The 84,572-nt window shown below is 72.3% G+C and carries 82 protein-coding genes and 4 pseudogenes; 46 read left to right on the top strand and 40 right to left on the bottom strand.

Features of this window, described 5'->3' with window-relative positions:
• Positions 1 to 306: 306 nt before the first annotated feature.
• The 4 genes from argC to OTB19_RS18325 all read right to left on the bottom strand — a co-directional run bounded on the left by argC (position 307) and on the right by OTB19_RS18325 (position 5,087).
• Positions 307 to 1,335, bottom strand: a complete 1,029-nt coding sequence (gene argC / locus OTB19_RS18340) for an N-acetyl-gamma-glutamyl-phosphate reductase (RefSeq protein ID WP_267799347.1) — start codon at positions 1,333 to 1,335, stop codon at positions 307 to 309.
• 37 nt (positions 1,336 to 1,372) lie between these two features.
• Positions 1,373 to 2,014, bottom strand: coding sequence for an isochorismatase family protein (locus tag OTB19_RS18335; RefSeq protein ID WP_267799346.1), 642 nt, complete (start codon positions 2,012 to 2,014; stop codon positions 1,373 to 1,375).
• Between the two features lie 176 nt (positions 2,015 to 2,190).
• Positions 2,191 to 3,831: a phosphoglucomutase (alpha-D-glucose-1,6-bisphosphate-dependent) gene (gene pgm / locus OTB19_RS18330; protein WP_267799345.1), complete on the bottom strand. Its 1,641-nt coding sequence runs from the start codon at positions 3,829 to 3,831 to the stop codon at positions 2,191 to 2,193.
• Positions 3,832 to 4,142: 311 nt separating this feature from the next.
• Positions 4,143 to 5,087, bottom strand: coding sequence for a nucleoside hydrolase (locus OTB19_RS18325; protein WP_267799344.1), 945 nt, complete (start codon positions 5,085 to 5,087; stop codon positions 4,143 to 4,145).
• A 227-nt stretch (positions 5,088 to 5,314) separates the two neighbouring features.
• Between OTB19_RS18325 and OTB19_RS18320 the strand changes: the two genes are divergently transcribed.
• The 3 genes from OTB19_RS18320 (at position 5,315) to OTB19_RS43660 (ending at position 9,381) form a co-directional block, all read left to right on the top strand.
• Entirely contained in the window at positions 5,315 to 6,517 is a 1,203-nt protein-coding gene (locus OTB19_RS18320) for a serine hydrolase domain-containing protein (protein ID WP_420716854.1), read from the top strand.
• Between the two features lie 200 nt (positions 6,518 to 6,717).
• Positions 6,718 to 8,688, top strand: coding sequence for a peroxidase (locus OTB19_RS18315; RefSeq protein ID WP_267799343.1), 1,971 nt, complete (start codon positions 6,718 to 6,720; stop codon positions 8,686 to 8,688).
• A 96-nt stretch (positions 8,689 to 8,784) separates the two neighbouring features.
• Positions 8,785 to 9,381, top strand: a complete 597-nt coding sequence (locus tag OTB19_RS43660; RefSeq protein ID WP_420716853.1) for a DUF6207 family protein — start codon at positions 8,785 to 8,787, stop codon at positions 9,379 to 9,381.
• Between the two features lie 15 nt (positions 9,382 to 9,396).
• On the opposite strand, the gene OTB19_RS18300 is transcribed toward OTB19_RS43660, so the two are convergent.
• Complete coding sequence (locus OTB19_RS18300) at positions 9,397 to 10,389, bottom strand: NAD-dependent epimerase/dehydratase family protein (protein ID WP_267799342.1); 993 nt, start codon at positions 10,387 to 10,389, stop codon at positions 9,397 to 9,399.
• Positions 10,390 to 10,538: 149 nt separating this feature from the next.
• Between OTB19_RS18300 and OTB19_RS18295 the strand changes: the two genes are divergently transcribed.
• Both OTB19_RS18295 and OTB19_RS43655 read left to right on the top strand, forming a co-directional pair.
• Positions 10,539 to 10,937, top strand: a complete 399-nt coding sequence (locus tag OTB19_RS18295; protein WP_267799341.1) for an SHOCT domain-containing protein — start codon at positions 10,539 to 10,541, stop codon at positions 10,935 to 10,937.
• Between the two features lie 679 nt (positions 10,938 to 11,616).
• Positions 11,617 to 11,811, top strand: coding sequence for a putative Ig domain-containing protein (locus tag OTB19_RS43655; protein WP_420716855.1), 195 nt, complete (start codon positions 11,617 to 11,619; stop codon positions 11,809 to 11,811).
• A 108-nt stretch (positions 11,812 to 11,919) separates the two neighbouring features.
• Here the strand turns inward: OTB19_RS43655 and OTB19_RS18290 are convergent, their stop codons facing one another.
• From OTB19_RS18290 to OTB19_RS18275, 4 genes are all read right to left on the bottom strand, one after another.
• A complete protein-coding gene (locus OTB19_RS18290) occupies positions 11,920 to 12,690 on the bottom strand; it encodes an alpha/beta hydrolase (RefSeq protein ID WP_267799340.1) in 771 nt (256 codons plus the stop codon).
• A gap of 20 nt (positions 12,691 to 12,710) precedes the next feature.
• Positions 12,711 to 14,000: an SAM-dependent methyltransferase gene (locus OTB19_RS18285; RefSeq protein ID WP_267799339.1), complete on the bottom strand. Its 1,290-nt coding sequence runs from the start codon at positions 13,998 to 14,000 to the stop codon at positions 12,711 to 12,713.
• Between the two features lie 164 nt (positions 14,001 to 14,164).
• Complete coding sequence (locus tag OTB19_RS18280) at positions 14,165 to 14,524, bottom strand: ArsR/SmtB family transcription factor (protein ID WP_267799338.1); 360 nt, start codon at positions 14,522 to 14,524, stop codon at positions 14,165 to 14,167.
• Complete coding sequence (locus OTB19_RS18275) at positions 14,521 to 14,967, bottom strand: SRPBCC domain-containing protein (protein ID WP_267799337.1); 447 nt, start codon at positions 14,965 to 14,967, stop codon at positions 14,521 to 14,523. Before OTB19_RS18275 ends, OTB19_RS18280 begins: the two co-directional genes overlap by 4 nt.
• A 244-nt stretch (positions 14,968 to 15,211) precedes the next feature.
• Here OTB19_RS18275 and OTB19_RS18270 point away from each other — a divergent pair, with 244 nt between their 5' ends.
• The gene (locus OTB19_RS18270; RefSeq protein ID WP_267799336.1) at positions 15,212 to 15,661 is read left to right on the top strand and encodes a DUF7144 family membrane protein; all 450 of its coding nucleotides are present in this window, start codon (positions 15,212 to 15,214) and stop codon (positions 15,659 to 15,661) included.
• Positions 15,662 to 16,064: 403 nt separating this feature from the next.
• Here the strand turns inward: OTB19_RS18270 and OTB19_RS18265 are convergent, their stop codons facing one another.
• The 4 genes from OTB19_RS18265 to OTB19_RS18250 form a co-directional block, all read right to left on the bottom strand.
• Positions 16,065 to 16,460: an LppU/SCO3897 family protein gene (locus tag OTB19_RS18265; RefSeq protein ID WP_267799335.1), complete on the bottom strand. Its 396-nt coding sequence runs from the start codon at positions 16,458 to 16,460 to the stop codon at positions 16,065 to 16,067.
• Positions 16,461 to 16,887: 427 nt separating this feature from the next.
• The gene (locus OTB19_RS18260; RefSeq protein ID WP_267799334.1) at positions 16,888 to 17,538 is read right to left on the bottom strand and encodes an alpha/beta hydrolase family protein; all 651 of its coding nucleotides are present in this window, start codon (positions 17,536 to 17,538) and stop codon (positions 16,888 to 16,890) included.
• 145 nt (positions 17,539 to 17,683) lie between these two features.
• Positions 17,684 to 20,326: a SpoIIE family protein phosphatase/ATP-binding protein gene (locus OTB19_RS18255; protein WP_267828940.1), complete on the bottom strand. Its 2,643-nt coding sequence runs from the start codon at positions 20,324 to 20,326 to the stop codon at positions 17,684 to 17,686.
• Positions 20,327 to 20,714: 388 nt separating this feature from the next.
• Positions 20,715 to 21,254 (bottom strand): TlpA family protein disulfide reductase, encoded by a 540-nt coding sequence (locus OTB19_RS18250; RefSeq protein WP_267799332.1) that lies wholly within the window; start codon positions 21,252 to 21,254, stop codon positions 20,715 to 20,717.
• 357 nt (positions 21,255 to 21,611) lie between these two features.
• On the opposite strand from OTB19_RS18250, the gene lanKC reads away from it, so the two are divergent.
• The 4 genes from lanKC to OTB19_RS18230 all read left to right on the top strand — a co-directional run bounded on the left by lanKC (position 21,612) and on the right by OTB19_RS18230 (position 28,141).
• Positions 21,612 to 24,248: a class III lanthionine synthetase LanKC gene (gene lanKC / locus OTB19_RS18245; protein WP_267799331.1), complete on the top strand. Its 2,637-nt coding sequence runs from the start codon at positions 21,612 to 21,614 to the stop codon at positions 24,246 to 24,248.
• Positions 24,245 to 24,379 carry a SapB/AmfS family lanthipeptide gene (locus tag OTB19_RS18240; RefSeq protein WP_267799330.1) on the top strand — a complete coding sequence of 45 codons (135 nt, stop codon included), beginning with the start codon at positions 24,245 to 24,247 and terminating at the stop codon, positions 24,377 to 24,379. The genes lanKC and OTB19_RS18240 overlap by 4 nt, the downstream gene beginning before the upstream one ends.
• A 76-nt stretch (positions 24,380 to 24,455) precedes the next feature.
• Positions 24,456 to 26,315: an ABC transporter ATP-binding protein gene (locus tag OTB19_RS18235; protein ID WP_267799329.1), complete on the top strand. Its 1,860-nt coding sequence runs from the start codon at positions 24,456 to 24,458 to the stop codon at positions 26,313 to 26,315.
• A complete protein-coding gene (locus tag OTB19_RS18230) occupies positions 26,312 to 28,141 on the top strand; it encodes an ABC transporter ATP-binding protein (protein WP_324290528.1) in 1,830 nt (609 codons plus the stop codon). The genes OTB19_RS18235 and OTB19_RS18230 overlap by 4 nt, the downstream gene beginning before the upstream one ends.
• A 64-nt stretch (positions 28,142 to 28,205) precedes the next feature.
• Here OTB19_RS18230 and OTB19_RS18225 read toward each other — a convergent pair whose 3' ends face one another.
• Positions 28,206 to 28,820, bottom strand: a complete 615-nt coding sequence (locus OTB19_RS18225) for a response regulator transcription factor (RefSeq protein WP_267799328.1) — start codon at positions 28,818 to 28,820, stop codon at positions 28,206 to 28,208.
• A gap of 159 nt (positions 28,821 to 28,979) precedes the next feature.
• Here OTB19_RS18225 and OTB19_RS18220 point away from each other — a divergent pair, with 159 nt between their 5' ends.
• Positions 28,980 to 30,569, top strand: coding sequence for an MFS transporter (locus tag OTB19_RS18220; protein WP_267799348.1), 1,590 nt, complete (start codon positions 28,980 to 28,982; stop codon positions 30,567 to 30,569).
• A gap of 57 nt (positions 30,570 to 30,626) precedes the next feature.
• Here the strand turns inward: OTB19_RS18220 and OTB19_RS18215 are convergent, their stop codons facing one another.
• From OTB19_RS18215 to OTB19_RS18200, 4 genes are all read right to left on the bottom strand, one after another.
• Entirely contained in the window at positions 30,627 to 30,866 is a 240-nt protein-coding gene (locus tag OTB19_RS18215; protein WP_267799327.1) for a chaplin, read from the bottom strand.
• Between the two features lie 198 nt (positions 30,867 to 31,064).
• Positions 31,065 to 33,005: a flavin monoamine oxidase family protein gene (locus OTB19_RS18210; protein ID WP_267799326.1), complete on the bottom strand. Its 1,941-nt coding sequence runs from the start codon at positions 33,003 to 33,005 to the stop codon at positions 31,065 to 31,067.
• A 115-nt stretch (positions 33,006 to 33,120) separates the two neighbouring features.
• Positions 33,121 to 35,541, bottom strand: coding sequence for a SpoIIE family protein phosphatase (locus OTB19_RS18205; protein ID WP_267799325.1), 2,421 nt, complete (start codon positions 35,539 to 35,541; stop codon positions 33,121 to 33,123).
• Between the two features lie 84 nt (positions 35,542 to 35,625).
• Positions 35,626 to 40,200: a HAMP domain-containing protein gene (locus tag OTB19_RS18200; RefSeq protein WP_267799324.1), complete on the bottom strand. Its 4,575-nt coding sequence runs from the start codon at positions 40,198 to 40,200 to the stop codon at positions 35,626 to 35,628.
• A 353-nt stretch (positions 40,201 to 40,553) separates the two neighbouring features.
• Here OTB19_RS18200 and OTB19_RS18195 point away from each other — a divergent pair, with 353 nt between their 5' ends.
• From OTB19_RS18195 to OTB19_RS18180, 4 genes are all read left to right on the top strand, one after another.
• The gene (locus tag OTB19_RS18195) at positions 40,554 to 41,471 is read left to right on the top strand and encodes a SigB/SigF/SigG family RNA polymerase sigma factor (protein ID WP_267799323.1); all 918 of its coding nucleotides are present in this window, start codon (positions 40,554 to 40,556) and stop codon (positions 41,469 to 41,471) included.
• Between the two features lie 382 nt (positions 41,472 to 41,853).
• Positions 41,854 to 42,816: a sensor histidine kinase gene (locus OTB19_RS18190; protein ID WP_267799322.1), complete on the top strand. Its 963-nt coding sequence runs from the start codon at positions 41,854 to 41,856 to the stop codon at positions 42,814 to 42,816.
• Between the two features lie 112 nt (positions 42,817 to 42,928).
• On the top strand, positions 42,929 to 43,300 hold the full coding sequence (locus OTB19_RS18185) for an STAS domain-containing protein (protein ID WP_267799321.1): 372 nt from the start codon (positions 42,929 to 42,931) through the stop codon (positions 43,298 to 43,300).
• 197 nt (positions 43,301 to 43,497) lie between these two features.
• Complete coding sequence (locus tag OTB19_RS18180; RefSeq protein WP_267799320.1) at positions 43,498 to 44,049, top strand: ATP-binding protein; 552 nt, start codon at positions 43,498 to 43,500, stop codon at positions 44,047 to 44,049.
• 37 nt (positions 44,050 to 44,086) lie between these two features.
• On the opposite strand, the pseudogene OTB19_RS18175 reads toward OTB19_RS18180, so the two are convergent.
• From OTB19_RS18175 to OTB19_RS18160, 4 genes and pseudogenes are all read right to left on the bottom strand, one after another.
• A pseudogene (locus OTB19_RS18175) lies at positions 44,087 to 45,580 on the bottom strand (MFS transporter).
• Positions 45,581 to 45,766: 186 nt separating this feature from the next.
• On the bottom strand, positions 45,767 to 46,195 hold the full coding sequence (locus OTB19_RS18170) for a hypothetical protein (protein ID WP_267799319.1): 429 nt from the start codon (positions 46,193 to 46,195) through the stop codon (positions 45,767 to 45,769).
• A gap of 44 nt (positions 46,196 to 46,239) precedes the next feature.
• Positions 46,240 to 46,746 (bottom strand): hemerythrin domain-containing protein, encoded by a 507-nt coding sequence (locus tag OTB19_RS18165; protein WP_267799318.1) that lies wholly within the window; start codon positions 46,744 to 46,746, stop codon positions 46,240 to 46,242.
• A 59-nt stretch (positions 46,747 to 46,805) separates the two neighbouring features.
• Positions 46,806 to 47,072 carry a GlsB/YeaQ/YmgE family stress response membrane protein gene (locus tag OTB19_RS18160; protein WP_053678076.1) on the bottom strand — a complete coding sequence of 89 codons (267 nt, stop codon included), beginning with the start codon at positions 47,070 to 47,072 and terminating at the stop codon, positions 46,806 to 46,808.
• Between the two features lie 175 nt (positions 47,073 to 47,247).
• Here OTB19_RS18160 and OTB19_RS18155 point away from each other — a divergent pair, with 175 nt between their 5' ends.
• Complete coding sequence (locus tag OTB19_RS18155) at positions 47,248 to 48,357, top strand: glutamate--cysteine ligase (protein WP_267799317.1); 1,110 nt, start codon at positions 47,248 to 47,250, stop codon at positions 48,355 to 48,357.
• Here OTB19_RS18155 and OTB19_RS18150 read toward each other — a convergent pair.
• The 6 genes and pseudogenes from OTB19_RS18150 to OTB19_RS18125 form a co-directional block, all read right to left on the bottom strand.
• On the bottom strand, positions 48,341 to 48,850 hold the full coding sequence (locus tag OTB19_RS18150; protein WP_267799316.1) for a DoxX family protein: 510 nt from the start codon (positions 48,848 to 48,850) through the stop codon (positions 48,341 to 48,343). The genes OTB19_RS18155 and OTB19_RS18150 overlap by 17 nt on opposite strands.
• A gap of 422 nt (positions 48,851 to 49,272) precedes the next feature.
• Positions 49,273 to 49,737: pseudogene (locus OTB19_RS18145) on the bottom strand (VOC family protein).
• A gap of 37 nt (positions 49,738 to 49,774) precedes the next feature.
• Positions 49,775 to 50,434, bottom strand: a complete 660-nt coding sequence (locus OTB19_RS18140; protein ID WP_267799315.1) for a hypothetical protein — start codon at positions 50,432 to 50,434, stop codon at positions 49,775 to 49,777.
• Complete coding sequence (locus tag OTB19_RS18135) at positions 50,431 to 50,964, bottom strand: SigE family RNA polymerase sigma factor (RefSeq protein ID WP_267799314.1); 534 nt, start codon at positions 50,962 to 50,964, stop codon at positions 50,431 to 50,433. The genes OTB19_RS18140 and OTB19_RS18135 overlap by 4 nt, the downstream gene beginning before the upstream one ends.
• Positions 50,965 to 51,059: 95 nt before the next feature.
• Entirely contained in the window at positions 51,060 to 52,436 is a 1,377-nt protein-coding gene (locus OTB19_RS18130; RefSeq protein ID WP_267799313.1) for a pectate lyase family protein, read from the bottom strand.
• A 189-nt stretch (positions 52,437 to 52,625) separates the two neighbouring features.
• Entirely contained in the window at positions 52,626 to 53,309 is a 684-nt protein-coding gene (locus OTB19_RS18125; RefSeq protein ID WP_267799312.1) for an HAD family acid phosphatase, read from the bottom strand.
• A 492-nt stretch (positions 53,310 to 53,801) separates the two neighbouring features.
• Between OTB19_RS18125 and OTB19_RS18120 the strand changes: the two genes are divergently transcribed.
• Positions 53,802 to 54,086 carry a hypothetical protein gene (locus OTB19_RS18120; RefSeq protein ID WP_267799311.1) on the top strand — a complete coding sequence of 95 codons (285 nt, stop codon included), beginning with the start codon at positions 53,802 to 53,804 and terminating at the stop codon, positions 54,084 to 54,086.
• A gap of 238 nt (positions 54,087 to 54,324) precedes the next feature.
• On the opposite strand, the gene OTB19_RS43650 is transcribed toward OTB19_RS18120, so the two are convergent.
• Positions 54,325 to 54,696, bottom strand: a complete 372-nt coding sequence (locus OTB19_RS43650; protein WP_385646084.1) for a transposase — start codon at positions 54,694 to 54,696, stop codon at positions 54,325 to 54,327.
• A 188-nt stretch (positions 54,697 to 54,884) separates the two neighbouring features.
• Here OTB19_RS43650 and OTB19_RS18110 point away from each other — a divergent pair, with 188 nt between their 5' ends.
• The 8 genes from OTB19_RS18110 to OTB19_RS18075 all read left to right on the top strand — a co-directional run bounded on the left by OTB19_RS18110 (position 54,885) and on the right by OTB19_RS18075 (position 60,321).
• Positions 54,885 to 55,148 (top strand): hypothetical protein, encoded by a 264-nt coding sequence (locus OTB19_RS18110; protein WP_267799310.1) that lies wholly within the window; start codon positions 54,885 to 54,887, stop codon positions 55,146 to 55,148.
• 76 nt (positions 55,149 to 55,224) lie between these two features.
• On the top strand, positions 55,225 to 55,380 hold the full coding sequence (locus tag OTB19_RS18105; RefSeq protein WP_199826501.1) for a DUF6131 family protein: 156 nt from the start codon (positions 55,225 to 55,227) through the stop codon (positions 55,378 to 55,380).
• Between the two features lie 339 nt (positions 55,381 to 55,719).
• Positions 55,720 to 56,259, top strand: coding sequence for a DUF6328 family protein (locus OTB19_RS18100; protein WP_267799309.1), 540 nt, complete (start codon positions 55,720 to 55,722; stop codon positions 56,257 to 56,259).
• Positions 56,260 to 56,362: 103 nt separating this feature from the next.
• Entirely contained in the window at positions 56,363 to 56,755 is a 393-nt protein-coding gene (locus tag OTB19_RS18095; protein WP_267799308.1) for an SsgA family sporulation/cell division regulator, read from the top strand.
• Positions 56,756 to 56,923: 168 nt separating this feature from the next.
• Positions 56,924 to 57,334, top strand: coding sequence for an ATP-binding protein (locus tag OTB19_RS18090; RefSeq protein WP_267799307.1), 411 nt, complete (start codon positions 56,924 to 56,926; stop codon positions 57,332 to 57,334).
• A gap of 187 nt (positions 57,335 to 57,521) precedes the next feature.
• Positions 57,522 to 58,070, top strand: coding sequence for a hypothetical protein (locus tag OTB19_RS18085; RefSeq protein ID WP_267799306.1), 549 nt, complete (start codon positions 57,522 to 57,524; stop codon positions 58,068 to 58,070).
• A 1-nt stretch (position 58,071) separates the two neighbouring features.
• Positions 58,072 to 58,674, top strand: a complete 603-nt coding sequence (locus tag OTB19_RS18080) for a hypothetical protein (RefSeq protein WP_267799305.1) — start codon at positions 58,072 to 58,074, stop codon at positions 58,672 to 58,674.
• A 318-nt stretch (positions 58,675 to 58,992) separates the two neighbouring features.
• Positions 58,993 to 60,321: an AI-2E family transporter gene (locus OTB19_RS18075; protein WP_267799304.1), complete on the top strand. Its 1,329-nt coding sequence runs from the start codon at positions 58,993 to 58,995 to the stop codon at positions 60,319 to 60,321.
• A gap of 38 nt (positions 60,322 to 60,359) precedes the next feature.
• On the opposite strand, the gene OTB19_RS18070 is transcribed toward OTB19_RS18075, so the two are convergent.
• From OTB19_RS18070 to OTB19_RS18055, 4 genes are all read right to left on the bottom strand, one after another.
• Entirely contained in the window at positions 60,360 to 60,827 is a 468-nt protein-coding gene (locus OTB19_RS18070; RefSeq protein ID WP_267799303.1) for a hypothetical protein, read from the bottom strand.
• Positions 60,828 to 61,036: 209 nt separating this feature from the next.
• Entirely contained in the window at positions 61,037 to 62,356 is a 1,320-nt protein-coding gene (locus OTB19_RS18065) for an aldehyde dehydrogenase family protein (protein WP_267799302.1), read from the bottom strand.
• 231 nt (positions 62,357 to 62,587) lie between these two features.
• Complete coding sequence (locus OTB19_RS18060; RefSeq protein ID WP_267799301.1) at positions 62,588 to 63,100, bottom strand: SRPBCC family protein; 513 nt, start codon at positions 63,098 to 63,100, stop codon at positions 62,588 to 62,590.
• Positions 63,101 to 63,173: 73 nt separating this feature from the next.
• The gene (locus tag OTB19_RS18055; RefSeq protein WP_267799300.1) at positions 63,174 to 63,941 is read right to left on the bottom strand and encodes a polysaccharide deacetylase family protein; all 768 of its coding nucleotides are present in this window, start codon (positions 63,939 to 63,941) and stop codon (positions 63,174 to 63,176) included.
• Between the two features lie 216 nt (positions 63,942 to 64,157).
• On the opposite strand from OTB19_RS18055, the gene OTB19_RS18050 reads away from it, so the two are divergent.
• Positions 64,158 to 65,129, top strand: coding sequence for a hypothetical protein (locus OTB19_RS18050; protein ID WP_267799299.1), 972 nt, complete (start codon positions 64,158 to 64,160; stop codon positions 65,127 to 65,129).
• Between the two features lie 38 nt (positions 65,130 to 65,167).
• Positions 65,168 to 65,914: a YqjF family protein gene (locus OTB19_RS18045; RefSeq protein WP_267799298.1), complete on the top strand. Its 747-nt coding sequence runs from the start codon at positions 65,168 to 65,170 to the stop codon at positions 65,912 to 65,914.
• A gap of 70 nt (positions 65,915 to 65,984) precedes the next feature.
• On the opposite strand, the gene OTB19_RS18040 is transcribed toward OTB19_RS18045, so the two are convergent.
• Positions 65,985 to 67,208 carry an MFS transporter gene (locus tag OTB19_RS18040; protein WP_267799297.1) on the bottom strand — a complete coding sequence of 408 codons (1,224 nt, stop codon included), beginning with the start codon at positions 67,206 to 67,208 and terminating at the stop codon, positions 65,985 to 65,987.
• A gap of 121 nt (positions 67,209 to 67,329) precedes the next feature.
• On the opposite strand from OTB19_RS18040, the gene OTB19_RS18035 reads away from it, so the two are divergent.
• A complete protein-coding gene (locus OTB19_RS18035; RefSeq protein ID WP_385646057.1) occupies positions 67,330 to 67,512 on the top strand; it encodes a hypothetical protein in 183 nt (60 codons plus the stop codon).
• A gap of 101 nt (positions 67,513 to 67,613) precedes the next feature.
• On the opposite strand, the gene OTB19_RS18030 is transcribed toward OTB19_RS18035, so the two are convergent.
• Positions 67,614 to 69,617, bottom strand: coding sequence for a CASTOR/POLLUX-related putative ion channel (locus OTB19_RS18030; RefSeq protein WP_267799295.1), 2,004 nt, complete (start codon positions 69,615 to 69,617; stop codon positions 67,614 to 67,616).
• Between the two features lie 223 nt (positions 69,618 to 69,840).
• Here OTB19_RS18030 and OTB19_RS18025 point away from each other — a divergent pair, with 223 nt between their 5' ends.
• The 9 genes from OTB19_RS18025 to OTB19_RS17985 all read left to right on the top strand — a co-directional run bounded on the left by OTB19_RS18025 (position 69,841) and on the right by OTB19_RS17985 (position 77,139).
• Positions 69,841 to 70,749 (top strand): YihY/virulence factor BrkB family protein, encoded by a 909-nt coding sequence (locus OTB19_RS18025; RefSeq protein ID WP_267799294.1) that lies wholly within the window; start codon positions 69,841 to 69,843, stop codon positions 70,747 to 70,749.
• Positions 70,750 to 70,814: 65 nt separating this feature from the next.
• Positions 70,815 to 71,135, top strand: coding sequence for a hypothetical protein (locus OTB19_RS18020; RefSeq protein ID WP_267799293.1), 321 nt, complete (start codon positions 70,815 to 70,817; stop codon positions 71,133 to 71,135).
• A 371-nt stretch (positions 71,136 to 71,506) separates the two neighbouring features.
• Positions 71,507 to 71,812, top strand: coding sequence for a DUF6247 family protein (locus OTB19_RS18015; RefSeq protein ID WP_267799292.1), 306 nt, complete (start codon positions 71,507 to 71,509; stop codon positions 71,810 to 71,812).
• Positions 71,809 to 72,063: a hypothetical protein gene (locus OTB19_RS18010; protein ID WP_267799291.1), complete on the top strand. Its 255-nt coding sequence runs from the start codon at positions 71,809 to 71,811 to the stop codon at positions 72,061 to 72,063. Before OTB19_RS18015 ends, OTB19_RS18010 begins: the two co-directional genes overlap by 4 nt.
• A 290-nt stretch (positions 72,064 to 72,353) precedes the next feature.
• Positions 72,354 to 72,905, top strand: coding sequence for a diaminobutyrate acetyltransferase (gene ectA, locus OTB19_RS18005; RefSeq protein WP_267799290.1), 552 nt, complete (start codon positions 72,354 to 72,356; stop codon positions 72,903 to 72,905).
• Between the two features lie 133 nt (positions 72,906 to 73,038).
• Positions 73,039 to 74,307 (top strand): diaminobutyrate--2-oxoglutarate transaminase, encoded by a 1,269-nt coding sequence (gene ectB / locus OTB19_RS18000; RefSeq protein WP_267799289.1) that lies wholly within the window; start codon positions 73,039 to 73,041, stop codon positions 74,305 to 74,307.
• A 39-nt stretch (positions 74,308 to 74,346) separates the two neighbouring features.
• Entirely contained in the window at positions 74,347 to 74,751 is a 405-nt protein-coding gene (locus OTB19_RS17995) for an ectoine synthase (RefSeq protein ID WP_267799288.1), read from the top strand.
• 38 nt (positions 74,752 to 74,789) lie between these two features.
• Positions 74,790 to 75,689, top strand: coding sequence for an ectoine hydroxylase (gene thpD, locus OTB19_RS17990; protein WP_267799287.1), 900 nt, complete (start codon positions 74,790 to 74,792; stop codon positions 75,687 to 75,689).
• 172 nt (positions 75,690 to 75,861) lie between these two features.
• Complete coding sequence (locus OTB19_RS17985; RefSeq protein ID WP_267799286.1) at positions 75,862 to 77,139, top strand: Nramp family divalent metal transporter; 1,278 nt, start codon at positions 75,862 to 75,864, stop codon at positions 77,137 to 77,139.
• 41 nt (positions 77,140 to 77,180) lie between these two features.
• Here OTB19_RS17985 and OTB19_RS17980 read toward each other — a convergent pair whose 3' ends face one another.
• Entirely contained in the window at positions 77,181 to 77,618 is a 438-nt protein-coding gene (locus OTB19_RS17980) for a MarR family winged helix-turn-helix transcriptional regulator (RefSeq protein WP_267799285.1), read from the bottom strand.
• Between OTB19_RS17980 and OTB19_RS17975 the strand changes: the two are divergent.
• Positions 77,601 to 78,290: pseudogene (locus tag OTB19_RS17975) on the top strand (MFS transporter); the annotation flags it as partial. The gene OTB19_RS17980 and the pseudogene OTB19_RS17975 sit on opposite strands and share 18 nt — an antisense overlap.
• Before the next feature lie 6 nt (positions 78,291 to 78,296).
• On the opposite strand, the gene OTB19_RS17970 reads toward OTB19_RS17975, so the two are convergent.
• Positions 78,297 to 78,899 carry a TetR/AcrR family transcriptional regulator gene (locus OTB19_RS17970; RefSeq protein WP_267799284.1) on the bottom strand — a complete coding sequence of 201 codons (603 nt, stop codon included), beginning with the start codon at positions 78,897 to 78,899 and terminating at the stop codon, positions 78,297 to 78,299.
• A gap of 174 nt (positions 78,900 to 79,073) precedes the next feature.
• Between OTB19_RS17970 and OTB19_RS17965 the strand changes: the two genes are divergently transcribed.
• A complete protein-coding gene (locus tag OTB19_RS17965) occupies positions 79,074 to 80,273 on the top strand; it encodes a cytochrome P450 (protein ID WP_267799283.1) in 1,200 nt (399 codons plus the stop codon).
• A gap of 5 nt (positions 80,274 to 80,278) precedes the next feature.
• Positions 80,279 to 80,500, top strand: coding sequence for a ferredoxin (locus OTB19_RS17960; RefSeq protein ID WP_267799282.1), 222 nt, complete (start codon positions 80,279 to 80,281; stop codon positions 80,498 to 80,500).
• A 48-nt stretch (positions 80,501 to 80,548) separates the two neighbouring features.
• On the opposite strand, the gene OTB19_RS17955 is transcribed toward OTB19_RS17960, so the two are convergent.
• Complete coding sequence (locus OTB19_RS17955; RefSeq protein WP_267799281.1) at positions 80,549 to 81,103, bottom strand: hypothetical protein; 555 nt, start codon at positions 81,101 to 81,103, stop codon at positions 80,549 to 80,551.
• A 386-nt stretch (positions 81,104 to 81,489) separates the two neighbouring features.
• Between OTB19_RS17955 and OTB19_RS17950 the strand changes: the two genes are divergently transcribed.
• Positions 81,490 to 81,693 carry a cold-shock protein gene (locus OTB19_RS17950; protein ID WP_053678014.1) on the top strand — a complete coding sequence of 68 codons (204 nt, stop codon included), beginning with the start codon at positions 81,490 to 81,492 and terminating at the stop codon, positions 81,691 to 81,693.
• Between the two features lie 165 nt (positions 81,694 to 81,858).
• Here the strand turns inward: OTB19_RS17950 and OTB19_RS17945 are convergent, their stop codons facing one another.
• A complete protein-coding gene (locus OTB19_RS17945; RefSeq protein WP_266973353.1) occupies positions 81,859 to 82,032 on the bottom strand; it encodes a CsbD family protein in 174 nt (57 codons plus the stop codon).
• A 213-nt stretch (positions 82,033 to 82,245) separates the two neighbouring features.
• Between OTB19_RS17945 and OTB19_RS17940 the strand changes: the two genes are divergently transcribed.
• The 4 genes from OTB19_RS17940 to OTB19_RS17925 all read left to right on the top strand — a co-directional run bounded on the left by OTB19_RS17940 (position 82,246) and on the right by OTB19_RS17925 (position 83,926).
• On the top strand, positions 82,246 to 82,407 hold the full coding sequence (locus tag OTB19_RS17940) for a hypothetical protein (RefSeq protein ID WP_053676175.1): 162 nt from the start codon (positions 82,246 to 82,248) through the stop codon (positions 82,405 to 82,407).
• Positions 82,408 to 82,589: 182 nt separating this feature from the next.
• Positions 82,590 to 82,979: a MerR family transcriptional regulator gene (locus OTB19_RS17935; RefSeq protein ID WP_267799280.1), complete on the top strand. Its 390-nt coding sequence runs from the start codon at positions 82,590 to 82,592 to the stop codon at positions 82,977 to 82,979.
• A 103-nt stretch (positions 82,980 to 83,082) separates the two neighbouring features.
• Positions 83,083 to 83,643, top strand: a complete 561-nt coding sequence (locus OTB19_RS17930) for a GNAT family N-acetyltransferase (protein WP_267799279.1) — start codon at positions 83,083 to 83,085, stop codon at positions 83,641 to 83,643.
• 136 nt (positions 83,644 to 83,779) lie between these two features.
• Positions 83,780 to 83,926: a hypothetical protein gene (locus OTB19_RS17925; RefSeq protein ID WP_267799278.1), complete on the top strand. Its 147-nt coding sequence runs from the start codon at positions 83,780 to 83,782 to the stop codon at positions 83,924 to 83,926.
• Positions 83,927 to 84,014: 88 nt separating this feature from the next.
• On the opposite strand, the pseudogene OTB19_RS43645 reads toward OTB19_RS17925, so the two are convergent.
• Positions 84,015 to 84,134 (bottom strand): annotated as a pseudogene (locus OTB19_RS43645) (enolase C-terminal domain-like protein); the annotation flags it as partial.
• Here OTB19_RS43645 and OTB19_RS17920 point away from each other — a divergent pair.
• Positions 84,129 to 84,407: a hypothetical protein gene (locus OTB19_RS17920; protein WP_267799277.1), complete on the top strand. Its 279-nt coding sequence runs from the start codon at positions 84,129 to 84,131 to the stop codon at positions 84,405 to 84,407. The pseudogene OTB19_RS43645 and the gene OTB19_RS17920 sit on opposite strands and share 6 nt — an antisense overlap.
• Positions 84,408 to 84,572 lie beyond the last annotated feature (165 nt).

The following is an 84,572-nucleotide window of genomic DNA, read 5'->3' as shown; positions in this document are numbered from 1 at the left end:
CACCTCCGACCTGGACGATCTCCTGGCCAGGCTCGACCAGCACACCGCCGATCACCCAGAAGAATCCTCCGCCGCCAAGGCCGCGTGATCAACCCCCGAAGGACTTACGACGCAGACCACTTAGGCTGGCCTAACGTGCCGATGGTGGGGGGCGTGCCAAGTCGGCGGAAAGTGACCGGATGTCGAACCGGCGGACCGTCAACTTCCCCGGGCCGCAATGGAGGTGAGGGCACGTCGACCCCGGCGGCCGAAGCCTGCCGGGGTCGTGTCGTGGAGATCGGTTGAATCAGTGCGTCACGGTGACGATCACGGGGCCACCCCATCGGTCGGCAGCCCCAGCGTCTCCGGCAGGCCCAGCGCGATGTTCATGCTCTGCACCGCGCCGCCCGCCGTCCCCTTGGTGAGGTTGTCGATGGCGCACACCGCGACGAGGCGTCCCGCAGCCGGGTCCACGGCGATCTGCACCAGCGCCGTGTTGGAGCCCGCCACCGCGCCGGTCGTGGGCCACTGTCCTGGCGGCAGGAGACGTACGAACGGCTCCTCGGCGCAGGCCGACTCGTACGCCGCGCGCAGTCGCTCCTCCGTCGTGTCGGGCAGCAGGCGGGCCGAGCAGGTCGCGAGGATCCCGCGCGCCATGGGGGCCAACGTCGGGGTGAAGGAGACCCCGACCGGCGTGCCCGCCGCGAGGGAGAGGTTCTGTTCCAGTTCGGGAGTGTGCCGGTGGCCGCCCCCGACGCCGTAGGGGCTCATCGACCCCATCACCTCGGAACCCAGCAGGTGGGGGCGGAGCGCCCGCCCGGCCCCCGAGGTGCCGCTGGCCGCGACGACCACGGCCTCCGCTTCCAGCAGACCGGCGCCGTAGCCGGGCCACAGGGCCAGGGTGACGGCCGTCGGGTAGCAGCCCGGCACCGCGATGCGGGTGGCGCGGGCGAGGGCCTCGCGCGCGCCGGGCAGTTCCGGCAGGCCGTACGGCCAACTCCCCGCGTGTTCGCCGCCGTAGAACCGCTTCCAGGCGTCCGGGTCCCGCAGTCGGAAGTCGGCCCCGAGGTCGATCACCAGCGTCGTCTCGGGCAGGCGCCCGGCGATCGCGGCCGATTCGCCGTGTGGCAGGGCCAGGAAGACCACGTCGTGTTCCGCGAGCCGGTCGGGGGAGGTCTCCTCCAGCACCCGGTCGGCGAACCGGTGCAGGTGGGGCTGGACGGTGCCGAGCGTGCGCCCCGCGCTGGTGTGCGCCGTCAGCGCGCCCACCTCGATCCCGGGGTGGGTGCCGAGCAGCCTCAACAGCTCGCCGCCGGCGTATCCGCTCGCTCCCGCGACGGCTACCCGCACGTTCATCTCGGCTCGCCTTCGCCCGTGTTCGGTGCAGTGGTCATCAGAGTTCCAGTTCGTCGATCAAGGTGGTGGTGGTGCGTACGACGGCTCCGCGCGCGGCGGACCAGCGCAGCGCGAGGGCGTGTTCCTCGGCGGACACGTCGGCCACCGCGTCGGCGACGACGAAGGGCTGGATGTCGTTCATGTACGCGTCGGCGGCGGTCAACAGGACCCCGGAATGCGCGAAGAGACCGCAGACGATCAGCTGGTCACGCCCCGAGATCCGCAGGATCCGTTCCAGGTGGCTCCGCAGGAACGCGTTGTCGCGGGTGTTGGTGATCACGTGTTCGCCCAGGGAGGGCGCCGGAGAGGCGGCGATGCGCCCGTCGGGAGGCGTCGCGACGCCGTCCTCGGGGGGACCGGTCGGCCGGAGGGCGGGGCCCCGCCGGTCGGGGGAGGTCGGGGGTTCCGCGCTGAACACGACCGGGATGCCGAACCGGTGGGCGGCGGCCCGCAGCCGGGCGACGTTGGCGACCAGGTCGACCAGGGGTGAGACCCCGGGCGGGAAGACCTGGAGCAGGTGGTGCTGCATGTCGTGGATCAGCAGTGCGGCCCGACCCGGATCGATCTTCCACGGTGCGGCGGACCGCGGCAGCGTGTCCTCGTCGGGCATGGCGTAGCGCTCGGCCGTCGGAAGCCCCATGGCCGCATTCCCCCTTGGTCCGGTCGGGCGCAGGCCGGTTCCCGCCCCATCGAAACTTAGCTTAGCCTAACCTAAGTGAGTTCGATCTTGGCGGCGTCGGATCGCCGGGAGACCCCGGTGGTCCGACGCCGCCCGGGGGTGGCCGCCGCTCGGGGGATTGCGTCCGTCGAGCGGGCTCAGTCGGACAGGGCCGCCGAGACCACGCTCCGGGCCTCCTCCTGGACCGTCGCCAGGTGGTCGGGGCCGAGGAACGACTCGGCGTAGATCTTGTAGACGTCCTCGGTGCCCGACGGGCGCGCGGCGAACCAGGCGTGTTCCGTGGTCACCTTGATTCCGCCGATCGCCGCCCCGTTGCCCGGCGCCTGCGTCAGCACCCCCGTCACCGGTTCGCCCGCGAGCGTGTCCGCGGCGACCTGGTCCGGGGACAACCGGCCGAGCACCGCCTTCTCCTCGCGGGTGGCGGGGGCGTCGATGCGCGCGTACGCCGGTTCCCCGAACCGGCCGGTGAGTTCCGCGTACCGCTCGCTGGGCGTCTGCCCCGTCACCGCCAGGATCTCCGACGCGAGCAGGGCCAGCAGGATCCCGTCCTTGTCGGTGGTCCACGGTGAACCGTCGTGCCGCAGGAACGACGCTCCCGCCGACTCCTCCCCACCGAAACCGAGGGCGCCCGAGGCCAGCCCCTCCACGAACCACTTGAAACCGACGGGCACCTCCACCAACTGGCGCCCCAGGTCGCCCGCGACCCGGTCGATCATCGCCGACGACACCAGCGTCTTGCCGATGCCCGCGGTCGCCGGCCAGTCCGGGCGGTGCGCGAACAGGTAGGCGATGGCGGTCGCGAGGTAGTGGTTGGGGTTCATCAGGCCGGCGTCGGCGGTCACGATCCCGTGCCGATCGGCGTCCGCGTCGTTGCCCGTCGCGATCTGGTACCGGCCCGCGCTCTCGATCAACGAGGCCATGGCGTAGGGCGAGGAGCAGTCCATCCGGATCTTGCCGTCCCAGTCCAGCGTCATGAACCGCCAGGTGGGATCGGTGTACGGGTTCACCACCGTCAGGTCGAGGCGGTGCTCCTCGGCGATCCGGCCCCAGTACGCCACGGATGCGCCGCCGAGCGGGTCGGCCCCGATCCGCACGCCCGCCGCGCGCACCGCGTCCAGGTCGAGCACGGAGGGCAGGTCCGCCACGTACGCGCCCAGGAAGTCGTGGCGCCCCGTCGTCCGGGCGGCCAGCGCCCGCGCGTACGGGATCCGCCGCACCTCCTTCAGCCCGCCCGCGATGATCTCGTTGGCGCGCGTCTCGATCCAACCGGTGGCCGCCGAACCCGCCGGCCCGCCGTGGGGCGGGTTGTACTTGAAGCCGCCGTCCGCCGGCGGATTGTGCGAGGGGGTGACCACCACGCCGTCGGCCAGGCCGGCGGAGCGTCCCCGGTTGTAGGTGAGGATGGCGTGCGAGACCGCGGGCGTCGGCGTGTACCCGTCGGCCGAGTCGATCAGCACCGTCACGTCGTTGGCGGCGAACACCTCCAGGGCGGTCACCCGGGCCGGTTCCGACAGCGCGTGCGTGTCGGCGCCCAGGAACAGCGGCCCGTCGGTGCCCTCCCGCGACCGGTACTCGCTGATCGCCTGGCTCGTCGCCGCGATGTGGTCCTCGTTGAAGGACGTAGACAGCGACGATCCGCGGTGCCCGGACGTGCCGAAAGCGACCCGCTGGACGGGATCCGAAGGGTCGGGGCGCAAGGCGTAGTACGCGGTCACGAGCCGGGCGACATCGATCAGATCGCCCTGCTCCGCCGGTCGGCCCGCTCGCTCGTTCGGCATCCGCCGGTTCCTCCACACTCGTCGGGGTGATCGACCCGGTTCGGGTCGCGCGGACCACCGGACCCGCGGGCCTCGGCCCGCGCCGCCCGCCGCGTCATCGTCCGCCCAGCCTTCCCCGTACCGGCGCCCGTCACGCCTTCGGCCGCGGCCCGAACCGTCCGGTGAAACGGCACGGGGGAGCGCGATCGGGGGCGGCCGGGGTGACGACCGGCTCCGGCCCGCCGCGGATTCGACCGTCCGCCGGACGCCCACCTGGCCCACCGGGGGCGTGCCGGACGCCGCCCGACGGACCTGCGGACCGCGGGCCCCGGTCAGTCGCGCGCGGCGCCCAGCACGGCCACCGCCGCCACCATCCGGTCCCAGAAGAGGTCCGTTCGCAGGCCCACGGCCACCCGGGCGTTCGCCGGCCGGCCCAGACGCCCGTGCAGGTCCACCACGGTCGCCCCGCGCGTGTGCCGTCCGTGCAGCTCGACGGCGACGTGCGCGTCGACGCAGTCGACGATCCGGGGATCGATGACACGGGCCACCGCCACCGGATCGTGCACCGGGGGAGCGGAGAACCCCCACAGCCGGCGGTAGGTTCCGGCGAAGTACCGCAACAACTCGACGCAGATCCAGCCGAGTTCCGAGTCCAGTGCCTCGAACCGGGCCAGTACCGCAGGGGTGGCGAGCGCCTGATGGGTGACGTTCAACCCGCACATGGTCACCGGGACACCACTGCGGAAGACGATGTCCGCGGCCTCCGGGTCCACATGGATGTTGAACTCGGCGGCCGGGGTCCGGTTCCCCCGCTCCGTCGACCCGCCCATCAGTACGATCTCCTTGATCCGCCCGGCCACTTCGGGATGGCGGGTCAGCAGGAGCGCGATGTTCGTCAGCGGAGCCGTCGGCACGAGCGTCACCGGCTCGGGATGTTCCGTCAGGACCCGCCGCAGCAACTCCACCGCGTGTCCGGGGACCGCCTCCACGGTCGGTACGGGGAACCGCGGACCGTCGATCCCCGACACCCCGTGCACGTCCTCGGCCACCTCCAGCGGCTCCACCAGCGGGTGCGCGCACCCCGCCGCCACCGGCACGCCGGTGATGCCCGCGACCGTGCACACCCGGAGCGCGTTGAGCGTGGTCTTGTCCAGGGTCTGATTGCCCGCCACCGTGGTGACGGCCAGCAGGTCGATCGCCGGATCCCCCGCCGCCAGCATGATGGCCAGGGCGTCGTCGTGCCCGGGATCGCAGTCGATGACGATCGGAACGGCCAATGCTGGCCCCTCTCCTCGGCCCGCCGAGGAGGCGGGTCTCGTCCTGGTCCCAGTGTGCCCCCGGTTCCCGAACACGGGCCCACACGAACCGGCCCTCCGTACGCCCCCGTCACCCGCCGCGCCTCGGCCGGATGGAGCAGGCCGCAGGCGGCGGGCCGGACGTGACCCGATGCTGGGCCGAGACACCGCCCGGGCCCGCGGGGGCCCGAAACCGAGGAGGTACCAGCGTGCGTCCGCTGCACACCCCGAGCCGATCCGCCGCCCGTCCCCGTCCACGCGGCCTGCGGCGTGCGGCGGTCGCCGCCCTCGCCGCGACCGCGCTCGCCGGCAGCCTCACCCCGGCCGCCGCGGGAACCGGCCCGGCCGAGCCGCCCCGGGACCGGTCCCTCCAACGACAGCTGCTCGCACTCGTCGAGGCTCCGGGCGGCCCACCCGGAGCCATCGCCGTCCTCCGGCGCGACGGCCGCCAGGAGGTCTACCGGGCGGGCGTGGCCGAGATCGGCCGCCGTGAGGCACCCGGCCTCGACGACCACATGCGGATCGCCAGCGTCGCGAAGGCGTTCAGCGGCGCGGTCGCCCTGAGCCTCGTCGACGACCACCGGCTCGGCCTCGACGACACGATCGGCCGGCGGCTGCCCCGCCTGCCCCGGGACTGGCACGCGGTGACGCTCCGCCAACTGCTGAACCACACCAGCGGTCTCCCCGACTACACCGAGGACCCCGAGTTCCTGGAGATCCTCACCGCGGACCCCCGCCACCGCTTCGACTCCCGCCGACTGCTCGACTACGTGGCCGACGAGGACCTCCGCTTCGAGCCCGGCTCGCGCTACCAGTACTCCAACTCGGACAACATCGCCGTCGCGCTGATGGCCGAACAGGCCACCGGCCGCCGCTACGAGGAACTGCTGAAGGAGCGGGTGTACCGGCCGCTCGGCCTGCGCAGCACCAGCCTGCCGCAGGGCTACCGGCTGCCGGAACCCTTCATGCACGGCTACGCCGTCGAGCCGCCGGCCCCGCCGGAGGACGTCAGCGAAGTGCTCGGAGCCTCGGGCGTCTGGGCGTCGGGCGGCATCGTCTCCACCCCGCGCGAACTCTCCGCGTTCATCCGCGGCTACGCGGGGCCCGAGCTGCTGTCGCCGCCGACCCAACGCCAACAGCAACGGTTCGTGCGGGGCGGCGCCTCGGAGCCCGCCGGCCCGGGCGCGAACGCCGCCGGACTGGGCATCTTCCGCTACACCACGCGCTGCGGGGTCGTCCTCGGCCACACCGGAAACTTCCCCGGCTACACGCAGTTCGCCGCGGCCACCCCGGACGGCAAGCGGTCGGTGACCGTGTCCGTCACGAGCCAGGTGCCGCTCGACCCGGAACTCCTCGACCGGCTCCGCGCCACCGAGGAGAACTTCGTCTGCCGCCTCCTCGGGGATCACTGACGGCGGTCCGCACACCGGGGGCCCGGCCGAGGCCCGATCCCCGGGCGACCGACGGGGCGTCACCCGACGCCCCGTCACCCCATCGGAGCGTCCGCCTCGCGCGTCTCCCCTCCATCGCACAGGGTGATGATCATCGGCTGCCCGGTACGCCCTCCCCGGTGTCGCCCGGCCGCGCCCCCCTTCCCTGCCCGGAGGACACGTTGCACAGCCCGCCCTCCCCGCACCACCCCACCCGCCGCACCGTCGTACGGGCGGGCGCCTGCGCCGCCGCCCTCGCGGTCGGGATCCCCGGCACCGCGGCCGGCGCCGCACCGCGCGTGGGCGCCCCCGGCGCACCCCTCGCGCCACCGGCGTCCCGGGCCGCCGCGCAGGCCCTGCCGCTGCGGGCCGACACCACCACCCAGGGCGACATCCTCGCGGGCTTCCGCAAGGACCACGTCTGCCTGCTCTTCGTCCACTTCCACCACGCGGGCCAGGCCCGCCGCTGGCTCGGCGGCCTGCTGCCCGACCTCTCCACGACCGATCAGGTCACCCGTTTCAACGCCGAGTTCAGCAGGGCGCGGACCCTGCGGGGCGGTGTGGACCCGGCCGGCATGGCCACCCTGTGGACCGGCCTGAGCCTCACCCACCCCGGTCTGCGCCTGCTCGCCGGCAAGGACCCCTTCCCCGCCGTCCCCGCCGGCGGTACCGCCGAGGCCTTCCGCGACGGGGCCGCCGCCCGCGCCGAGGCACTGGGCGACACGGGACCCAGCGCCCCCGACTCCTGGCTGTTCGGCGCGTCCGAGGACGACGTGCACGCCGTCCTCACCCTGGCCGCCGACGACTCCGGGCGACTGGCCGAGGCCGTCGACCGCCACCGCCGCTCGCTGGACGGCGCCGCCGCCACGGTCCTCTTCGGCCAGGACGGCGCCACGCTTCCCGGCGCGCTGCGCGGCCACGAGCACTTCGGCTTCCTCGACGCCATCAGCCAACCCGGAGTACGCGGCTTCGACGCGTCCGACGCCGCGAACCCCGCGACCGTCCAGGGCAAGCCCGGCACCCGGCTGGTGCCCGCCGGCGAGTTCCTGATCGGGCACGAACGCGTCGGGGCGCGTCCCGCCGGGCTCCCCGCGTGGGCCACCGGCGGCTCGTTCCACGTCGTACGGCGGCTCGCGCAGGACGTGCCCGGATGGTGGAACCAGGCCGCCGAGTGCCTCGCCGAACTGAAACGCTCCGGTGCCGCGCCGGCCGACGCCGACCCGAAGTGGCTCGCCGCCCGCATGATCGGCCGCTGGCCCGGTGGCGCACCGGTCGCCACCTGCCCCGTCGCCGAACGCGTCCCCCTTCCCGGCGAGGACATCGACGGCGCGCTCGACTTCCACGACGACCCGCAGGGTTGGACCACACCGCTGTTCTCGCACATCCGCAAGAGCAACCCGCGCGGGGGCCTCACCCCGGCCCCGGGACGTCCGCCCCTGCCCATCGCCCAACTCGACTCCCGCCGCATCATCCGGCGCGGCATCCCCTTCGGCCCGCCGCACCGGCCGGAGGGCGGATCCCGCGCGGAGGGCGGCGACGACACCGCGCGCGGCCTCCTGTTCGTCAGCCATCAGGCGGACCTCGTCGAGCAGTTCGAGTTCATCGCCAAACGCTGGGTCAACGACGTGGACTTCCCGCCGGCCCGCCACCCCGTCCCGGGCGCCGACCCGGTCATCGGCCCCGGCTCCCAGGCCGCGTTCGAATGCCCCTCCGAGAGCGGCAGCCGCGCCACCACGCTCTCCTTCCAGCGGTTCATCCGCACCGAGGGCGCCGTCTACGCCTTCACCGCCTCCCTCCCCACCCTGCGTGCCCTGGCCGCCGGCAGGCTCGACGACTCCATCGAGGTACACGCCGGCACCGTGCTGCGCGCCGGCGACACCCTGGACGCCGGCGCCGTCCGCCTGAGCATGGAGAGCAGCGGCGACCTGGTCCTGTACGACGGCGACGGCCGTTCCGTGTGGAGCGCGGGCACCTCGGGCACCGGAGCCGAGGCGCGGTTCACCGCCGACGGCGAACTCGCCGTCCTCACGGCGGCCGGCCGGTCCCTCTGGTCCTCCAAGACCACCGGCCACCGGGGCGCCCGCCTGCTGATCCGTCCCTCCGGCGGGGCGGTCATCGTCCAGGGGGACAAGACCCTGTGGCACGTGGGGTGAACACGGCCGGTCCGAGGGCGCGCGGGTGTCGGCCTGTACGGATGTGCCGCCCGGCGCGGGCGAACCGGCGGCCGGCCGGCGTTCGTCGGGACAGGTGTGAACGACATTGACGAGCGGTACGTCGCGGAACCCGGCCTCGTCGTCTTCGACGTGACGGGCGGCGAGGAGGCCACGGTCCGCGCGGCGGTGGTCGCGCTGGGCCGACTCTGCGCGACATCGGGGATGGGCCGCGTCACCTGCGAACCCGGCCGGCCCGGGGTGACGGCGCGCGGGTACGCGGACCTGCTGCGCCCCGGCGGCGGGTCACAGCCGTGGCGCGCCCCGCCCGGCGGGGCGCGCCACCCGGCCGCCCCGCGGAAAGTCGTGGCCGAAGGTTCCCGGCGAGGAGATCGTCCGGTCGCTAGCCTGGGCGGCATGACCGCCTCCGCCGGGAACGATCCCGCCTCCGCTCCCCGTCGCTACACCGTCGTGCTGCGCCCGGGACCCCGCCCGGAGGGCGGGACCGGGCGCGAGGGCATCCTGCGCACGGCCCTCGTGGACTCCACCGGTGAACTGGGCACGTCCGGTTACCCGCGCTACGAGGGCGAGGGAGTTCAGGCCGACATCGACCCCGAGACCCGCACGGTCGAGGCGGTCACCCTCGACGGTTCGGAGCTCCCCTACGGGTGGGTGGCCCAGGTCGCCGAGAACTGAGCCGCTCACGCGGACCTACGCGGTCCCGTCGCCCGGTTCGGCCATGCCCGCCTCGAACGCGACCACCGGACGCCAACCCAGGTCCCGGCGCAGCCGCGCCGAGTCGGCGGTGATGTGCCGGACGTCGCCCAACCGGTACTCGCCGGTGACGACGGGATCGGGGCCCGCGCAGGCGGCCGACAGCGCCTTCGCCATGTCGCCGACGGTACGGGGATCGCCGCTGCCCACGTTGTAGGCGACGAAGCCCGGGGCGTCCCGCACCGCCTCCAACGCCACGGCGTTGGCCGCCGCGACGTCCCGTACGTGCACGAAGTCCCGCCGCTGCCCGCCGTCCTCGAAGACGCGCGGGGCCTCCCCCCGCGCGAGTGCGGAACGGAAGAGCGCGGCGACTCCCGCGTACGGGGTGTCGCGCGGCATTCCCGGCCCGTAGACGTTGTGGTAGCGCAGCGAGACCACCCGACCGCCGGTGGCCCGTGCCCACGACGCCGCGAGGTGCTCCTGGGCCAGTTTGGTGGTGGCGTAGACGTTGCGGGGATCCATCGGGGCGTCCTCGGCGACCAGCCCGGGCGCGAGCTCGGCGCCACAGGCGGGGCAGCGCGGCTCGAACCTGCCGGCCCGCAGGTCCTCCTCGGCGCGCGGTCCCGGGCGGACGACCCCGTGGGCCGGGCACTCGTACCGGCCCTCGCCGTACACGACCATCGACCCGGCCAGCAGCAGCCGCCGCACCCCGGTCTCCGCCATCCGGGCCAACAGGACGGCCGTGCCGAGGTCGTTGGCCGACACGTAGGCGGGCGCGTCGCCGAAATCCTTGCCCAGCCCCACCTTGGCGGCCTGGTGGCAGACCGCGTCCACCCCGACGAGGGCCTCGCGCACCTGCGCCGAGTCCCGTACGTCCCTTCCGTTCTCCTCCGCCAGGTCGAAGACCACCGGGTCGTGCCCGCGTTCGGCCAGTGCGGAAACGATGTGCGAGCCGATGAAGCCCGCTCCTCCAGTCACAAGTACGCGCATGCCCCGACGCTATGCCGGGCGCGGTCCGCCCGGGCTCCCACCGGGCCGCACGTCACGGATCCGTAAGAACCGCCACCCGTCGCTCCGCGTGCGGAGTGGTTCCAGCGGCGGTATGAATTGATTCGTCCCATACGTGATCGGAGTGACTCGTGGACGACTACCCACTGCTCAATCTGTTCTGGACCATGCTCTGGCTCTTCATCTGGATCATGTGGTTCTTCCTGCTCTTCAAGGTGATCACGGACATCTTCCGCGACCACGAACTGCACGGCTGGGGCAAGGCGGGTTGGCTCATCCTGGTCCTCCTGCTGCCGTACATCGGCGTCTTCATCTACCTCATCGTCCGAGGCAAGGGCATGGGCAAGCGGGACGTCAAGCAGGCCGAGGCGCAGGAGCAGGCCTTCCGGCAGTACGTCCAGAAAGCGGCCGGGACGCCCGGTGGCAGCGGCGGCGCCGCGGACGAGCTCCACAAGCTCTCCACGCTCAAGGACAAGGGCGACATCACCCAGGAGGAGTTCGAGCGGGCGAAGGCGAAACTGCTGGCCTGACCCGATCCCGAACCGCCCCGGGCGGGGCCCCGGCACGGACACCGGAGCCGACCACGCCGCCACGATGCCACCGCGCGACCGAACCGCGCGGTGGCATTCGGCAGGTGTCCGGGCCGCCCCTCACCGGTCCGGGGCCAGGGCGGCGCCGAGCTGGGTGCGGGAACGGACGTCGAGCTTGCGGTATACGCGCGGCTGAGCATGCCCTCCACCGTCTTGACCGACAGGAACAACTGCTGGGCGGCCTCCTGATTGCTGGCGCCCCGGCAGATCAGACCCGCGAGCCGGAGTTCCGACGGGGTGAGTCCTCCCGCCCGCGACCCCTCGCCCGGCCGACCGCCGGGCAGCCGGTCCAGGAGGGCCGCGGTCACCTCCTGCCAGGGCCGGGCGCCGGTCGTCCCGTACAGCTCCGCCGCCTCCTCCCAGGCCGTGCGCGCCGCGGCCTGCCTGCGGCGCGCCCGCTCCACCCGGCCGCGGGCGAGGTGGGTGCGCGCCTCCTCCAGCGGCAGCCCCGCGCACCGGAACCCCGCAGCGGCCTCCCCGAGACGGGCCACGGCCTCGTCGGGCCGCCCCTCGCGGGCCAGCAGCACCCCGCGGGCCCGGACCAGATCGGCCACCGTGCCCGGCCCTCGCCCGCGGATCCCCGGGGTGGCCTCGGCCCCGGCCCACAGCAAGCCTCCCGATCCAGGCCACCGGCGGAACCGGGCCCTACCGCTGGGCCGCCGACGGACTCCCGGCGGGCCTGACCCTCGACACCGCGAAGGGCGTCGTCACGGGCACGCCCACCACCTGGGGGATGCGCACCAGCCGAATCACCCTCACCGACGCCGCCGGCCGTACCGCGACCACCGACATCACCTGGAACGTCTACTTCTGACCACCGCGGCCCGGGAGGGCCGGATCGTTCCTCCCGGGCCCTCCCGCAGGGGGCCGCGCCGTCACCGAGGAGGGGCGATGACGGCGCGGCCCTCCGTCCGTCCGGCCGTCACCCGCCGTCCCGCGGGCGGCGGCCGCTTCCGCGCGGGGCATCGACAGCGTCCGGCCGGGGCCAGGGCATCGGGACCGGCCCGGTGAAGAGGCCGTCGGGGAGTTCGCGCGAGCCGAGACACCCCAGCGCGGCGGCGACGGCGGCCTCGTGCCAGCGCGCCGACCGGCGGAGCATCGCGTGCCCGCCCTCGGGCATGACGATGCCCGCGGCCCGCGCCCCGGCGGCGCGGGCCCGCCGCACGTGGTCCCAGCTCGCCCGGGCCTCGGTGACCCGGTCCGCCTCGTCGTGCAGGAGCACCACCGACTTGCCCGCGAGCTGTGTCACCGGCTCACCGGGCGGGCACCACGGCGCGAGCCCGATCACCGCCCGCACCGAAGGGTCGACGGCCGCGCGCAACGCCGCCCGACCGCCCATGGAGTGGCCCACCAGCACCACGGGGACGGGCCCGGCGGTGCGGCGCAGCTCGTCCAGGGCGCGCAGGGTGTCCCGTACCGGATCCTCCCGGGCGCCGTTCCAACCTCGGTGGCGGTACCGCACCTCGGCGACCACCACGCGGTCCGGCCCGGTGGCCCGCACCAGCGCCCGGCTGAACGCCCTCATGCGCACGAGGGGCAGGTTGAGGGCGGGGGGCGCGGTCAACCCGTCGGCGCGGCCCCCGTGCAGCACGAGGATCGCCGCCGTCGGATGCGCCGGATTCCGCCGCAGGGACAGCGCCGACGGCAGCTCCCGGCCGGGCGCGGTGGGAACGTGGACCGACTCGGGGCTCATCGAGGACCTCCTTCCGGCGTTCATGCCCGCGCTTGCGACTCGTACCAGCTCACGGGTGTGGCCGGCATGTCGCTGCGCCCCTCCCGGGACGGCCGGACGGCGAGGATCTGGTCGACGCCCATGCGGCGCTCGGTGAACGCGAGCGAACTGCCGGCGAGGTACAGACGCCACACGCGGGCCGTGGTCTGGCCGACCAGCGCCTCGAAGTCCACCCACCGTTCCTCCAGGGTGTGGCGCCACGCGTCGATGGTCCGGGCGTAGTGCTCGCGCAGGGCCTCCACGGAACGCACCTCGAACCCCGCGTCCTCGATGAGGTCGACGGTGCGTCCGACAGGCCGCATGTGCATGTCGGGCGCGATGTAGGTCTCGATGAAGGCGCCGCCGCCGGGAGCGTTCAGACCGCGGGACATCTGCTGGATCAGCAGCCGTCCACCGGGTCGCAGCACTCCGTGCAGCAGGGACGTGAACTCGGGGTACTCGACGTCCCCCACGTGCTCGCCCATCTCGACGGCGCTGACGGCGTCGTAGCCCCCGTCGTCGATGTGACGCCAGTGCCGCAACTGCACCTCGACCAGATCGGACAGGCCCTCGCGCGCGACCCGGTCGGTCACGAAGTCGCGCTGAGCCCGGGACAGGGTCACGGCGGTGACCTGGGCCTTGTGGGCGCGTGCGGCGTGGACGGCGAGCGAACCCCAGCCGCAACCGACGTCGAGGAGGCGGGAGCCGGCCCGCAGGCCGACCTTGCGGCAGATCAGTTCCAGCTTGTCGTACTGGGCGTCGGCGGGTGTGTAGTCGGGGTCGTCGGGGCGGGACCAGTAGCCGCAGGAGTACGCCATGGACGGGTCCAACAGCAGGGCGTAGAACTCGTTGGACAGGTCGTAGTGGTGGCTGATGGCGGCCCGGTCACGGGTGGAACTGTGCAGCCTGCCGCTGAGGCGGGCCCGGGGGGCGTCCGGGGCGTGCGGCGGTATGCCGGCGACGCCCAGCCCCACGGCGAGCGCCGCGGCCCGGGCCCATCCCGTCGGGCCCGGCGTCGCGGTGCCGTGCTCGCGCACGGACTGCCAGGCGCGGCCGAGGCCGTCGGCCAGGTCCCCCTCGATGTCCAGGTCGCCGACGATGTAGGCCTCGGCCAGGCCGAGCTCGCCGGGCTGCCACAGCAGGCGGCGCAGGGCGTCGGGGGAGCGGAGCACGACCAGGGGGGCGTCCTCGGGGCCGGATTCGCTGCCGTCCCAGGCGCGCAGGCGCACCGGTGGGGGTCCGGCGAGGAAATGCCCGAGGAGTTCGGCCAGTCGGTCTGCCACGGGCCTCATCGAGGCTCCTTCCGCCAGAGGGACCCTCGTACACGGTTCGGGCACGAGGACACGGCCGCGCCGCCGGAGCGGGCGTACACAGGCACTTCGAGGCCGAGGCCGGGTCGGATTGGTCGCGGTCCCGCGCGCGCCGCATCCGGCCCGGCCCCGGGCGGTCGGGGAACCTACCGCCCGTCCGGGTCGCGTTCCGCCGCCTCGGCGACCCGTTTGACGATCGCCAGCCGTCGGTCCCAGTCGGCCGCGAGCGCGGCCATCCAGTGGGCCGTCGCGTTCAGCGCGGTCGGTCGGACCGTGTACCGCACCTCCCGCCCGACCCGGCGGCCGGAGACCAGCCCGGCGGCGTCCAGGACGGCGAGGTGTTTGACGACGGCCTGCCGTGACACGGGGAGCCCCGTGGCGAGCGTGGTCGCGGTGACCTCGCCCCGTTCGGCGAGGAGGTCGAGCAGCCGGCGCCGCGTCGGGTCGGCGAGCGCGGCGAGGACGCCGTCGACGGCGTCGCCGGCGCCCCGGTGCTCCTCCGTCACGCGGACGACTGTTCGGCGCGCTTCTTGAGCGCGTCGAACACCTGGGGCCAGCCGCCGGTGTTGTCCGCCACCGCCTTGCGGCGCAGTTCCTCCGACCCGGCCAGCGCGGAGAACCCGCTCTCGACCACGCGCAGCCGCGTCGCGTCGCCTTCGGGGGTCAACGTGAACTCGACGAGCGTGCTGTTCTCCTCGCGCGGCTCCTCCCCGGGGAACGCGCTGGCCCAGCGGTACGACACCCGGGTCGGCGGCTCGACCTCCTCGACCCGTACGGGGAAGTCGCCGTACTCGGCGCTCTTCGCCACCACGCGGGCTCCCGCTTCCGCCACGGCGCCGGTCCGGCCGGCCGCGTCGGACACCCAGAACCCGGGGTCGGCCACCAGCGACCACACCCGCTCCACGGATGCCTCGATGAGGATCTCGCGTTCGATTCGGTCCTCGCTCATGAGGTGCCTCCTTCATCGCTTCCAATGAGTGCAACTCCAGGGTTGCACGTGCGGGCTTCAGGTGCAACCGAACGGTTGCGTCATTCCGGCCCCAGCCCTGCCCGTCCGTACGGGTGGGCTCCGGGGTGTTCACTCGAATGGCCCTGCCCGGGTGGTCGTGGCGGTCGGGGAGGCGGATCGTCGGCCTCACGTCGCAATCGCCGGCGTGTCCATCTGCTCGGGGTGTTCGGCCAAGGAGGCTGTCATGGCGCAGACCGCGACCCCGTCCGGGGCGCCGACACCGGAACCTTCCCGCTGGAGTGAGCGGGGCGGTGGCGGTTACACGGGCTCGGGCGTCATGTTCGCCGGTGTCCTGCTCTTCGTCGACGGAGTGCTCGCCGTCCTGAACGGCATCGGGGCCCTCGCCAACGACGAGGTCTTCGCACGGGTGGGCAGCTACATCTACCGCTTCGACCTCACCGTGTGGGGCTGGATCCACCTGATCCTCGGCGTGATCCTGCTCGTCGCCGGTGTGGGGATCCTCAAGGGCGCCGCATGGGCGCGCGCCCTCGGTGTCGGACTCGCGGCCCTCAGCATCATCGTGAACTTCCTGTGGCTGCCGTACCAGCCCCTGTGGGCGATCATCATCATCGCCATCGACATCTTCATCATCTGGGCCCTGCTGAAGGAGCCGACCACCCACGCACACGCGTGACCTCCAAGCGACCGCACCCGCGGGTCCGACCCGCGGTGGTGGACGCCGCCCCCGGCCCTCGCCGGGGGCGGCATCGCCGCGTCCGGAGCCGACGTGCGGGAAGGCGTGAGCCCGAGCCGGTCGTGGTGACGGGGGTCACGTCGGGGCGAGGGAACGCGGCCGACTGGTTGAGCGTTCATATAGATGTGACCGCGGAGGGGGCAGCGTCCCTGACAGACCCCCGGCCACACCCCCGAGCCGCCCCGGCCGGTCACCCCCCAGACCGGCCGGGGCTTCCCCTTGCCCCGGCCCGTACCTGCCCGCGAACGCCGAACTGCCCCCTCCCTGGGGGAGGGGGCAGCGGAATGTCACGGTCGCCGGTGGGGACGCGCCGGGTGAGCGGGCGTCACCGGCGGGAGCGGGGTCAGTGCTTGACCGGCTCCAGGCAGAGGACGAACTTCTCCTGCTCCCACTGCTGCGCCAGGGCCGCCTCGCCCACGGTGCACGCGCCGGTGTCGAAGGTGTTCTCCACGACCTTCAGCACCTTGTAGTTGGCGTCCTTGTCGCTACAGCCCTTCGTCTCCACCTCGGGGCTGTTCTCGCTGCCCGTCACCTTGACGCAGTCGCCCGCCTCGGCGCGCACCGGCGAGTTGAAGAAGTACGAGATGCCGAACTTCACCACGATGGCGACGACGACGATGGCGACGAACCTCAGGAACTTCTTCGCTTTGGAACCCTTGGGCTTCGCGGCCTCGGGAGCGGGCGTGCCAGGGGTCGGGGGAGCGGTGTGCTCGCCCTGAGGCGACGGCGGAGTCGACATGGTGGGTCCTTCCAAGGGAACTTCTTCGAACGCGTGAACGTTACAGGCCGCGAAAACGGCAAATCAGGCGTCGAGGCAACCCGGGAGATCGGATGCCGAGTTGTGATGCGTCCATGGCGAAAACGTGATTGCCGCAGGTCGCTCCGGAGCCGCCGCGTACGCCCGAGCGGCCCCCGGGCGGAGCACTTCACCCACCCGCCCCGCGGGGAGCGGTCGACGGTCCCCGATGCCGACGCGCCGGCACTTCTTCGTGGTCAGGTGCGGGGAGAAGTTGTCGCAGACGATCGCGATCCGCACTGTCGGTTGGGATCCGGAACAGGCGCTGCCCCTCATCGCCTTCGATCCCGCGGACCCGTACTGGTTCTACCACCCACACAGCCTGGCAATTCCGTGCCGTCCGGACGTCCGAACGGCACGTCACACAACCTCAGGACGCGATGGCGAACTCCCTGCTCGCTTGCGCGAGGTCGGCAAGGAACTGACCACGGTCGAAGCCCTCGTTCTCGACCGTGCCCGGCGGCGGCGTATTCATGAAGCTGAAGTGACCAGCCCCCGGCACGACGCGAAGGTCGACCCGAGCCGGCGCACTCTTCAAACGGACGGCCTGCTCCACGGGTGTGACGGTGTCCATCTCCCCCGCAATGACGAGCATCGGCGCCGTCACCGCGTCCAAGGCGCCCGGAGCGGCAAACCAGCCCGTAGCGGGCGCGTACAAGACGAGACGGCCGACGCGTGGCTCGCGTGGGACATCCAGCGGTCTGCCGTCCCGCCCCCAGGGCGTCGCACCGGCGAGACAGAGGCCGGCCCAACCACCGATCGAGTGGCCGACCACCACAACGTCCGCGTCCTCGGACGCCCACCGCTGGAGTGCCTCGATCAGCCCAGCCGGGCGTGCAAGCAGCTCAGCGGTGGTCGCCTCCCGAGCGGCAAATCGCTCGAAGTAGGGCGCGATGACCTGGCAGTCATCGGCTGCCAGACGATCCAGGAGTGGGCGGTAACGCTCCGGATCGCCGCCTGCTCCAGCAGCGAAGAGCACGACACGCTCATGCTTCGGGGGGCCAAGCGTCAGCGCTTTCATCTCGCTCCTTCACCACGGGGCCGTTCCCCGAAGCCGGTCCGCGGGTCACTCCGTGCTCTGTTATGGCCTCAGATTAGCGCGCAGCAGATCGCTGCATCCGAACGCCGCATCGTGTCAGCAGGGGCAAAGATTCTCTGACATGGCACTAGGCGTCCTCGGGCTCCGGCAAGGCCTGTTCGGACCAGAGGACCTTGCCGTCGGGTGTGTACCGGGCTCCCCAGCGACGGCTGATCTGGGCCACGAGGAAGAGTCCGCGGCCACCCTCGTCCGTGGTGGTGGCGTAGTGCAGACGGGGTGAACTGCTGCTGCCGTCGAAGACCTCGCAGGTCAGCATCCGGTCGAACAGCAGCCGCACGCGCACCGGCGCGGAGCCGTGGCGGATCGCGTTCGTGACGAGTTCACTGAGGACCAGTTCGGTGCCGAACGCCAGCTCGGACAGGCCCCATTCCTCCAGCTTCCGCACGGCATGTGCCCGCATGGCGCCGACCGAACTCGGTTCGAAGGGCACCTCCCACTCGGCGATCCGGTCCGCCGGCAGCGCCGATGTCCGCGCGACCAACAGCGCCACGTCGTCGCGGGAGCGCACGGGCAGGAGTTGCGCGAGAACGGCCCGGCAGGTGTCCTCGGGCTTGCGGTCCGCGTGGGCGAGCGCCGCCCGCAGCAGATCGAGACCCTCGTCGATGTCGCGGGCGCGGTCCTCGATCAGCCCGTCGGTGTACAGCACCAGCTGGGAGCCTTCCGGCAGTTCCAACTCCGTCGATTCGAACGGGAAGCCGCCCAGTCCCAGGGGTGCGCCGGCGGGGAGCTCGGGGATCTCCACGCTGCCGTCGGGTCGCACGATCGCCGGGGGCACGTGCCCGGCGCGCGCCACGGTGCAGCGCTGCGTCACCGCGTCGTAGACGGCGTACAGGCAGGTGGCCCCGAGCAGGCCGCCGTCGGATCCGCCGTCCCCGCCCTGGTCGATGTACTGGACGAGGTCGTCGAGCCGGCTGAGGAGTTCGTCGGGGGGCAGGTCCAGCGAGGAGAAGTTGAGCACGGCCGTGCGCAGTCGTCCCATGGCCGCCGCCGCGTGCAACCCGTGGCCGACGACGTCGCCGACGACGAGCGCGACCCTGCTGCCGGGCAGCGGGATCACGTCGAACCAGTCGCCGCCCACCCCGGACTGCGCCGGCAGGTAGAAGTGGGCCACCTCGACGCCACTCTGCTCCGGCAGGTCGCGCGGCAGCAGACTGCGCTGGAGGGTCACGGCCAAGGCGTGCTCGCGGGTGTAGCGGCGGGCGTTGTCGATGGTGACACCGGCCCGGGCCACGAGTTCCTCAGCGAGCGACAGGTCCTCCTCGTCGAAGGGTTCGTCCTTCCGCGACCGCCAGAAGTTGACCAGGCCCAGTACCGCGCCCCGCGCCTTGAGGGGGGCCGTGATCAGGGAGTGGACGCCGTAGTCGAGGATGGCCTGTGCCCGCTCCGGGTCCTGTGCGTACCAGCCCGGAGCGTCGGCCAGATCGGGGATCAGCTCGGCCCGTCCGGTGGTGAGACCGCGGGCCTGGGGCGTGGACGGCCGGAAGTCGATCAGCCTGCCCCGCGGGTAGAGCGGCACGTCGTCGGCGATGCCGCTGAAACCGGTGCGGAGCAGGTCGGGCGCCGTGCTGTTGGGCTCGTCCCCGTGCAGGACGGCTTCCGCCAGTTCGACGGTCGCGAAGTCCGCGAACCGCGGAACGGCCACGTCGGCCAGTTCCTGGGCCGTCCGCCCCACGTCGAGGGTGGTGCCGACGCCGACCCCGGCGTCGTACAGCAGCCTCAGCCGTCGCCGGGCCGCGTCGGCGCGGGTGCTGAGGACGCGCATCTCGGTGGAGTCCCGGATGGTGACCGCCGCGCCCTCGGGCCCGCCGCCGGGCCGCGTCGGCCGTTGGTTGATCACCAGGAGTCGTTCCCCGGCCTCGTGCACCTCGTCGGTGGCGACCCGGCCGGACAGCAGCAGGTCGCACACGGTCCGGTCGAGCCCGGAGAGGTTCCCGATGTACTGGCCCTCGGCGTCGGCCGGTAGTTTCAGCAGCCGTTTCGCCTCGTCGTTCGCGAGGAGCAACCGTCCGCCGCCGTCGGTGATGAGCACCCCCTCCCGGACCGAGTGGAGCACCGCGTCGTGGTGCTCGTACATGCGGGTCATTTCCTCGGGGCCGAGCCCGTGCGTCTGGCGGCGCAGTCGCCTGCTGATGAGCCACGCGCCCACGGTGGCCAGGGCGAGTCCGGCCGCGCTGGCGCCGAGGATGACGGGGAGCTGGCGGTCGACGACTCCGGACACGTTCTTCACGGTGAGCCCGGCCGACACCAGTCCCGTGACCTTGCCGTCGCAGTAGACCGGCACGATGGCCTGGATCTCCTTGCCGAGAGGGCCCTGCACGCTCTCGGTGTGCACCTCGCCGGCCAGGGAGGGCTCGATGGTGCCCACGAACCGCTTGCCGATACGGTCGGGCAGCGGATGGCTGTAGCGGATCCCCTCGGTGTCCATCACGACGATGAAGTCCACCCCGGCGTCCTTGCGCGTGGACTCGGCGAGTGGCTGGAGGGTTTTGGCGGGGTCGGACGACCGCAGCGCGGCGCACATCCCGGTCGAATGGGCGACCGTCTGCGCGACCGACACCGAGCGGGTGCGGGCCTCACGGTCGACGTCGTGGCGGGACTGGAGCACCAGCGCCAGGACCGCTCCGGCCGCGAGCAGCACCACGATCGCCACCTGAAGGACGAATACCTGTCGGGCGACGCTTCGCGGCCGATTCCGGCTCAGTGACCGCACCGACGTCCCCGGCACGGGTTGCAAGGATGGGTCACAGACTATTTGTAGCACCGCATGGCCGTCGGGGTCGTGATTCGCGCCGTTCTCTCGGCCGACGGGGCGGTTCAGGGGGCCGGGGCGGCGCCGGTCGAGCGGGGCGCGGGGCCGGTCGGGAAGGCGCCGGAGGCGGCCACGGGCCCCTCACGTGGCCTCACGCGACACGCTGTCCCGGCGCAGGCACATCGAGTCACCGCGACCCTCTCGCCCGGTCACGGGCCGGCGGAGAGGCCGATCGGAGGGGCCGATCGGTAGAGCCGGACGTGCCCGGGGCCCGTGGTCGCCGCACCCGCGGCACGCCCCCGGCACGTGGCGCGTGACCGGCCGGACCCAACCCCCACCCCGACCCCCGTCAGGCTCCGGAGGCGAGGGCCGCGAGCTCCCCGTCGAGTTTGTCGCCCTCCGCTCCGGCGCCCTTGTAGAGCACCTCGCCGTCCTCGTCGAGCAGCACGTACGTGTTGATGCCCTCGGCGTGGAAGCGGTCCCGCAGGGCGTGGCCGACGTCGGAGAGGTGCGGGAGGCGGCCCGCTCCGGCCGGGGCGGCGAAGCCCTGGAGTCCGTTGCCCGTGCCCGGTTCCGCGACGGCCACCACGTGGACGCGCCCGACGTAGCGGTCGGCCTTGGCCGCGGTCTCGAAGGCCTGGGCCGGGCATTCGGCGCACGCGGCCCCGTAGAACCAAAACAGCACCGGCTTGCCCGCGAGCGCCGCTCCGTTGAACACCGCGCCGTCCAGGGTCTTGGCGGTGAAGCGCAGATGGGAGGGGGCTGCCTGACGGCCGGGGGCCGGTGCGCCGGCGGCCCCCCGGGTGGCGGGGTCCGCCCCGTCGGACGAGCAGCCGGTCAGCGGCAGGCCCAGTGCGAGGAGCAGGACGGCGGCGACACGAGAACGCATGGCACTCTCCCGGGCGGGACCGGACCGTACGCCGACGGTCGCAGCGAAGGGGACCGGTCTGTCGCGCCGGTGCTCCCCGGACGCAAGGGAATCTACGGCCAGTCAGATGATCGGACGGGAGGCGGCGCGCTGCGAGCGGCTGCTTCACCCCGACAGCCCATCCGGCCACGCCCCTCGGCCCATCCCGCCCACGCCCCTCGGCCCGCCCCGGCCGCGCCCCCGGCGCGCCCCGCGATCGCCTTCCCGCGCCGCCAAGTGACTCGTGCGTACTGCACACCCGATCGGTGACAGCGGCGACTGTCGGGGCCGTCGCTCCGCGTGACACCTTCGTTCCTGTCACCGACCGAGGGAGCAGGAGTGAACAAGGGGTACGCCGCGTTCTGCGACGCCGACCGTTGGTTCTACGACGCCCCGTACCGACGGGCCGACGAGAACTACGGCCCGGCCCTCGCTCCCGTGCCGACCGGGTGGCGTTCGCACCGCACCGGCGACTGGTACGCGCTGCGCCCCCTCGGTGTCGAACTCCCCTTCCAGGGCTGGAAGATCCACGTTTCCGCCCGGCTGGACAACGCCGAGTCGATCCTCGACCGCGTCCACGCCTACTGCGTGCCCCGGCGCATCGCCTTCAAGTTCGTGCCGAGCCGCCACCTGCTGCACATACGCAACGCCAAGTACGCCGACCGCGCGGCCAGCGGGAAGTTCATCACCGTGTACCCGGCCGACCAGGAGCAGTGCCGGCGCATCGCCGAGGACCTCGACGCCCTGCTGACCGGCGAGCCCGGACCGTACATCCTCAGCGATCTGCGCTGGGGCGCCGGACCGGTCCACCTGCGCTACGGCAGCTTCACCCTGCGGCACTGCTACGACGCGCGGGGCGAACTCGTGCCGGCGATCGAGACCCCCGACGGTCGACTCGTCCCCGACCCCCGCGGGCCGTCGTTCCAACCGCCCGAGTGGGTCGACCTCCCGGCGTTCCTGAAGCCGCACCTCGACGCGCGTTCGGCCGTGACGCTCACCGACGTGCCCTACACCATCGAGCGCGCGCTCCACTTCTCCAACGGAGGCGGCGTCTACGCCGGCACGGACAGCCGCACCGGCGAACCGGTGGTGCTGAAGGAGGCCCGCCCCCATGCGGGACTCGCCGCCGACGGAGCCGACGCCGTGGCCCGGCTGCACCGCGAGCGGACCGCCCTGGAACGGCTGGAGGGCCTGGACTGCGTCCCGTCCGTCCGCGGCACCTTCACCGTCGGCGACCACCACTTCCTCGTCCTCCAGTACCTGGAGGGCAAGCCGCTCAACACGTACTTCGCCCGCCGCCACCCCCTGATCGAGGCGGAACCGGACCCGGAGGAGCTCGCCTCGTACACCCGGTGGGCGCTGACGATCCACCGGCGGGTGACGGAGGCCGTGGAGGCCGTGCACGCCCGCGGGGTCGTCTTCAACGACCTGCACCTGTTCAACATCATGGTGGCGGAGGACGAGGACGGCGAACCCTCCGTGGCGCTCCTGGACTTCGAGGCCGCCGCCCACGTCGACGAAGGGCTGCGGCAGACCGTCGCCAACCCGGCGTTCGTCGCCCCCGCCGGACGACGTGGCTTCTCCGTCGACCGCTACGCCCTCGCCTGCCTCAGACTCGCCCTGTTCCTGCCACTGACCAGCCTGTTCGTACTGGACCGGGCGAAGGCCGCGCACCTGGCCGACATCGCCGCCGAACAGTTCCCCGTACCGAGGGCCTTCCTCGACGAGGCCGTGGAGGAGATCCTCTACGACCCGCCGCCCGGCGAGCCCGGCCATCGCCCGACCGTGCCCACCGGCCCGTACCTGCCCGTCGAACCGGGGGACTGGTCCCGCGCCCGCGCGTCCATGACGGCCGCCCTGCGCGCCTCGGCCACCCTGGACCGCGAGGACAGGCTCTTCCCCGGCGACATCGCCCAGTTCGCCGCGGCCGGCGGCGGAATCGGCTTCGGACACGGCGCCGCGGGCGTCCTCTACGCCCTTGCCGAGACCGGCGCCGAACCCTGGCCCGAGGCCGAGAAGTGGCTGCTCAAACGGACAGAGGAGCCGGACTCCGGCACACCCCTCGGCTTCTACGACGGCCTCGCCGGCACCGCCTGGACCCTCGACCGGCTCGGGCACCGTGAACGCGCCCTCGCCCTCGCCGAACAGCTGCTGCGCCAGCCGTGGCAGACCGTAGGCCCCGACCTGCACAGCGGCCTCGCCGGAGTCGGCCTCGCACTGGACGCCCTGGGCACCACGACCGGGGAGAGCGCCCTGCACGACGCCGCCCTGCGCTGCGCCGAACTGGTCGCCCGCTCCGCCCCCGACCTCACCCGGGCGGGACTGCTGTACGGCAACGCCGGTCCCGCCCTGCTCTTCCTGCGCCTGTACGAACGCACCGGCGACACGGAACTCCTGGCGCGAGCCGGACAGGCCCTGCACCGCGACCTCGACCGCTGCGTGACCAGCGCGTTCGGCACCCTCCAGGTCAACGAGGGCTGGCGGACCATGCCCTACCTGGGCGAGGGCAGCGCCGGCATCGGCATGGTGCTCGACGACTGGCTGGAGCACGGGGCCGACCCGCGCTTCGAGGAGGCCCGGCGCGGCATCGTGGCGGCCGCCCAGGCCACCTTCTACGCCCAGCCCGGACTCTTCCGCGGCGCGGCCGGCATGATCCTGCACCTCGCCCGGACCACGACCCCCGGACCGGGGACGCGGCCCGACGACATCGCGCGGCAGATCGACGCCCTCGCCCGGCACGCCGTCCCCTACCAAGGCCAACTGGCCTTCCCCGGCGAGCAGATGATGCGCCTGTCCATGGACCTGTCCACGGGCACGGCCGGCGCTCTCCTCGCCCTCGGCAGCGCCGTGCCCGGCGGGCGCGCGCACCTGCCGTTCCTTCCGCCGCTGCGCGACACCGCGGCGGCCCCCAAGCCGGTCCCGCAAGGGGCCGTGACCCATCGGTACATCCCCGGAGAAGAAGAGGAACTGACATGACGCTTCTTGACCTGCAGTCGATGGAAACCCCCAAGGAAGAGATCACCGAGGCCGCGATGACGGGCGGCGGAAGCCGCGCGAGCCTGCTGCTCTGCGGAGACAGCAGCCTGAGCGTCACGACCTGTAACTAACCAGGTCGTCAGGCCTGTACGGGGCTCGGACGGTTCGCCGTCCGGGCCCCGACCCACCTCTCAGGAGCCGCCGCGGATGACCCCGCACGACGACCCGCCGGAACCGGCCGTCCTCACCCACGAGCGCTCCCGGGGCAACGCGACCCCCACGGGCCCCGAGGACCCCCGCTCCGCCGATCGCGCGCTCCGCGACGCCGCCCGCCACAGCACCGGACGGGCGACCGCCGTGCTCGGATGCGCGACCGCCGCCTCCGTCGCCGCCCTCGCCGAACCCGCTCTGCTCGGCCTCACCCTCGACCTCCTGCTCCGCCGCGATCCGGCAGCCCCGTACTGGACCCTGCTGTGCGCCGCCGTCATCGTGGCCGAGGTGCTCCTGGACGCCGCCACGACCCGGCTCACCGGCGCGGTGGACGCCCGCTCCACGGCCTGGCTGCGCCGGCTGGGACTCTCCCGGCTGCTGCGCACCGCGCCCCACCGGGCCGCCCGGCTCGCCCCCGGCGAGATCGCGGCGCGACTGACCGCGCACGCCACCGAGGCCGGCACCGTACCGGCCACCCTCGCGACCGGGATCGCCGCGCTGCTGCCCCCGGTCGGGGGACTCGTCGCGCTGTTCGTCATCGACCCCTGGACCGCACTGGCCTTCGTCGCCGGCCTGCCCCCGCTCGTCCTCCTGCTGAGGGCCTTCGCCCGAGACTCCTCCACCATCGTCTCCCGCTACCAGCGGGCCCAACTCGCGACCGCCGGCCGGCTCGTCGAGGCCCTGGCCGGGGCGCGCACCATTGCCGCCGCCGGCACCGCCGCCCGGGAACGCGCCCGGATCCTCGCCCGACTGCCCGACCTCGACGCCGAGGGGCGCCGGATGTGGCAGGTCTACGGCGCGACGATGGCCCGCACCACCGCCCTGATGCCGCTCCTGCTGTACGTCGTCCTCGGCGTGGGCGGCATCCGCCTGTCCGCCGGCGCGCTCGACGTCGGGGAACTCCTCGCCGCCGTGCGCTACGCCGGCCTCGCCGCCGGCATCGGGGCCGTCACCAGCAAGCTCAGCGCCGCCGTGCGCGGCCGGGCCGCCGCCCGCCGCACCGCCGAACTCTTCGACCTGCCCGCCCTGGAACACGGCGACCGGCAGCTGCCCGACGGCGGCACCGGCACCCTGGAACTGCGTGGCGTACGCGTGACGCGCGACGGAACCGCGGTGCTGCGCGACATCGACCTGCTCGTCCCGGGCGGGACCACGGCGGCTGTCGTGGGCGGCTCGGGCTCCGGCAAGACGCTGCTCGCCGCCGTCGCCGGACGACTCACGGACCCCGACAGCGGGCAGGTGCTGCTGGACGGTGTCCCGTTGCGGGAACTGACCGCCGAAGCCCTGCGCCGCGACGTCGGGCACGCCTTCCATCGGCCGGCGCTGCTCGGTGACAGCGTCGGCGACGCCATCGCGTTCGGCGCCGGTCCGACGCCGGATCCTGAAGCGGTGCGCGGGGCCGCCCGGGCGGCCGGAGCGGACCTGTTCGTACGACGCCTGCCCCGGGGGTACGACACACCGGTGGCCGAGGCCCCCATGTCGGGCGGGGAAGTCCAACGCCTGGGCCTGGCCCGGGCGTTCTGCTGCGCCGGCCGACTGCTGATCCTCGACGACGCCACCTCCAGCCTCGACACGGTCACCGCCCGCGAGGTCGAGCGGGCCGTCGCGGAACAGGTCCGGGCAGGCACCCGGATCGTCGTCGCGCACCGGATCTCCTCGGCCGCCCGGGCCGACCTCGTGGTGTGGCTGGAGGACGGGCGCGTTCGGGCCACCGGCCCGCACGTCGAGTTGTGGCGCGATCCGGACTACCGGGCCGTGTTCGCGGCGGGCGCGCGCCCGGATCCCGCGCCGGAGCCCGGACCCGATCCGGAGCCCGCCCGCACCGCGGACCCGAGCGGTCAGGGGGCGGCCCGGTGAACGAGCACGGCACCTGGCGGCGGGTGAGCCCCGACGCGCGCCGCTTCCTGCGCGGCCGCACCCCCGCCCTGGCGCGACTCGGGGGCTGGTCGCTCCTGGAGTCCGCCCACACCTTCCTCACCGGCTACGGCGTGGCCCGCGCCCTCGACGACGGCTTCCTCGCCGGCCGCACCGGGGTCGGCCTGGGCTGGCTCGTCGTCGCCGGACTCGGCGCCCTGCTCGGCGCCTTCGCGCTGCGCGGGGTCTTCGCCGCCCTCGCCGACCTGGTGGAACCGCTGCGCGACGGACTCGTGCGCAGGGCCGTGCGACACGCCCTCGACCGGGCCGTGGCCGACCCGTCCCGCGCCGCGGACGCCGGTGCCGTCTCCCGGCTCACCCAGCAGACGGAGATGGCCCGCGACTCCTTCGCGGGGATCGTCCTCACGGCCCGTTCGTTCGTCTTCACGGCCGTCGGCGCGCTGGCCGGCATGGCGGCCCTCGCCCCCGTGCTGCTGCTCGTCGTGCTGCCCCCGCTGCTGCTGGGCCTCGGCCTCTTCCTCGCCACGCTGCGCCCCATGGCCGGCGTGCAACGCGACTCCCTCGACACCGACGAGGCGCTGTCCCGCGGGGTGGGCGCGGTCAGCGAGGGGCTGCGCGACATCGTGGCCTGCGGCGGGGGAGCGAGCGCGGCCTCCGGGGTGGAGACCCTGATCGGGGCACAGGAGCGGCTGACCCGCCGCCTCGCCCGGTGGGCGGCCGTGCGTACCGTCGCCCTCGGGGCGGCGGGCCGGCTGCCGGTGATCGCCCTGCTGGTGGCGGCCCCGTGGCTGCTGGACCGGGGGGTGACCGCCGGGACCCTGGTGGGCGCCCTCACCTACCTCGTACAGGCGCTGCTGCCCGCCCTGCACGCCCTGATGACGGCCCTGGGATCCGCCGGCACCCGGCTGCTGGTGGTCCTGGAGCGCTTCTGCGAGCCCGAGCCCGAGCCCGAGCCCGAGCCCGAGGCAGCGCCCGAGGCCGAGCCCGGACCCACCCCCGCCCCCGACCCGAGGCCGTCGCGTTCCCCCGCGCCCGTTGCGCCCGTACCGGCGCCCGCGGCGCCGTCCGTCCCGCCGGCCGCCGCGGAGCTGCGCGGCGTGACCTTCGCCTACGGCCCCCGGGCGGCCCCCGTACTGGAGGACCTCGACCTGGTCGTCCGCCCGGGCGAGCACCTCGCCGTCGTCGGCCCGAGCGGCATCGGCAAGTCGACGCTCACCGCGCTGCTCGCCGGGCTGCTCAGCCCCGACCGGGGCACGGTCCTGGTCGCCGGGGCGGCCGCACGCGGAGGGCGGGACGCCTCGGAGCCGGATCCGCGCCGCACACTGCTGCCCCAGCAGGCCTACGTCTTCACCGGCACCGTCCGGGAGAACCTGACCCACCTGTGCCCCGGAGCGCGTCCACCCGACGACGCCCGGGTGCGCGAGGCGGTCGCCGCCCTGGGCGTGGGCGGCCTCGTCGAGCGGCTCGGCGGCCTGGACGGGGCCGTCGTGCCGCAGCGGCTGTCCCAGGGCGAATGCCAGCAGCTCGCCCTGGCCGCCGCCCACCTCTCGCCCGCTCCGCTGCTGCTGCTCGACGAGGCCACCTGTCATCTGGACCCGCGCACCGAGGCACGCGCCGAAGAGGCCCTCGCCGCCCGCCCGGGCACCCTCGTCGTGGTGGCCCACCGGATCTCGTCGGCGGTCCGGGCCGACCGGGTCCTCGTGCTGGACGGGACCCGGGCGGTGTGCGGCACGCACGAGGAACTCCCGGCCCGATCACCCCTGTACCGGGACCTGGTGGGGCTCTGGAACGCCACCGGGGAGGACTGAGACGGGCACCGCCCCCGGGCGGGGCGCTCTCGGCCCCGGCATCGGCTCGCGGGCGGCCGCGGTCTCAGACCCAGCCCTCCCTGCGGGATATGCGGATGGCGTCGATGCGGTTGCGCGCGCCGGCCTTGCGCGTGGCGGCGGCCATGTAGTTGCGCACGGTGCCGCTGGCCAGGTGCAGGGCGCTGGCGATCTCGGCGATCGAATCGCCCTCCGCCGCGCGGGCCAGCACGCTCAGTTCGCGGGGACTCAGCGGTACCGGGTCCGCCTCCATGCAGGCGGACGCGAGCGAGGCGTCGACGAAGCGCTCACCGGCCGCGACCCGGCGCACGGCCCGTACCAGGCGGCCCGGCGAGCCGTCCTTGTCCACACACCCCAGCACCGGTGCACGGAACGCCCTCCGCAGCGATCCGGGCGTACCCGCCGAGGCCAGTACCAATATCGGTGAGGACGCGGGGGAGGAGGGGGAGTGCCGATCCCTGCGGCCCATCCCCGCCAGGAGCGGAGCGGCGCCCGGACAGTCGAGGTCGACGACCGTGACGTCCGGCCGTAAGCACTCCGTCTCGCGTACAGCGGCCCGCCAGCCCACGGCGGTGACTTCGAAGGGGCCTTCGGATCTCAGCAGGGCTGCGAGGGCGGATCGGACCAGGCGGACGCTGTGCACGACCAGGACCTTCGTCATAGCGGAACTGCTCCTTCGGTAAGCGACAACGGCATGAAGCGGCTGCCCCCGCACCGGTCTGCTGGAACGTCACTGTGGGGGCGCTCTGGGGTGTTCGAGAACGTTGGCCGAGATGCCTCGGGGATTGCCTTCCGCCTTTGGCGGGGAACGTACTTGAGTGTGGCGCCGCACCGCGTCCGCGCCCGCGTGCCCTCGCGCAAACGTGCCTTCGATTCGAACGGGTTCGATCGGGTCGGCGTGCCGGCGGCCCCGCACCGGCGCATGCTGGTGGTGGCGGTTGGCGGGGGCTGCGGACAGGACGTGCTGATGGGCGTGGACGAGGCGGCCACCGGATCGCGCGGGCGCCGGCTGTTCTCCGGCCGGGACCGCGCCGTCATCGCGGCGGCCTCGCTCTCGATGCTCCTGGTCCAGATGGACTGGTTCGCCCTCAACCTGATGCTGCCGGTGATCGCCCGGGACTTCTCCACGCCCACCACCGACCTCCAGTGGCTGGTCAGCGGCTACATGCTGACCCTCGGGGCCCTGATGATCACCGGCGGTCGGGCCGCCGACGTCCACGGCCGCCGCACCGTCATCGTGTGGGGGCTGACCGGCTTCGCCCTCGTGTCCGTGGTGTGCGCCGCCGCGCAGAACGAGCTCTGGCTGGTCGTCGGACGCGTGGTGCAGGGCGCCACGGCGGCGCTGATCTTCCCCGTCGCCGTCGCGGTCGTCACCGCCCACTTCCGCGACGACCGACAAGGCCGCGCCGTGGGCACGGTGTTGGCCTTCAGCGCGATCGGCACCGCGCTCGGACCGTTCGTGGGCGGGGCCTTCGCCGAGCACGTCAGCTGGCGGGCGGTCTTCCTGCTGAACGTGCCCTTCTGCGCCGTCGCCGCCTTCCTCATGCTGCGCTTCGTCACCGACACCCGCGACGAGGAGGCCGGACACGGACTGGACCTGCCCGGCGCCGTCACCGTGGCCGCCGGTCTCACCGCGATCATGATCGCCGTCGACCAGGGCGGTCGCTGGGGCTGGGCCTCGCCGGCCACCCTCGGCTGTCTGGTCGCGGGAGCCCTGCTGCTCGCCCTCTTCGTGGTGATCGAGCGGCGGACCGCCGAGCCGCTGCTGGACCTGTCCCTGCTGCGCAACGGGCCGTTCGTGACCGTCACCCTGGCCGGCTCCGTGTCGAACATCGTGTACTGCCTGGTGGCGGTCCTGTCCGCGCTGTACCTCCAGCAGGCCCGCGGGCTCTCCCCGCTGGACGCCGGACTGATCTTCCTCGCGCTGTCCGTCGGCGCGGGCGCCGCCAGCTACTGGTCCGGGCACCTCGCCCACCGGTGGCGGCCCGAGACGCTGATGGCCGGCGGTCTGGTCCTGAGCGGCCTTGGCCTCCTGCTGCTGACGTGGACGAACCCGCTCGCCCTCTACACCGCCGTCTTCGCGGTCGTGGGCGTCGGACTGGGGTTCGGCTGGGCCCTGACGAACGTGGCCACCCAGTCGTACGTCCCCGAGAACCGCCTGGCGGCCGCCTCCGGGCTGGTCCTCACCTCGCTGGTCCTGCTCGGCGCCATGGCCGTGGCCGTCGCGACGACGGTGCTGGAGGTCCTCAGCGGATCGGCGGCGCGGGCCGCCTCGGACGGACCGGCCATCGAGGAGGTGCTGCGGGTCGCCGCGCTCCTGTCGCTCCTGGGCGCCGCCGCCCTCCTCCCGCTGATCCGGGCGGGCCGCCGGTCGCCCCCGAGGACGACCGGAACCCTTCCTGCGCCGTGACCGTCACCCTGCCCCCGTCAGAGGCGGCAGGGCGGGACCACGGTCCCCGTCGATCGATCAGGCGTTGACGCAGGTGTTGCCGAACGCCGGGTTGAGCAGGCCGATGACGCTGACGGAGTTGCCGCAGGCGTTGATCGGGATGTGGACGGGCACCTGGATGAGGTTCCCCGACAGGACACCGGGGGAACCGATCGCCGCGCCCTGCGCACCGGCGTCCGCGGAGGCCATCGAGGCTCCACCGATCACGACGGCTCCGGCGGCGAGGGCGAGACCGGCGGTCTTCAGAACACGCGACATGAGAGATCTCTTTCAAAGGTGGTGACGGACCCGCCCCGCGAAGGGGCGTGCCCCGGGGCCCCGTCGGGACCCACGCAAGTGTTTCGTTCCGTACGGCCGGTCCGGCTTGGCCCGGCCCCGGTCATTCCCTCGCACGAGTGACTCCGTGGGCCAAGTGCGTCCCACCACGGGGGAGTCCCCGGACGGGCGCCCGTCCCGTCAGTCCCCGAGATGGACTTCGAGGGCGGTGCGCACGGCCGACTCCAGCGCGCCCTCGATCCACGCCGGCTTGACGGAGGTGTGGCAGCCGGCGAAGTGCAACCCGCCCTCGGCGCGGTGGACGTGCGGGAACAACTCGGTGTGCTGCCCGGGAAGGAGCACCGAGGCCTCGCCGTACGCGTACGGGTCGCGCATCCAGGACTGGGTCGCGCCGACGCCCGTGTAGAACACCTCGATCCGCTGCCCGTACACGTCCTGGAGGCCGGACAGCGCCCTCGGGTACCGCTCGGCGTCGTCGAGGGCGTCCCACTTCAGGGCGTCGTCGGCCCAACTGTAGGAGGCCAGGACCACACCGCCCGCGCTGCCCGGGACCGGGTGCGAGGGCTGGAACATGAAGCGGTTGGGGTTGTCGCTGGTGGAGCCGCCCCCGACGACTCCGGCGGCCTCCGGCTGGTCCCGGGCGACGAGCCTGCAGGCCGCGTAGTGCGCGCGCTGAGCCTGCGTGACACGGCCCTTCGGCGTCGCGGGGTGGGCACCCAACAACGAGCCGTCACCCGGGGTGCGGCCCGTCTGGTAGTCGGCGTGGAGGCCCTTGCGCACGGCCTCCAACTCCCGCTTCCAGTCCGCCTCGGTGAACTCCCACCAGCGGCGGCTGAATTCGAGCAGCACCTTGGTGGCGGCGTCGTAGTGCAGCTCGGTGATCGCGCGCCGCTTGCCGTACGACAGGGCGGGCGTGACGGGGATGTGCCGCAGCCCCGAGAACGGCACGGTGACGATGGCGACGTCGCCGGTGAAGGTCTCCCGCACGACGGGGCGACCGCCGCGCCCCTCGGACACCGTCTCCACCGCGACGGACCTGCCCGCCGCGTCCCGCGCGATGCGGGTGACCCGCCGGTCCAGCCTCACCAGGTCCTTGACCCGTGCGTACATGGCGTCCGCGAGGGTGCCGGTGCCGTCGGGGAGTTCGAAGAAGCGGGTGTCCGGGCTGATCAGGGCGGAGGAGATGAAGGAGTGCAGGAACGTGAGGTGGAGCCGGGAGGTGAGGTTCTCGACCGTGCCGATCAGGTCGACGGTCCGCTCGTCCAGCTTCGCCTCGTCGGTGAGGTAGCGGTACATCGACATGTGGCCGTGGCGCTGGATCACCCGCGCCCAGCCCTCGACGAGTGCGCGCCCCTCCTTGCCGTCGATCTCCTTGCGCACGGGGGCCAGGGCGCCCCGTACGATCTGCGCGGCCGGGACGTTCTCGTACGCGGCGGGGACGCCGAAGGAGCGGTTGACGGCGCGCGGGTCGCGCGCGTAGTCCGCGCGGCGCACCCTGATGCCGTTGACGAGGATCCAGGTACGGGACGCCGGGCGGCCCGCGCGGTCCACGTCGACCAGGTGGAAGGGCCGGCGGTTCAGCCCCAGCGAGTCGATGAGTCCGGTCACCAGCGGGTGGCTGTCGGGGATGCGCATGGCCCCGGCCTCGGCGTACTGCTTCGGGTCGGCGAACGGGGCCGCGGCGCGCTCGTGACCGCCCGCGCGGAAGGTCTTGACGCGGCCGCCGACACGGTTGGCGTTGGCCTCGATGACGGTGACCCGGTGGCCCGCCGCGTTCAGCAAGTGGGCGGCGGTCAGGCCGGCCGGGCCGGCGCCGATCACCAGCACCTTCCTGGGGGCCCTGCGGGACCTGGGCAGACCGGACTTCAACAGGACGTCCGCGTAACGCGGCACCAGCGACTCGTCGTTGTCGTCGCGGACCAGGACGGAACGGGCGACGGCCAGACAGGTGTCCCAGTCCGCCGAAGGGGCCGCGGCGGGCGCGGTGGTGATGGCGGCGGAGGCGGGGGCGGGGGCGACGCCGGCGGCGACCCCGCCGGCCACGGCCAGGGCGCCCGCGCCGGCGAGCAACGAACGCCGGGAGGTCTGGCCCGCGGTACCGGAGGAGGATTCAATGATCATGAAGCCACCCTCGGGGCACCGGCCCGATCCACCCGCGCCGAACGCGCCCGGGAGACGACGAACCACCCGAACGTGATCTTGAGGGCGCGATGCTGACGCCCCCCTGTCGGCTCGCTCAGCGCACCTGGACCCCGACGAGGCAGGTGTCGTCGTCCGTGTCCGACCTGCTGTGGGTCAGCAGGCGATCGAGCCGGCTCTCCAGCGACGGGGACTCCCGCTGCGCGAGGCCCAGGAGTTGGGTCAGGGAATCCATCATGGAGGTGTCCCGGCGTTCCACGAGCCCGTCGGTGTACATCAACACGGTGTCCTCGGCTTCGAGCTGCACCTCCTCCTCCGTGTACTCCGCGTTCGGCACCGCACCGAGCAACAGGCCCTTGGCCAGCGGGAAGGCCGTGGCCCGAGCGCCCCGCACGAGGATGGGCGGCAGGTGTCCCGCGCGCGCCCAACGCAACACCCGCCGGTCCGGATCGAAGATCCCGCACACGGCGGTCGCGGTCAGGTCGCTGGTCAGGTGGTGGGCGACCGCGTTCAGCCAGGTGAGCAACTGGGCTGGCCCGGCGCCGGTCACCGCGAGGCCGCGCAGGGCGTTGCGCAGGACCACCATGCCGGTGGCCGCCTCGATGCCGTGGCCGGCGACGTCGCCGACGCACAGGAGCACCTGCCGGTTCGGCAGGACCACCGAGTCGTACCAGTCCCCGCCGATCAGGGCCTGCGACTCGGCAGGCCGGTACCGCACGCCGATGCGGATCCCCGGCGCGTCGAGCGGCGCGGGCGCGGGCGGCATGATCGCGTGCTGCAACTGCAACGCGAGACGGCTGCGCTCCGCCGACTCGGCCTCTGTGTGGGCCAGTTGGTCCCGGGTGGCGGCCAGAGCCACCTCGGTCCAATGCTGTGCGGAGATGTCCTGGTAGGCGCCCCGTACGGCGAACAGCGAGCCGTCCGCGTCCTGGACGGGCTCCGCGACGATGCGGATGTGCCGGGTCACCCCGTCCGGACGCTGGAGGCGGAAGGCCACGGAGGCCTCGCGCCGGTAGTGCATCAGCGTGCGCAGGAACCGACTGATCGAGGTGATGTCATCGGGGTGCGCGTGACCGGGGAGCGCTTCCAGAGGCACCGGCGAGGCGCCCGCCGGCAGCCCGTACAGCGAGAAGAGCTGCCCGTTCCAGGTGATCTCGCCCGTGGTGAAGTTCTCCTCGAAGCCGCCGATCCGGCCGAGCCGCTGCGCGTGTTGCAGCAGGCCGGCCAGCCGCGCGGTCTCGTCCTCGATCCGCCAGATCAACAGGAGCGCGGCGCCGTGCCGCGTGATGCTGGCGTCGGCCACGCCGGTGAGCGGCACGTCGTCGATGAAGGCGGTCAGCGTCATCCGCCGGGTCTGGAAGGACTCCCCGGTGGCGTAGACCCGTTCCAGCTTCTCGAAGAGTCCGTTGTCCTCGGCCGCCAGGGGGTAGGCCTCCAGGAACGTGGAGCCGCTCACGGCGCTGCGGGGCCGACCGGCGGGGTCGGTGAAACGGTCGTTGGCGTGGTGGACCCGGAAGTCCGTCAGACCGCCCGCGGGGCCGAGGATCGGCGTGAGGACGAGCGCCGGATCGTGCAAGTGGTCGGCGAGAGAGGTCAGTTCGGCCACCGCCGCGTGCGGCGTCCGGCCCGGCACCGAGGGCGTGCCCGCGCCCGTCGGATCCTCCAGCGTGTGGGCGCACAGCTCCGCCAACGCCTCGATCTGCCGGATGATCCGCGGCGGCTGCGGCGCCAGCGGCTGCGGCCAGCACACCTCCAGCACCCCGTGGATGCGGCCGCCCGTCCCCGCCGGTACCGCTATGCGTCCCCCGTGCGGATGCCGGCGGCGCCCGATCGAGGGCATGCCGGAGTCGGACAGACGCGAGACGAAGGCGGGCCCCCGCTCGACGAGCGCGAGACGCGCGCAGGTGGCGACCTCGGGCGGCACGTACCGCCAGCGGAGCGCCTCGTCCTCGGTGAACCCGGCCTGCCCGGCCAGCGTCAGCGAGGAGTCCGCCCCCGCGAGCCAGATGACCACGCCGTGCGCCCCCAGCGGAGCCAACGCGTTCTCCAACAGCGCGGTCGCCACGGCCTGAGCGTCCGAGGCGGACAACAGCCCGCTCTCGGCCGCGCGCAACCGCACCGCCGCCGCACCGTCCGGGCCGTCGCCGTCCGCCTCCGCGCGCTCCAGGAACTCCGCCGCGAGCTCACTGACCCGGTCCCGGGACGCCTCGTTGATGATCTCCACCGAGAGACCGAGCACGGTCGTGCCCGACTGCTCGGCCAGGATCGCCAACTGCCGCGCCGCCTCGGCGGGACCGCACCCCAGTTTGCCGACGAGAACGCCCTTGGCCATCTCGATCAGGGCCCGCCCGTCCGACGCGGACTGCGCCTCGCGCACCTCCCGGCGCAGGCGTTCCACGGTGGCGGCCAGCGGGCCCACGTCGGCGCCGGGATCCGGCCGGCGGGCCGCACCGGGCCCACCGGGCCGGGAGCCGCGGGCAGCGGGAACGGTGACGTCGTCCGCCTCCAGGGATGACATCTCACCCCGCGGTCCGTCTTGGTGCTGAGGGCTTTTCACGGTGAGTCCGGGCTCCTGGGCGAGTACGTGAGGGGCGGCGGGGAGTCAGACACGGGCGCCCCCCGAGACGTCCCGCGGCAGCAGCCAGTGCCGGACGCGGGCCATGAGGTCGTCGGCGTCCACCGGCTTGGTGACGTAGTCGCTGGCCCCCGACGCGAGGCTCTTCTCCCGGTCTCCGGGCATCGCCTTCGCGGTGACCGCGATGATCGGCAGATCGGCGTACGCGGGCATGCGACGGATCTCGGCGGTCGCCGCGTACCCGTCCATCTCGGGCATCATCACGTCCATCAGGATCAGATGGATCCCGGGATGACCGGTCAGGGCGTCGATGGCGGTCCGGCCGTTCTCCGCGTGCACGACCTGGATGCCGTGCAGTTCGAGGATGCCGCTGATCGCGTACAGGTTCCGCGCGTCGTCGTCGACCACCAGGACGGAACGGCCCGCCAGACCGTCGTCGAGGAACGCGGGAACGGCGGCGGGGGGGTCCTGCGAACGCACCAGGGACGGCACGTCCCCGGGCTCCTGGGCGGACAGGTGCAGCGAGATCCGCTCCCGCAGCTCGTCCAGGCTGGCCAGCACCTCCAACGGCTGCGACGCCGTGTGCTCGTGCAGTTCCCGCTGCTGCGCCGCGTCGAGACGACGGTTGTCGTGGGCGAGGACCGGCAGCGACGCCAGCGCCGAGTCCCCGGCCAGGGCCCGCAGGAACCGCAACGCCTCCCCGTCCTGGCCGAGTTCGAGGACCACGCAGTGGAACGGCGTGGCGGCGAGGACCTCCGCCGCCTCCTGGGCGCTCACGGCCGTCACCACCTCGACGGGCTCGTCCGCCGCGAACGGCGAGCGACCCAGCGCGAGGTCGTGGGTGGCACTCTCGGCGACGAGCGTCAGCAGTCCGTTGCTGCGCTCCTCGATCACCAGCAGCCGGCGCGGGCGTCGCTCGGGGCCGGGGCCCGGCGTCCGGCCCCGCTGCTCGCCGACGGTGCTCGCGGTCGGCTCGGCCCGGGGGCCCACCAGGGCGCGGTCGGCGAACTCGGTCCGGGCCACCGGCAGATAGAGGGTGAAGACGGAGCCCTCGCCGGGGTTGCTGAGGGCGGTGACGGCGCCCCCGAGGAGCTGGGCGATCTCCCGGGTGATGGAGAGCCCCAGTCCGGTGCCCCCGTACTTGCGGCTGGTCGTGCCGTCGGCCTGCTGGAACGCCGCGAAGATCGATTCGAGTTGGTGCTCCGCGATGCCGATGCCGGTGTCCTTCACGCGGAAGGCGACCATCGGCCCGCCGTGGCTCAGCCCGGCCGGCAGGTCGGCGACGGCCACGGGTTCGATCCGCAGCTCCACCCGGCCGTGCTCGGTGAACTTCACCGCGTTGGAGAGCAGGTTGCGCAGGATCTGACGCAGCCGCGAGTCGTCGGTGAGCAGGTCCACCGGTACCCCGGTGGCGGTCGTGATCTCGAACTCCAGGCTCTTCTGGCTGGTCAACGGCCGGAAGGTGGCGTCGACGTAGTCGAGGAGCCGCCTGAGCGGGACCCGCTCGGGGTTGATGTCCATCTTTCCGGCCTCGACCTTCGACAGGTCGAGGATGTCGTCGATCAACTGGAGGAGGTCGGAACCGGCCGAGTGGATGATGCCCGCGTACTCGACCTGCTTGGGGGAGAGGTTGCGGCTGGGGTTCTGCGCGAGCAGTTGGGCCAGGATCAGCAGGCTGTTGAGCGGGGTGCGCAGCTCGTGGCTCATGTTGGCCAGGAACTCCGACTTGTACTTCGAGGCCAGCGAGAGCTGCTGCGCGCGGTCCTCCAGCTCCTGACGGGCCTGCTCGATCTCCAGGTTCTTGGTCTCGATGTCGCGGTTCTGGCTGGCGAGGAGGGCCGCCTTCTCCTCCAGTTCGGCGTTGGAGCGCTGGAGTTCGTCCTGCTGTACCTGGAGCTCCTCGGAGCGGGCCTGGAGCTCGCCGGTCAGCCGCTGGGACTCGCCGAGCAGCTCGTCGGTGCGCGCGTTGGCCACGATGGTGCTGACGTTGACCCCCACGGTCTCCATCAGACGGCCCAGGAAGTCGCGGTGGACGGAGGTGAACTCCTTGAACGAGGCGAGCTCGATCACGCCGAGCACCTGGTCCTCCACCACGATGGGCAGCACGATCAGGCAGGCGGGCGCGGACCGGCCGAGGCCCGAGGAGATCAGGTAACCGGCGGGCACGTCCTCGGCGACGATGATGCGGCGGCTGCGGGCGGCCTGACCGACCAGCGTCTCGCCCGGGGTGAGGCGGTCGCTCTCGGACCGGCCCGACGGTCGCCCGTACGAGCCGATGAGGGTGAGCCAGGACTGCCCGTCGGTTTCGTCGGCCAGGTAGAAGGCCCCGTAACTGGCGGCCACCAGCGGGGTCAGCTCGTCCATGACCAGTTCCGCCACGACCGAGAGGTCGCGGTGGCCCTGCATCAGACCGGAGATCCGGGCCAGGTTGGACTTGAGCCAGTCCTGTTCCAGATTGGCGCGGGTCGTCTCGCGCAGCGAGCCGACCATCGAGTTGATGTTGTCCTTGAGTTCGGCCACCTCGCCGGACGCGTCGACCGTGATCGAGCGGGTCAGGTCCCCCTCGGCGACGGCGCTGGCGACCTCCGCGATGGCGCGCACCTGCCGGGTCAGGTTGCCCGCCAGCTCGTTGACGTTCTCCGTCAGCCGCTTCCAGGTGCCCGACACACCCTCCACCTCGGCCTGTCCGCCGAGTCGGCCCTCGCTGCCGACCTCGCGGGCGACGCGGGTGACCTCGGCCGCGAAGGAGGACAGCTGGTCCACCATCGTGTTGATGGTGGTCTTGAGTTCGAGGATCTCGCCCCGGGCGTCCACGTCGATCTTCTTCGACAGGTCGCCGTTGGCGACGGCGGTGGTGACGAGGGCGATGTTGCGGACCTGGCCGGTGAGGTTGTTGGCCATCGAGTTGACGTTGTCGGTGAGGTCCTTCCAGGTTCCCGCCACGTTGGGGACGCGGGCCTGGCCACCGAGCCGGCCCTCCGTGCCCACCTCGCGGGCCACGCGGGTGACCTCGTCGGCGAAGGCCGACAGCGTGTCCACCATCGTGTTGATCACTCCGGCGAGCGCCGCCACCTCGCCCTTGGCCTCGACGGTGATCTTCTGCGAGAGGTCGCCGCGGGCGACCGCGGTGGCCACCTGGGCGATGGAACGGACCTGCCCGGTGAGGTTGGACGCCATGACGTTGACGTTGTCGGTGAGGTCCTTCCAGGTGCCCGAGACGCCCCGGACCGTGGCCTGACCACCCAGGTTGCCCTCGGTGCCGACCTCGCGGGCGACGCGGGTGACCTCGTCGGCGAAGGCGGAGAGCTGGTCGACCATCGTGTTGATGGTCTCCTTCAGCTCCAGGATCTCCCCGCGCGCGTCCACCCGGATCTTCTGCGTCATGTCGCCCCGGGCCACCGCCGTGGTGACTTCGGCGATCGACCTGACCTGCGCGGTGAGGTTGTCGGCCATGAAGTTGACCGAGTCGGTGAGGTCGCGCCAGGTGCCGGAGACGCCCTTGACATCGGCCTGGCCGCCGAGGCGGCCCTCGGTGCCGACCTCGCGGGCGACGCGGGTGACCTCGTCGGCGAAGGCGGAGAGCTGGTCGACCATCGTGTTGATCGTCGTCTTGAGTTCCAGGATCTCGCCGCGCGCGTCGACCCGGATCTTCTGCGACAGGTCGCCCTTGGCGACGGCGGTCGCGACCTGGGCGATGGAGCGCACCTGGGCCGTCAGGTTGCCGGCCATGAAGTTGACCGAGTCGGTGAGGTCGCGCCAGGTGCCGGAGACGCCCTTGACGTCCGCCTGTCCGCCCAGGATCCCCTCGGTGCCCACCTCGCGGGCCATCCTGGTGACCTCGTCGGCGAAGGCGGAGAGTTGGTCGACCATCGTGTTGATGGTGTTCTTGAGTTCCAGGATCTCGCCGCGGGCGTCGACGGCGATCTTCTGGGACAGGTCGCCCTTGGCGACGGCGGTGGTCACCTGGGCGATGTTGCGCACCTGGTCGGTGAGGTTGCCGGCCATGAAGTTGACCGAGTCGGTGAGGTCGCGCCACACGCCCGCCACACCGGGCACCTCGGCCTGGCCGCCGAGCCGGCCCTCGCTGCCGACCTCGCGGGCGACGCGGGTGACCTCGTCGGCGAAGGAGGAGAGCTGGTCGACCATCGTGTTGACGGTGTCCTTGAGCTCCAGGATTTCGCCGCGGGCCGCCACGTCGATCTTCTGGGACAGGTCTCCGCGGGCCACGGCCGTGGCGACCTGCGCGATGTCACGCACCTGGGTGGTGAGGTTGCCGGCCATCGCGTTGACGGAGTCGGTCAGGTCCGCCCAGGTTCCCGACACGCCGGGCACCTCGGCCTGCCCGCCGAGCGTTCCCTCGGTGCCGACCTCGCGCGCGACGCGGGTCACCTCCGAGGTGAAGAGCGAGAGCTGGTCGACCATGCCGTTGAACACGGTCGCGATCTCGCCGAGGAGACCGTCGGCCTCGTCGGGGAGCCGGGTGCCGAAGTCGCCGTCGCGGACGGCCGTCAGGCCGGCCAGGAGCTGACGCAGCTCCGGTTCCCCGACGACTCCCGGCGCGGTGCCCTCCACATTCGAGCGCACGCCTGCCTGCCTGGCCATCTGTCCCCCGCTCAGTTCCGGATTCCCGCGGTGCCGTTGACGGGCGGTGCGGCACTGCTTCGTCCGGCCGCCGGACCCCCACGGGTCCCGGTCGGTCGGCGAACAAGGTGAAGACTATCCGGCGAGGTCCCCGGTCCCGCTTCGTTCTCCGGAGGCCGGCGCGGGGCTCCCGACCACGACATCGACTCCCGCATCGCGCGGACCCGTACTCCGACATGCGGACACCTGCCGAACCAGAACCCGTCAGATCAAGCCAAGACTGACCGAAAATAATCGATGAAGGACCGTGTAGCGCCCGAAAGCGGGGGCAAGAGCGGCAACGAAGCCATCCGCACCAGGGAGGGAACGTCGCCATGCCTCGCTCTGTCGCAGTCGTCAGCCCCGTACGTGAGACAGCCGCCGAGGTCGTTCCCCCGACCGGATTCCAGGCGGGGGAGTCCTTCACGGAACTGCCCCCCGTGGCCAACGCCCGCGAGGTGGCCCCCGGTGACGCGCGCGCACTGTCGCGCCTGTTCCTGACCCGGCTGCGGACCCTGGAGGAGGGGACGCGCGAGTACCAGTACGCGCGCAACACCCTCATCGAGATGAACATCTCCCTCGTCCACTTCGCCGCCCGACGCTTCCGCGGTCGGGCGAGCGGCGGCGGTGTCGAGATGGAGGACATCGTCCAGGTGGGCACCATCGGCCTGATCAAGGCGATCGACCGCTTCGACCCGGACCGGGAGGTCGAGTTCTCCACCCTCGCCCTCCCCTACATCACCGGCGAGATCAAGCGCTACTTCCGCGACACGACGTGGGCCGTGCACGTACCCCGCCGGCTCCAGGAACTGCGGACGGAACTCGCGAAGAGCCAGGAAGAGCTGACGGACGTGCTCGGCCGGGCGCCGACGGTCAAGGAGATCGCCGAGCACCTGGAACTCGGCGAGGAGGAGGTCATCGAGGGACTGGTGGCCGCCAACGGCTACACCAGTGGCTCCCTGGACGCCTCCGCCGACTCCGACGAAGCGGCGACGAGCGGCCGCAAAACCCGTCCGCTCGCCGAGAGCATGGGCGAGGCCGACCCGGCCGTGGAGCTCTTCGAGGAGATGCACACCCTCGCCCCGCTGCTCGGCCGGCTGCAAGAGCGCGACCGTCTGATCCTGCGGATGCGCTTCGGCCAGGAGAAGACCCAGGCCGAGATCGGCGCCGAACTCGGCATCTCCCAGATGCAGGTCTCCCGCCTCCTGACGCGGATCCTCACCCAGCTGCGGAGCGGCATGCTCGCCGCCTGAACCCGTCCTGCGGGCGGCACCTCCGGACCCTTCCGGCGGTGCCGCCCTTCCGCGTGTCCGGCAGGCCCGACCCGGTTCGACGGACCCGCGACCGGGGGCCTGCGGCGCCGGTAGAATCCTTGCGCCAGCCGATGTCGATTTCGTCCCGCCTACGAGGGAAGAGCGTGCCTTCACCCCACCCCCGCCGGCCCTGCTCACCCGGCGCCGCCGGCGAGCACGCGTTCCTCCCGTACGAGGACGACGCGACACGGGCCGAGACCGTGGTGCGCCGCGTGGGCCGGCCGCGAACGTCGGGAACGCCGCTGGGCGCCGTACCCCCGCGCGACCGACCGGGCATACGATTCGCCGGCGGCGGAGACCTCGACGCCCGTGAGGTCACCTCATGATCGACACGGCCTCCCCGGCAACCGCCCCCGGAGCCTTCGTCCACCCGGCCCTCTTCTACCGGGACCCCGAGGAATACACGGCCGGCGTCGGCGACTTCGTCCGCACGGCCCTCGCCGCCGACGAGCCCGTCCTCGTCGCCGTCCCCGGCCCGAGCCTGGAAGCGCTGCGCCGGTACCTGGGCTCCGACGCCGACCACATCGACGGCGTGGACATGACGGAGCTGGGCCGCAACCCCGGACGCATCCTCGCCGCCCTCCAGGGGTTCGCCGACCGACACCCGGGGCGCACCGCGCGGATCGTGGGCGAGCCGATCTGGCCGGGCCGTTCCCGGGCCGAGGTCCTGGAGGCCACCCGCCACGAGGCGCTCATCAACACCGCCTTCGCACACCGGTCCGCGACCATCCTGTGCCCGTACGACACGGGCGCGCTGGCCCCCGAGGTGATCGCCGACGCCCGGCGCACCCACCCCACCCTGATCGAGTCCGGCCGGGAACTCGCCAGCCCCGCCTACACGGACGCCGCCGTCGTCTGCGCGGACTGCGACGTCCCGCTGACCGAACCCGCTGCCGAGGCCGTCCTCGTCGACTACGCGGCGGGCCGGCTCGCCGACGTGCGCGAGCACGCCGAATCCTGGGCCCGACGGACGGCGCTCGACGCGGGACGGCGCGACGACCTGGTCCTCGCCGTCAGCGAGGCGGCCGCCAACTCGGTCGCCCACGGTGGCGGGAAGGGACGGCTGCGCCTGTGGACCACACCCGCGGGCGACGTGGTCGCCGAGGTCAGCGACGACGGCCGCCTCCGCGACCCGCTCGCCGGCCGCTCCCGCCCCGCCCTGGCCTCCGGCAACGGGGGCCGCGGCCTGTGGATGATCCACCAGTTGTGCGACCTCGTCGAGGTCAGGGCCCTGGACACGGGACTCACCCTGCGCCTCCACATGACGATCAACCGGCGGTCATGAGCACGACCAAGAGTGACGAACCGGCTGTAGAGTTCAGACGCGAACACGCGCAACGGAAAAGACAGTGCATCGGAAGGCTGACGTGGGAACTCGCGACCTAGGGGACAGTGACGTGCCGCCCCGCGCCGACAACGAGACGGCCGAGCCGCGGCGGGCCGAACTCCGGCACAGCGAGCCGGACGCCGTGGTGTGCGCGCTCTCCGGAGACCTCGACCTCGACAGCCTGGGATCCGTCCAGCCCGTCCTGGACGAGGCGATCGGGTCGGGCCCGTCCCGACTGGTGATCGACCTCTCGGGAGTCGGATTCTGCGACTCCTCGGGCCTCAACCTGCTGCTGAGCCTGAGGCTCGACACCGAACGGGAGGGCATCGCGCTGCGACTGGCGGCGCCCACCGACCAGTTGTCGAGACTCCTCCAGCTCACCGGCGCGGACGGCGTCTTCACCATCAGCCGCACCGTGCCGGACGCCCTCGCTGCGGGATGAGCCCCGACACCGCCTCGCACCTGCCGTGACTCCTCCCAGGAGGGGGACCGGCACCCGCATCCGAGGTGTTCAAGAGGACAGGGCGGGTATGCGCGGGGTCTGGGACACCGAAACGGTCGATCCGGACTTTTACCGGGCCAGGACGGCAGGAGTACGACATCAACGACAAGACCAGTGCCCCAGGGGGTGAGACCACAGTGACGCCCATCGGACCGGAGACCGGCGATCCGCTGCGCGCGGACATCAAGGCCGTGACCCAGCGTCGGCGCCTCGCGCTGAGCGGGACCCGCGGCCAGGTCGCCAAGGGACGAGATTTCACCCGGGAAGCCCTGCGTGACTGGGGATGGGACGGTCACGAGACCGCCGAGGACGTCCTGCTCATCGTGTCGGAGCTGCTGACCAACGCCGTCATGCACGCCGGCGGTTGCCAGGAGTTCGTGATCGCGGCCGCCGGCGACGTCCTGCGCATCGAGGTCTTCGACGGGGAGACCGAACTGCCGCGCCCCCGTCCCCGGCAGCAGGGAGCGACGCCGGGAGGCCACGGCCTGTACATAGTGCGGCGGCTCTCGGACCGTTGGGACGCCCAGGCCCATGACCACGGCAAGGTGGTCTGGGCCGAGGTCGACGTGGTGCGCCTGACGACCGGTCTGCCCGCGCCGGCCCCGGCGCCGAGCACGCTGCCGACCACCTCGGCCCCCGCCGCGCCCCTTCTCGACGGTGTCCCTCTCCAGGCGGACACGCACGGCTGAACGGCGATCGCGCACCGGACACGGCGGACCCGACGGGTCACGTGTCCCGGTCGCGCGGCTTGTGGCGGGCCCAGGGATGGCGCGGTCGGATCCAGATGTCCCGGGCCTGCCGGCCGGCCGCCGTGCGGCTGCGGGCCACCAGGGCGTCCGCCTCGTCGGACGTCTCGACCATCGGACCGGGCCCGCGCAGCGGCTTTCCGGCGGTCTCGTGCAGGAACAGCGTCGACACGAATCCGATGACGCCCGCGACCATCAGGTAGTACGCCGGGACCATGTCGTTGCCGGTGGCCTCCACGAGCGCCGAGGTGAACAGCGGTGTCGTGCCGCCGAACAGGGACACCGAGATGTTGAAGGCCGCGTACCGCAGTCGGGTCGGGAACAGCGCGGGCAGCGTGGAGGCGGCCGTCCCCGCGAAGCAGACGAGCAGCAGCCCGAGGATCGCGCAGCCCACGGCCGGCAACAGGATCCCGCCCTCCCGGATCAGTAGGAACGCCGGGATGGCCAGGGCCACCAGGGCGACACTGCCCGCGAGGAACACCGGTCTGCGGCCCCAGCGGTCCGAGGTGTGGCCCACGGTCGTGATCGTCAGGACCACGAGCAGCATCGTCCCGAGGACAAGGAGCTGGGCCGTGGTGTCGTTCTCGCCCAGGGTGACGGTCATGTAGGTGGGCAGGTAGGACGTCACCATGTAGTTCGTGACGTTGTACAGCAGGACCAGCCCCATGCAGATGAGCACCGCGTGCCAGTGGCGCGTGAAGATCTCCTTGGGGTGCCCCCGGCCCGCCGCCGGGACCTCCGCGCCCGCCTCCCCTTCGGCGGCCGCGTAGGCGGCCTCCTTCTTGAAGGCCGGGGTCTCCTCCAGCTTCAGCCGCATGTACAGGCCGATCAGGCCCAGCGGGCCCGCGATGAAGAACGGGATGCGCCGGCCCCAGTCCTCCCGGCCGTCCGAGCCCATGACGAGGGTCAGGATGGTGACCAGGCCGGAGCCCATGGCGTAACCGACGAACGTGCCGAAGTCGAGTCAGCTGCCCAGGAACCCCCGGCGCTTGTCCGGCGCGTACTCGGCGATGTAGGTGGTCGCGCCGGCGTACTCGCCGCCCGTGGAGAAGCCCTGGACCAGCCGGCAGACCAGGAGCAGCAGGGGCGCGACGAAGCCGACGGACGCGTACGTCGGGAGGAACCCGACGGCGAACGTACTGGCCGCCATCATGATCATCGTCGCCGCGAGGACCTTCTGCCGGCCGATCCGGTCGCCGAGCGGCCCGAACACGAGGCCGCCGAGGGGGCGGACCAGGAAGGCGGCGGCGAAGGTCGCGAACGTCGAGACGACCTGGGCGCCCGGCGAACTCGACGGGAAGAAGACCTTGCCCATGGTTCCGGCCAGGTAGGCGTACACGCCGAAGTCGAACCACTCCATCGTGTTGCCCAGGGCGGCCGCGGTCACGTCGCGGCGCACCTGCGGCTGATCGGCGACCGATACGTCCTCGCTGGGCGGGGCCTTCTTGCGGCGCCGGAGCAGGGTACGGAGCATCCGATCGGTCGACGCGTGACCGCTGCGCGAGGGCTGCGGGCGGCGGGACGGTCCTGCCATCGTGTCGACCTCTGATTCTTCGGGCAGGCACGCCACTCGGCATGTCGGCAGGTCCGACCGTGTGAGGGGACGGCCGCGGGACGCGACGGCCCCCGGGCCCCGTCCCACGACGACGGGGCGGGCGGTTCAGCCTCGGGGAGAGGGAGTGGGCCCGGCGTCCTGGAACCGGTCCTCGTCGCGCAACACCGGGGTGATCTTCACGGCGTGCAGCGTCAGCCGCTGGATGCGCGTCTCGTGGTTCGATGCCGTGCCGCTCGCGTCGTCGGTCCCGGTCGGGGCCGCGTCCGTCAGGTCCCAGGCGGTGACCACCTCCCGGCCGTTCGCCGTCGTGGCGTCGATCCGGACGGTGCGCTGCCCGTCCGGCTCCCGGCCGAGCGCCCAGGCGAGGGCCTTCGGGGTGTCGGTCAGGACGCAGCCGGTGAGCGTCACGGTCAGCTCCTGCCCCGGCAGGCCCCCGTCGCCCTGGGGGCCCAGCCCCTGGGCGTCCTCGCAGGTGAAGCGCTCACCGTCGACGGTGATGCGGTACTCGGTGGTGTGCTGTGTGGAATCGTCCATGGTGGCGCGCCTGCCCGACGCCCCGCCCGGTATGCGGGCGCCGGTCATCGGTCCTCACCGTGGGCGTGCAGGACGGCTCGTACGTTCTCGATGCTGCCGCAGTCGGCCGCCAGGTGCTTCTCCCGCTCGCGCAGGAACGCGACGCCCAGCTCGGCCCGGCGTTCGTCCGGGACGTTCTCCCTGGCACCGTTGAGGATCGTCCGTTCCTCCTCGTCGATGTGGTGCGACACCGCCTTCGACAGGTCTTCGAGGCGCTCGTCCCACTCCTCGGAGCCGACGTCGGCGACCTCCAGGAGGGCCAGCAACGCCTCGTTGCCCTCGGTGTGCTCCTCGGCCCCGTGTTCCACTTCCTCGTCGTCCACGTTCTTGAACCGCTTCAGCGCGCCGTACACCTCGGACTCCTCGGCCTCGGCGTGCGCGATGAGCAGCGCGGAGAACTTCTTCAACGCCTCGGCGCGGTCGGCCTCCACGCTCCGCATGCGGCGAAACAGTTCCTCCATGGTGCGGTGGTCCTTCAGGATCACAGCGACTACATCGTCATTCGCCGTCATGGCGTGCTCCTGCCTGTTCTGTCGTGCCCGGCGTGGTTCTCGCGGCCCAGGGCCGCAGGTCAGCGTCGTCGGCCGCCCGTGACGAGGCGGTAGACGAGCAGCAGGATCATCGAGCCGACGACGGCCGCGATCCAGGTCGAGAGGTCGAAGAAGCCGTCGATCGAGTCGACCCCGAACAGCACCTTCCCCAGCCAGCCGCCGAGGAGACCACCGGCGATGCCGATCAGGATGGTGACGAAGAAACCGCCGGGATCCCTGCCGGGCATGAGCGCTTTCGCGATCATTCCCGCAAGCAGTCCGATGATGATCCAGGCGATGATTCCCATGGTGTTGCCTCTCCGGGCTCCGATGAATTTCCTACGTTCGCCGAATGCTCCCTGCGGAGGAATTCAAACCCGGGCGAAATGCCCGGCGAAAGGAGAGGGCCGCAGGCCCGCCCGGGACGCGTGCCCACCGGGGAAGTGGGCAGACGTCGGACCAGGAGCCGGCGAAAGGGACCGTATGCGCAGTGTCGGTGTCGAGGAAGAACTGCTGCTCGTCGATCCGCGGACCGGTGAACCCGCCGCGTCCGCCGGCGCGGTGCTGGCCTCCGCGATCCGGACGGGGGGCCGCGCGGCGGGAGCCGACGGCGAGATCCCGCTGGAGAAGGAACTCCACAAGCAACAGGTCGAATTCGCGACCAAACCGGTGACGATGATGGGCGAGCTCGGCGAGGAGATCCTGCGCTGGCGCGCCGAGGCCGCCCGGCACGCCGAGGCCGCGGGCATGGTCGTCGCCGCTCTCGCCACCTGCCCGACCCGGGTGGAGCCCTCACTGAGTAGGGGGGAGCGGTACCAGTGGATCGGCCGGCAGTTCGGCCTGACGGCGCAGGAGCAGCTGACCTGCGGCTGCCACGTTCACGTGTCGGTGGACTCCGACGAGGAGGGCGTGGCGGTCCTGGACCGGATTCGCCCCTGGCTGTCCGTCCTGACCGCCCTGAGCGCGAACTCACCCTTCTGGCAGGGAGAGGACACCGGCTACGGGAGCTATCGCAGCAGGGTCTGGAACCGGTGGCCCTCGGCCGGCCCGGTGAGCGTCTTCGGCTCCGCCGACCGCTACCACGAGCGGGTCCGGGCCATGCTCGCGACCGGCGCCCTCCGCGACGAGGGCATGATCTACTTCGACGCTCGGCTGGCCGCGTCCTACCCCACGGTGGAGATCCGGGTGGCGGACGTCTGCCTGGACGCGGGGACGCCCGTACTGCTCGCCGCACTGACCCGCGGGCTGGTGGACACGGCCTCCCGGGCCTGGCAGGCCGGAGAGCCCCCGTCCCAGGTCGACACCGCCCTGCTCCGGCTGGCGGCGTGGCGGGCGGCCCGATCCGGGCTCGACGGGCCCCTGATCCATCCGGTCACACTGGCGGAGACCTCTCCCGAGGATGTCGTGTGGGCGTTGTACGAGCACGTACGGGACGCCCTGGAGGAGAACGGGGACGCCGAACGGGTCCGGGCCGGCCTGGTGGAACTCCAGGAGCGGGGCACCGGGGCCCGGGTGCAGCGCGCCCTCCTGCGCGACGAGGGGGACCTCGCCGCCGTGGTCACCCGGTGCGCCCGCCTCACTCTCGGCGGTTGACGCGCCGCCGGCCCCGGGGGGTGGCGCGCCGCCGGCGCAGCGCCGCGTCGAGGGACAAGGTCGGTGCGCCCGCGAGGACCAGCGGGGTCCAGGCCATCAGGTAGGCCAGGTCGTTTCCGTAGTAGTACGGGGTGGCCTGCCAACTGACGGTCAGCCAGAGGCTGAGCGAGATCAGTGCGCCCCCGAGGGCCGCGATCCGGGTCAGCAGGCCGGCCAGGACCCCCAGCCCGACGGCGGTCTCGCCGAGGGCCATCGCCAGGCCGAAGCCACCCGGGTCGTTCAGGGCGACCGCCACCAGTGCCGGGATCGCGGCCGACCCCTTCACCCCTTCGAGCTGTTGGCCGATCGAGCCGTCACCGGTGGCGGAGAGGAACGCCGGGTCGAGGAGTTTGTCGACGCCGGCGTACACGAACGTGATGCCGAGGAAGAGGCGCAGGGGCAGGAGCGCGTGCCGCGTGGCGGCGGACCGCGGACCGGAGGATGTCGTGTTCACACGCAGCACACGTCGCGGCCGGGCCCCTGGTTCGGACCGCCTTCGGGACACGGGCCCGGGCCGGCCCTTTGCTTCCCCGTCAACGCCCTTGTCCGGGCCGGCGGTTCAGGAAGCGCCGAGTCCCGGGGCCCAGGCCCCGGGACTCGGCGTGGTCCACTTCGCTGACCGTTCTTCTCAACGACCGTCCGGCCGTGGGGACACCGCCTGCCGGGACCGCGTTCGCGGACATCGGCCCGTGGCAGGCCACCTGTGCGCTCCACAAAGCGGAGCGAACCCGCTCGAACCATCGCATGCGTCGCACTACGCAGCGTGCTCGTCGTGACGCCCGGTGGCGGGCGAGCCCCTACGCGAGGGTGCGGGACCGCGCCGCGACCGACCGAACGGGGGGCGGTCACCGAATCCCCGAACGCCCTGCCGGCGCCTCACGCGGGGGCGGCGGCCACGCAGAACTCGTTGCCCTCCGGATCCGCCATCACCACGTGGTGCCCCTCGAACTCCGCCACGACCCGCCCGCCCGCCACCACCAGACGACGGGACTCCGCCCCGATCCGTTCTCACCGCTCGGCCGGACCGCCGTGCCCCGGCACCCGGATGTCCATGTGCAGGCGATTCTTCGCCCGCTTGGGTTCCGGAACCCTCAGGATCGAGAGACGGGGGCCGACGCCGTCCGGATCGCAGAGCCACGCCCCGCCGCCCGCGGGGTCGGCCGCGTCCGGGTCGTGCGCGTCCGCGCCGTCCTCCGGGGGATCGAAGTGGGCGGCCCACTCCTCGCGCGTGGCGAAGGGGGCGGGTGGCGGCTCGTCGACGTAGCCCAGTGCCGTCTTCCAGAAGGCGGCGAGCGGCCGGGCATCGGCACAGTCAAGCGTCAGATCGATTCTGGTGGCCATGGCCCGACCGTAGCGCGCACCGCGGGTCGACCACCGGTCAGAAGCCCCCTCCGACCTCGTGCGCCGCGCCCCCGGCTGCGGTGGCCGTCGACGCGTACGTGTCCTTCCCGGCGTCCCGGCCGCCCTCGGCGTGGTTGTACTGGGCGGCGAAGACATGGCGGCCCGCCGGCACCGTTCTGCCGGCCTTGAGGGTCCACCGGTAGACCAGGGCGCCGCCGGACTCCCGGGCCACGACGTCGAAGTCGCCGGCCGGCAGGGTCTGCCAGGTGCCGGTGGTGGCCACGCCGCCCGTCTGTGCGATGCGGACCTCCAGGCTGAACGCGGTGAGCGGCTCCCGGGTCTGGAGGGTGATGTTGCTCTGGGCCCAGTAGGTGTTGCTGTGCGGGTCGACGGACCCGTCGGACCACAGCGGCCCGCTCTCGGTGCTCGGCGTGCCGGCGCCGTCGGGCGCCGACACCACCTGTCGTGCGCCACGCTCCTCTTCACCCGTCACCGACGCCACGGTGTGGGCGCCGACCACCAGGGCCGCGCCGGCGGCGAGAGAGGCGAGGGTGACGCGGGGCCAGGAGAGGGCCTGCCGCCGGGCGGCGGGGGGCGGCGCGTCGGCCATGCCCCGTTCCACGCGCGCGAGCATCCGCTCCCGGTCCGGTACGTGGGCCCGTGCGGCGGCCCGCAACTCCTCGTGCAGGTCGGTCATCGGGTCCTCCCTCCCGTGAGTTCGCCGGCGGCCCGCGTGCCGAGCAGCTTCTGTAGTTCCGCCATCCCCTTGGAAGTCTGGCTCTTCACCGTGCCGACGGATATCCCGAGGGCGAGCGCGGTGTCCTTCTCGGACAGGTCGAGCGCGTGGCGCAGGACCACACACGCCCGTTTGCGAAACGGCAGCCGGGCCAGGGCGCTTCGTACGTCGAGGACGGAGGCGACGTCCGCGGCCTCGACCACCTCGGGGCGGTTCGACCAGAAGAGACTCACCCGCCGCCGCTCGCGCACGGCCGCACGGATCCTGGTACGGGCCAAGTTCGCCACCACGCCCCGGGCGTACGCGAGGGGGTGATCGGCGCCGCGCACCCGGTCCCAGCGGTGCCATACGGCGACGAGGGCGTCCGCGGCCAGGTCGGCGGCGGCGTCCGGTTCACCGATGAGCATCGCGGCCAGCCGCGAGAGTTCGGCGTGGTGTTGTTCGAAGAAGGCGTGGAACTCGGCGGAGGCGTCGTGGTGTACGAGGAGCAAGCCGGGGCCTCCGTGCGATGTGCCGTGCGATGTGCCGGTGCCGGCAGCGGGCGGCAGGTGGGTGACGGTAGCAGCCATGGACGGGGGACCTCCGCTCACGGGGTCCGGACGTCGGTACGGGCGAGGGCCCCGGAGGCGGTCAGCACGCCGGCGCCGGCCGTCCGGCCGAGCGAGGCGGGAAGGCCGGCCGCGGACGTCTCCAGGCCGGCGGAGAGCACGGGCCGCCAGTTCACCGTCGGCCGGATCTTCTTCGGGTTCGCGGCGTTGTACGCGGCCACCAGGTCGGTCACGCGCCCGTTCACCAGGTTCCCGGACCCGGCCAGCGCACCCGTTCCGTCCCCGGTCAGCAGCCGGGAGGTCTTCCCGGCGCCGGGAAGCGTCCAGTTGTTGTACTCGGCGACCACCTGGGCGCGTGCCCGGGAGCTGATGGAGTAGGCGAAGGCGTAGCCGTCGCGCTCGGTCGTGTCGAAGTGGTTGTTGTACAGGTGCACTTGTCCGACGCGGGCCAGCGGGGCCCGCTGCACGATCCCCCGGAAGACGTTGTGGTGCAGGGTGACCCGCAGCCGGGTGTCGTTGTCGCTGCTGCCGATGAGCATCGTCTTGTCGTGGTCGGAGAACCGGTTGTACGACACCGTCACCAGGTCGGAGGCGTTGGTGATGTCCAGGGCGCCGTCGTGGACCTGGTATTCGCGCCCGAAGCGGCGGGGGTTGGCGGCGTCGAGGCCGGGGCTGTCGGTGAACGTGTTGTGATCGGCCCACACATGGGTGGCACCGCGCAGGGACAGCGAGTCGTAGGCGGAGTTCCAGTTGCCGGTCGAACCGTCCGTGGGGTCCCACTGGGGGAAGCAGTCGCGGGTGTCGGAGAAGGCGAGGTTGCGGATGATGACGTTGTCCGCCTTCTTCACCTGGAGGCTGCCGCCCTTCAGGCCGGCGCCGGTACCCGGGACCCCGACGATCGTGGTGTTCGACGGGACGTCGAGCACCATCCGCGCCGCCTGCCGCTTCTGCGCGGTGGCCCGCGCCGACTCCTGGGCGCCGGAAGGCACCTTCGAGCGGCCCCAGTTCGCCGGGTCGTAGGCCTTCAGGTACGAGGCGAGCGAGTACCCCGTGCCCTGGGCGTAGTCGTCGCAGCCGAGGGGGCGACCGGAGTCGTCGACGTTCGTGTCGATGGCGCCCTTCACCCGGACGACGCGCGGAGCCGTCGCCGACCCGGTGGTCAGCGCCTTGGCGAGTTCGGCCCGCGTGGAGACGGTGAACACGCGGCTGCCGGAGGCCGCCGAGCCGCCGGTGGTGCCCTTGCCGTCGGCCGCCCAACCGTCGTGTGCGGGGAGCGCGGCGTGCGCGAGATCGGGGGCGGCCTGGGCGCTCATCGCGAACGGAACGGCGCCGAGCACGCACGCCGCCGCGACGGAGCCGCCGGCGAGGACGGCGATGCGGCGCGTACGGGGAAGACGGTGGGAGGGAGTGGGCACGTGAGCTTCGTTCCTTGCCTCGGGCGGTGACCTGACACCCCCAAGTCGCCGCCCGCGCGCGATACGTTGCCGTGATCCACGCCACTCGGCGGACGGGCGCCGCCCTGTGCCGCGAAGGACGCGGTTCGGCCGCGGGCGGGTGGGCGTGCGTCGCACACGACGGCCACCCGGCCGCGGCCTCCGCCGGCGTCAGGACAGCTTGCCGCCGTAGTCGGGCAGCTTCACGGTGCGTTCGGCGTGGCCGCCGACGAGGTCGCTCGCGTTGTTCCCGATGTTGGCGATGATCGTGTAGCCGCGGGCCTCGATCTCGGCGCGCTTGCCCGTCTTGTACGTGCTGACCTCGTGGAACAGGTCCGGCAGGTCCCGGACGTACAGGCCCGAGACCGGGTAGCCGACGGCCTTCAGGTTGCGTTCGGTGAGGGAGTACACGATCCCCGGGCGCGCGGTCACGAAGAAGACGGCGACCCCACGCTCGTTCGCGTACCGGGTGAGGTCACGGACCTTGCCGATCGCGGGAGTGGGGAAGGTCCAGAACCAGTGGAAGTCCGTCTCCAACGAGCTGTTGTCGATGTCGAGGACGAGCGCGGGCTTCTCCCCGGCGGGCGAGGCGGCGATGCGCTGCTCGATGGCGGGGCGGGCCGCGTCGATGACGTCGGCGACGTCCCGCTGCCAGGTGGCGTAGTCGATGCCGAGGATCGCGGCGTTGCCGCCGGGCGCGGACGCGGCGGGGGCCGAGACCGCGGGCGCGGACGTGGGCGCGGATCGGTCGGCCGCGTCCGCGGCGGTGGCCGGAAGCAGGGTCAGGACGGTGGCCGCGGCGGCCACCGCGGCGGCGGTGGCGGTGCGGGTGGTGCGGGGGCGGGTGCTGCGCATGGGGGACGCTCCTCGTCACACGTTGGCATGTACGCGCCCATGCTTGGGGAGCGTCGCCGCCATGTCTACTGGCCGGTAAGAAACATTTCGTGGCCGACGGATGAATGCCTGGTCGCGAGGGACGGTCCGGACGGAGCCGGGCGCGCGGGCGCGGACGGTGTCCTCGTGTCCCGGCCGGGTCGCCGTACCCGTCACCCGGCCAATCCCCTCGTGGGGCGGCTCCGAATGACCGACGAGGCCGGGCCGGCTGCCCGTCCGCGAGTGAGCGACCGAGAGAGCGGACGCGGCGGCGGCCCGGCCCTCGCGACCCGTCATCCCGGGGAGACCGGCCCGCGGTCACGACGCCGCTGACCGGCTGTCATGTCCGAGGCGACACGGACGGCGCCGCCGCGATCCGAACGGGCGCACGGACCGGCTTTGCGCGCGAACGCTCGACCTCACGGCCCGCCAGGGGGCAGACTCGGGGCAGCAGTCGATCGAGGGGAACGTCCCATGAGCGCGCAACCGGTTCACCCGCACGGACCGCGGCGGATCCCGCGGCACGCCGAGGGCATCGCGGCGGCGCTGTCGGGGGAGTGCCGCCGGGAGTTCCACGCCGAACTCCTGCTCGCCGCGCCCGACGAGGCGAGGGGCGTACTGCTGCGCTGGTGGGGCCGGGCGATGCTCGCCGCCGACGCCGACCGGGGCCCGCGGGTCGCGGTCGCGCTGGCCGGGCACATGCCGACGGTGTCGGTCGGGGAGATGCTGGAGCGTCGGCGGGCCGCGGGCCTGCCCTAGGCCGTCTCTTTCGGATCTTGCCGCGGCCCCCGCAAGATCCGAAAGAGACGACCTCGTGACCCGCAGAGTGCCCCGGTCGGCCCGGGACACCACGAGGTCCCGGATGCGGGGGCTCCGGGACCTCGTGGTGTTCGTTTCGCCGAGCGTCGGGTTCAACGACCGATCGACGAAGTGGTCACCGGCGTCGACGGGAACCGGTCACCTCGGGTCGAGGGCGGTGTCCCCCCTTCCCGGCCGGTCACGGCGCCCCGGCCTCCCCGGCCGGCCCCGTCCGGGCGGCGAGGCCCGAAGCCTCGTCGGCGGGTGCGGTGTCGGCCTGCCGGGGGAGCCATCGGGTGCTCCAGTCGTCCTCGCCCACCAGATCGGCGGGGGAGGACACCAGTGCCGCCTCGATGCGGCCCCAAGTGCCGTCACCGACCCAGATCCGGTACCGCTCGGCCATGCTGTGCCAGGGGCCGTACCGGGCGGGTAGATCCCGCCAGGCGGCTCCCGTCGACAGTTTCCACACGATGGCCTCGACGGCCGTGCGCTCCACACGGGCCGCGGGCCTGCCGAGCCGCGTCTCGATCGCGGTCCAGGCCTCGTCACTCAACTGAAATCGGCGCTCCACGGGAGCATCAACGACCGGCCGCACCCCACCGGCACGCCCCAAGGGCCACCGGTTCCCGCACGCTGCCTTTCCGGGGGGTTTCGGGGCAATGAACGCAGTCCGGTATGGAGAGCGGATAAACGGGCAGGAGCGTGGTTGAAGGCTGCCCCGTGCGCCCCTTCGGCGCACGAATTCGCTGGGAGGGCGCCATGCTGATCACCCTCGGGCTGGTCGTTCTGATCGCCGCGGTCGTCGTCGCGATCGCCGGTGTCCTCGGCAACGCCGGGGTCGGCCAAGGGATCGGACAGGGATTCGACGTCCTCGGTTACCGGGATCCCGCGACGGGCGTCACGCTCACGCGGGCCCCGGCCGACCCGGACCCCGCCAACGCCCCCACCACCCAAGCCCCGCCCACCGACGAGTCCCGCCCCGCGGGAGGAGTCCCTCGAAGGCGGCACCTGTTCGGACACTGAACCGTCCCCCCACCCCGGAGCCACGCGGCCACCGGGCCCACAGTGAAGAATCATCACGCGAAGATCGGAGGGCACCGTGATCATCCTCGGAGTAATCCTGCTCATCGTCGCGATCGTGGCCCACATCAGCATCCTGTACACCATCGGGATCATCCTCATCGTCGTAGGCCTGATCCTGTGGATCCTGGGCGCCATGGGGCACGCTCTGGGCGGACGGAAGCACTACTACTAGGCGACGCAACCACCGGACGCCGGTAGGCGGTGTCCTTCACGGCGTCACACATCGGCCCGTACGCGGGCAACCACACACACCGGGCCGGTGGTTCGTTCCACCGCACGGCCGAGGGGCGGACACCGATCGCGGTGTCCGCCCCTCGCGCGCACCCGGCGACCCCCGACGGCGCCCTACACGGGCGCCGCGCGCGGATCCGACCGGTGTCGCGCGCGGATCCGACGGGTGTGAGACGCGTTCGCCCGGGCATGCGTTCGATGATTTCGGGAGGTCCCCTCCCCACCGCGGCCCCGCGGACTCACGCCGCGCGGCCGGAAGGCCGCCAGAAGGGACATCATCATGGCGGACCCCGCACAGGCCGCGTCCGACGACGAGGGCAAGACCCCCGTGGCCGGACGAGGGCGGTCGCACGACGGCAGAGGCGAGAGCCCCGAGGAGCGCGCCGACCGCCAATGGCAGGAACTCGTACAAGAGATACGCGTGGCCCAGACCGGAGTGCAGATCCTCTTCGGCTTCCTGCTGACGGTCGTGTTCACCCCGCTCTTCCACGGGCTCCCGTCGACCGACAAGACGATCTACATCATCACCGTCGTCCTGGGATCGCTCGCCACCGGCGCCCTGATCGCCCCGGTCGCCTTCCATCGGATCGTCTCGGGCCGTCGCATCAAGCCCCAGGCCGTCGCCTGGTGCTCCCGGCTCACCTTCGTCGGACTGGTCCTGTTGTTGTGCACCCTCGTGACCGCCCTGCTGCTCGTCCTGCGGGTCGCCACCCACAACATGCTCGCGCCGTGGATCGTGGCCGGGGTGTTCCTCTGGTTCCTCGTCTGCTGGTTCCTCCTGCCCCTGTGGGCCCGCTTCCGCTACACCGACGAGGACTGAGGAACCGGCCAGGCATGAGGGGGCGTTCCGAGGGCAGGCGGAGGAATCCACCGACCGCGTTCCGGAGGCCCCTGTGAAGACCTGTGTGTCGGACACGATTTCGATGCGTCTGGAAGAAGAGGAAGCGGGACTCCCGCTCGTCGTCGAGGCCCGGATGACCTACGAAGGCAGCGACCCGCACGCGGTCCGGGCACAGTTCGTGTACGGCGAGACCTTCCTGGCCCAGTGGTACCTCGACCGGCAGATGCTGGCCGACGGGCTGCGCCGGCCCGTGGGGGAGGGAGACGTCTCCCTGCGACCCCAGCGGGACGGCGCACATCCCGCCGTCCGCTTCGAGCTGCGCGGCGACCCCTCGTCGGGTCAGGGACGCGCGGTGCTCCTCGCGGACGCCGGCGCGGTGTCGCGGTTCCTGGAACAGACCTACGCCATGGTGGCCGCGGGTGAGGAGAACCAGGACGTCGACGGCTTCCTCGCCGAGGTGTTCGCCGCCGAATGACGACGCTCGCCGGCGTGCCGGCCGCCCGAGGGGGCACGCTCGACACGGCGAAGGGCACGCGGACGGACAGCCGGACAGCGCCATGAGGCCACACGAGCGACGGGCACACGAGTCACGGGTATCAGGGCCGGTCGGTCCGGGAACAGGCGGGAGGCGGAGCCAGTGGTCATGAAAGCGGTCGGATGGGCACGCTCGTTCCCCATCGCCGAAGGAGTCCGTGCGGCACGCCGCTGGACCGACGAACACCTCGACACCCTGCCGTGGGCACGGGAGGAGCCGGACACCGTGCACTCCGTCCTGCTCACCGTGTCCGAGCTGGTCACCAACGCGCACCTGCACACCGAGGGTGCCGCACATCTGGTGCTGACCTGGGACGGCAGCTGCCTGCACGTGAGCGTCGCCGACGGCGACCCCCACCTGCCCGAGCCGCGCGAGCCCGGCGAGGGAGCGACCTCCGGGCGCGGCCTGGGCATCGTGGCGACGCTCGCCGACACCTGGGACGTGCACGCCTGCCACGGCGGCAAGGCGATCACCGCCTGCTTCCACCCCGCCGGCCCGCCCCACCCGCACACGAGCTGACACGCGCCGCGCGACCCGCCGAGGGGTGCACACACCACTCCCGAGGGCGGCGCGCGCACCGGTGGCCCCTGCCACCCCACCCACTTACACCCACTCATCTCGACTCCACCCGGGCGGGTTTGTGCCCGGGGGTTGCGGGCAGCCGCCACAGCAACCGAAGAGACGAGGCCGCGGCCTGGAGGCCAACATGTCCACAAGCACGCTCATCGCGATCATCGTTCCCGCCGCGCTGGTGCTCATCGCCCTCGCCGCGGGAGTGTGGTTGTTCACGCGCCGCAGGAACCTCCAGCGGCAGTTCGGCCCCGAATACGACCGGACGGCCGAGGCCGCCGGCAGCCGGATGGCGGCCGACCGCGAGCTGAGGGCGCGCCAACAGCGCCACGACACGTTCGAGATCAAGGACCTGCCCGCCGAACGCCGGACGGAGTACGCCGAGGAGTGGCGCGGCGTACAGGAAGCCTTCGTGGACCGCCCGGAAGGGTCGGTCGCCCGGGCCGACGAGCTGGTGTCCCGGCTGATGCGGGAGCGCGGCTACCCGGCGGACGGGTTCCACGGACAACTGCGTGACCTGTCCGTCGAACACGGACGCACCCTCGAACACTACCGCGCGGCCCACGAGGTCAACGTGCGCAGCGGCGAGGGCGAGACGACGACCGAGGAACTCCGCGGGGCGATGGTGCACTACCGCGCTCTGTTCGACGACCTGCTGACGAACACGAACCAAGGGAGCCGATGACATGCGGGAGAACGAAGACACGACCGGCCGACCCGTCGAGGGCCGCCTGACCACGGAGAGCCTCGCCCACCCGGGTACCGAGCGCGGCTCCGGCGTGTATCCCGGCGGGGCCGACACCACCGCCGGGACCGAGGGCGACGTCATACGCGACGACCCGCGCGAGGACCCGCGAGAGTTCGGTCGGGACGGCCTGCCGGCCGACCCCCTGGACGGCGTACGGGACGACCCGCGCGAGGTCTCGGCAGGCGACCCGCGCGAGTTCGGCCGGGACGGCCTGCGGGACGAGCCGGCGCGCACCGAGGCGAGCACCGACGAGGTCGGCGCCGGCGAATCGGACGAGCCCCTGCTCGGGGGAGCCGACGCGGACGGCCTGCGCAAGCAGTGGAGCGAGATCCAGGGGCGCTTCGTGGACGACCCGCAGGAAGCGGTGCGGTCCGCCGACACCCTGGTGGCCGAGGTGATGCAGGAGCTCGCCCGGACCTTCTCCGCGCACAAGCAGGACCTGGAGGGCCAGTGGGACCGGGGCGAACAGGTCGCCACGGAGGACCTGCGCCTCGCGCTGCAGCGCTACCGCTCCTTCTTCAACCGCCTCCTCAACACCTGAGGCGCGCACCGGGTCGGGGCACCGCATCGAGCCCTTGACCCCCACGCTCCCGCTGGTCGCCGAGTCACGCGCGGATGCCGGAGCGGGCCGGATGAACCACGCTGGACCTCCCGGGGCGAGTCGCCCCGTACCGGACAGCGGAGGGAAGCCGTCGTGGACCGCGCAACCGCACCACCCAGGGCCCGGCGTCGGACACACGACGCCGGGCCCCTCGCCGTGTGAACCGACTCCCGAACCGACTCCCGAACCGACCGCGGCCCACCCGGCTGACGGAGCAGATCGAGGGCAGAAGGGCAACGACACGGAGGGAGGTTCCGAATGCCCGGAATCCACAGATGGCTCGACCGCGTGAAAGAAGGCGCGACCGCGCTCGGCGAGCGCCGCGCGCAGGCCCAGGCGCGCCGCGACGCGGAGTACGGGGAGAACGCGGAGGAGGAGCGGACGGCAGAGGCCCGACGCGCCCGCCCCCGTACACCGGATCCGGCCGTGGCGGTGCCCTGGAGCATTCGGGTGGCGGCCGAGGCGGGCTGGCGGTTCCTCGTGCTCGCGGCCACGCTGTGGGTGCTGATGCGGGTCATCGGCGCCGTCCGACTCGTCGTCCTCGCCTTCGTCGTCGCCCTTCTGGTCACCGCGCTGCTCCAGCCGACGGTCGCCCGACTGCACCGAAGCGGCCTGTCCCAGGGCCTGGCCACCGCGGTGACCGCGATCTGCGGGTTCCTCGTGCTGGGCCTGGTCGGCTGGTTCGTGGTCTGGCAGGTGCTCGACAACCTCGACACCCTCTCGGGGCGCCTCCAGGAAGGCATCGAGGAACTCAAACAGTGGCTGCTCGACAGTCCGTTCCACGTGACCGAGCAGCAGATCAATGACGTCGCCAAGAACCTGAGCGACGCGATCGGCACCAGCACCAGCGAGATCACTTCCACGGGCCTCCAAGGCGTGACCGTGCTCGTGGAGATCTTCACCGGCATGCTGCTGGCGATGTTCTCCACGCTCTTCCTGCTGTACGACGGCAAGCGCATCTGGCAGTGGACGCTCAAACTGGTCCCGGCCGTCGCCCGGCCGGGCGTGGCGGGCGCCGGTCCGCGCGCTTGGGGCACGCTCACCGCGTACGTGCGCGGGACGATGATCGTCGCCCTGATCGACGCGCTCTTCATCGGCGTCGGCATCTACCTCCTGGGCGTCCCGCTCGCCGTGCCCATCGGTGTGGTGATCTTCCTGGCGTCGTTCGTGCCGCTGGTCGGCGCGGTGGTGTCCGGGGCCCTCGCCGTGGTCGTCGCACTCGTCACCCAGGGCGTGTTCACCGCGCTCATGGCCCTGCTGGTGGTGCTCGCGGTCCAGCAGATCGAAGGGCACATCCTCCAGCCCTTCATCCTGGGGCGTGCGGTCCGGGTCCATCCCCTGGCCGTGGTCCTGGCCGTCGCGACCGGTGGACTGGTCGCGGGGATCGGCGGCGCCGTCGTCGCCGTGCCGCTGGTCGCCGTCGCCAACACGGTGATCGGTCACCTGCGCGCCTACGCGGGAAACGAGGGCGACGAGCCCCCCGCCGAGGACGGGGCGCAGCCCGGTACCCGGTCCGCGCCGGAAACCGGGTCGGAGCCCCCGGCCGACCCGGGGCCGACCACTCCCGTCGCCGACGGCCCCGCCTGAGGCTTCCGCCGGGTCGAGCCGGGACCGCCGTGCGCGTCTCAGTAGCGCAGGGCGGTCCCGGTCTCGGCCTTCACCTCGCCCGAAAGGCTCCGGGTGCTGCGGGCCGTGCCCTTGCCGGTCGCGCCGGCCGTCACGTCCGCGACGGTCACCACGACGGTGTCGAGCAGGGTGCCCCCGCTGTCGCGGAAGTCGACCTGTACGGCGAAGGACTTCTTGTCGCCGGCCGTGTTGGACACCGTCACGGGGACGGTGGTGCGCCCGTCGGTGTCCCGGGCGACGGTTCCGAGGGTCACGTCGTTCTTCGCGTTCACCCCGTCCTTCACCCCGTCGAGCTTCTTCTTCGCCTCGGCCGCCGCGGAGTCCAGACCCGCCCCGACCGACTGCACGGCGGACGCCGCCTTCGAGGCGACATCGGACGGCGTGCTGCCGTCGGAACACCCCGTCGCCCCGGCGGCGAGACCCGCGAGAACGACCAGCGAGAGGGTGCGCATCCACACACGGTTCATTCGGCTCTCCATTGAGCTCGGGCCGGCCACCGCGGGTGCGTGGGCGGGCCGGCGGACGATCCATCGAGGGGCGGTTCGGCAACGCCATGATGGATCCCCGGGCCGTGAGCGGGCGGCCCCGTGTGCCGGTGTCGCGGTGAACCCTACTGATGGCGTGCGGGGAGGGACCCGGCGCGATGGCCGGTTCCCTCCCCGCGTCGTCGGTGGGGTCAGCCCAGCGGCTTGTCCAGGACCGCCTTGAGGTGGCTGAACGTGGCCAGCGACCAGTGACCGTGGTAGTTGCCCATGCCGCTCTCGCCCACCCCGCCGAACGGGAGGTCGGAGACGGTCAGATGGGCCACGGGAAGGCCGAACGTGAGACCGCCCGAGGAGGTCTCCTCGGTGAGGCGTTCCCGCGTGGTCCGCGACTCGGTGAAGGCGTACAGCGCCAACGGCTTGTCCCGGTCGCCGATGAACGCGATGGCCTCGTCCAGCCCGGCCACCTCGACCACCGGCAGGATCGGCCCGAAGATCTCCTCGGCCATCACGGGGGAGTCCGGGGACACGTCGGCCAGGACCGTGGGGGCGATGTAGCGCGCCGCGCGGTCGTGGTCGCCGCCGACCACCGTGCGGCCCGACGCCAGCAGGCCCGTGAGGCGGTCGAAGTGACGGTCGTTGATGATGCGGCCGTACGCGGGGGAGGCGGCCGGGTCGTCCCCGTACAGCGTGTGCACGGCGTCGGCGAGGGCCTTCTCCAGCTCCCGGGCCGTCTCGGGGTCGGTGAGCACGTAGTCGGGGGCGACGCAGGTCTGGCCCGCGTTCATGAATTTCGTCGACGCCAGCCGGGCGGCCACGACGGCCAGGTCCGTGCCGCGGTCGACGAACGCCGGTGACTTGCCGCCGAGTTCCAGTGTCACCGGGGTGAGGTGCTCGGCGGCGGCACGCATCACGATCCGGCCGACCGTCCCGTTGCCGGTGTAGAAGATGTGGTCGAAGCGCTGCGCCAACAGCTCCGTCGTCTCGGGGACGCCGCCCTCCACCACCGCGACCGCGTCGGTGTCCACGTACAGCGGCAGCAGCTCGGCCACGGCCCTCGACGTGGCCGGGGCCAGTTCGCTGGGCTTGGCGAGGACGCAGTTGCCCGCGGCCAGCGCGCCGACGACGGGGGCCAGCAGCAGTTGCAGCGGGTAGTTCCACGGGGCGATGACCAGGACCACGCCCAGCGGATCCAGCACGGTGTGCGCGGTGGCCGGGCTCAGCCGCTCGGGAACCTCCACCGGCCGGGGGCGGAGCCACTCCGCGAGGTTGTCCAGCGTGTGGTCGATCTCCCGCACGACGAAGTCGATCTCGGTGCGGTAGGCCTCCTCGCGCCCCTTCCCGAGGTCCGCGTGGAGCGCGGCGGCCAGCTCCTCCCCGCGTTCCTTCAGCAGGGCGCGCACCGCCCGGAGCTGCGTCGTGCGCCAGGAGAGCGACTTGGTGCGACCGGACGCGAAGCCGGCGCGAAGCCGCTCGACGGTGTCTGCGGGCTGCTCCGGGGGGTGGTTCGACATGGGGGTTGACTCCTGAGGGAAGGCCAGGCCGGGCGTTGCCGTCACCGGACGTGCGGATGTGCGGCGATCGTCGGGCGGGCGTGCCCCTCCAGGGGAGGGCGACACCCGCGTCGATCGATGTATATAGCAACTAGTGTGGCCGGATTATTCCGCTCCAAACGCGGACTTCCCCGGGCGGGTCGGCTGCGGTCACGGGCGCCAAGCGCGCCGAGGTCGCCGCACCGCCCTCGCTCACGACCTGCCGGCGTCGGATTCCAGGGCGGCCTTGAGATTGCGCAGGGTGACGCGGATGTTCCGGCGCTGGAAGTCGGCGAATGTGTGCCCGCCCGTTGCGATCTTGTCGAAGACGTTCGCGACGAGATCCGGCCACGAGCGGCGGTCGTCGGTCCAGGTCTCCGTCACCTTCGTCCCCTCGGGGACCGCCTCGAACCGGTACTCCCAGGTGGCGATGGGGCCGCGCAGGCGCGGCCGCTTCAGCCCGATGGAGTGGACCCGGAAGCGGAACAGCTCGTCCTGGTCCGCCGCCGTCACGGTGCAGCGCGTGGTCCAGCGGAAGGCGCCGCGCTTGTTGTGTCCGTCGAAGACCGTCCCGACCGGTACGGGGCCCGGCTCGCGGGTGAGGGTGGCACCCAGGTTCTCGGGGCTCCAGCGGCCCATGAGAGAGGGGTCGCACACGTGCCGGTACACCGTTGACGGGCTGGCCTCGACGATGACGCTGTCGGAAACGCTGAGCAGGCGGGTCATGGAACTCCAATCCTCGGAGGCGACGTTACCGCCTGGTAGCCGGGGTGGACGAGGTGCCCCCGGCCGGGGGGTTTCAGCCGGCCGTGCGGACCGGGAAGGTGAACGCGTAGCCGTGCTCCGTGAACCACGGCAGGAGCGTGCGCAGGGCCTCCACCGTCTCGCCACGGTCGCCGCCCCCGTCGTGGAACAGCACGGTCGGCTCCGCGGGCAGCCCGTTCTCCACCGTGGCCACGATCGCGGGCGTGCCGGGCCGGCTCCAGTCCTTCGGGTCCACGCTCCAGCCCAGCGGGCGCATCCCGTGCTCCGCCGCGATCCGCCGGCCGGCCGGGGAGAAGGCGCCGCCCGGTGCGCGGTAGTAGTCGACGGTCGCCCCCGGGGCCGCCTTCTCGATCATGTCCTCGGCGTCGAGGATCTGCCGCTCCTGATAGGCGACGGGCTTCCTGTCCATGGTCATGTCGTGGCTGACGGAGTGGTCGCACAACCGGTGTCCGTCCGCCACCACCTGCCGGACGAGATCGGGGTACTTCTCGGCGTTCGTTCCGATCATGCAGAACGTGGCCTTGACCCCGTACCCCTTCAGCACGTCCAGGACCTGCGGCGTCCAGACCGGGTCGGGTCCGTCGTCGATCGTGATCGCGACGTCGCGTGCGCCGCCGTCCGCGGTCCGGGCGATCGAGAGCGGCACCGTCGCCGCGGCGGGCGCCGTCCGGGCCTGCGGTGTCGAGGGCCGCGTGGTGGCGGAGGCCTCCGTGGCGCAGCACAGGGAGGCGAGGGTGAGGGCCGTCGCCGTGAGGGCGATCCCGGCCGTGCGGCGGGTGTCCGGCAAGCTGCTGATTCTCATGAAACCGCTCTTCACTGGTGACGGGACGGCGCCCCCGGGAGCCGGGGGCACCATCCCAGGCTAGGAACCGCGGGCCGCACCCGGCCTCATTCCTTCGGCCATTTCCGGTACCTGTCCGCCGCCGCGCCCCTGCGGCACCCGCCGGCCTGAACTCGCCGTCCATCAGCCTTGTTTACACGCTCACAGCGGGATTCGCACGGCCTTAACCTGTCGCGCATGCCCTTGTTCCGCAGAGCGAAGAAGGCCGCGGTCCCCGCCGACACCGGGCTGCCCGTCCCGCCGTGGTGTCCCTGGTTCGGGCCCGCCGAATGGCAGTCCTTCCTGGCCCTCCTCAACGGCCTCTTCCTCGACGGCGAAGGCTCCGACCAGCCGATGCGGTTCGGCGCCGAGCAGCACCTGCAACTCGGCATCGGCAGCGGGATCCCGCTGGACCTGGCGGAGCTGGCCCTCCTGGTGCGGCCGCTGCCCCGGGCGCAGTGGCGCGAAGCCGCCGTGGGGCACCTGAACGGGCTGCTGGAACTCGGCGACCGCCGCAGGGCCCTGCACGAGGCGGGCTACGAGGAGGTCCGTCCGCTGCTGCTGCCGCGGGTCGTGCCCGCCCGTACCGTCGCCGAGGACTTCGCCCTGGTCAGACCGCTGACCGAGGACCTGGCCGTGGTCCTGGTGGTCCGGGTGGACGGCGACCGCTCGTCGCCCGTGCCGGCCTCACAGTTCCGTGCCTGGAACGTCGACGGGGACGAGGTGTGGGCGCTGGCCGAACGGAACCTCGCCGCCGAACCCGTCGCACGGGACGACAGCGGCGCGGCCAACCCCATGGTCTCGGTGACCTGCGAGACCGGCTTCACCTGCACCCACCTGCTGCGGGCCGGCGACCTCCTGGGCCGTCCCGCCCCCCTGGGCATCCTCGCGATGGTGCCGCACGAGGGGTTCCTGTACTTCCAGGCCGTGGACGGCCCCGATCTGCACTCCCAGCTCGTCGGCTATTCGACGGTCACCCTCGACAACTGGGAGAAGGCCCCGCCGGAACAGCGGCTCAGCCCGAAGGTGCTGTGGATCCACGAGGGCGGCATCGAGGCCGTGGGCGTGGAACCCGCCCCGGCCGGCAGCGGACGCCCCGGGGTGATCACCGGGTCCGCCTCCTTCATCGCCATGCTGTCGTCGTTCCGCCCGCCGCACCCGGAGCGCTGACCACTCCCGGCCCGGTGACGGGCTGGGACACTGGGCTCGTGTCGTTCTCCCGTGAACCGATCCGCAGCGAGCCGCCCGTCTCCTCGACGCGTGCGCTGTTGACGCAGTCCTGGCTCGACCTCGCCTTCCTGCACTGGCCGGCAGACCCGGCGGACGTGGCTCCGCTGCTGCCGCCCGGGACCGTCCCCGACACCCTCGACGGCGTCACGTACGTCGGCCTCATCGCCTTCCGGATGGACCGCGTCGGCTGGCTGGGGCTGCCCGGCGTCCCGTACCTCGGGTCCTTCCCGGAGACGAACGTGCGCCTGTACTCGGTGGACGCCCGGGGACGACGAGGGGTCGTCTTCCGCTCCCTGGACGCCTCGCGCCTGGTGTCGGTGGCGGTCGCCCGGACCGTGTTCCGGCTGCCCTACCAGTGGTCGCGGATGTCCCTCGACCGTACCGGTGACGTCCTCACGTACACGGGTGTGCGCAGGTGGCCCGGCCCGCGGGGCGCGCACTCGCGGATCGCCGTCCGTGTCGGGGAGCCCATCGACGAGCCCACGGAGTTGGAACACTTCCTCACCGCCCGCTGGTGCCTGCACAACGACTTCCCCGGCGGTCCGCTGCACCTGCCGAACACCCACCCCCGCTGGCCCCTGCACCGTGCGGAACTGCTCGAATGCCGGGAGGACCTGATCGCCGCGGCCGGTCTGCCCGCCCCGGTCGGTGACCCGGTCAGCGTCCTGTACTCACCCGGGGTCCCGGTCCGCTTCGGGCGCCCGGGCCGCATCGCGGCGGGCTAGGTCGCCTCTTTCGGATCTGCCGGTCAAGCCCGCGCGGTCGGGGCCGCGGCGCGCCCGCCCCGCGCCGGGTTCAGGACGCGGACGGCGAGGGCGCCGTGGGTGGGTGGCGCAGGAGGTACAGGCCCGTCGCGGCGGCCAGTACCGTCGCGCACACGGTGAACGTCAGCCCGGCACCCACCAGTCCGAGCCACAGCGTCAACGCGCCCACGCCCACCACCGGGAGCGAGATGCCCGTGTACGCCACCACGAAGAACGAGGAGATCGTGCCGCCCCGGTGCGCGGGCGGCGCCGCGTCACTCACGGCCGTGAGCCCCGCGCGGAAGGCCATCCCCTGCCCCAGCCCCCCGCACACCGCTCCCGCCACCAGCAGCGGCATCGACTCGGTCCACAGCGAGGCGCCGACCAGCAGGAGACCGCCCACCAGGACGAGGCAGCCCAGCGGCAGCGCCCGCCCTACGGGCATGCGCCCCACCAGGACCTGACCGATCGTCGAGCCGAGGAACACGGTGAAGACCACCAGACCGGCCGTGGCGTGGTTGGTCACGCCCAGGGTCTCGGACACGAAGCTCGGCGCGATCGAGGTGAACAGTCCGAGCAGCGCGAACCCGGCGAACGCCGCGAGCGCGCACGGCACGAAGACGCCGCGGATGTCCGGTGGAACGGACAGACCCTGCGGCCTCAGGGGAGGCAGGCGTCGGGGGTGCTCGACCGTCTCGGGCAGCAGCAGCACGATGGCGCACGCGAAGGACAGCAGGACGAGATGGGCCAGGAACGGCAGGACCAGCGGCAGTGGCGCGTACTCGGCCAACAGCCCGGCCAGCAGCGGACCGCAGCCCAGGCCGCCCATGTTGGCCGCGGTCGCGGCCAGTCCCGCGCGCCTCTTGCGCTCGGGGGGCGCCAGTTCCAGGACGGTGACCGTACCCACGCCGCTGAGCAGACCCGCCGAGAACCCGGACAGCACCCGGCCCGCGAACAGCAGCGGGAGGCCGCCCTCCAGCAGGAAGCAGCCCGCGCTCAGCGCCGACAGCCCCAACGCGTACAGCAGTACGGGCCGGCGGCCCGCCTCGTCGGAGTAGTTGCCGGCGACGAGCAACGTGACGATGACCCCGACGGCGTAGGCGGCGAAGACCAGCGTCACCATCAGCTCGGAGAAGCCGAGTTCCTGCCGGTACAGCCCGTAGAGGGGAGTGGGGAGCGTCGTGCCGGCCATGCCGATGGCGAACACCGCCGCCGCGCTCAGGTATCCGAGCCGCCGCCGGTCGTGTCCACGGGCCGGACTGATCTTCGCTGCCATGGGGCACACAGTAGAGCGCCGACCGCGAAAGCCCGGGCGCCCCCGGCGCGCATGTCGGCGGGCGGCGGGGGCAAGCGGTGAACACAGCCTTAATCGGAGCCGCATGGCGGAGGTGTCGAGGGTGACAGGTGCGAAGGTTCTCGAGTTTTTCCCCGCCGGTGGTCCGCGCGGAAGCTGGCCCGCCGAGGAATCCGCGGCGCGTCGCCGCGCCCACGGCGAGGCGGTGCGCGTCGTGATGGACCTGGACCAGGACGCCTTCCTCGTGGTGGCCCAGGACCAGGACGCGGGCGCCCTGACGGGCTGATTCCCTGCGCGGGAAGCTCACTTCGCGCGTTGGCCGGCCCCCTCGCCGCCGGCCGGTCCGGACGGACCGCCGCCTCCTGTGCGTTCGGCGACCACGCCCGGTCACGCCACACCCTCCACCTCGGCCCGGCCGGCGCGTCGGCCCTCGGGCAACGGATGCCCCGACAGGGCGCCCGCGCCCGCGGCCACCGGTTTCGGCGCCAACACGATCACCGAATCCTCCGCACCCAACCGGATCCGCTCCCGCTTGTCCGGGTTGATCCGGACGCCGTACGAGGGGCCCTGCGCGCCGACCTCGTGGAGCCGGAACCCGATGACACAGTGCCCCTGCCTGAGACCGGACTCCACCACCGTCGCGAAGGTGACCTCCCGGTCGGGCAGCACGTATCCCGTCGCGGGCTTCAGATGAAGGGTGTCACCGCCCACCGTGAACAGGCCGTCGAAGACGTCGGCCAGGTACGGGTTCTCTGCGATCTGCGTCATCAACAGGCTGATGAGCCGCCCGCCGACGATGAAGTCGGCCCCTTCCCGCGCGGGCGCGAGAAGGCGGTTGCGGTCGTCGGTCATCTCGGTCACGACGGCCAGTTCACGCCCGGAGGCCTCCTCCAGCGCACGCAGGTGCAGCAGGGTCACCAGGGTCCTGTCGTCACCGCAGAGACTCCCGGGCGCGGTGGACACCTCGTCGTACCCGAGGACGATGGCCCGGTCGAACGAGAGCACGTCCAGCTCGTCGAGGTTCCGCGGGTCGGTGATGTCGCCGCTGTGCACGGTCACGCGCATGCGGCGCCCCGGTAACCGCGCGCACCGCCCGGCCTCCTCCAGCGGTCCCTCGCCCTCCGCCATCACGACGAGGGTCGAACCGTCGGGGACACACCGGTCGAGTTGGGCCACGACGAGCGGAGCACGGTGGTTCCACCCGAGCAGCAGGAACCGCTCCGGGGGCCACGTCGTCGTGCGCGGCACCACGATCGCCTCCTCGTCCACGGTGGGCGGCCGCTCCGCCCTGGTCGCGGTGTCGTCGTCCTCGGTGATCAGCACGATCCGTTCGTCCGCGCCGAGCACGCGGTCGGCGGGCGGATTGAGTTCCACGCCGCCCGCACCGCGCAGGATGCCGATGACGCTGGAGGTGTCGTACGCGAGCAGCAGGTCACCGAAGGTCCGTCCGACCAGGGCGGGTTCGTCGACCATGTAGATCTCGTCGCCGTCGAAGTCCAGCAACTCCTGGTAGACGAGGGAGAGCCCGGGCCGGCACGAGGCCTGGGCGATGAGGCGGGCGGTGATGTCCTCGATGTTCAGCACCCGGCCGTGGGCCCCCGCGGCCAGGTCCGCTGCCCGTTGGTGGCGCCCGTCGCGCACCGCCGCGACGACGGAGGGGCGCCCCCGCCCGCGCACCGCCGCCTCCAGCGCCAGCAGCGTCTTCACCACGTGGGCGTCACCGTCCTCGCCCTCGTGGGTCAGGACCAGGACGGCGCGCGCGGTCTCGGGGCTGACCAGGGAGATGACCGCAGGATCGGTGGTCACGCCGCTGCGACAGATCAGCCGGGTGTGACCGAGGCGGCCGAGCGCGGTGTCGATCTCGTCCTCCATCTCCGCCTTGTCCCTCGGCCCCAGGACGGCGATGACGGCCCTGCGCTGATTGGAGTTGGCGACGGTCAGTTCCGAGACGATCGGGAAGACCTGGTCCGACCAGCCGAGCAGCACGGTGTGCCCCGACTCCAGGACGGTGGACCGGCCGCGTCGCAGGGCCAGCACCTTGTCGTTGAGGCCGGTGGTGATCAGGCTGACGAGGGTGGAGACGAACAACAGCGCCACCAGGGCCAGCAGGACCGAGATGACGACGTACAGGGGGCTGCCGACGGCGCCCCCGATCTTCAGGGTCTGGCCGACGCTCACCCAGACGGCGACGAGCTGCCCCGACCAGGTGGTCGGCGCGTCCTGGTCGGCCCAGACCAGCGCGATGCTGGCCGGGACCACGATGGCCAGACACATGAGGGTGAGCCAGCCGATGAGCAGCGCGGACCCGCGCGCCACGATGGTGTCGAACCAATAGCGGGTACGCGGCCAGGCGGGGTCGGCGCGTTGTTCCGTCGTCCTGCGACCTGTCAACCGGGGTTCCTCGGTCAGCTGTCGGTGCCGGGTGCGCGTCGTGTGCACGACTGCCCGGCATCGGTGGTTTTGTACAGGATGCAGGCTAGTGCGCCCGCTCGACGCGAACGGAGCGCCGACGCGGGATCCGCCCATCGCGTGACGTGTCGATCTTGAGTTCGGGCCCGGCACGCGGCGGGGTCCGGGGGCGCGTAGGAACGGCCACGAGGGGCATGAGCGCCCCGTGGCATCGAACACTTCCCCCACGGCTCCCCGCACCACCCCGGCGATCCAGGGGAACGGCGCCCTCGCGCTCGCCGTGCGCACCCGCTCCGCCCTGCGCGACACCGCGGTGCGCGTGTGGGACGACAACGTCGCCGACTACGCCGCGGCCCTCACCTACTACGCGGTGCTGGCCCTCGTGCCCGCCCTGCTCGTCTCGGTCTCCCTGGTGGGGCTGGCCGGCCCGGGCACCCGCGAGCGCCTCATCCTCGACCTCACCTCCTACGCCCCGCCCCAGTCCGCGGCCACGCTCCGCGAGGTCCTCGACTCCCTGACCGCGGACCCGTCCTCCATGTGGCTGCTGCTCGCGAGCGGGATCGTCAGCGCCCTGTGGTCGGCGTCCAGTTACCTCGCGGTCTTCCGCCGCGCGCTGCACGCGATGTACCGACTCCCCGACACGCGACCGCCCCTGCGCGCCGCCCACGTCCTCGTCCTCACCGCCGCCCTGCTGCTGGGCCTGCTGGTGACCGGCGCGGCCAGTCTCGTCGCCTCGGGCCCCTTCGCCCGCCGCCTCGCGGCCGCCGCGGGCTACGAGGGCGTGGACACCATGGCTGTGCTGCGCTGGCCGACCCTGCTCGTCATCGCCATCTCGCTCATCCTGATCCTCTTCCGCACCGGCCCGGCGCGCGCCCGGGGAACCCGCCGCGGCCTTCCGGGCGGCGCTCTGGCGGCCGTCCTCTGGTTGTCCGCCTCGGCGCTCTTCACGCTCTACACCGAGTTCGGCACCTACAGCCGGCTCTACGGTTCGCTCGCGGGGATCGTGGTGTTCCTCATCTGGCTCTGGTTCACCAACCTCGCGCTGCTCACCGGCGCCCAGTTCAACGCGGTCCTGGCCCGTGACACGCCGCGGACGGAACCCGAGGTGTCCTGACCGCCCGAGGCGCGCCGCGGCCGGCGGGGTCGTGTCCGCGCGGGTGGCGGATCGTTTGGGTGGGCATGGCTCCGAAGCACTCCACAATCACCGGCACGGCTCGGCACCGCGGCGCGGACGACGGTGTCCTGGCCACGCGCGTTCCCCGGCAGGCGATCCGTACCGGCGCCGACGGGGCGCCCCTGTACGAGGAACTCGCCCGGGAGTGGACCGCGCGCGGCGCCACCGTACCGGGCGAACCTGACCCCCTCTGGCAACGGCTCGTCTCCTGGGACCACCTCCAGCGCGAGATCGCCGCCACGGTCCGGGACCTCCACCTGCGGGGAGCCGACCCCGCGCCCGCACCCCTGCCTCCGGGCGGCGGGGCGCGGCGACGCCTGTGCTGACCGCGTCCGAGGGCCGCGCGGGGCGCGAGGGACTCCCGGGGCGTACGCGGGGGACCAGGAAGGGCTCAGGGGCCCATCCGTACGAGAGGCTCCCGGGGGCCGTCAGCGCCGCCGGGCGGATGATCACGAACCCGGGCACGGTTGTCGAGGGTGCCCGGCGCGGTTTCACGAGTGTCGGGGTGCGGCCCCCGTCGCGACCCTGATGGCCAAGGCCGCACCCCGTACCCACGAACGTACCCCGAATCGGCCGGCGTGTGCGTTCAAGGTGCGTTCACCCACGTCAGAGCCGGGCCGGGCGCTCCGCGTCCGGCGGACCGGAACCGGCGGGCGGATCTTCGCTAGCGTGTCGGCCGGAACCCTCTGGAGGACGCATGAGCGCACGGCCCGAGTACGCGCCCGCCCTGCCACCGGCACCCGCCCCCACGGCGGCGGCCGAACTGCTCGGCCGTATCCGAGCCGACCGCAACGCGGAGCGGTGGGCGCCCGCCTTCGAACGTGACTGGGCCCAGGCCCTGGAGTACGCCCGCCACAGCTACAGCCTCGCCCCGCTGCACGACGTGGTCCGCACCTGGCAGGTCCGCCTGACCGCCGCCCCGGCCGTCGACGCCTTCCTGGCCTCGGACAGGGACGACGGCGACGGCACCGCGCTGGAAGACCTCTTCGGACCCCGGCGGTGAACGGTTGGCCGGTCCGGCTGTCCCCGCACGCGGCGAAGGCGCTGGCGGGACTTCCCGAGTACGCGGTGGAGATCGTCCGTGACGTCCTCGACATCGCCTCCCGCGACCCCTGGTCGTTCCCGGCCTTCGACAACCGGGACCCCGAGGGGGAGGACGTCCGCTCCGCGACGATCGGACAGCTCGCCGCCGTGTACTTCGTCAACAGGTCCGCGGGCCGCCTCTACGTCATCGACGTCGTCTGGCTCGGCTGACCGCACCGAGCTCCGTCGGCCGTCTTGCCCAGCCCTCCGGGGCCGAAACGGTCGCAGGTTTGCGGGATTGTAACGATCGCGAGGGCGACTCGCAGGCGAAATGCAGAAGTTACAGCCTCGTTATAAACGGCTTCGCTGGGATGACATGTCGTGATTCGGCACGATATGAAGATCATCAACGAGGTGTATCGGAGAGGTTCTCCGCGCCCGCACCAATAACATGCCGACCCTCCATCCGGAAGCTTGTGGACCCATGCATTTTTTTCTCGTGCTGGGTAACTTGCGTCGGCATGACCACTGCACATGCAGACCTGGACCGCAGCCGAAGCGGCTACCTGGAACTTCCCCAGGAGTTGCGCCTCGACAGCCCGGACGTGGAAGACGGAGCTTCCCTCTGGCGTATCGCTCGTGACTCGAAGACCTTGGACCTGAACTCCTCGTACAGCTACCTCCTGTGGTGCCGTGACTTCGCCGGCTCCTCGGTGGTCGCCCGTGACGAGAGCGGACGGGCCGTCGGGTTCGTCAGCGGATACCGCCGGCCCGAGGCCCCCGACACCCTGTTCGTGTGGCAGGTCGCCGTCGACGAGTCCCGGCGGGGACAGGGCGTGGCCGGAGCGCTGCTCGACGGCCTGTCCGTCCGCGAGGCCGCGAAGCGGCCCCTGCGCTGTGTCGAGACGACCATCACGCCCGACAACGCCGCCTCGGAGCGACTGTTCGCCGCGTACGCCGCACGCCACGGCGCGCGGCTGACCCGCGAGGTGCTCTTCGCGCCCGGCGACTTCCCCGAGGTCGACGCGCACGCTCCCGAGGTCCTGCACCGCATCGGGCCGCTGGCCTTCTGACCCTTCCCGGGCCCGGTTCCTCCCACCGTTCCACGACACCCCCACGTGGCCGGCCGCGTCGCCGATCCGTTGCCGCGCCGCGCCACGTCGCACCCCCGCACGCCGCACGTCGCACATTCACAAGGAGATTTCGTTGACCATCACCGAGCCGCTTCTGAGTGTTTTCGAGACCGTCGAGTCCGAGGTCCGCAGCTACTGCCGTGCCTGGCCGACCGTCTTCGAGAAGGCGAGCGGCAGCCGACTGTACGACGAGCGGGGGCGTGACTACCTCGACTTCTTCGCCGGAGCCGGGTCGCTCAACTACGGACACAACAACCCCGTGCTGAAGCGTGCCCTGCTGGACTACATCGAGCGGGACGGCATCACGCACGCCCTGGACATGTCGACCACCGCCAAACGGGCCTTCCTCGAGACCTTCCAGTCCAAGATCCTGGCCCCGCGCAGCCTCCCGTACAAGGTCATGTTCCCGGGCCCGACGGGCACCAACGCCGTCGAGGCCGCGCTGAAGCTCGCGCGGAAGGCCAAGGGACGCGAAGCGGTGGTCTCCTTCACCAACGCCTTCCACGGGATGTCCCTCGGCTCGCTCGCCGTGACCGGCAACGCCTTCAAGCGCGCCGGCGCCGGTGTCCCCCTGGTCCACACCACGCCCATGCCCTTCGACAACTACCTGGGCGGCCAGACGCCGGACTTCATCTGGTTCGAGCGGCTGCTGGAGGACCAGGGGTCCGGGCTGAACCACCCCGCCGCCGTGATCGTGGAGACCATCCAGGGCGAGGGCGGCGTGAACGTCGCCCGCCCCGAGTGGCTGCGACAGCTGGCGGACCTGTGCCGGCGCCGCGACATGCTGCTCATCGTCGACGACGTCCAGATGGGTTGCGGCCGCACCGGCGAGTTCTTCTCCTTCGAGGAAGCGGGCATCACCCCGGACATCGTGACGCTGTCCAAGTCCATCAGCGGTTACGGACTGCCCATGTCGCTCTGCCTGTTCAAGCCGGAACTGGACATCTGGGAGCCCGGCGAACACAACGGCACCTTCCGCGGCAACAACCCCGCCTTCGTCACGGCCACCGCCGCCCTGGACACGTTCTGGCACGACGGCGGCCTGCGGGACCGCACCCTCCTCCAGGGCGCGCGCATCGAGCAGACGCTGAGTGAGATCTGCGCCGAGGACGGGCGTCCGGGAACCACCCACCGGGGCAGGGGCATGGTGTGGGGCCTGGAGTTCGAGGACAGCACCCGGGCGACCGCCGTCTGCCGGCAGGCCTACGAACACGGCCTCCTCGTCGAGACCTCCGGTCCCGAGAGCGAGGTGGTCAAGCTCCTGCCGCCGCTCACGCTGACCCCCGCCGAACTCGAAGAGGGTCTGGAAATCCTGACGCGCTCCGTCCGCGAGACGGCCTGACCACCACGCGCGTCGCATGTGAAGAGAGGTGAACGAAGAATGATCGTCCGTTCTTTCAAGGACATCGAGGGGACCGACCGGCACGTGAAGGCCGCGTCCGGGACCTGGGAGAGCAAGCGCATCGTGCTCGCGCGCGAGCGCGTCGGCTTCTCCCTGCACGAGACCGTGCTCTACGCCGGCACCGAGACGTCGATGTGGTACGCGAACCACGTCGAGGCCGTCGTGTGCACCGAGGGCGAGGCCGAACTCACCGACGAGGAGACGGGCGAGAAGTACCTCATCACGCCCGGAACCATGTACCTGCTGGACGGCCACGAACGGCACACCCTGCGGGTCGCACGGGACTTCCGCTGTCTGTGCGTCTTCAACCCGCCCGTCACCGGGCGCGAGGACCACGACGAGAACGGCGTCTACCCGCTGCTCACCGAGCCGCACAGCGCCTGAGGCAGCCCGAGAAGACGAGAGGAGAGGCAGGCAACATCATGATCACCACAACCGCGCGCACTGTGGACACGTATCCGACCCGGGGCCCCGAGGAGGTTCTGATCGGCCGTCAGGACCCCGTCGTCTGGTCGGCGTCCGGGACCCCGGGGCCGCTGTGGGGGCATGAGCTGGAGACTTTCGAGCGGCAGGGCTTCCACCCGGTGGACCAGCTCATCACCCCCGAGGAAGTCGATGTCTACCGGACCGAACTGGACCGCCTCGTCGCCGACCCGGCGATACGGGCGGATGAACGGTCCATCATCGAGCCGGCCTCGGACGAGGTCCGCTCGGTGTTCGAGGTACACCGGATCAGCGCGGCCTTCGCGCGACTCGCCGCCGATCCACGGGTGGTGGGCGTCGCCCGACAGATCCTCGGGTCGGACGTGTACGTGCACCAGTCCCGGATCAACGTGAAGCCCGGCTTCGGCGCACGCGGCTTCTACTGGCACTCCGACTTCGAGACCTGGCACGCGGAGGACGGACTCCCGCGCATGCGGACGGTCTCGGTGTCGATCGCGCTGACGCCGAACTACCCCACCAACGGCGGCCTCATGATCATGCCGGGCTCCCACCGGACCTTCCTGGGCTGCGCCGGCGAGACGCCCAAGGACAACTACAAGCGGTCCCTGCAGATGCAGGACGCGGGCATCCCCTCGCAGGAAGCGCTCACGAAGTTCTCGGAGGCCTGCGGCATCAGGCTCTTCACCGGCCAGGCCGGCTCGGCCACCTGGTTCGACTGCAACGCGATGCACGGCTCCGGGGACAACATCACCCCCTACCCGCGCAGCAACGTCTTCTTCGTGTTCAACAGTGTGGAGAACGCGCCGGAGGAGCCCTTCGCGGCTCCCGTCCGCCGCCCCGAGTTCATCGCCGCGCGGGACGTCGTCCCGGTGCGCTGACCCCTCGGCGGGCCCGCCCGCACGTGTGACCTCACGGGGAACACCTCGCCGATCGGCGTGGTGTTCCCCGCACTCGTGCGCCGCGATCACCCTCCTGCCCTCTTGCGCGACCGCCGGTGAGCGGCTTTGGTGGCACGGGTTGCCACAGAAGGCCGACGGAAGGCTGGGTCCCATGGCGGACAGCACGCGCATCGACGCCCGGCGGGGCGAGAACCGTTCGCCACGCAAGGCGAGTTGGCGCCACATCGGCCCCGGCATCGTCGTCGCGGCGACGGGCGTCGGCGCCGGTGACCTCGTCGCGACACTCATCGCGGGCGGCAAGTTCGGCTACACCCTGCTGTGGGCGGCCGTCATCGGCTGCCTGGTCAAGGTCTCCCTCGCCGAGGCGGTGGGCCGCTGGCACCTGGCCACCGGCCGGACCCTCTTCGACGGCTGGCGCAGCCTCGGACCCTGGACCACCTTCTACTTCGTCGGCTACGTGGTCGTCTGGGGGTTCGTCTACGGCGCCGCCGCGATGTCCTCCAGCGCCCTTCCGCTGGCCGCGCTGTTCCCCGACGTCATGGACCTGAAGGGCTGGGCCCTGCTGTGCGGCCTGGTCGGACTGGTCTTCGTCTGGTTCAACCGCTACGCCGTCTTCGAGAAGGTCATGACCGTCCTGGTCGGCGTGATGTTCCTCGTCACGGTCTACCTCGCGATCCGGGTCACCCCCCACCTCGACGAGGCCCTCGCCGGCCTCGTGCCCGTCCTCCCGGACGGTTCGCTGATCTACACGCTCGGCCTGATCGGTGGCGTCGGCGGCACCATCACGCTCGCCGCGTACGGCTACTGGGTCAACGCCAAGGGGTGGACCGACACGGGCTGGATGAAGGTGATGCGGCTCGACAATCGCGTCGCCTACGGCACCACCGGCATCTTCGTCGTGGCAATGCTCTTCGTGGGCGCGGAGCTCCTGTACTCCTCCGGCGCCGCGCTCACCAAGGGGGACAAGGGACTGCTGGACCTCAGCGGCATCCTGGAGCAGCGCTACGGGAGCGCCACCGCCAAGCTCTTCCTGGTGGGATTCTTCGCCACCTCGTTCACCTCGCTGATCGGGGTGTGGCACGGAGTCAGCCTGATGTTCGCCGACTTCACGAGCAAGTACCGGCCCTCCCTCGTCCCGGCCGGAACGGACCGCGAGAAGTCCCTGCCCTTCCGGGCGTACCTGCTCTGGCTCACCTTCCCGCCCATCAGCCTGCTGTTCCTGGACCAGCCCTTCGGGCTCGTCATCGTCTACGGGGTGATCGGCGCGTTCTTCATGCCGTTCCTGGCCCTCACCCTGCTGTGGTTGCTCAACTCCAGCCGTACGCCCGCCGATTGGCGCAACGGCGCGCTGAGCAACGCGATGCTCGCGGGCGCCGGGCTGCTGTTCGTGGTCCTGTGCGTCCAGCAGGTGCGCGAGCTGCCCTGGTAGCCACACCGACCACCGCGTCGCCGCCCCGGTGGCGGTAGGTGTCAGGGGTGCGTCGCGTGGTCGTAGGCGCCGATGATCCGCTCCAGGAAGGCGGCCACGGTGACCTGCTCCTCGGGTGTGAGGTTCGAGGCGGCGGCGGTGACTCCCTGGATGAGGGGGGAGACGTACGCGTAGGAGCGGGCCTCCCAGTCGTCGGCGGGGGTGACGATCACCTTGCGACGGTCCGTGGGATGGGGTCGGCGGGTGGCGTGGTCGGCCGCCACGAGCCGGTCGATGACCAGCGTCATTGCCGCGGTGGAGGTGCCCAGCGCCCGGGCGAGGTCGGTGGGGGAGGTCGGGCCGACGCTGACGAGGTGGCCCATGACCGTCAGCCCCGCCGAGTCCGTGTGCAGCTCACGCCCCAGGTACCTCTCGAAACGCTGCTGGCGCAAGGTCATGTTCCGCAGTTGCTCGCGGAGCGCGCCATGCTCCTGCCCCATGGGCTCGGACTCCTGCGGGAGAACTTCTCGGGCGCCGAACTCGCCAGGGTCTTCGGCATCTTCGGGCTCGTCGTGGGACTGGGCGGCATCATCGGCCCGGTCCTCGGCGGCGCACTCATCTCGGCCGACCTCTTCGGCCTCGGCCGGCGGCTGGTGTTCCTGGTCAACCTCCCCATCGGCATCGCCGCGCTCGTCGTCGCCGCCAAGGTGGTCCCGAGGAAGCCGGGCGATCGGGCCGTCCTCCAGGTCGGCCCGCTCGTACAGCTCGGGGGAGCGGCGCTGCTCTGGTACGAGCTGGGGAGGGTGGGGACGGCCTTCTCGCTCGGGGACATCGCCCCGGGCGTGGCGGTCGCGGGCATCGGCTCCGGCATGGTGATCGCGGCCCTGTTCAGCTTCATCCTGGCCGCGGTGGACGACGACGAGATCGGCTCCGCGTCCGGCGTCCTGTCGGCCGTTCAGTCCATCGGCGGCTCCATCGGAGTGGCCGTCTTCGGATCGCTCTTCTTCGACAGGGCGGGGACCGGTGACTTCACCACGGGGTTCCGGCACGCACTCGTCGCCCAGGCCTGCCTGTTGGTGGCGTTCCTGGCCGTCACGTTCCTGCTCCCGAAGAAGGGGCGCCCGGAGATCGAACAGCACGAGGAACCCGCCGTCGCGGTCCCCGCTCCCTGACGGACGCTACGTGTCGCCCGGGGGATCCGGGGGAGCCGCCCACAGGTGCCGCAGCGTGGTGAGGACGAGGGCGCACACCTCGTCCGGGTCGGCGCCGGCCAGCGGCTCGCGGGCCACGACCGTCCGCATCAGGCCGATGCCGAGCAACCAGGCCATCGCCAGATCGGCGCGCAGGGCACCGTCCGGCGCGCCGGACAGCGATGCCAGCGCCCGCTGGTACTCCGCGCCCAGCTCACGCAGGGTCCCGGCCGCGTCCTCACCGCGGCCCACCGACCGCAGGTACACCTCCAGGGAACGGTCGCCCGTGCCGGCGGCGCTGCTCGTGAGCATGGAGCGCAGCGCGGTCTCGAACAGCTCCTCCGGCGGGGTGGCCCGTACCTGCTCCAGGCCGCCCCGGGCGAGCACCTCGGCGAGCAGCCCCTGTTTGGAACCGAAGTAGCGGAACAGCAACGCCTGGTTCGAGCCGGCCACCTCCGCGATGTCGCGGACGGTGGCCCGCTCGTACCCCCGCTCGGCGAACAGGTCGCGCGCCGCGTCGAGTATCCGGCGGCGGGTGGCCGAGGCGTCGCGGCGGCGCCCGCCCGCTCGCGCGCTCGTGGCTTCGTCCATCGTCGCTGTCCTCGCTCCGCCGTCTCTTCGTCGCTCCCCGTCGTGCGCCGGCGTGTTCCCGCGCGCGCCGGCCGTCCGCGGGCGGCCTGTCAGGATAACGACGCCGAGGCCCCGTTGACCGTCCGGAGGGACCGTCCTACGTTTGTAAGCAGTCGCTTACATCTGGAGGCCGCGATGCCCGCACCGGACACCGACACCACCGCACCCCTGGCCTACCCCTTCAACTCCGCCGAGGGGCTCCGACTCGCCGACGCCTACGAGCAGGTCCGGGAGCGTCCCGGACTCTTACGCGTCCAACTGCCCTACGGCGAGAGCGCCTGGTTGGTCACCCGCTACGCCGATGCCCGGCTCGTCCTCGGAGACCGGCGCTTCAGCCGCGCCGAGGGCGCCCGCCACGACGAACCCCGCCAGTCCGAGGGGCGATCCGACAGCGGCATCCTCGCCATGGACCCGCCCGACCACACCCGACTGCGCTCCCTGGTGGCCCGCGCGTTCACCGTGCACCAGGTGGAGAAGCTCCGGCCCCGGGTACGCGAACTCGCCGCGGAACTCCTCGACGACCTGGAGGCGGCCGGCCCTCCCGCCGACCTCGTGGACCGGTTCGCGCTCCCCCTGCCCGTCGCCGTGATCTGCCGGATGCTCGGGGTCCCCGAGGAGGACCGACCCCGCTTCCGGGTCTGGAGCGACGCCGCGCTGTCGACCAGCTCCCTCAGCGCCGCCGAGTTCGAGGTCAACCGCGAGGAACTGCGCGACTACATGCGCACCCTGATCCACCACCACCGTGCCCGGCCGCGGGACGACCTGATGACGGCCCTCATCGAGGCCCGGGACGGATCCGACCGGCTCTCCGAGCTGGAACTGGTCGACCTGTGCGTGGGCATCCTGGTCGCGGGCCACGAGACCACCGCCTCGCAGATCCCCAACTTCACCCTCACCCTGCTGGAGCACCCGGAACAACTCGCCCTGCTGCGTTCGCGCCCCGAACTCGTCGCCAACGCCGTCGAGGAACTGCTGCGCTTCGTCCCGCTGGGCAGCGGCGCCAGTCAGCCGCGCTACGCCACCGAGGACGTGGAGGTCGGCGGCACCCTGGTGCGGGCCGGCACCCCGGTGCTGGTCGCCACCGGCGCCGCCAACCGCGACGCGCTGCGGTTCAGCGCCCCGGGCGTCCTGGACATCACCCGCGACGGCGTCCCCCACCTCGGCTTCGGCCACGGAGTCCACCACTGCCTGGGCGCCCCGCTGGCCCGCCTCGAACTCCAGGAGGCACTGGCCGCGCTCGTCACCCGATTCCCCGGTCTGCGCCTCGCGGGTGATGTGACGTGGAAGTCGCAGATGCTGGTCAGGGGCCCGCGTGTGATGCCGGTCGGGTGGTGAGCGCCATGCCCGGGAAGTGGACCGTACGCGCGGACCGACAGCTGTGCATGGGCTCGGGGATGTGCGCCGCCGTCGCCCCCGAGGTGTTCGCCCTGGAGGACGAGCACGCCTCGGTGCGCCGGCCGGAGACGGACGAGGACGCGCGGGTGCTGGACGCGGCGGACATCTGCCCGGCCCAGGCCATCACGGTGCGGGAGGCGGGAACGGTGATCGCCCCGCGCCCGTAGGCCGGGTCACGACCGTCGGGTGGCCGGTAGGCCCCGGGGCGAGGGTGTTCAGTGGCCGGCGGCGACCTTGACCAGGGCGACCGCCGTTCCGATGATCGCGTCCAGGACCCCGGCCAGTACGGCGAGGACCGTACCGGCCCCCATGCGGATGCCCCCGTAACACCCCCAGGTGAACAGGCCGGCGACGTTCACCGCGGCCGCGATCAGCAGCGCGGACTCCACGGTGACGGCGGTGAGCGCCGCCACGGCGAGGAGGGTGAGGGGGCCCGCCGCGGACAGCAACAGGGGGCTGCTGACGGACAACATGTGGCGCAGCTCGCGGCCGGTGGCGAAGCGGCCGTGGACGACGCGGTGGGCCTGTTGGTCAGCGACCAGGGCGGCCAGCCACAGGCCGACGGCGGTCGTGAGGATCGTGGCCGCCGCTTCGGCCGTGTCGGTGTGGCCGAAGCCGGCGAGCCCGACCACCACCGAGATCATGGTGATCGTCGCGTACAGGCGCTCCTTGAGCCGCGCGGCGGCGAGCAACGGTTCGTCGTCGAGGGCCTTGTCGGGTGCGGGACCGTGAGCGGGGGACCCGGCCGCAGGGGTCTCGTCGTGGGCCATGGTCCACACCGTAGGGGCGGTCGGCCGTCCTGACCGGCAGGTGGGGCGGGGATCCGCGCCGTGTCCGACGCGTCCGGCGTGCGCCCCCCGACGTCGGCCTCGATGTCGTATTTCTGTGTCGGCCAGGACAGAAAGAGCGGATAGCTGCGGGGAGTCTTTCTCGCCTCCCTGGAGGGTCGGGATTCGCGGCCGATTTTGTCGTAGTCAGGGCGTGCTACTGTGATTTCAGTTGCAGTTGTGGTTCCCAAACTTCGAGGGTGCTCATCGGTCGTTCAGACCGGTGAGGGTGCTTTTGTGTTTCCGGCATTTTCCGGACGGGAAGATCATGCGGCGACTCGAAATCCGCAGGGTGTGGATTTCTGGGCTGTGCCCCGAAGGAGATTGACATGGCTAATGGCACCGTGAAGTGGTTCAACGCGGAAAAGGGCTTCGGCTTCATCGAGCAGGAGGGTGGCGGACCGGACGTGTTCGCCCACTACTCGAACATCGCCTCCCAGGGCTTCCGTGAGCTCCAGGAAGGCCAGAAGGTCAGCTTCGACATCGCGCAGGGCCAGAAGGGCCCGACGGCCGAGAACATCGTCACGGCCTGACGTTCGCGATCACGCGTGGGCCGGGGCCCGCACCTTCGGGTGCGGGCCCCGGCTTTTCGCGTTCGCGCGCGCACGTGAGGGAAAACGGCCTGTGGGCGGCCCCGACTCGGTCGGGGCCGCCCACAGGCCGTTTTCGGATCCGGGCGTTCCCGGATTCCGAGGAGGTCAGTGCTTGAAGGTGTCCTTGACCTTCTCCTTGGCCTCTCGGGCATCGCCCTTGGCCTGGTCCGCCCGGCCTTCGGCGGTGAGACGCTCGTTGCCGACCGTGCGGCCCGCGGCTTCCTTGACCTTGCCCTTGGCCTGCTCGGTCTTGGCCTGGGTCTTCTCTTCAGCCGACACAACCATCACTCCCCAACATTGAGAAAGTCTCTTGCCTCGGTTCGTGTGACCGGTTCTCGGGTGCTCAAACGGGGTGAGTCTGAACGGATGTCGGGCGAGCGGGGTGGACAGGGGGGGACATCGACTTCCCGCCTGGGGCGATAAAAAACAAATAAGTTTTGTGTGCATGGTCGGGCGGGGTGCGGGCAGTCGGCGTTTCGGAGGTTGATAACCATGGTTCCCCTGCTTCTCGTTCTTCTGCTCGCTCTGATTCTCTTCGGTGCCGGTTTCGCGGTGAAGATCCTCTGGTGGGTCGCCATCGCGGTACTGGTGCTGTGGCTGGTGGGCTTCGTGGCCCGCCCGAAGGGTGGGAGTGGCCGCTGGTACCGCTGGTAGCCACGCTCGTCCATGCACGACGGTGGGGCCCGCTCCTCGACGAGGAGCGGGCCCCACCGTCGTGTTCGGCGGACACAGTGAGCCGGGAGCGGTGGCTTCCGGCGAACGGTGTTGAATTCTCTCGGGGCCCCGGTGCCACATGGCGTCGGGGCCTTGACGCGTTCCCGTCCGATGAGGTGGAAGTGACAGCAGAGAACCCGCTCGATCGTCTCGACGACGACGACTACCCCGCCTACACCATGGGCAGGGCCGCCGAGATGCTCGGAACCACGGCCGGCTTCCTCCGCGCGATCGGCGAGGCCCGCCTGATCACCCCGCTGCGTTCGGAGGGCGGTCACCGCCGGTACTCCCGCTACCAGCTGCGGATCGCCGCCCGTGCCCGAGAACTGGTGGACGGCGGAATGGCCATCGACGCCGCCTGCCGGATCGTCATCCTCGAAGACCAGCTCGAAGAGGCCCAGCGCCTCAACGCGGAGTACCGAAAGGCCGCGGCGCAGTCGCCGGCCGACCCCGACCCCCGCGATGCCGGCCAGGGTTCCGGTCGCGACCGGAACCCCGACCCCGGACGCTGAGCCGCCCGGCGATCCCGAGGCCCGATCCGATCCCCCTGCCAGGTGACGGGCCCCGGGCCCGACGTCCCCGATCGGTCGAGGAGTCCGTGGCAGCATCGGCCCCATGCGTTACCGATACGCCACCGAGGCCGACGCTCCCGCCATGGCCGCGCTCTTCTCCGCCAACCACCACGACGCCCTGACGGCAGAGCAACGCCGCGCCCAGGGGTTCGTACAGGGGGCCTTCGACGAGGCGGCGCTGCGTGCCATGGCCGGGAACGGGGAGTTGCTGGTCGCCGACGAGGAGGGCCGGCTCGCCGGTCTCCTCGCGCTCTCCGTGGCGACGGACCTGCCCGACCCGCCGCCTCCCGTCCTCGGTCTGCTCGCCGCCCAGGACGTACTGGAGTGGCGCGGACGCCCCCTGAGCGGCGTGCGCTGGTTGCTCTACGGGCCCGTCGTGGTCGATGCGGCGTTCCGCGGGCGCGGGGTGGCGCGGGGACTGTTCGCGAACGCCGTCGCCGAGGCCTCCGGACGCGCCGAGGCCGTCGTCGCCTTCATCGAGGAGGGCAACGAACCGTCGTGGCGGGTGCACGTCGACGGCTTCGGGATGACCCCGCTCGGCACCTACGAGGCGGGCGGACGCACCTACCACGCCATCGCGGCCCCGGCGGACGGCCGTTCCTGATCGGCGCCGCGGCCGTGTCGACCTCCCGCCCGGATGCCCCGTACGCCACGCCGAGGGAATCCGGCGGATCGATTCGCCTGGCGGGCCGCTCCTAGGGTCGGTTACCGAATCCCCCACGGAAGGTACCGATCCGCCTATGAAGCTCCGTCACACCGCCGCCGCAGCCCTCGCCTCCCTCGCCCTGATCCTGACGATGCCGGGTTCGGCCTCGGCCGCCGTGGGCGATTTCCACTACAAGTACGTCGACGAGTACGGCAAGGAGCAGCGCGTCGTCCTGCCGTGAAGCCCAGACCGGGGCCGGTCGGCAGGGACAGGGCGGCGCAGGCGTCGGCGAACCGCCGGGCACGTGCCCGGTCCCACAGGGGAGCGTCGGCCACCACCGTCACCCGCCACCCCTGGTTGGCGTCGACCCCGATCCGGATCCGGTCGCCGAAGGCCTTCGTCACGGCCTCGACCTGCGCGACGTCCTCCTCCGCGGAATCGGCGTGCACGCGGAGCTTGACGCTCTCGAACCCCTCGTCGACGCGCCGGGCCACCTCCTCGATGTCGGTGGGGTCCAGGCCCAGCAGGTACGGCCCCAGCAGATCGCCGAGCCCGCGGCGTTCGCGCCCCATCGCCGGCCCGGCCGACCAGCCCTCCACACCGTCGTCCGTCACGAGACGCAGCAGGTCGAACCGGTTGTGGGTCTGGGGAAGGCCGGGGACCCAGGCGGGACGGAACGGCGTCGGCAGCGGTACCGCGACGTGGTACAGCTCGATGCGTGACAGGACGGGCACGGTGATCCTCTCGGTGTGCGGCCCGACCCTAAGTGGTCTGCGTCGTAAATCCTTCGGGGGTTGACGTCGGGCTTGGCGTGCGCTTGCCCGTGTCAGGTGTCGAGACCGGTGAGGTGGAGGTGGCAGGCGGTGTCGAGTGCGTCCTCGGGGGTG

Origin of the sequence: Streptomyces sp. H27-H5 (genome assembly GCF_026627505.1) — a bacterium.
Lineage (GTDB): Bacteria > Actinomycetota > Actinomycetes > Streptomycetales > Streptomycetaceae > Streptomyces.
Note: the sequence above shows the minus strand (reverse complement) of the source record. Positions and strands in the feature narration are given on the sequence as shown.

What these genes read in the sequence shown, in the direction of transcription:
- argC (WP_267799347.1), bottom strand. Translation starts at nt 1,335, where the DNA reads ATGAACGTGCGGGTAGCCGTCGCGGGAGCGAGCGGATACGCCGGCGGC.
- OTB19_RS18335 (WP_267799346.1), bottom strand. Translation starts at nt 2,014, where the DNA reads ATGGGGCTTCCGACGGCCGAGCGCTACGCCATGCCCGACGAGGACACG.
- pgm (WP_267799345.1), bottom strand. Translation starts at nt 3,831, where the DNA reads ATGCCGAACGAGCGAGCGGGCCGACCGGCGGAGCAGGGCGATCTGATC.
- OTB19_RS18300 (WP_267799342.1), bottom strand. Translation starts at nt 10,389, where the DNA reads ATGCGCGTACTTGTGACTGGAGGAGCGGGCTTCATCGGCTCGCACATC.
- OTB19_RS18290 (WP_267799340.1), bottom strand. Translation starts at nt 12,690, where the DNA reads ATGAGCCCCGAGTCGGTCCACGTTCCCACCGCGCCCGGCCGGGAGCTG.
- OTB19_RS18285 (WP_267799339.1), bottom strand. Translation starts at nt 14,000, where the DNA reads ATGAGGCCCGTGGCAGACCGACTGGCCGAACTCCTCGGGCATTTCCTC.
- OTB19_RS18275 (WP_267799337.1), bottom strand. Translation starts at nt 14,967, where the DNA reads ATGAGCGAGGACCGAATCGAACGCGAGATCCTCATCGAGGCATCCGTG.
- OTB19_RS18270 (WP_267799336.1), top strand. Translation starts at nt 15,212, where the DNA reads ATGGCGCAGACCGCGACCCCGTCCGGGGCGCCGACACCGGAACCTTCC.
- OTB19_RS18265 (WP_267799335.1), bottom strand. Translation starts at nt 16,460, where the DNA reads ATGTCGACTCCGCCGTCGCCTCAGGGCGAGCACACCGCTCCCCCGACC.
- OTB19_RS18260 (WP_267799334.1), bottom strand. Translation starts at nt 17,538, where the DNA reads ATGAAAGCGCTGACGCTTGGCCCCCCGAAGCATGAGCGTGTCGTGCTC.
- OTB19_RS18250 (WP_267799332.1), bottom strand. Translation starts at nt 21,254, where the DNA reads ATGCGTTCTCGTGTCGCCGCCGTCCTGCTCCTCGCACTGGGCCTGCCG.
- OTB19_RS18240 (WP_267799330.1), top strand. Translation starts at nt 24,245, where the DNA reads ATGACGCTTCTTGACCTGCAGTCGATGGAAACCCCCAAGGAAGAGATC.
- OTB19_RS18235 (WP_267799329.1), top strand. Translation starts at nt 24,456, where the DNA reads ATGACCCCGCACGACGACCCGCCGGAACCGGCCGTCCTCACCCACGAG.
- OTB19_RS18225 (WP_267799328.1), bottom strand. Translation starts at nt 28,820, where the DNA reads ATGACGAAGGTCCTGGTCGTGCACAGCGTCCGCCTGGTCCGATCCGCC.
- OTB19_RS18215 (WP_267799327.1), bottom strand. Translation starts at nt 30,866, where the DNA reads ATGTCGCGTGTTCTGAAGACCGCCGGTCTCGCCCTCGCCGCCGGAGCC.
- OTB19_RS18210 (WP_267799326.1), bottom strand. Translation starts at nt 33,005, where the DNA reads ATGATCATTGAATCCTCCTCCGGTACCGCGGGCCAGACCTCCCGGCGT.
- OTB19_RS18205 (WP_267799325.1), bottom strand. Translation starts at nt 35,541, where the DNA reads ATGTCATCCCTGGAGGCGGACGACGTCACCGTTCCCGCTGCCCGCGGC.
- OTB19_RS18200 (WP_267799324.1), bottom strand. Translation starts at nt 40,200, where the DNA reads ATGGCCAGGCAGGCAGGCGTGCGCTCGAATGTGGAGGGCACCGCGCCG.
- OTB19_RS18195 (WP_267799323.1), top strand. Translation starts at nt 40,554, where the DNA reads ATGCCTCGCTCTGTCGCAGTCGTCAGCCCCGTACGTGAGACAGCCGCC.
- OTB19_RS18190 (WP_267799322.1), top strand. Translation starts at nt 41,854, where the DNA reads ATGATCGACACGGCCTCCCCGGCAACCGCCCCCGGAGCCTTCGTCCAC.
- OTB19_RS18170 (WP_267799319.1), bottom strand. Translation starts at nt 46,195, where the DNA reads ATGGACGATTCCACACAGCACACCACCGAGTACCGCATCACCGTCGAC.
- OTB19_RS18165 (WP_267799318.1), bottom strand. Translation starts at nt 46,746, where the DNA reads ATGACGGCGAATGACGATGTAGTCGCTGTGATCCTGAAGGACCACCGC.
- OTB19_RS18160 (WP_053678076.1), bottom strand. Translation starts at nt 47,072, where the DNA reads ATGGGAATCATCGCCTGGATCATCATCGGACTGCTTGCGGGAATGATC.
- OTB19_RS18155 (WP_267799317.1), top strand. Translation starts at nt 47,248, where the DNA reads ATGCGCAGTGTCGGTGTCGAGGAAGAACTGCTGCTCGTCGATCCGCGG.
- OTB19_RS18140 (WP_267799315.1), bottom strand. Translation starts at nt 50,434, where the DNA reads ATGACCGACCTGCACGAGGAGTTGCGGGCCGCCGCACGGGCCCACGTA.
- OTB19_RS18125 (WP_267799312.1), bottom strand. Translation starts at nt 53,309, where the DNA reads ATGCGCAGCACCCGCCCCCGCACCACCCGCACCGCCACCGCCGCCGCG.
- OTB19_RS18120 (WP_267799311.1), top strand. Translation starts at nt 53,802, where the DNA reads ATGAGCGCGCAACCGGTTCACCCGCACGGACCGCGGCGGATCCCGCGG.
- OTB19_RS18110 (WP_267799310.1), top strand. Translation starts at nt 54,885, where the DNA reads ATGCTGATCACCCTCGGGCTGGTCGTTCTGATCGCCGCGGTCGTCGTC.
- OTB19_RS18100 (WP_267799309.1), top strand. Translation starts at nt 55,720, where the DNA reads ATGGCGGACCCCGCACAGGCCGCGTCCGACGACGAGGGCAAGACCCCC.
- OTB19_RS18095 (WP_267799308.1), top strand. Translation starts at nt 56,363, where the DNA reads ATGCGTCTGGAAGAAGAGGAAGCGGGACTCCCGCTCGTCGTCGAGGCC.
- OTB19_RS18090 (WP_267799307.1), top strand. Translation starts at nt 56,924, where the DNA reads ATGAAAGCGGTCGGATGGGCACGCTCGTTCCCCATCGCCGAAGGAGTC.
- OTB19_RS18085 (WP_267799306.1), top strand. Translation starts at nt 57,522, where the DNA reads ATGTCCACAAGCACGCTCATCGCGATCATCGTTCCCGCCGCGCTGGTG.
- OTB19_RS18080 (WP_267799305.1), top strand. Translation starts at nt 58,072, where the DNA reads ATGCGGGAGAACGAAGACACGACCGGCCGACCCGTCGAGGGCCGCCTG.
- OTB19_RS18075 (WP_267799304.1), top strand. Translation starts at nt 58,993, where the DNA reads ATGCCCGGAATCCACAGATGGCTCGACCGCGTGAAAGAAGGCGCGACC.
- OTB19_RS18070 (WP_267799303.1), bottom strand. Translation starts at nt 60,827, where the DNA reads ATGAACCGTGTGTGGATGCGCACCCTCTCGCTGGTCGTTCTCGCGGGT.
- OTB19_RS18065 (WP_267799302.1), bottom strand. Translation starts at nt 62,356, where the DNA reads ATGTCGAACCACCCCCCGGAGCAGCCCGCAGACACCGTCGAGCGGCTT.
- OTB19_RS18060 (WP_267799301.1), bottom strand. Translation starts at nt 63,100, where the DNA reads ATGACCCGCCTGCTCAGCGTTTCCGACAGCGTCATCGTCGAGGCCAGC.
- OTB19_RS18055 (WP_267799300.1), bottom strand. Translation starts at nt 63,941, where the DNA reads ATGAGAATCAGCAGCTTGCCGGACACCCGCCGCACGGCCGGGATCGCC.
- OTB19_RS18050 (WP_267799299.1), top strand. Translation starts at nt 64,158, where the DNA reads ATGCCCTTGTTCCGCAGAGCGAAGAAGGCCGCGGTCCCCGCCGACACC.
- OTB19_RS18040 (WP_267799297.1), bottom strand. Translation starts at nt 67,208, where the DNA reads ATGGCAGCGAAGATCAGTCCGGCCCGTGGACACGACCGGCGGCGGCTC.
- OTB19_RS18020 (WP_267799293.1), top strand. Translation starts at nt 70,815, where the DNA reads ATGGCTCCGAAGCACTCCACAATCACCGGCACGGCTCGGCACCGCGGC.
- OTB19_RS18015 (WP_267799292.1), top strand. Translation starts at nt 71,507, where the DNA reads ATGAGCGCACGGCCCGAGTACGCGCCCGCCCTGCCACCGGCACCCGCC.
- ectA (WP_267799290.1), top strand. Translation starts at nt 72,354, where the DNA reads ATGACCACTGCACATGCAGACCTGGACCGCAGCCGAAGCGGCTACCTG.
- OTB19_RS17995 (WP_267799288.1), top strand. Translation starts at nt 74,347, where the DNA reads ATGATCGTCCGTTCTTTCAAGGACATCGAGGGGACCGACCGGCACGTG.
- thpD (WP_267799287.1), top strand. Translation starts at nt 74,790, where the DNA reads ATGATCACCACAACCGCGCGCACTGTGGACACGTATCCGACCCGGGGC.
- OTB19_RS17985 (WP_267799286.1), top strand. Translation starts at nt 75,862, where the DNA reads ATGGCGGACAGCACGCGCATCGACGCCCGGCGGGGCGAGAACCGTTCG.
- OTB19_RS17980 (WP_267799285.1), bottom strand. Translation starts at nt 77,618, where the DNA reads ATGGGGCAGGAGCATGGCGCGCTCCGCGAGCAACTGCGGAACATGACC.
- OTB19_RS17970 (WP_267799284.1), bottom strand. Translation starts at nt 78,899, where the DNA reads ATGGACGAAGCCACGAGCGCGCGAGCGGGCGGGCGCCGCCGCGACGCC.
- OTB19_RS17965 (WP_267799283.1), top strand. Translation starts at nt 79,074, where the DNA reads ATGCCCGCACCGGACACCGACACCACCGCACCCCTGGCCTACCCCTTC.
- OTB19_RS17960 (WP_267799282.1), top strand. Translation starts at nt 80,279, where the DNA reads ATGCCCGGGAAGTGGACCGTACGCGCGGACCGACAGCTGTGCATGGGC.
- OTB19_RS17955 (WP_267799281.1), bottom strand. Translation starts at nt 81,103, where the DNA reads ATGGCCCACGACGAGACCCCTGCGGCCGGGTCCCCCGCTCACGGTCCC.
- OTB19_RS17950 (WP_053678014.1), top strand. Translation starts at nt 81,490, where the DNA reads ATGGCTAATGGCACCGTGAAGTGGTTCAACGCGGAAAAGGGCTTCGGC.
- OTB19_RS17940 (WP_053676175.1), top strand. Translation starts at nt 82,246, where the DNA reads ATGGTTCCCCTGCTTCTCGTTCTTCTGCTCGCTCTGATTCTCTTCGGT.
- OTB19_RS17930 (WP_267799279.1), top strand. Translation starts at nt 83,083, where the DNA reads ATGCGTTACCGATACGCCACCGAGGCCGACGCTCCCGCCATGGCCGCG.
- OTB19_RS17925 (WP_267799278.1), top strand. Translation starts at nt 83,780, where the DNA reads ATGAAGCTCCGTCACACCGCCGCCGCAGCCCTCGCCTCCCTCGCCCTG.